Here is a 115,343-nt window from a genome sequence, read left to right as displayed (position 1 = left end):
TCTTTCTGCTCGTCCGGAACCGGACCCGAGCAGGAACTTGTCCTGTCGCTCAACTCGGCTGGTGTGTCGGGTAGTCGGTGTAGCCGGCGGCGTCGCCCCCGTAGGCCTTGCTCATGTCGGCCTCGGCGAGCGGGGCGCCCGTGGCGAGGCGCTGCGGGAGATCGGGGTTGGCGATGAAGAGCTGGCCGAAGGACAGGATGTCGGCGGCTCCTTCCTCGATGAGGCGGAGGTGGTCGGCGCCGGTGCGTGAGCCGGGGGTGGCCGGGTTGAGGATGAAGATGCCGGTCCAGGCGGCCCGTAGAACGGCCGTGAACTCCGGGGCGCCGGTTTCCATCACATGGAGATAGGCCAGCCCGAGCGGGTTCAGGGCGTCGATCAACAGGGGGTAGGTCTCGGTGTAGTCGTCCTCGACGATGTCGTTGAGCCAGTTGGCCGGGGAGAGGCGCAGGCCGGTGCGGGACGCGCCGATCGCCTCGGCCACGGCAGTGACCACCTCGACCGTGAGGCGGACGCGGTTGGCGGGGCTCCCGCCCCACTGGTCGGTGCGCCGGTTGGCGTTGGTCGCCATGAACTGCTGCAGCAGATAGCCGTTCGCGCCATGGATCTCCACGCCGTCGAACCCCGCGTCGATCGCGTTGCGCGCCGCCGCGGCGAAGTCCTGGATGGTCCGGCGGATCTCCTCGTCGGTCATCTCGCGCGGGACGACCAGGTCGCTCAGGCCTTCAGGGGTGAAGATCTTTCCGTCGGCCCGGACAGCGGAGGGGCCGACCGGGGTGAGTTGGTCGCGGTAGTTGGTGGGGTGGCCGACCCGGCCGGTGTGCATGAGCTGCGCGAAGATCACCCCGCCCTGACGGTGCACGGCGTCGGTGACCTCGCGCCATGCCTCCACCTGGGTCTCGTTGTGCAGGCCGGGGGTGTTGGGGTAGCCCTGGCCGACGGCGCTCGGCTGCGTCCCCTCCGTGACGATCAGGGCAGCGCCGGCCCGCTGGGCGTAGTACTGGGCCATGGTCGCCGTGGGGCTCTGGTCGGGGCCGTACGCGCGGCTGCGCGTCATCGGAGCCATCGCGATGCGGTGCTTGAGCTCCAGCCGGCCGATCTTGACGGGGTCGAAAGCGGTGGTCATCGTCGTCTTCCTTCGTCGGATACGAGGGGGAAGTGTCCGTCCCGCTCGACATAACCGTACGACGCCGTACGGAATTCCCGATGCCGCCGATTGCCACCGACAAATGCCGACTGCCGCCGAAATGAGGGCCTTACCCCCTCAGCCCCGCGGCTCGACCGCCGGGGCCCTGGCGTCCGCGGAGCGATAGGCGCCGGGGGTCTGGCCCATGACACGGGCGAACGTGTCCACGAAGGCACTGGTGGTGGCCCATCCGCAGCGGTGCGCGGCCTCGGTGACGTTGGCTCCGTCGGTGAGCTCGATCATCGCGTGGAACACCCGGACGTTGGTGCGCCATTGGGGGTAGGTGGTGCCGAACTCGGCTTGGAACAAGCGGCCCAGGGTCCGTTCGCTCACACCGGACTCACGGGCCAGCCAGGTGATGGTCCGCGGCTGTGCGAGGTCGTCGAGGACGAGCCGGCAGGCGTCGGCCAGCCTCGGGTCGCGCGCCCGGGGCAGTTGGAGCGGGGTGACGTGGGCGCGGCGCAGCCGGTCGTTGATGACGGCACGCAGCCGTTCCGTCTCCTGCGGCGGGAGGTCTGACTCGGTGCAGGCGATGAGCAGTTCCCGCAACAGCGCGGAGGCTGCCACCACTGTGGGTGTGCTCCCGGGAAACGGTGTGCAGTCGAGCGGAAAGCCGAGAGTGTGCACCATCGCGTGTCCGTACACGCGGTGCTCGTGCCAGGTGTGCGCGGGAGTCCACACCGCACGCTGGGCGCCTGCCACCCAGACGCCGTGATCGGTGCGCACAGCCAGGACGCCCTGACTGACGTAGAGCAGTTGGTGCTGTTCGTGCTGGTGTCGAGCAATGTACTCGCCCGGGAGATGCGCATGGCGGTTCTGCGACATAAGTGGTCACTTTATCGGAAGTCTCATGGTTGGGGTGCCCGCGATCGTGGGTCTCATGGATCAGAGCACGCCGGTTTCCCCTCCCGCCACGGAATCCTCAGCGTCGGCGCGCCGTGCCGCCAGGGGTTTCCTGCGGCATGCCGTCGCCGATACGCGGCCGCTGGCCACTCCTGCCTTCCGGCGGACGTTCCTCGGGCAGGGCGCCTCCGTCGTCGGCATGATGCTGACCGCTGTCGCCGTCCCGGTGCAGTTGTACGAGTTGACGGGGTCGTCCCTGGTCGTGGGCCTGAGCGGGCTGGTGGGGCTGCTGCCCGTGATCGCGTTCGGCCTCTACGGCGGTGCGGTCGCCGACGCGGTCGACCGGCGCAGGCTGTACCTGGGGTCGTGCGGGTTCACCTGGGCGGCGACACTCGCGTTGCTGCTCCAGAGCATGCTGGACGTGCGGTCGCCGGCGCTCATCCTTGTGCTGGTCGCCGTACAGGCCGGTGGGTTCGCCGTGTCGGCCACGGTACGCGGCGCGATCGTGCCGCTGCTCATTCCCGGCGGGCAGATCGCCGCCGCCAACGCGCTCGTCTACACCGCCGGCAACGTCGGACAGGTCCTTGGACCGCTCCTGGCCGGTGTGCTGCTCAGTACGGGCGGCGGGTACAGCCTCGCGTACGGGACCGACGCCGTACTCTTCACCGTCGCCCTGTACGCGGCCTTCCGCCTGCCCCCTCTCCCGAGTAGGGAAGGCTCTCAAAGCCCCGGGCTGCGCTCGGTGTTCGAGGGTCTGCGGTTCCTCAGCGGAAACCCCGTCGTGCTGATGTCCTTCGCCGTGGACGTCGCGGCCATGTCGCTGGCCATGCCGGAGGCACTGTTTCCCCAGGCCGCCGCCGAACGGTTCCACGGAGGTGTCGGCCCGCTGTACGCCGCGATCGCCGTCGGATCCGTCGCCGCCGGGCTGTTCAGCGGCTGGATCGGCCGGGTACGGCGCCAGGGTGTCGCGTTGACGTTCGCGGTCGTCGTCTGGGCGGCCGCCATCGGTGCCGCGGGTTTCGCGCGCACTCTGTGGACGGCGGTCGCGCTTCTGGTGCTGGCCGGCGCCGCGGACCTGGTCAGCGCCGTGTACCGGCAGACCATTCTCCAGGCCTACGTACCCGACCGGATGCGCGGACGTCTCCAGGGCGTCTACACGGTGGTCGTGGCCGGCGGGCCGCGGCTGGGAGACCTGCGGGCCGGGGCCATGGCCGCCACCACCTCGTTCACGATCGCCTGGTCCGGCACCGCTCTGGCCTGCGTGGTCATCGTCCTGTGCGCGGCCCTCGCCGTACGGCCGTTCTGGCGTTACGAAGCCGAGGCAGGCGGACGTGTGCCGACGTAGGGCTGACGATCACCGATGCCACCCGGCCTCCGATGACTACGAAGCTCCGCATGCCGAAGCCCGGTCCGCCGACACCGGCACCGCCCGCGTCCTGCCTATTACCTGCTCCGTACTCCCTACTCCGTACTGCCTACTGCTTCCGCAGCAGGGCGCAGACGAGGTTCTCCTGCACGGTCCGCAGCCGCTCCAACAGTTCCGGCTTGTTCGTCTTGTTGACCTGGGTGGTGAGGGAGACGGTCAGTGACCGCTTGCCATCCGGGGTGGCGGCGATCAGTTGGGTGTAGCCGGGGAAGTTGCCGGTGTGGCCGTACACCACGCCGCAGCGGGTGGTGTAGCGGAAGATGGCCAGTCCGGCGTCGTTCTTGCCCGGCCCTGCCGGTTCGGATGCGCCGTTCACCCAGTTCAGCTGCTGACGGCGGGTCCGGTCGGAGATCAGCTTGCCGCCCGCGTAGCCGCGTACGAAGGCGGTCATGTCCTTCGGCGTCGAGATGATCCCGCCCGATGCCCACACGCCCGACGCACTCAGTACCTCGCTGACGTCCTCGGGCGGGTTCGGCGGGACCACGTCGTAGCCGTGCATGTACGGCTCGGGCATTCGGTAGCCCTGCGGCAGGCTGGTGCTGTGCAGGTCCAACGGGCGGTACACGAGGTGTGCGAGCAGGTTCTCGTATCGGCGGCCGGTCACCGCTTCCGCCATCAGTGCCACGGCGATGTTGTCGGAGTTGGAGTAGGTGTACCGGGACCCCGGAGGGAACGCCAGCGGCTTGTCCGCCACGAAGTCCAGCAGTCGGCGGGAGTCGAAGTGTCGGCGCGGATTCTCGGTCACCAGCTCCAGGAACCTGGGGGCCGAGGTGTAGTCCGGTAGCCCGCTGGTGTGGTTCAGGAGCTGCCGCAGCGTCACCCGGTGCCAGGCGCGCGGCAGGCGGGGAAGCACCTTGCCGATGGTGTCGTTGAGACGGAGTGTCCCGTGGTCGATGAGCTGGAGGGAGACCGCTCCGCTGTACGCCTTGGCCGTGCTGGCGATGCGCATGTGGTCGGTGTCCTCGATCGGACGGCCGGTGCCGGTGTCGGCGACGCCGGCGCGGTGGACCTCGGTGTGGGATCCGCGCTTGAGGACGGCGATCACTCCGGGCGGTCCGCCGGGCGCGGTGGTCAGTTCCTGCAACTGCCGTCGCAGTGAACGGGGGTCGTCGGCGGGGGCATCCGCGGCCTGGGCCGAGGCAGGCACCAGCCCGGCGACGCAGACAGCGGCCAGCAGGGCGACAAGGGGCAGGCGGACCTGCGGAGAGCTGGGCACCAGCACGGAGGGACTCCTGAGGCGTGAGCGCAGTGGGACGTCCAGCTTCACTCGCCGGTCAGGAACCCGCGCGCGGCTCTGCTCCAACCAGAGCACAGTGGTGCCCGGCCCCTTGGCACGCAGCGGTTACCCCAGCGGCTGTGGCTGGGGCTGGGGCACAGTCGTAGCCGGGCGGCGCCGCGACCGGAGCCTCGTACCCTGACCGGGCAAGGCCCGCGTGCCACACTCCCACCATGAGCAAGCCACAGACGGTCGATGAGTACATCGATGGGCTCTCCGAGCAGCGCCGCGAGCTGCTCCAGCAGGTGCGGGCGCTGGCCCACGAGGTGGTTCCCGGGGCGAGCGAGGCGATCGAGTGGGGACATCCGGCGTGGGTGCACCCATCCGGGACGATCCTGTTCGTGACCAGCACCCACGCCCAGCATGCGAACGTGACGTTCACACCCAGCACGCGCGAGGCCTTCGACGCCGAGCTGGCAGACTTCACCACCGGCAAGGGATCCCTCAAGCTGCCGTACACCCGACCGGTACCGGCGGACCTCCTGCGCCGAATGATGGAGTTCCGGCTCCGCGAACACGAGCGGGATGGCGTGCTGTGGATGTGATGCCATCGGCTTTGACGACGGCTGGGGGTTGCCATTCCAATCACCGCTCGTCGCCCGATGTGGTCGGTCTGTTCGAGTATGTGGCGGCGGTTGCTCCCGGCTACTCCGGGCTCCTCCATGTTCGCGATGACGAGGACCCCGGTCATGAGAACCAGGTCCGCGTGCTCAGGCTCGCTCGGGGCACGATCACGTGGCACGGAGGCGCTGCGGCAGATGCGGTTCCAGGCGGGCTCATTCCGCGCTGGACCGCGGCGGCCCGGACACCGTACTTCTCCGGCATCCGGGCCTCCACAGCCATCAACGGGCACTGCCGCCGTCCATCCGGAGACGGGAGCAACGCCGTTCGCATCAAGGCGAGTTGGCTACAGGCCCCATCCAGAACACGCCCGCACGACACCGTGCGGCATCGGAGCGGCGGAGGGCCACACCTCGTCCCGGTGGCCCTCAGCCGATGTTGAAGTCGAGATTCGTCACGTACCAGAGGTCTTCGATCTTGTCGGCCTCGACGTTGATGTCCAACTGGCCCGCCTCCAGGCCGGTGGAGTGGGACAGGACGATCTTGTCGAGGCTCTGCCCGTCGACGATGATCTTGTCGGCGGGGATCTCCGCCTTGTCACCGCCGACCGTCATGTCGATCTCCACCTGTGGGTCGTCGGTGGGCGGCTCGGGCGTGAACGACTCACGGAACCCGTCGAGGTTCTTGTCCAACTGCTTCCTCTGGGGCGCACCGTCGGCGCAGGTCTCCTCGCTGCCGACCTTCGCGGGCGTCGAGCCGGAGGCGGGTTCCGCCATCACCAGGCAGGCCTCCTTGGGCTGCCCCTTGATGACGGCGGTGACCCACGCGGCGACAGCCCCCTCGGCCGTGGACTGGTCGGCAGCCGATGCCGACGGCGACGCCGGGGCGTCATCACCCGACTTCTCCACGTCGGCCGCGGGCGTGCCACTCGCGGACGACTTCTTGTCCGCGGCGGAGTCCTTGTCGCTCGAACAGCCCGCGAGCCCCACGACCACCGCCAGCGCGACCCCCGCGATCGAGCCGGTCCTTCGCACCCTCTGATCCACTAACACCACTGAGAACTGCCCTTCCTGGGAACGTACATGTATCTCAACGACACCACGGACAACTCTCGTCGCGGCCCGCTTCAAACATCAGTACGGGAATGAGAGCCGAACGGTTCTCATCCGAAACGATCTTTCGGGTATGGATCACGATCAGATTCAGGCCGGACGCGTTCACATCCCGAGGACGGAGCCAGCCTGACAACCAAGAGGGAAACAGCTGTCCCTGTGGGCTGCGACAGCACAACTCCCCTGCAGTACAAGCGCGTTGGATCCGCGCTTCCCCTGGCACCGCATCCGCCTCAGCCAGGCATGTGACCTTTCCGTATCCGCCACACGCACAACATCCGCAGATCATGGCCTGAAAGATGCGAGTACCATCCGGCTGCAGCACCACACGATGCAGGCGAAAAGGGAGCTGTCATGTCCGACGTCGAACCGACCAGCACACAACTCAAGTCGCAGTACGCCGCCAAGGTGACCGAAGATCTTGAGGTGAACGCCAAGGAGCAGGAACGTATCGGCGCCGAAGTCGCCGCACTCCAGGCACAGTTGGCCGCCCTGCAGAACGACCAGGCTCTGCTGGCGGACCTGCAGCGGGCACTGGGCGGGCAGAGCCCCGCGGCAGCCGACCCGGAACCCGGCAAGAGCGCGCCGGCCGCCCCCGCCCTGCCGCGACAGACCTCGGCGAAGACCAGGACGGCCAAGCCGAGGAAGGCCACTTCCGCGAAAACGGCGAAGTCGGCGGCGCCCGCAGCCAAGAGCAGCGCGAAGACCTCCGCACCGGCACCGGCACCCACACCGGCCGCAGCGGCCAAGCAGCCCACCCTCGTCGAGCTGATTCGCGACCATCTCGGCCGGCAGACCGAACCCCGCTCCGCCGCGGAGATCACCGCCGCGCTGTCCGAGGCTCACCCCGAGCGCGACATCAAGCCCAAGGTCGTACGCGTGACGATCGAAGGACTTGTCGCCAAGGGTCATGCACAGCGTGCCAAGCAGGGCAGCTCCGTCTTCTACACAGTCTCGGCGCCCACTCTCGCCGAGACCCCGGCAGAGGCAGAGCACGAGGAACCTGTCACCGTCTGACGGAGCGCACAGCCTCCGGCGTGCCCCCGCCGTTCCTCGTGGGACCACCGCTTACTCTTCCGGTCCCTGTCCGGTCCTCGTCACGGTTCCTCGGTGGGCAGCCATGTGCCGTGCAGTCCGAGGGGGACCCGTACGGGGATGCGTATCCGCGCGACGGGGCCCGAGGCCGGGTCCTCGGCCGGAAGGACCAGGAACCAGCTCTCGCCGTCGGTGCGGTCGGTGGCGAAGGTCATCCAGTAGCCGCGGTCGTCCGCGGACGCCTCCGGCCCTGGTTCGGGGGCGAACACCACCTCGCCGACGGAGAGGTCGCCCGCGTCCCAGGTCTGCTCGGCGCCCGTCTCGGCGTCGTACCAGCGCACGGCGTCGTACTCGCCGGACAGCAGGTCGGTCCGGCCGGTTCCGGTGGCCAGCGCGGTGTGGCGGTGGCGCCGGCCGATACGGCGGTCGTCTATGCGCGGGAACTCGACCCGGGCGTCGTCCAGCACCGTGCGGGACATGCGGCCGGCCACCGGATCGATCCGGGCACGGACCAGGCGCGCTGTCACGGGACCTGACTCGGTGCTCGGGCCGATCGTGAGCCGGTTCCACTCGACGTAGTCGAGGACGACGGGCGCCTGGGCCCCAGGGCCGTCGTCGTAGGCGTTGACCGAGTGCCACATCCAGAAGGCGTCGCCATCGGCCCACACCGGGGGCCCGCCGTCGCGCGGGACGAGCATCACCCGGGTACCGCGTTCCGGCCTCCAGGCAAGGAACGATCCGCCGGCCATGGCGGCGTCGAGATCGAAGAAGGCCGGGGCGAGGACGAGGACCACGTAGCGCGCCGTGAGTGCCATGTCGTGGATCATCAGGGGTTCGTCGACGCCTGCCACGGGCGTCGGACCACGGGTCACCGTTCCGTCGGGGCCGATCACGGACCAGGTGAGGTACGGCGGCTCCAGCGCGTAGCAGAAGACGACCATCTCGCCGGTGTCCGGGTCGATCTTGGGATGTGCGGTCATGCCCGCGGGCAGCGACCCGTCGAAGTCCTCGCGGCCGAGGGTCGCGAGATCGGTGTCGAAACGGTACGGGCAGGCGGCCTCGGCCAGTGCCAGCATGCGCCCTGCGTGGCGGACCACGTTGATGTCGGGCAGGTCCTTGAAGGTGTCGGCGAGTTCCGGGCCCACCTCGTCGGCCCCCGGCATGATCATCGACTCCAGCCCGCCCCACAGGGCGCGTCCGGCCTTCTCCTCGGCGACGAGCGCGGGCGTACGGACGAAGCGGTTGAGGTAGCGTGCCCGGCCGTCGGAGATCCGCACGGCGTGCAGCATCCCGTCCCCGTCGATCGGATAGAGGTACGAGCCGATCGGGGTGAACCGCGGATTCGGCCCGTTGCGCACGTACGTACCATCCAGCGTCGCGGGCAGTTCGCCGATGACCTGCAGGTCCTCGATGTCCACCTCGTCACTCACGGGCGCGAACGCTCCCAGCAGGTGCGGAACGCGGGTCGGATCGAAACTGGTGGCGTTCACGGCGGACTCCAGGCGCGCTCGTGGCGGGGATGGCGCCCGTTCCACACGCCGGCGCGGGGCGCCGCTCTCCTCCCAGTGAAACGCGCGACGGGCCGGATCGCCAGGCGTGCGCCTACCGGGTCGGACGCCTCCCCCACCGCACGGGTTCGTGGTGGGGGGCCCTGTCATTACCCCGAACGGCCCGGCCTGGCTGCCGCTTCACAACGGGGCCAGAATGTAAACGTCCGTTCCGCGCGCACTCACCTGCCTCGTGCGGGGCAGCAGTGGGAGAAGGCGGGGGCCGGATATCCCGATCACAGAGACGGAGTAACACTGTGCAGCGTGTCAGGCTCGGCGACCTTGAGGTTTCCCGGATCGGACTGGGTGCCATGGGCATGTCCCACGGCTACACCGGCGCGGGCACGGACGACGCGGAGTCGATCCGCGCGATCCACCGGGCCCTGGAGTTGGGGGTGACGTTCCTCGACACAGCCGAGGTCTACGGCCCCTTCATCAATGAGGAGTTGGTCGGCCGGGCGCTCAAGGGCCGTCGCGACGAGGTGGTGCTCGCGACGAAGTTCGGCCTCATCTCGCACTCGGGGCGGCCGTCGGGGCAGCTCGACAGCAGCCCGGCGAGTATCCGCGTCGCCGTCGAGGGTTCCCTGAAGCGGCTGGGCACCGACCACATCGACCTCTACTACCAGCACCGCGTCGACCAGACGGTGCCGATCGAGGAGACCGTCGGCGCGCTGGCGGAACTGGTCGTCGCGGGCAAGATCCGGTACATCGGCCTGTCGGAGGCCGGTCCCGAGACGATCCGCCGGGCGCACGCCGTGCATCCCGTCACCGCTGTGCAGTCGGAGTACTCGCTGTGGACGCGTGACCCGGAGGCCCGGGTGCTGCCCGTGCTGCGGGAGCTGAACATCGGCTTCGTGCCGTTCTCCCCGCTGGGCCGCGGCTTCCTCACCGGGACCATCCGGTCCACGGCCGACTTCGACGCCGACGACTTCCGCAGGAACAACCCCCGGTTCACCGACGAGAACTTCGAGCGGAACCTGCGAAGCGCCGCGGAGGTCCGGGCCGTCGCAGCCGACGCGGGTGTCACCCCGGCACAGGTCGCCCTGGCCTGGCTGCTCACCCGGGGCGCGAACATCGCCCCGATCCCCGGCACCAAGCGCGTCGCCCGCGTCGAGGAGAACGCCGCCGCCGACGCGGTGGAGCTGACCGCCGCCCAGATCGAGCGTCTGGACACCATCACCCCGGCGAGCGGCGACACCCACGACGAGGCAGGTATGCGCGCCATGGAGCGCTGACACCCGAGCAGCGGACCCGCCGCCCCGCCACAGCACGGGCCCACCGGGCCCACCCGGACGTCGAAAGGACCAACACCGTGGAGTACACCCGTCTGGGATCGTCCGGACTGAAGGTCAGCCGTATCGCGCTCGGCTGCATGAGCTTCGGCGACCCGGCCAAGCGGATGCCGTGGGTGCTCGACGACGACAAGGCCGCTCTTCCAGCAGGCCGTCGACCTGGGCATCACCTTCTGGGACACCGCGAACATCTACGGCCTGGGCACCTCCGAGGAGATCGTCGGGCGCGCCCTGAAGGAGTACGTACAGCGCGACGACATCGTGCTCGCCACCAAGCTGTTCATGCCCACGGGTGAGGGCCCCGGTGGGGCGGGCCTGTCCCGCAAGGCCGTCATGGAGCAGGTCGACGCCTCGCTCAAGCGCCTGGACACCGACTACATCGACCTGTACCAGATCCACCGTTTCGACCCGGAGACGCCCGTCGAGGAGACGATGGAGGCGCTGCACGACGTGGTCAAGGCGGGCAAGGTCCGCTACCTCGGTGCCTCGTCGATGTGGGCGTGGCAGTTCGCCACGATGCAGCACACCGCCCAGGCGGGCGGGTGGACGCGGTTCGTCTCCATGCAGGACCAGTACAGCCTGGTCCATCGTGAGGAGGAGCGGGAGATGTTCGGCCTGCTCGCCGAGCAGGGCGTCGGCAGCATCCCGTGGAGCCCTCTCGCGGCGGGTCTGGTCACGCGTCCCTGGGGTGAGAAGTCGACGAACCGTGCGAAGGGCAACCCCGACACCGACCCCAAGGGCCGGCCGCTCTTCCTGGACAGCGACCGGGCCATCGTCGACGCCGTCCAGCGCATCGCGGAGGCTCGCGGTGTCCCGATGGCACAGGTCGCGATGGCCTGGGTCCTGCGCAACCCCGTCGTCTCGGCGCCGATCGTCGGCGCCACCAAGCCCCACCACCTCGCCGACGCCGCCGCCGCGCTCGACATCCAACTGACCGACGAGGAGACCAACTCCCTGGAGGAGCCATACGTCCCGCGCATGCCGACATACTTCTGAGGGCCACTCCTCGCTCAGAACCCCCCGCCGTGCGATGCCATTGACGGTCCTCGCGCCCGCAACTCCCCTACGCCGCCCACGCGTTCGCGTCGGCGGCGTAGCCGTCCGACGGCAGACGGCAGACGGCAGACGGCAGACGGCAGACGGCTGCCTCACGGACCTGCGGGCGACGCGGGCGGGGCGGGACAGGGGGGCGGCACGCAGGGGGTGACAGCCTGCGTGGCGTCGGGTCCGTGCGCCGGCACTGGACGACCGCCGAGACACCTACGCCGTCGACGAGGGCGAGGGCGAGCACGAGGGCACCCCGTAGGCGGGGCCGCCGTGCAGGGACGGGGCCTGGCCACCTGCGGGTCGTACGCGCTGACGGACCTGGGCCGCGCGCTGGACGGCGGAGTTGAGGTGTGCCTGTATGGAGCGCAGATAGGGGACGTCGCCGGCGGCGATCGGATGCTTCGCGAAGCAGGAAGGGTCGGCGGTGGCCGGCGTGATCCACGGGTAGCCCAGGGCGGCGACGCGGGCGCCCGGGGACTTGGCCCGGATGTCCTGCAGGGCCTTCTTGAGCGCGGGGTAGGTGTTCGCCTCGATCTGGTCGACGAAGCTGGTGCCGTTCTTGTCCTTGGATCACGCCGTGCACGTGTCCCCGGCGGTCACCGGGGACGACGGCGATCTGGTGAAGGCGCCGCCCTACTTCGAGGGGTGCGTGAAGATCGAGCACATCCTGGATCTGGTCGACAGGACGGGCATGAGCCCCGCACACGTGGCCACGCGCCTGTCCCGGATGAAGTATCCGGTCCCCGAACAGATCTGTCCGACCCGGCCAACGGCCGACCCTGCACGACAGCGGTACAGAGGGCAGCGTCTACGTCTGCCACGGCGCCGTGAGCCCGACGACGGCGCACCTCCCGCTCGGCCTTGACCCCTCGCACGGAACTCAGGGGTGCATGACGATCTTGCCCACGTGCCCCCTGCGAGAGAGCTCCTCCTGAGCCTGAGCGGCCTGTTCCAGGGGGAAGGCCGCGGCGATCACGGGCTGGACCTCCGCCCGACGAGCCAGATCCATGAGGAGGTCGAAGTGCGTGGGGGTGTGCATCGCGGAACCGATGACCTGGGCGTTGTGCAGGTAGAGACGGCGCACATCGAAGGTCACGCCGTATCCTCCGAGCGCGCCGGCGATGACCCACCGGCCCCCTTCGCGCAGCAACGGCAGCCCTTCGCCGACCAGTTCACCCGCCACGACGTCGAGTGCGACGTCGATGCCCTCCGGGGCGGCGGCGCGAATCTGCCCGGCGATGTCTCCCGCGCGGTCGATGACCTCGTGCGCCCCCGCCTCGCGCACCGCGTCGATCTTGGGTCCGCTGCTGATGGCGAGCACCGTCGCGCCGCGCGCGCGGGCGATCTGCACCAGGGCGATACCGACGCCACCGGACGCTCCCGAGACGAGGGCGGTCTCCCCCTTCCGCAGCCGGCCTCGTTCGATCATGCCCAGCGCCGTGCCGTAGGCGGTCGGCAGCGTCGCGAGCTGGTCGTCCGTGAGCGGAGAGTCCGTCACGTCGTACACGCGCTTCACCGGTGCCGTCACGTACTCGGCGTATCCGCCGTCGCGCTCGCTTCCCATGAGGCCCACCGGGTTGGCGTCCGGCCCCTCGGTGTCGTAGATGGCGGGGTCGACGACCACTCGGCGTCCTACGAGGTCTCCGGATACGCCGGTCCCGACGGCCACGATCCGGCCGGCCACGTCGGCGCCCTGGATGCGCGGGAAGTCGATCGGGCCGCGCCAGCCCGACAGCGCCTTCGGGTCGTCCGGACGGCCGTAGGCGCCCTCCCGGGTCCACAGGTCGGTGTTGTTCAGCGCTACCGCGGCGACGCGGACCAGCACCTCCCCCGCCTGGGGCATGGGGACGGCGACCTCCGCCCGCTCAAGGACCTCCGGTCCCCCGTGCCTGGTGATACGGACTGCTCGCATGAAATCGGACGAGCCCATCGCTGGAACCTCCTCGGGTATACTGATCTGTGAACTTCTCCCACCGTACACCGTTCTGTGAAGGGGCTCTCAGTGCAGGAAGCGCGGCCTATGACGTCCGCCGGTCGCCGCATCCTGGCGGCCGCCGAGGAGCTGTTCTACAACCGCGGCATCACGGCGGTCGGGGTGGATCTGATCGCCGAGCACTCAGGCGTCACCAAGCGCACCCTCTACAACCAGTTCGGCTCGAAGGACCACCTCGTGGCGGCCTGTCTCACGGAACGCGACCAGCGCTGGCGGTCACTCGTCCGTGAAGCGGTCGACGCCGCCGGGACTCCCGCCGCGGCCGTCACCGCCCCCTTCGAGGCCCTGCGGATCTGGAGCGAGACCAACACCCGGGGATGTGCCTTCATCAACGCCCTGGCAGAACTCCCGGACCTCTCACATCCAGCACATCGCGTCGCCACGAACCAGAAGCTCTGGCTGCTGAACCTGTTCGAGGAACTCGCCGCCGCGGCGGGCTGCTCGCACCCTGCCGCCCTCGCCACCCGGCTCCTCGTGCTGCACGAGGGCGCCCTCGCCATGCAGCCTCTCTCGCTCGACTGCCTTCCGCAGAGCACCGAACTGGCACGATCCCTGGTCCGGGCCGACATGTCGCCGTCCGGCCGGTAGACCGTTCTCGGGAGCCCAGCCACTGGCCCTACCGGCCGACTGCGGGGTCCGACGAGGCACAGGGCACTCCGGCCCCTGTCGGGCACGTTGGCAGCGGAGACGGGTGGGCACGCTCGTACTCCTCGTGCCAGGCATTCCCTACGGCGATCAACGCTACGGCCGCCACGAGCAGTTGGACCGCTCCCGCGTAAGGGTGCGCCGAGCACAGGAAGGCAACGGCGACCACGAGCACGCACAGCGTGAACCCGCCGAGCCAGAGGATGGGGACCCAGTCCATCGCCGGTGAGCCGGATCGCTCGTCCGCCCTGCCCCATCCACGGAGGCCCAGCGTCAACCCCAGCAGGATGGCGGCCGGTATCTCGATGAGCAGCACGATCAGACTGATGCAGCCACCTGAGAACCCGTCGCCTCGCGTAACCGAGGCGTTGCCAGGCCGGCGACCGGTCGTCGGCAGGTCCGGTACGGGCGGACTCGGTTCGAAGCGCATGGCCGCAGGCTCGTGGGTCATTCCGTGCGCTGCCCTGCGATTCACCAGGTCGCAACCGAGTCGTGTCCGAGCTGAACCCGCCCACGCCGCCATAGTCCGCAACGGGCGAGGCATGGTGTCCCCGACGGGAAACCAGTGGCCCGCGCGCTGGTGGTTCCGTAGCGTCTCGGTCATGCCGATGTCCGTCCTGTACTGCCGTGATCCGTTGATGCCTCGACGCGTGGACGAGCACTTCGCGCCGGAGGCACAGCAGGTCCGCGCCTGTGGCGGGACAGTCGGACTGATCGACCACGACGCGCTGTTGCGGGGCGACGTGCGGCAGGCTGTCGCACAGGTCCCTGCTGGGCTGGGACACGCCTGGTACCGGGGCTGGATGATTCCCAGCGATCAGTACGCCGCGTTGGCCGAAGCGCTGAGCAGACGTGGAACCGAACTGCTCGTCACGCCGGAGCAGTACCGCACCGCTCACGAACTCCCGTCCTGGTATGCGATGTTCGTCGACATCACGCCCGCGAGCGTGTGGCGCCCCACCAAACCCGGTGAGAAGTTGCGCGTCGACGACCTGGCCGCTCTCGCCCAACTCTTGCCGCCAGGTTCGGGAATCGTGAAGGACTACGTCAAATCCCGCAAGCACGAGTGGAACCAGGCCTGCTTCATTCCCGACCTCGCCGACATCGTGGAGCTGACACGGGTCGTGCAACGCTTCGTAGAACTGCAGGAGGACTTTCTGGCCGGCGGGATCGTCCTCCGCGCCTTCGAGGCTTTCTCGAAGCCTGAGTCCGTGCTTGAGTCCGTCGCGGCTGAGGTGCGCGTGTGGTGGCTGGATGGTGAACCCAGGCTGCTGACACCCCATCCCGACAGCCCGATCGAGCACGGACTGGTACCCGACCTCGACCAGATCGGGCCCGCGGTGCGGCGCCTGGGCTGCCGGTTCGTCACGACCGACGTGGCCCTCCGCTCGGACGGAGTGTGGCGGGTCGTCGAAGTCGGTGACGGCCAGGTCAGCGATCTGCACCAGTCGAGCAGCCGAGGCGAGTTGGCCGCACTGCTGGTCGGTCCGTAGCACCTGTTGGGTGTGCGGTGCGGCAGTTGCCACGCCAACCGCCGACTCGAACTAAGGAATCCGGTCAAGCCCGCCCTAGACAGCCTCATGCGGACGCAGAGTCATGAGCGAGCCTTCCAAGGTCGCCACCATGGCGAAGGGGAACCGGTCGAGCTCAAGACAGAGTTCGACGTCATCGGGATGGACTCCTTGGCGCACGCCCTCCGCCAGTTCGGCGGCGGCGCGCGAGTCGGCGGCGCGGCGGAGGAACTCGGCGGAATCCGTCTCGGCCTCGGTGACCCTCCGAGCGATGTACTGAGCGCAGGCCAGGTCCTCATCGGCCTGCCCGTCCTCGCCCGTGACGACGAAGGTGACGGTGTCGCTCCGCCGTGTCGACAAGAGCCTGGCCGTCGCCTCCGCCACCACGAAGCCGGCGCACAGCACGAGCGACGCCTCCTTGACCGCGAGGGCTCCGACCGTGCCTGCCGTGGTCTTCTGCACAACCGTCCTTCCGCCAAGGTCGACGGACCTCAGCAGACCCGGCGAGTTGACGGCGTCGAACCCGGGCGCGGGCGGACCGTCCTTGAGCGCCAGCCAATCCGGGTGGCGAGCCTTGAGCGCCAGGGCTTCGTCCAACGACTCGGCAAGAACGATCTTTTCGGCCCCCTGCCCAAAGGCCCAGGCAGCCACGGTGAAAGCGCGCATGACGTCGACCACGACCGCCACGGGCGGGGTTTCGACCAGTTCAGCGATACCAAGGAAACGAGCGTCCATTCCGGTCATGATCACGCATGTCGGCCGCTAGGCACCCGGAGAGTGGGGCACATCACGTCGCCTGTCTCGGCAGGCAGCAGCCGTCAGCCGGTGGTACCGCCGTCCGAACTGGGCGGCGTGGTCCGGATGTAGCGGGCGCGCATGGCGGGGCTCGCGGCGGGACCCGCCGCGAACACGTACGCGCGGCTGTCGTCGAGGCGGTTGCCGGTCCTGGCGTCGACGACCACGGGTTCGACCTCCTCGCCGGCGGCCGCGTCGACCAGAATCATGCTGCGCTGCTCCGGATCCAGGCGGGAGTTGCCCCAGGCCGCCAACGTGACGATCACCGGGCGCAGCGAGCGGCCCAGGTCCGTCAGGACGTACTCGTGGCGGGTCGGGTTGGTCTGGTAGGGGCGGCGTTCCAGCAGGCCGTCCGCGACGAGGGTTTTGAGACGCGCGGTGAGCATGCTGGTGGAGATGCCCAGGTTCTCCTGGAACTGGTCGAAGCGGGTGAACCCGTCGAAGGCGTCGTGGAGGATCAGCAGCGTCCACCACTCACCGACGTGCTGGACGGTCGTGGACAGCGGGCATTCGAGATCCTCTGCCCTGATGCGGCTTGCCAAGGCTGACCACTCCTGACGAGTTACTGCTAATGTCGAAGCTACTTACTTCTATTCTAGCAGTAACGGTTGGGGCGGCCATGACGCCTGCCCGTACCCGAGAACGGAGCTCGGTCATGACCACTGCCGTCAGCGACATCGGCGACTCCCTGGAGGGGCGTCGCGCTCTGGTCACCGGTGGCACGAAAGGGGTCCCCGCGACCGCCGCGACGGCCGCGCTGACCACGTACAGCAAGGGCCTGGCCAACGAGGTCGCCCCGTACGGCGTGCGCGTCAACTCCGTCGCCCCCGGCTTCGTCCGGACGACCGCCGCCGACGACCTCGTCGTCCGCATCGCCGAAGGTGCCGGTACGAGCCACGAAACGGCCCTGAAGCAGCTCATGGACTCCCCCGGCGGGATTCCGCTGGGCCGTCCCAACCGCCCGGAAGAGGTCGCCGAGCTCGTCGCCTTCCTCGCCTCCGACCGCGCCTCCGCCATCGTCGGTGCCGAGCACGTGATCGACGGCGGCACCGTCCCCACCGTATGAACCCACCCACCACCGTCAGGAACCCACATGCACACCGGACAGACCCAGGACATCACCCCCGCCGACCTGCCGGAGGTGATCACCCGATATCTGGACGCCCACCGCGCCCGGGACACCGCCACAGCGCTCGCCACCTTTCGGTCCGGCGCCGAGGTGACCGACGACGGCAGCACCCACCGCGGAGCCCAGGCGATCGAGACGTGGCTGAACCACGCCGCCGGCGAGTACACCTACACGATCGAACCGACCGGCGCGCGGAAGGCCGACGAGGAGCGGTACGTCGTCACGCAGCACCTCGAGGGCGACTTCCCGGGCGGAGTGGTGGACCTCTTCTACCGTTTCACCCTCGGCGGCGGCCTGATCGAGAACCTGGTCATCGAACCCTGACCCGAACCGCCATGTCACGGCGGGCCGTTCAGCCGTTCCGAGGCGTCGGCCGGCACGTCCCGGGTTCCTCTCGGCCGCCCACTGCGGGCCACCCGCGGGGAGCGGGCGGCCCGATGCGGCTCAGCCGGCGTTGATCTTGTCGACGGCGAAGCGTGCTCCCGTCTGCACGCTGCCGTTGACGTGGTAGGTGAGGTGGGCGGCGGTGTTGAGGCCGTTGCCGCACACCGGGTCGCCGGTGTTGCAGAACTCCTTCGCCTTCGCGCCGTAGAGCCCGCTGGCCGAGTTGATGGTCCGGCCCGACAGCCGCAGCGGGTTGCCGAAGACCACGACGGCCTTGACCTTGGGGGCGAGGGCGGTGGGGATGGTCTGGCCCCTGCCCAGCGTCGTACGGATGCCGAGGGCGATGTCGGTGACGCTGGCGCCCTGGGAGTATCCGCCGAGGACGAAGGAGGTGTTCGGGCAGTTCGCGGCGGTGGACCTGACGTGGTTCGTCATCTCCGTGGCGCCCGGTCCCGCACTGGTCTGCGAGAAGTTCGCCGCGTAGTCGACGGCGTGGGAGGCGACCGTCTTGCCGGGCAGCCCGCTCTTGATGTTCCGCACCAGCGGTGCTCCCGTGATGCCGAGCCCCGGCGCCTCACCGCTGCCACGGGCGAAGACGACCTCGACGTCGGGGCACGGGGCGGCGGAGGCCAACGAGGGCAGGAGAGTCAGTCCGGCGGCGCCGAGCGCGGCGGTGGCGACGACGGACACGATCGTCAGCCGACGGCGTGATGCACGGTGGGACATGGGGGTACCTCTTTCCTGAGCGGTGGTACGGGCGCTCCCCAGGGGTCTTTTCGGACCTGATCGTCGAACGCAGTAGCAACGTAGGAAGCGCCGCGCCCCGCACGTATCAGTGGAATCACCAGTCGCCCACCGGTCGACCTCTTGTCAGACAACCGGTCAGCGATGCGGGGAATCGCGCCCGAGCACGCACGCCCCTCGCTACGCTCGGCACAGCGAGGCCACAGGGAACGGTGGTGCACGTGGGCCATGAAGCGACCCAGGAGAACTCCGACCACCGGGCCATTCACCCTGTCGGCGGCGACGAACTCCCGCAAGCGCGAGCGGAGATGGGCCAAGGTCTCCTGCTCCTGTGGGACGGCCCGGTCACCGACGCGTACAACCTGCTCCTGCTCACCGCCACGACGCTGCGTACGGTCGACCCCGCCCGCTCACGCACGGCCGGTGTGCACGCCACGCTCGCGGCTTGGGCGGGCGGCGACCGTGACGGCTATCGCAGAGCCCTCGACGAGCTGTGCGCCCCCGAGGACTCCCCCAGCGGCGCTACGGCGCACGACGCGGCCGACCGTGACCCGGTCGACGCCCTCTGGCGGGCCTACCGCGACGGCATGCGCTGCCTGGTGGACGGGGATTTCCACCGCGCCAACGTATTCCTGCGTCCCGTGCTCGGCCTACTGACGGCTCAGACCGAGGTGTCGAGTCTGATGTCGGCAGGCACGATCGCGCTCATGCTGGGTGACCTCGCGACGGCGCGCCAGGTGCTCGGCATCGCGCTGGCCACCGCGCGCGCCGACGGAGCGACGGCTCTCGTTCCTCGCGTCCTCGAGCATCTCGCCTACGCCGAACTGCGTGAAGGCAGCTACCACCAGGCCCGCGTACACGCCGAGGCCGGCCTGGAGTCGGTGGGCGAGCACGGTCAACGGAACGTGGCGGCGGGGCTGTCGGCTGTACTGGCGCTCGCCGCGTCGATCGCGGGCGGGCCATCGACCGTGGCCACGCACGCCCAGGCGGCACTGCGCACCGCCCACGCCCACGGGCTGAGTCAGACGAGCACGCTCGCGGAATGGGCCCAGGCCCGCGCCGACCTCGGGAACGGCCATGCGGAGCACGCCGCCGCACGGCTCGCCCCGCTCGTCAACAGCGGCCCGCGGCAAGGGCATTTCGGACTGTGGGTGATGACGGTCCCCTGCTACGTCGAAGCCGCCGTGCTCGCGGGCCACGACGTCGACACGGCAGACGTGATCGACCAGTACGCCGTCTGGGCGGCCATGGGCGCCGACCCGCAGGCACCCGCGCTGCTGTCACGCTGCCGGGCGCTCGTGGCGAGCGGCGAACGGAGCGAGGAACTGTTCGCCGAGGCCCTCGCGCGGCACGAGAAGGTCAACGGCCCCTACGAACAGGCCCGTACGCATCTCGCGTACGGCATGTGGCTGCGGCGCAGGCGGCGCCCCGGGGAGGCGAGGGTCCAACTGCGCAGCGCCGTCCTGGGGTTCGAGCAGAGCGGCGCGGACGTGTGGGCCGACCACGCCCGCGCGGAACTGCGTGCGGCGGGAGAGACGCTCGCCGCCGCGCCCGAACCCGGGCCGCTGAGCCTGCTCACTCCCCAGCAGTTGCGCATCGCCCGCTCCGTCGCCGAGGGCGCCACGAACCGTGAGGTGGCCCGGCAGCTCTCGATCAGCACGCGCACGGTCGAGTACCACCTGCGGAACGTCTTCACCCAGCTCGGTGTCCGCTCCCGGGTCGCCCTCACCCGGCTGCTCGCGGACTGAGGGCTGTCCCCCACGTGCAGGGCCGACACCCTGGTCGGCGTCACCCCGCCTGCCCGGCCGGCACCCGCGTGCGGTCCGGCCGAGTGCGTCGCGGGGCGCGGAAGTGCCGGTGAGTTGCCTGTTTGTTGCCTCGCTGGGCGCACCGCGGCCGGTGATACTCGGTGCTGATCACGGCGGGGAGTCGTCGGCTGACCTGGGGGCGCTCGATGGGTGCAGTGCTGGTGGTGCCGGTCCACCTGGACGCGCTGGTGCTGGACCGGGACCGCGATGTCACCGCGCCGACCGTCGACTTCACCGGCCTGCCGCACGTGGACCCGGTGAGCGGGCGGGACCACGGCCCGGACGTGCCGTACCTCGGTGAGGCACTGCTGTCGGTGCCGTTCCAGGACCAGACGTTCCGGCTCCGGGCGGGCGTACACCTGCACTGGGCGCTGCCGAACGCGCTGACCGGTCTCGACCACCGCCGCGCCGACGAGCGCACGGGCGCCCCGCTCGCCCCAGCCGTGCCGAACCGGTGGCTGGTCACGCGCAGCCGGGGCGGCGCCGTCGAGCGGCAGTGGGTCGTCGAGAGCGACTACTGCGCGACCGGTGACACCGGCGGTGTCCCGTACCCCTGTATCGAGGGCGAGGTGCCGGGACCCGCGGGCCCGCCCTTCCGGCGGCTCGGCCGGCGCGTACCGCTCCAGGTGTGGGAGCCGTCCGCGGATGGCGGCGAGGACGCGCCGTATCTGCGCCGTCTGACGGCCACCGGGTACGGGGAACCGGCCTTCGCCACGTTCTACCCGCACTGCCACAGTGTCTTCGGCCTGCACGACCCGGAGCCGGCCGGCGGGCCGGCGGCCGAGCCGCGATACGACGTCGTCGGCTGGTACGCCGACCTCGCGCAGGACGCGGCCGTCGCCGAACTGAGGCGCGTGGGTGGCGACTCGGGCGTGCCATGGCCGCAGGTGTTGAGCAAGGCGCTCGGCTGGGACACGGCGGCCGACGGCAGGGGAACAGGTCCCGACCGTACCGTCTGCGTGGGGCGGCTCGACCTCGTCCAGGACCGGACGGCGGGACCTGAGGGTGCACCCGGCGAGCCGGTGACCGTCTGCGTGGGCAGCACCCCCACCGAGGCGCTGGCCGCGCACCTCGGTGACGTGCTCCCGGGGGCGAGCCGGGACGGCCTTGAGGACCTGTTGGAGGCGCTCGCCTTCGCCGACGACCTGGAGTCCGCTCCGCTGGACGTCGGGACGAAGCTCGCGGAGGCGCGGCACGCGGGCACCTTCCGCACGCTGCCGTCCGGGCAGGTGTGGACGGTTCGGCCCAAGGACCGGCCGGCTGCGAGTGCGCAGGACGACCCGCCGGGCCTTGAGGGGCTGGCCCACCGCGTCGGCGACCTGCTCGACGCGCTCAACGGCGCGCAGGGCGCGTACGACCGGGCGGTGCGCGACCTCACCGGGATGCGCGAGGAACTGTTCGCCGACTGGTGCCGCTACCTGGTGTGCGCGTATCCGCCCGAGACCCGGCCGGACAGCTACCCCTCCCCCGACCTCGCGGCGTTCCACCTGCGACGGCAGGCGGCTCGCATCGAGCGGAGGCGGGTCGCCGTCGAGTCCACGCTCGCCGACGCGGTCCGGGACGCCGAGGCCGTGCTCGTCGCCGCCCTGGACGGCGATCTGTACGAGCCGGCCCGCGTTCCGGGCCCCAGCTACTACGAACCGCTGGAGCCCGTCGTCCTGCTCAGCGGAGCGGCGGCCACCCCGTCGGAGCGTTACGGCCAAGGCGACTCCCTCGACCCTGCCGGCCGGGTGGACTGTGTCCTCGTAGGCGTCGACGACGCGACGGTGGCGCTGGACCGCACCGACGCGCCGCGCGCCCTGCGGGACGCGGTGCTGGACGCCGTGGGCCCGCGGACGTGGGAACGGCAGCCGTGGCATCCGCTGTACCTGCACTGGCAGGTCGAGTTCTTCCCCGTCGCCCGGGGCGGCAACGTCTCCGCGGACTCCGGCTCCGGCCGCGACTACGCCGCCGACTACGTCACCGGCTCGCACACCCTGGACCGCAGCGAGGTGGAGCTGGTCCCGGTGCCGGGCCGCGCCGCGTTCGTCAACGCCGCCAACGTCTACACCGGCAGCACCGTGCTGTCGCCCGCCGCCCGCCCGGTGCTGTCCGCGCGAATCCTGCGGTACCTGGAGAAGCCGCTGCTGCTCGCCCGCAACGACGGTGCGGAGGAGTCCGCCCGGGTCACCCCTGAGCGGTACCGCGAAGATCCCGAACCCGTCCTGGACTGGTACCGCGAGAACGGCGAGGACACCCGCCTGCGCACGCTCGTCGACGCTCAGCGGCACCTCGCCCGGCACGAGCAGGCGAACCTCGCGCAGTCCCTCGGCGGATTCAACGACGCGCTGCTGATGCGCAGGCTCACCCGCCAGCTCCCCATCGCCGACCCGCTCGGCTTCCCCGGGAGCCAGGAACTGGCCCGAGTGGTCGACGCCGTCGTGGGAGACGCGACCCGGCTGTCCCCGCAGCCGCTGAGCGGGTTCAACCCGATCCGGGCGGGCGCGCTGAAGTTGCTACGGCTGCGTGTCGTCGACACGTTCGGCCAGGTCCGCGACATCGCCCTGGACGAGGACCGGGTGCGTACGACGACACGGCTGCGCGTGCCGGACCACCCCGACTGGGTCGCCCTGCCGCCCCGCCTGACGCAGCCCGCCCGGTTGTCGCTGCGATGGCTCGACGCGGGCGGCGACGCGGACGACGTGCTGCGCGAGACCAACGTGGTTCCGTCCACCTCCCCCGTATGCGGCTGGCTGCTGCCCAATCACCTCGACGGCGGCCTCGCCGTGCACGCCGCCGACGGCCGGGCGCTGGGCACCCTGCTGGCCCTGCCGGACCTCGGCGACGCCGACCTCGCGCAGTGGCACCCGGCGCCGGGCCGCCCCGCCACGGCAGTGGACGAGATTCCCAACCTCCGCCTGCGTACGGTCGTCCGGCACCTGCGTGACCTGGGCGCCGGAGGGGTCCGCGATCTCCTCGGCACCCTCGACGACGCGCTCGCCGCGATCGAACCGGAGGACTACGCCCTGCACCGGTCGCGGGCGCTCCTGGTCAGCCGCCCGGTGGCCGTCGTGCGGGCGGCGGTGGGCCTGGAGCTGATGGGCCTGCCCGCCGCGCACCAGGACTGGAACGTCTTCCGTCAGGACCTTCGGCGCGGCGGGCACGAGACCGACGGGTTCACCCGGACGCGGTTCCCCGTCCGTGTCGGCGACCACGGCAGGCTCGGTGACGCGGTGGCCGCCTACTGGGTGGAGCCGGCGCCGGGCGAGCTGCCCGAGGGCCCGCCCCTGTCGCCGTTGACCGCACCCCCGCTCCTACGGACCGTCGACGCGCCGCCGCAGAGCCTGACTCTGCTGGTCGACCCGCGCGGCGCGGTGCACGCCTGCTGCGGGGCGCTGCCGGCGAAGTCGGTCAGCCTGCCGGAAGCGCACTACCGGGCGGCGCTGGAGCGGATGGAGACGTGGTTCCTCAACGCGCCCGTGCTGACCGAGGCGGAGTCGGTCGAGGTGCCGCTCCCGCAGGAACCGGGGTTCCTGTGGTCGTGGACGGAGGCCACGCCCGCCGGGTGGACCGAGACCTCCACGACGCCGACGGTGCGGCGTGCCGACGTGCTGGCGGCGGTGGCCGACGTGCCGGGCACCGGGGACACCTGGGCCGCGCTGGTCCGGCTGGGCTGGATCACCCCGCTCGACGGCGACACCGCCACCGTGACCCCCGCCGAGGCTCGGGCCGATCCGGGCACGGACCTGCCCCTGGACGTCGTAGCGCCACTGGCCGGTCTGCTGGACCGGCCCGGGTTGGCCAACGCCCGCCTGGAGGCCCGTTTTCCGGACCGGCCGACCGCCCGCGAGGGCTGGCTGACACTGCGTCCGCTGCCCCCGTCGACTCCCGCGCCCGCGCCCGCCGGGCCGCCGACCGCACCGTCACAGTAGGGACCAGGATGACGCCGACAGACACCACCTCACCACCCTCCCCCTCCCTCACCCTCACCCTCACCCTGGAGCTCAGCCTCGACGAGGCCAACCTCGTGCTGGAGGCGCTCGGCCAGCTCCCGTACGCGCGGGTGTACCAGTTCATCGACCGCATCCAGGAGGAGGCGCGGACCCAACTCGCGCATCCCGGGGCCGGTCACCACGCCCGAGAGAGCCTCACATGACCACGGCAGGGCCACTGCTGCACTGGCACCTGGACGAACTGGTCGAGAGCGGCGGCATCCCCGACTCCTCCGGCAACCGTCTGAACGGGGCGGCGGAGGGCGATCCGAAGAACGTGCCCGACGAACTGTTCGGCAGCTGCCTGACCCTGGACGGCGACGCGGACGCCCTCGTCCTGCCTGCCGCCGCCGGCCCGCTGCCCTACGTCCACACCCTGGAACTGTGGGTCAGGACCGACTCCTCGGCGGGCGACGGCCGGACGCTGGCCGTCCTCCCGTTCGCCGGACCGGCACTGGTCCTGGAGCCGGACGGCAGCCTTCGGCACGTGCTCCCCGACGGCACCGAGGCGGGAGCCACCCCGGCGGGCGCGGTCCGGCCGGGCCGATGGCAGCACATCGCGGTCACCGCGGACCCCGCCGAACTGTCGGTCCACGTCGGCGGCGAACCCGTGGCGCGCACGCCCCGTCCCGACAAGCCGGCCCCCGACAAGGACACACCCCAACTGGTCGTGGGCCGCGGCCTGTCGGGAGGCGGCCGGCTGTCCGGACGGCTGGCGCACGTCCGCGTGTACGGCGGCGTGCTGACCCCCGAGGACATCCGGCTGGACATGGCCGAGGACGAGGCCGAGCTGTCGGCCTTCGTGCGCACCTACCCCGTCGGCTTCGAGCTGCTCAACGAGGACGAGCACCCCGTCCTGTTCATCGACGACGCCCCCGGCGACCACCCGATGACACTGCGGCTGACCAACGCCTCCCGGGACGAGGTCGTCCCGGTGCCGCTGACCGGCGAGGCGGGCCCTGACAACCACCACTTCGCCCTGAGTTTCCGTACGGGCACGCTGTCCGGCGGGTCCGTGCCCCGCACCGATACCGCGGGCTGGTCCGTGCGCGGCGGCGGCGACACGCTCTACCTCCTTCTCACCGGCGCGCAGCCGCCCGCGATCCGTCCCGGCGGCTCGCTCACTGTCACGCTCCTCGGCCTCAACGGCGACGGGAGCGGCGGCACCCGCGGTACCCGCGTCGAGCTGTCCTACCGGCAACTCGCCTACCGCGGCGACCCGCAGGAACTCACCGGCACCCGGCTCCAGGTCCTGGAACTGGTCAACCACCGCGGGCGCAGGGAACTGCCCCTGCACATCGACTTCGTGGACGGCGACACCGTCCTGAGCGACGGCGCCACCCCCAACACGCTGAGGCTGCGCATCGCCAACACCTCCCGCGACGTACCCATACGGCTCCGCGGACTCGACGAGGCCGCCGGTGAAGTGGCCGACGGTGACGGTGACGGAACAGCCTCGGACGCCACCGCGATCTTCGTCTCCTTCGAGGTGCAGGAGCAGGGCGAGGTCCGGGAGTGGGCCCTGGTCACCGGCGCCGCGAAGAACGGCGCCGGGATGGCGCTCGCGGTGCCCTCCACCACATGGGAGGCACCCCAGCGCTCCTTCCCGGGCGAACGGGCCCAGTGGCGGCTGCGCCCGGATACCTCCACACAACTGGAGCCTGGTGGTCGCCTGGACCTGCTACTGACCGGGGTGATCGCGCCGCCCTCGCTGGGCGTCGCCAACGTCTACGTCGACCTGGTCAACCTGCCCGACTACGTCGACGGGTCCTTCACCGCCGCGGTGCGCAAGGCACCCCTGCTCTATTCGCAGACCGCCGTCGGTATCGGCACCAACAATCCCAAGGCCCGGCTGCACATCCTCGACCCGGGCAACGTCGGCAACAACGCGGGCGCGGGCACCCTCATCCTCGGTCCGGTCACGGGCGCCGGAACGAACCTGCGTCTCGGCTACCACACGGACTACACGTGGATCCAGGGCCACGGTCTACGTCCCCTGGCGCTGAACCCGCTCGGCAACCACGTCGGCATCGGTACCACCGACCCGTCGTCCCGGCTCACCGTCCTGTCGAGTGACGCGGTGCAGATCGACGTCCATCAGGCCGCCGGCGGCCCGGCCAACGGCGCGCCGACCATCCGTTTCGCCCGCGCCGGCCAGTGGCGGCACCGCATCGAGGCCCGCAGCGACGGTTTCCACCTCAAGACCGGCGAACCCGGCGTCGACACGCTCTCCGCCCTGTGGGCAGCCAGGCTCACCGCGGCCGAGGTGGTCACCCCGGCCCTCACCGTCGGCGGCGTCACCATTGGCGAGGCGGAGCTGCGCGTCCTCAAGAAGCTGGCCGCGGGGACCCTGACGCTGAAGGTGTTCAACCCCGACCGCGACGAGTACCTGTTCTCCTCCGACATCAACGACGGCGCGGGCCGCCGCTCGGTCTACACCTCTCCCCGCAACCCCGCAGACCCGGCGATCCCGCACTTCCGCGTGTGGCAGTTGCGGGAGGTCACCTGATGGCCTGGCAGCTCGATATCCACGTCCTGGACGTGGGACAGGGCCAGAGCGTCCTGATCGTGGCGAGCGATCCCGTGCTGGGCGCCGCCGCCACAAGAACGCTGCTGATCGACGGCGGCCACCAGCAGTCGGCGCCCGACATCCACAACAAGATCGCGGCGGCGGGGGTCAACAACGTCGACGTCATGATCTCCACCAACTACGACATGGACCACCTGGGCGGACTGATCGGCCTCCTGCGCGCCGACAACGCATGGCAGCTCGCGAACCATGTGGCCGGGCTGGCCGTGGCGGCGGCGTGGCCCCACGCCGCCAACCCCGGCCGGTTCCATGTCGCCGCCGCGGCGGCCGCCATGGCGGTCATGCACGGTGCCACTGCGGCCCACCTGAACAGGATCACCCAAACCGTCGGGGTCATGTTGGCCACCGTCCCGGCGGTGCCCAACAGTCAACTGATGGCGTTCCAGAGCGCACAGGGTGCGGACGGCGTCCTCCGGAACTGGATAGACGGCGGTATGCCCCTGGGAGCGCGCCTGGTCGCCACTCCCCTGCAACGAGTCAACTACGCGTACGCCGTGGCCTACAAGGCCGGGCAGGACCAGGCACTGGGTCTGCCCCAGGCCACGGTCACCGCGAACGTCGCGTGGGCACTGGCCGGCCTGCTGTGCACGACGGCGGGGATTCCGGCGCTGAGCACCGACGGGCTCTTCCGGAACACCCGTGTCATAGACATCGGCAACACCACACCACCGCCCCCCTTGTGGACAGGCGCACTGGCCGGCCACGTCGAGACGGCCGCCGCCCAGCAGGTGGTGATCCCGCCCGGATTCGCCGCCCGGCCGTACGCGTTCGCGCCGATGGGCACCGAGCTGCTCTGGGCCGGCGGTGCCCCCGCCAACCCGGCGACGGCACCGGTCGCCGTCGTGGTGTCCGGCCCCAACCCGGCGAACGGCCAGGGCAGGGCCTGGCAGGGGCCCAACGCCCCGGTCCCGGTCCTCACCGACACCCCGAGCAACAACGCCAGCATCGGCGTCGTGGTCCGGTTCAACAACTTCGCGTTCATGACCTGCGGCGACCTCCCCTACGACGGCGAGGACGCTCTCGGCGTGGCACTGACGAACCATCCACTGCCGAACGCCGCCGGTGCCGCGGTCGCGGGTCCGCCCAGGATCGCCGCCTACACCTGCGGCCACCACGGGGCCAACACGGCGACCAGCAACCCGGCGGCGGTCATGGTGCCCCCGGCGTTCCTGAACTCCGCGACACCCAGGACCCCGATCATCTCCTGCGGGCCCAACAACTACCCGCACCCGCACGTCCAGACCACCGCCCGCCTCCAGGCCGCTGCCTCGGTGAGCAACTTCTACCTCACCAACTGCCGCCACGTACGCCCCGAGGTGCCCTACTCCGCGGCCCCGGCGGTGCCCGTGATACCGCAGCGGGGGCACCCGCAGAAGGGCAGGGTCGCCGGAGACAACGGAGGCCCCGGCGCACACCTGGGCGACATCCAACTCAGCGTGACCCAGGCCGGCAGCCAGGGCGCCCCCGGAGCGGGCTCGTACACCGTCTCCTACTGGGACCGGTCGATGCCGGGCGTCGCCGGCATGGCCCCCGCACCGGGCGTCGCCCTCGATCCCGTGAACTTCTAGCCGGAGGCCCGACCGTGACCGACCTGGCCGCACTGCGCGACACCCTTGCCGCTCGCGGCACGTCCCTTGAACTCTCCGGCTCCGACACCGCGCTGCCGCAGCCCCTGCGCGACCTGCTGAGCGGCCTCCCGGACGGACGCCTTCGCCTGACCGCGCCCCCCGGCGGTCCGGCCCTGGCGGACGGCCTGCTGACCCTGACGGGGTCGACCACGGACACCTGGCCGGTGACCGGCTTCGCCGGCACGACCGTGCGTCCCGTCACGGTCACCGTCACGGTCACCGCCGCCCCCGTCGTCACCGTGACGGCCACCGGCACCATGGACCTCGCGGGCACAGTGGTGAACGTGGCCGTGGCCTCGGTCACCGAACACGGCTTCCCGGGCTGGCACGTGACCCTCGGCTCGGCGGTGACCGGCGTACGTGCCACGGACCTGCTCGCGATCGGGGTCGGCGGGTCCCTGTCCCTGCTGCCCGTGCCCGTCGGGCTCGACGCGCTGGGCACCGTGGTCACCCTGGCGCCCGAGAAGTTCAGCATGTCGTTCTTCCCCGGCACCGTGCTGGCTCCCCGCTACGCCTTCGTCCTGAGCGTGCCCGCCGCACAGTGGACGCCCGTACCGTCCGTCCTCGAACTCGACGGGCTCGACATCGCCGCGTCCGTGGCGGCCGGCTCGTTCTCCGTGACTCTCGTCGGCCACCTGGAAATCGGCGGCACGGCGGTGGACGTCCGCGTCGGCATCGCCCCGGGCAGGATGTGGACCGCCGAGGTCGTTCCCGGCGACGGCGACACGTTCCCCGGAATCGCCGACCTGATCGAGTGGATCGGCGGGACGGCCGGTGGCGGGCTCGGCGGCCTCGGGCTCGACGTCGACGGCATCGACGCCGCCATTGAGGCGGTGCGCGTCACCTTCGACCCGACCGCCCTCACCCTCGGCTCGGTCGAGGTCCTCACCGAACTGACACTGGGGGCACTCCGCTTCGACATCGGCGTCCGGCTGCCCGACCTGACCGTGCGCGGCTTCCTGCACCCCGGCGATCCTCTGCCGATCACCGCGGCCCTGGAGCCGTTCGGCCTTCCGACGGACGGCGTCCCGGCCGGCCTCACCGTCACCGAGGCGTCGTTCTCGGCTCAGCCGTCCACGAGTTCCTACACCGCGGCCCTGTCCCTGACCGGCGAGTGGACCGCCGGCCCCCTGTCGATCCAGTCGCTCGGCGCCTCCGTCGAGTACACGGCGATGCAGGGGCTGACCGGCCGGATCTCCGGCGTCATCGGCATCGGCACATCCGCCCGACTGGGCCTATCGGCCGGGTACGACGGGCCGGCCAACGGCTGGATCTTCACCGGCGCGACCCTCCCGGGCTCGGTCCTGGCCATCGGCGACCTCCTCGACGACCTGGACGCCTCCTTCGGCGTCGGCGACGTGCCACAGCCGTTGCGCGACCTGGCACTGACCGGGGTGAACGTCGAATACCGCAGCGGCACCGGGGCGTTCGTCCTCGGCTGTACCGGCACCCTCGCCCTCGCCGGCGCGCCCGTGTCGCTGACCATCGACATCGCCCTCCAGCGCGCCACGGGCGGCGCCTCCGGATACTCCGCGACCTTCGGCGGATCGCTCACCGTCGGCACGCAGACATTCCGGATCGCCTTCGACCGGAGCGCGGAGGAGAGCAGCACCTTCGTCGCCGCCTATGCGTCCAAGGACGGCCCCGTCACCCTGACGCTGCGCGACCTGGTCGGTGCCCTGTCGGCCGGAGCCGCCGACGCCGTGCCCGAGGGGCTGTCCGTGGGGCTGGAGTCCGCGCTGATCGCGTATGTCCGGCCGGCCGGTGCCGCGCAGGGACGGTTCGCCGTCGGCCTCGGGGCCGCCCTCGACGCGGACCTGGCCTCGTTGCCCCTGGTGGGCGAGCGGCTGCCCGCGGGGACGACGCTGAGCGCGCGACGACTGAGGTTCGTGTACAGCTCAGCCGCCCTGACCGCCGGCGACCTGACCGCCGTGAACAAGCTGCTGCCCACGATTGTGCCGCCGCTGGCCCCCACTGCGGGCGGGACACGGGCGACCGTGGACCTGCGGATCGGCGGCACGGACATCCGGCTGGAGATCGGCGCCGCGCCACCGCCGCTACTGCCACCGGCCCCCGTCGCGGCCTTGACCACCACTGCCGCCGTGACCCCCGTCGACGACGTCACCTGGTACCCGGTCCAGAAGCAGCTCGGCCCGGTCACGTTCGAGCGGGTCGGCTTCACCCTGCTGCGTCCGCCCGACGCGGACGCCGTCCTCGCGTTCCTCCTCGACGCGTCGCTGTCCATCGCCGGGCTCAGCCTGTCCCTCGACGGGCTGTCGGTGGGCATCGCCCCCGGCGACCTGGCCTCCGGCCCGCGCTTCTCGCTGCGCGGACTCGGCGTCACCTACAGCTCAGGCACGGTGGAGATCGGCGGCGCGTTCCTCAAGGACACCGTCGTGTACGAGGGGACCACGTACGACTCCTACAACGGCGCGGCTGTGCTGCGGTCCGGGCAGTTGCAGCTCTCCGCGCTGGGCTCGTACATGCAACTCCCGCAGGGACCATCGCTGTTCGTGTACGCGGCACTCAACTACCCCATCGGCGGGCCCCCGGTCTTCTTCGTGCGGGGGCTGGCCGCCGGGTTCGGCTTCAACCGCCGACTCGTCCCGCCGCCCATCGACAAGATCGCCACGTTCCCGCTCGTCACGGAGGTCATGTCCCCACCGAGCGGCGGCGACACCGTGGACGTGGGCGCCAAGTTGCGGGCACTGCGCGACTACCTGCCGCCGTCGGCCGGAGACTTCTTCCTCGCGGTGGGGCTGCGGTTCACCTCGTTCCAGATGATCGACAGCTTCCTGCTGCTCGTCGTCGGGTTCGGCAGACGTTTCGAGGTGAACCTGCTGGGCCTGTCCACCATGCAGCTCCCGACCGCCGACACCTCGACGCCCGGCGTGGCGCCGATCGCGCGCGTGCAACTCGCCCTCCAGGCGACCCTGGTGCCCGACGACGGGTTCTTCGGCATCCGCGGGCAGCTCACCGAAGACTCCTACCTGCTGTCCCGGGACTGCCGGCTGACCGGGGGCTTCGCGTTCCAGACCTGGTTCGGAGACACCCACACCGGCGACTTCATCGTCACCGTCGGCGGCTACCACCCTCGGTACGCGGTACCGGCGCACTACCCCGCCGTGCCACGGCTGGGCTTCTCCTGGCAGGTCTCGCCGCAGTTGGCGATGAAGGGCGGGGCGTACTTCGCACTGACGCCGTCCGCCTTGATGGCGGGCGCCGGATTCAGCGCGACCTACCAGGACGGCAGCACGAAGGCGTGGTTCAGCGCCTCGATGGACTTCCTGATCGGCTGGAAGCCGTACCACTACGAGGCGTCGTTCCGGATCTCCGTCGGGGCGTCCTACACCTTCTGGGCCTTCGGCACCCAGACCGTGCGGGTACAGGTGGACGCCGGAGTCGACCTGTGGGGGCCGGAGTTCGGCGGGCAGGCGACGGTGGACGTCGGCCCGTTCTCCTTCGACGTGTCCCTCGGCTCGGACGCTGCACGGACCTCGCCGGACGCCATCTCGTGGACCGCCTTCCGCACCTCGTTCCTGCCGCCCCGGCCGAACGACGCCGTCACCGTCGTCCTGGCGGGCGGCGCCTCCCCCGGCCCTGACCCCGGCGAGAACGATCTCGGGCTCGTCAACGCCCTCGAACTGGTCCTGGTCACCGACTGCGTCATACCGAGCCGGACGGCCACACGGGGCGGAAACGTCCCGCTGCCCGCCGACAGCGGCTCCACGGCGTTCGGCATCGCGCCGCTCGGCGTGCCGAAGCAGACGAACGTCGGCTCCACCCACTCGATCGAGATCACCGACTCCGACGACAACGACGCGGGACGCCGCTTCACCTACGCACCTGTACGCAAGAACCTGCCCTCGGCACTGTGGGGCGACAACCTCAAGCCGTCCCTGAGCGCCGCCGCGACGGTCGACGGGCTGCTCACCGGCTTCACCGTGCGGCCACTGCCGCCCAGCGAGCCGACAGGGCCCGCGCCCTCACTGACCAGGGCCGCGCTCCAGGACGGCACCGAGCTGACCCCTCCGGCCGACGAAGCCTTCCGGTGGCTGCCCCCGGCGCCGTTCGCCGAGACCGGCGGTCGGGACGGGCTGGGCGTGATCGAGGCGGACATCACCGCGCCGGGCACCGCGGCCGCCAGGTCGGCGATCGCCACGGCTCTGCTCGGCGCCGGTGTGCCGATCGACCTGACCGGCTTCCGCAGCGGGGACTTCCGGGCCGTCCCGCGGATCGCGACGACACAGAGCAAGGGGAAGCGGGCATGATCACGACCACGGAGCCGCAACGCCTCGCGTTCGTGGACCACTTGGTGCCGTCTCTGCCGGGAGACGAGTACACGGTCACCGTGACGCAGACGGTGCTGCCGCCGGACGAACCCGTGCAGCAGTTCACGACCGTGCGCCGGTTCACCGTCGCCGCGGACCCGCACACCCTCGCACCGGAACTGGTACAGGCGGTGTTCCCGCCGGAGGGAAGTCTCGGCGACCACAGCGACTCCCTGCCGCACATCGTGCTGTCACGGCCCACGCTGCCCTGGGAGCACAGCGCGACCGACCCGCCGCCGGCGGAGGGCGTCACCCCGGTCCCCTGGCTGGCTCTCCTGCTGTTCGCGGGCGACGAGCAACCCGCCCCGCAGGTCGTCACCGTGACTGACGACGGCAAGGAGGAGCGGGCGACCGTCATCGACGTACCCAGGGCCCTGCTGGAGACGCTGCTGCCCAACGCCGTCGACCTGCCGCTGCTCGCCCACGTGCGGCGCGGCGAGGGCGCCGACACCGCCCTGGTGATCGGCAACCGGCTGCCGCCGTCGGGGCGCGCGAGCACGGTCCACCTGGTGTCACTGGCGGGGCGCTACAAGGCAGTTGAGGACGGCGCCCCGGCTTTCGACTTCGGGTCAGGCGCGCCCGACGCGCCCGTACGGCTGGTGTCGCTGACCAGTTGGCGGTTCGCCTCCGTGGACGTCGGCCGGTCCTTCGCGCCGCTGGTGCGGCGACTGTCCCGGGGCTGGAGTCCGTTCCGCCTGCCGGAATCGGCCCCGGTCACGGACGTCGGCGCCAGCACCCTCGCGAAGACCTTCCTGGCCCGCGGCTACGTCCCCGTGCGGCACACTCTGCGCGGCGGCGGGCGGACCGTGGCCTGGTATCGGGGCCCGTTCGCCTCCGGTCCGGTCGCGGCGGACGAGACTCCCGCCCTGTGGTCGACGCCCGTGCAGGCGGCCGACCAACTGCTGCGCTACCACTCCGGTTTGGGCATGTTCGACGTCAGCCTCGCCTCGGCGTGGCAGCTCGGCCGACTGCTCGCCCTCCAGAGCAAGGACTTCTCCACCACGCTGTACGAGTGGAAACGCCGACGCGACCAGGCGCACAAGCGGGCCGGCGCACCGTCAGCCGCCGGAGCGGACCACCCCCTGGAGATCGCGGGCATCGACGACACACTGCCGGGCGGCGCCGTGGACTGGCTCACCGGGCTCGCCGAACTGCGCGGGGTGCCCTTCGCCTACCTGGTACCCGACGAGCGGCTGCTGCCGGTGGAGACGATCCGGTTCCTCGGCATCGACCAGCAGTGGGTGCGTTGCCTGGTGGACGGCGCGTACAGCGTCGGCCGGGTCGGCACGGTGGACGCGGAGCTGGACGCCTCGCACGCCTTGCCGCCGGCCCTGCCGACGGTCACCGGCGCGCTGATCCGCTCGGACGTCGTCTCCGGGTACCCGGACCTGGAGATCGCCGGGTTCGCCGAGCGGTTCGGCGGGGAGGCGCTGCCAGTGCTGCGCCGGGAGGCGCTGTCCCGGAACGTCCTGCTCTGCCTGTTCACCGGAACCGTGCGGCGGCTGGAGTTGCGCAGACGAGCGGAGTCCCTGCACTTCGGGCTGGAGAACGGCGCCGTCGACGGGACGGTCACCAAGAACCTGCGGCCGCTGGGCGACGGCGACGGTCCCGAGCTGTTCGTGCCGGATCTCGCGGTCGGCGACGAGCGGGTCATCGACGTACGTGCGCTGGCGGATGCCATGGCCACGGCCCTCGGCGTCGACCAGGACGCGTTCGGCTCCGGCGCCTTCGCCCGGCAGATGGTCGAGACGGCCGACCGCGTCACGTTCCGGCACGCGGGAGTCTGAGGGCTTCGGTCGCGGGTGAGGGCGACAGCGTCCGGCCGAGCCGGGGGCCGTCTCCGGAAGCGACGGCGTCCGGGCCCAGCTCGGTGCCCTCTCCGGAGTGAGAAACCGACCGGCCGCTCCGCGCCGCCTCAGCGAGCAGGTCAAGCCCGGTACGCGCGGGTCCGCCGAGCCGGCCCGGTCCGGTGTCGACGATGGTCGGGAGTGTCAGGGCCAGCTTCGCCAGCGGCAGTTCCCCGGCCACCTCGGCGGCGACGCGCAGGGCCAGGGGCGAACCGGCGCAGCGCCGCACCAGCGCCTCGGTACCCTCCGGGTCCGCCTCGACCTTTGGCCCTATCAGCGCGCGCAGCAGGTCCCGGGACGCCGTGTCGGACAGTGGGCCCAGCTCAAGGCGCCGGGCACCGCGCCAGGCCACCAGCGGACCGAGCCGCTCCCTGCTGGTCACCAGGACTCGGCAGGCGGGCGTGCCGGGCAACAGCGGCAACACCTGGTCCACGGTCGTGGCGTTCTCGAGGACGACGAGCAGCCGCAGGTCCCACAGAAGGCTGCGGAAGAGGGCGGCGCGCTCAGCGGTGGCGCGGGGTACGGCGGGATATCCGACGCCGAGTGCCCGCAGGAACCCGGCGAGGACGTCGCGGGGATCGGCAGGGCCGCCGCCGTAGCCGTTCAGGTCGGCGTAGAGCTGGCCGCCGGCGAAGCGGTGCCGGACGCGGTGCGCCCAGTGCAGGGCGAGGGCGGTCTTGCCCGTACCGGCCGCGCCGGTGATCACGGCGACGGTGTCCGACGGTGTCTCGTCCCGTAAGTCGCCGAGTATCGCGTCGAGCGCGCCCAGGGCAGCGTCGCGTCCGGTGAACGGGAAGACGGCGGAGGGGAGTTGGGCAGGTAACGGCCGGGGGGCCATCGGCGGGGCGGGTAATCGTGCCCCTGCCGCCGTTCCTGCGAGTACCTGCACGATGAGCCTGCACGTGTGCGCCCGCGCGGGACGGCCGGCCTCCATGTTCCGCACGGTGCGGACGCTCACACCGGCCCGGCCGGCCAGCTCCTCCTGGGTGTAGTACAGCTCGGTCCTGCGGGCACGCACCCACCGCGCGAAGCCGTCGCCGTCGAGCTCGTCCACCGCACCAACCACCGCATCTCCCCTGGTCATCGCCATGCTAGCGGCATATGCGGGGTCCGGACCCGGCCTTCGAGAAGTACCCAGGTCCTCTCCGCCCTTGCGAGATGAACCGCACCACCGTCGCTCGCTGGGCGGCGGAGTGTCCGGGTGGTTCGTCGGACCGCGGGGGCGGTCCACCGGCGGGATCAGTGTCAATGTCTACGGCTGGAGTGCTAGGAGCGGGTCCGGCACAACTCCTGACCCACAAGTGTGGTCATGGCTTTCTGGGCGTCCGGTCCGCCGCCACTGGTCACGTACACCACGGCGGTCCGGGTTCCGTTTCGGGTGGCGCCGCCCCAGGTGACATAGCCGAGTAGCTCACCCCGGTGGCCGTCATCTAGTCGAACCGCGCCGGAGCCGGCTGATGGCCGGCCCCCTCCTGAAGGACGCCGACACTCCGGCCGGCCTCGACCCGCAAGATCACCCTCTGTCGCAGGCCTCGTCCGTCGTCCCTGCGCTCGACCGATGTGCTCGATCGAGATATTCCACGCTCAATTCACGGGCCCGGACATGCGTAGATCTCGACAGCCGCTCGGCTGTCGAGATCCATGCATTGGGAGCCTACTTGGGCTTCACCGCGTCCTTGGCCTTTTCCTTGGCCGCGCGGAGGTCGCCCTTGGATTCTTCGGCCTGGCCCTTGGCCTTCAGGGACTCGTTGCCCACCGCGCCGCCGACGACCTTCTTGACCTTGCCTTCGACCTGCTCGCCCTTGGCCTGACCCTTTTCGTCCGCAGCCACAGTCACTCACCTCAGTCTTGATCGAAATAGGTTCCTCGTCCGGGTCCCCCGGCAGTCTCGGAGTAAACCTGCCGATTCACCGGCCGGCTTAGCGAGTCAAATTCCACTAAAGTTCCGACCTCAAATTGGTGGACGATTTCACACCCTGGTTTCTGACGTCAGCGGCATCTCTTGGCCGTGCCCGCTGACCCCAGTGATGAGTTCTCGCGCCCGTGGCCGTCACACCTACGACGGGACACGGCGAGAGGGAAGGATGACCGTGATGAGTGCGGACACGGTGCTGAAGCTGAAGGAGCTGGGTGTGCGTGATCTGAGTGAGGCCGACGAGCCCGCGTTCTCGGGCCTGGCGGAGCGGCACCGGCGGGAGCTGCACGTGCACTGCTATCGGATGCTCGGGTCGTTCGAGGACGCCGAGGACACCGTGCAGGAGACGTTCCTCCGTGCCTGGCGGCGCCGGGAGACGTTCGAGGGGCGGTCGACGTTCCGGGCCTGGCTGTACCGGATCGCCACCAACGCCTGCCTGGACCTGCTCGCCAAGCGCCGCCCGGAGCCCGCGACCGGCGGCGAGGTGCTGTGGCTGCAGCCCTACCCGGACCGGCTGCTCGACGAGCTGCCCGCGGGTGACGCGGACGAGCCGGAGACCCTCGCCGTCGCGCGGGAGACCATCGAGCTGGCGTACCTGGTCGCGGTGCAGCACCTCGCGCCGCGCCCGCGGGCCGTGCTGATCCTGCGGGACGTGCTCGGCTGGCGCGCGAAGGAGGTCGCGGAGCTCCTCGGCGACTCCGTCAACTCCGTGAACAGCGCGCTTCAGCGGGCCCGCGCCGGCATGCGGGAGCACCTGCCCGCCGAGCGGCAGGACTGGACCGGCGGCGAACAGAACGCCGGAACACGCGAGTTGGTGCGCCGCTACACCGACGCCAGTGTGGCCACGGACGTCGGAGAGCTCGCCACGCTGCTGCGGGACGACGTCCGCTGCTCGATGCCGCCCACGCCGGGCGTGTATGTCGGCCGCGACACGGTCGTGAACGATTGGGTCGAGAGCGGCTTCGAGGACATGAAGGGCCTCCGCGCCGTCCCCACCTCCGTGAACCGACAGCCCGCCATCGCCTTCTACCTGTGGCAGAAGGGAGAGGGCGCGTACCTGCCACTGACGATTGACGTCCTGCGCGTCACCGGCGGGGCAATCACCGAGATCATCACCTTCCACGACGACCGGTTCCCGGGGCTGGGGCTGCCGGAGCGCCTGCCTGCGGACGGCACGGAGTAGAACACCTCCGCCGCGGTGATCACCCCACCCAGCCGGGATCATCGCGGCGAAGCGTGCCCTGTCCGCCTGCTCCCCGCCTCAGCGAAATTCGTGCACCACCTGGATCTCGCCGACCATGTGGGCGTTGAAGTCGTCCAGTTCCTCGGCCGGAACCCAGAGTTCGAGGATGGTCCGCCCACCCGCCTGCTGAACGGGGTACCGGCTCAGGAATTCCGACTCGACCTCAAAACGAGTGACGAACCCGGCACCGTCGTGCTTCACGTTCCAGTCGCGCGCGATCCTGACCGCGTAGTCCTCATTGAGAACCGGGTAGAAGATCGGCTGCTCAGGCAACCGGGGCGGCCAAGCACGCCAGCTCAGCTCCCGGACCAGATCCAGCTCCTTGGGGCCGGTGGGACGCCACAGGGTCGTTGTTGCTCGCCGGCCGGTCATCTGCATCGCTCTCCGAATATGAACCGCCGCTACGGCGGGCCGAGGAGACCGGACGATACCTGCACCACGAACTCAACAGCCAGGCAGTTTCCGCGCGAGGCGGACGGGTCTCGTGGTCACGGCCGACGCGAAAGGCGCGAAAGGCGCGGAAGGCACGGAAGGCACGGAAGGCACGGCAGACACGGCAGGCGTGCATGGCCAACGGAAGGTCCGCTCGACGCCGTGATGTGGAGCGTGAGTCGGGGCGCCGAGCCTGGGGTGGGAGACCGGCCGCGTCAAGGTGGCAGCGGTGCGGGCCGGGAGTGTCGGCCCGGACCGCACCGCTGCTGTGTCAATGGCGGATCGGGAGCGGTACGCGACCGCCCATCAGCCGGTTTACGAGGGCGAGCAACAGGTCGCGGCTCGCCCGTCGTTCGCGAAGGTCGCCCATGACCACGGGGACGGCCGGGTCCAGGTCGAGGGCGTCCTTGACCTCGGACACGGTGCGGTCCCGCACTCCGTGGAAGCAGTTGACGCCGACCACGAAAGGGACGCGGCGGCTCTCGAAGAAGTCGATCGACGCGAAACTGCTCTCGAGTCGCCGGGTGTCCGCGAGGACGACGGCGCCGAGGGCACCGTTCACCAGGTCGTTCCACATGAACCAGAAGCGTTCCTGGCCGGGAGTGCCGAAGAGGTACAGGACGAGTTCGGAACTGACCGTGATCCGGCCGAAGTCCAGCGCCACTGTGGTGGTGGTCTTGTCCTCCACCCCGTCGAGGTCGTCCACCCCGAGGCCCGCGACGGTCAGCTGCTCCTCCGTGTTCAGGGGCGGGATCTCGCTCACGGAGCCGACCATGGTGGTCTTGCCGACGCCGAACCCGCCGGCGATGAGGATCTTCATCGCGGCGGGTGCCGTGGCCGTCCCCGCCTCCGACACCGGTATCCCGGTCTGCTGTTCGTCAGAGTCTGAGTAGGGCATCCTTCACCGCCTGAAGAAGAATCAAGTCCGGTTCCTCGCCGGCCACCACCGTGAGCGGTGGCCGGATCGCCACTCGTCCGATGCCGAGCAGGTCGTCGACGAGGATCTTCGTGACCGCGATGGGCTGTCGCAGCATGGCGGAGACCTCGGCGAGCGCCACGGGAGTGCGGCACTGCTTCAGAATCAGCCGGTGTTCGGGTTGCAGGCTGCGGTCGCTCTGTTGGTCGCCGAGCCCGGCGACAGTGGCGATCACCGTGATGAGGGTGAGGTCGCCCCGTACCGAGGAGGTGCGACCCTGAGTGACCGTGTACGCCCTGACCAGGCTCTCCTCGGAGTCATCGTCGTCCGCCGCCGCGTCGGCCCAGTGTCTCACTCACGTCCTCCCCCCGTTCCTGCCACGCCGGACCGGGTGGATCCCCACTCCTGCGCCAGCCCCTGGACGACCCGTACCTCGGTGCCCAGATGCTGTCCCACTTGCTGTACGAGGGTGTCCATCGCCACGGCCATCACCTCCGCGTCCACCTCCTGGTCCGCGACGACCGCCAGGTGGGTGCCTCGGCCGGCGGAGCTGATGAACAGCCACAGTTCGTCCAGTTCGATGATCAGCTGGCGGACCGCACCGCCGCCGAACACCTCACCGACTCCGCGCGCCAGGCTCTGCTGCCCGGTGGCGATGGCGGCCAGACGTTCGGCATCGACCCGGGCGATGGCGCTGGACTGACTGACGACCAGGCCGTCGTCGGACAGCACCACGGCGTTCCGTGTGCCCGGAACCTGGTCGACCAGACGATCGAGCAGCCAGTCGAGGTCAGAGTTGGTGGCAGTGCTTCGCAGAGTCATCGTCCGTCTTCCTTCCGGGTCCGTTCGGGTCCCGGTGCGGGATCGTTGGGTTGGTGCTCGGGGGTGGGCCTTAGCCGGGCGGCCCGGGACTGGCGTTGGAAGGCGCCGACAGTGGCGCCGGGACGTGCCCCGTTGCGGCGGGGCAGGGGCTGGGCTTCGGCCGGGTCCGCGTACGGCGCCTCGGGGTGCGCGGGGGGAGGCTGCCGGAGTTCGGCGGCGAGGCTGGCCTGCCGTACCCGCCGGGGCAGCGGGTCGTTGGCCCGCCTCGGAGACGGAACCGGAGCCGAAGCGGGAGCCGGAGCGGGCCGGGCCTGCGGTTCGATCCAGGGACCCACGAGCGGACGGGCGAACTCCTCCCGGTCGCCGGGCCGGATCCTCGGCCGGAGATCGGGGTGGACGTCCTCCTGAGCGGGCGTGCTGTACAGCGCGAGCTGGTCGGGATAGGCATGGAAGGCGTCGGGCGGGATCTCCTCCGGAAGCGGTCCGCCGTCCGTGATCAGCTCCCCGGGCACCAGGACCACCACCCGGGTGCCGCCGAAGGACGAGGGCCGCAGCTCCACCTTGAGACCCAGGTTGGCCGAGAGCCGGGCCACGACGTACAGGCCGAGCCGGGCGTCGTCGGCGCGGGACATGACGTCCATCCGGGGCGGTTCGGCCATCAGCGCGTTGGCCGCGTCGTACTGGTCGGGCTCCATGCCCATGCCGCGGTCCTCGATCTCGATCGCGACGCCGCGGCCCACCTGGGACACGGTCACCTCGACCGGCGTCGGCGGCTTGGAGAAGGACACCGCGTTCTCCATCAGCTCCGCCAGCAGGTGCGCCACGGGACCGACGGCGCGCTCGGACAGCCAGGCCTCGACGTCGATGTCGATCCGGATGCGGCGGTAGTCCTGTACCTCGCTCTGCGCGGAACGCAGGACGTCCAGCAGCAGTACGGGCCTGCGCCAGCGGCGCTGCGGCTGTCCGTTGCCGAGGATGACCAGGTTCTCCTCGTAGCGCCGCAGCCGGGCCGCGAGGTGGTCGAGGTCGAAGAGGCCTTCGAGGACCGCGGGGTCCTCGTGCTGGCGCTGCATCTCACCGAGCCGCCTGAGTTGCATGCCGATGAGCAACTGGGTCCGCCTGGCGATACGTTGCAGCAGGCGCTCGAAGCCGCGGTACAGCTCGACCTCTCGTACGGCGGTCTCCAGGGACGAACCGCGGGCCTGGTTGAGGGCCTGGCCGAGCTGGCCGAGTTCGTCGTCGGCGTGGCGGATCTCGGGCAGTTCGGCGTCGGTGTCGACCTTCTCGCCGCGGCGCAGCCTCTCCACCATGTCGGGCAGCCGGGTCTGCAGTTCCAGGGCCTCCGAGCGGAGCGCGAAGATCCGCAGGCGCAGGATTCCGGTCAGCCGCAGTGTGAACAGGAGGAGGAGCAGTACCGCCGCCGCGCTCGCGGCGGCCGTGATGATCAACGTCTGTACCAGGCCGTCGAGTTCGCCGTTGGTGACGTCGTCCAGGTCGGAGGCGACCGCGGCGCCGGCCTTCTCCAGCTCGGGCGTGATGTCGGTGCGGACCTGCTGCCACTGTTGGGCGACCGAGTCGGCCACGGGGGTCCGGCCTGCCTCGTCCTCGTTCTTGGTGCTGAGGAGGCCCGTCTCGATCCCGGTCTTCTCCTTCCAGTCGGCACTGGAGAACACGCTCTCGTAGGACCTGGCCAACGGCGCGGGCAGCTGCGCCACGATCTTGTCGTCGTAGATGTGCCGCTGGGCGCCGATCACGCCGGCGAGCTGGAAGCGCTGCTCACCGGAGAGCCGGCCGCTCGCCACCCCGGAGGCGATGATCGCGTCCTCGCGCGCGATCATCTCTAGGCCCCACGCGGCGTCGAACGTCGGCCGGCCGAGTTCGGCCTGTTCGCCGAAGCCCACGTTGCTGAAGCCCTCGAACATCTCCAGGTCCCAGGTGATGATCTCGGTGTAGTCGTCGAAGGTCTGCTCCGCGTCGGCGGATCCCTGGTCCAGGGCGTCGCGCTGGTCGGGCAGTCGTCCCATGGCCTGGTCGAGCTTCCGGAACGTTTCGCCTAGGTCCTGCGGTACGGAGCCGGAGAGCGCGTCGAGGCGTCGCACGGCTGTGTCGGTGAGCCCGCGCTGACGCTTCAGTTCGGCCCGGTCCGCCTGGGGGGCCGACAGCGCCATCGAGGTCAGCCGCCGCTCCGTCTGCACAGCGGAGATGACGCCGAGAAGCGGCTCGGTGAAGCGCTCCGTCGAACCCTGCCGGTCGTGGACCTCACGCCACTCCCCGTACTGCTGGGCCGAGTTCGTCACTGCCAGGGCGACCAGGACGAGGCAGGGCACCAGGGCGAGGGCGAACAGGATCGTCCGCAGCGACATGCGGCGCTTGGGAACCGTCTCCTGATCTGTCGGACGGTTCACGGGTGGTGAGGTTCGTGCGTGGACTGCCACTGGGGTCCCCGGCGTGTGAGTGATGACGGACTGTACCTGGGAGAGGTGGTCCGAGTCATGACAGGGGGAGCCTACAGACTGGATAAACGATCTCAATACGGTTCGGCTGATTAGTGCATTGATAATTTTGTCCCGAAGAGCCCACCCTGCGGCACGTCCCCCTCGCGACGACCGGCCGGTCGCTCACTCACCCACTCACTCACTCACTCACTAGGTCAGTCGGTCGGTCGGTCGGTCGGTGGCGAGGATCCGGTCCACCTAGTGCGTAAGCACCAGAACACGCGAACCTCTGGTCCCTCCGTACCAGATGAAGACGGCGGCTGGTGACGACGCCCGGGGAAGCGCCCGAGGGAAGTGTGGGAAGCGCGCGGAAACCGCGCAATCCCCCTTTGCCCAACGGTGTCTGGAGTGATCAACAGGTGGCGACCTATCTTTACCGGATCGGACGGTGGGCCTTCCGGCGGCGGCGGCTCGTGAGTGGTCTGTGGCTTGCTGCCCTGGTGCTGGCCGTGGGCGCCGCCGCCCTGGCACCGGCCGGGCAGGAAGAGGACCTGTCCATGCCCGGCACCGAGTCGCAGAAGGCGTTCGACCTGCTGGACGAGCGCTTCCCCGACAGCAACTCCCAGGGTGCCGAGGCCCGTTTGGTGTTCCAGGCCCCGGACGGTCAGCGGATCACGGCCAGGGAGAACAAGGCGGTCGTCCGGAACACACTCGGGTCACTGAACGGGGGCGATCAGGTCGCCTCGACCACCGACCCGTATGAGACCGGCGCCGTGAGCGGCGACGGCACCATCGCCTACTCCACAATCACCTACTCCGCGAACGCCGTTGACCTCACCGAGCCGACGAAGAGCGCCTTGGAGGACGCCGCGGGCCGGGCCCGGGACGCGGGGCTGACCGTGGAGATCGGCGGCTCGGCCCTGGACGCGGAAGTCGAACCGGGCGGCACGACCGAGCTCATCGGCGTGGTGGTGGCGGCGGTGGTGCTGGTCATCACCCTCGGTTCGCTGGTCGCGGCCGGGTTGTCGCTGCTGACCGCCTTCCTGGGCGTGGCCATCGCCTTCGGCCTGATCTCCGCGCTGGCCGTTCCACTGGGCCTGACGTCCACCGTGGCCATCCTCGCGCTGATGCTGGGGCTGGCGGTCGGCATCGACTACGCGCTCTTCATCACCTCCCGCTTCCGCGACGAGCGCGCCAAGGGCAACGAGCCGGAGGAGGCCGCCGGTCTGGCGGTGGGCACGGCCGGATCCGCTGTCGTCTTCGCCGGCGCGACCGTCTTCATCGCCCTGGTCGCACTGGGGGTCGTCGGGATCCCCGAACTCACCAAGATAGGTATGGGCGGCGCGGGCGCGGTGGCCCTTGCCGTACTCGTCGCACTGACCCTGGTCCCCGCGCTGTTCGGCATCTTCGGCCGGCGGGTACTGTCCCGCGCCGCCCGCAAGGCCGCCCGGCCGGGACGCGAGCGACCGCATCCGGCACCCACCGGGGCAGGCCGGTCCGGGCTCGGTGTCCGGTGGGCGCGGTTCGTGCTGCGCCGACCGGCGGCCGTGCTGATGATCGCCGGACTCGGCCTCGGCGCCGTCGCCCTTCCGGCGCTGAGCCTCGAACTCGGGCTGCCGGGCGACGAGTCCAAGCCGGTGGAGACCACCCAGCGCCGTGCCTACGATCTGCTGTCAGAAGGCTTCGGCCCCGGCTTCAACGGCCCCTTGACCGTCGTCGTGGACACCTCGGAATCCGGGGACACCTCGGAGTCAGGGGACGCCTCGGAGTCAGGGGACGCCAGGGCCACAACGGACCTTGTCGTCAAGGCCGTACAGGGAGTGGGCGGGATCGAGTCGGTCGGTGATCCGGTTCTCAGCCGGAACAAGGACACGGCCGTCCTCACCGCCGTTCCGCGGACCGCGCCGAACAGCGGCGAGACCAAGGACGTGGTGCACGAGATCCGGAGCGCGGTCGACGGCGTCGAGGCCGACACGGGCGCCCGCATCGCGGTGACCGGCACCACCGCGCTGAACATCGACATCTCCGAAGCCATGTCCGACGCCCTCATCCCCTATCTGACCGTGGTCATCGGCTTGGCGATACTCCTGCTGACGGTGGTCTTCCGCTCGGTCCTGGTCCCGGTCAAGGCCGCGCTCGGCTTCCTGTTGTCGGTGGGAGCCGCCTTCGGCGTCCTTGTCGCCGTCTTCCAATGGGGCTGGGGCGCGGACCTGGTGGGCATCGAGCAGACCGGGCCGGTCATGTCGCTGATGCCGATTCTCGTCATCGGCATCGTCTTCGGTCTCGCCATGGACTACGAGGTGTTCCTCTTCACGCGGATGCGGGAGTCCTACGTCCATGGCGCGTCCCCCGGTGCGGCGGTCGTCGACGGTTTCCGGCACAGCGGACGTGTGGTGGCCGCGGCGGCGATCATCATGATCAGCGTGTTCGCCGGTTTCGTCGGGCTGAACAGCCCGACCATCCAGACGATGGGAGTCGGCCTGGCCTCCGCCGTCGCCTTCGACGCGTTCGTGGTCCGGATGGCGATCGCGCCCGCGGTCCTGGCACTGCTCGGCCACCGGGCCTGGTGGCTGCCTCGTATCCTGGACCGTGTGCTGCCGAACGTGGATATCGAGGGTGAGGCGCTGAGCAGGCGTGCCCCGGCCTCCGCGCCCCGGCCGGACGCGGCGGTACCGCGGCTCCCCGTGGGCCGGTCCCGGCCATGACGGACACAGGCGGCGGTGGCCCGCGACCACGCGTCACGTGGTGGCGGGAGGGAGCGGTCACCGCGACGGCGTTCACGCTCTGTCTGCTCGGCGGCGTGGTGCGGGTCGACGACACACTCTCAACCCCGCCTGCCGCCGCCTACTTGATCGCCGTGTTGTCCTGTGCCGTACTGCCGGTACGGCACCGGGCGCCCCTGGTCGCCCTGGCGGCCACGACGGTGAGCGGCGTGCTGGTGCAGCCCTTGGGCCTCCTGCTGAGCCCGCTCACCGTGGCCCCCGCGGTGATCACCGCCTACTCCTACACGCTCGCCGCGCGCACCGAACGGCGCGCGGCGAGCGCGGTGTCGCTCACCTCCGCGGCGCTGCTGGTCGCTTCCACCCCCTTGTCCGGGGGCCTCTCGTGGCAGGACGCGAGCAGGATGGGAGTGGTGGCCGCCTTCCCGCTGATGGCCGGCATGCTCGGTCACTCGGTGCGCAACCGTCGGGCCTACCTGGCGGCCGTGGAGGAGCGGGCCCGGCGGGCCGAGAAGAGCCGGGACAGCGAGGCCCGCCGGAGGGTCGCCGAGGAACGGGTGCGCATCGCCCGGGAACTGCACGACCTGGTGGCCCATCAGATCACCCTGGCCAACGCGCAGGCCACGGTCGCCGCCCATCTCTTCGACACCCGTCCGGAGCAGACCCGCAAGAGCCTGAAGGAGCTCGTCGAGACCACCAGCGACGCGCTCGACGATCTGCGGGCGACGGTCGGTCTGCTGCGTCAGTCCGGGGACGCGGACGCGCCCGCCGAGCCGGCGCCCGGACTGTCCCGGCTTCCCACGCTCATCGAGTCCTTCCGGCGCGCGGGTCTGGAGGTGTCGGTGCGTCAGGAGGGTACGGCCCGGCCGCTGCCGCCGGGCGTGGACCTCACCGCGTACCGCATCGTCCAGGAGGCCCTGACCAACGTGACCAAGCACGCCAGCACCCGCAGCGCCCGGGTGCGCCTGGTCTGGAAGGGCGATTGCGTGGCCCTCACCGTCACCGACGACGGAACGGGCGCCCACACCGCGCCGAACACGGCCGCGGTGCAGGACCGGCCGCCCGGCTACGGTCTGATCGGGATGCGTGAACGTGCCACCGCGATCGGAGGACATCTCTCCGCGGGCATGCGCCCGGAGGGTGGCTTCCTCGTCTCCACCCGGCTCCCCCTCCCACCCGCCAAGGACACGGCGCGACTGACCGACGAAGCGACAACCCCCGAAACGCGGATCGCCGATGAAGTGACAGGCTACGGACGGACGGACGACGTACAGGCCGGGGATGCACCGTGACGCTCCGCGTACTGCTCGCCGACGACCAGGCCCTGCTGCGCCAGGCCTTCCGGATGCTTCTCGACACCGCCGACGACATCACCGTGGTCGGCGAGGCCGGCGACGGCAGGGAGGCGGTCAGACTCACCCGGGAGTTGCGCCCCGACGTGGTGATCATGGACATACGTATGCCCGAGGTGGACGGTCTCACCGCCACGTCGGAGATCTGCGCGGACCCGGAACTGCGGGCCAGCCGCATCCTGATCCTCACCACGTACGAGACCGACGAGTACGTCGCTCAGGCGCTGCGCGCGGGAGCCGGCGGCTTCATCGGCAAGGGCATCGGGGCCGAGGACCTGCTGAACGCCGTGCGCACCATCGCCGACGGCGACACTCTCCTGTCCCCCGCCGCGACCCGCTCCTTGGTCGCCCGCTTCCTGGCCACACCGGACAACCTCACACCGCACCACCCCGAGCGGCTCGCCGCGCTGACACCGCGCGAACGCGAGATGGTGGCCCTGGTCGCGACCGGCCTGTCCAACCAGGAGATCGCCGAGCGGATGTTCCTCAGCCCTTTCACCGTCCGCGCCCACGTGCAGCGCGCCATGACCAAGCTGGAGGCCCGCGACCGGGCGCAACTCGTCGTCATCGCCTATCGGACGGGCCTGGCCCAGGCCACCTTCGACGGCGGCACCGACCGGGCGTGAGCGGTCAGGTGCCGGTGGGGTCGAAGCCCTCGACTGCGAGCCAGAAGGCGCGGTCAGCCGGCGTCGCGGGGTCGGTGTAGTTCTCGGTGGCCAGGGCGATTCCGACGATCAGCGTGAGCAGATCGTCGATGGTGATGTCCCCCCGGACAGCCTGGTCGTCGATGGCCTTGCGCAGCAGCAGGTCACCGGCCGCCCCGATGTCCGCCGCGCAGGAGCCCTGGGCGACCCCGTCCTGCAGAGGCTCGTAGGACAAAACGTCGGCCAGACCCCGTGCGGCGAGGGAGTAGGCGAGCAGTTCGTGCAGCCACTCCACCAGGGCGGACCGGCTGTCGTCCTTGCCGCGGAGGACACGAGCACGATCGCACAGGGCCCGCACACGCTCTTTGAAGACGGCGTCCAGCAGGGCTTTGCGCGTCGGGAAGTGGCGGCGCACGGTGGCCGATCCGACGCCCGCGACCCGGGCGATGCGCTCCAGGGAGGCCTGGGCACCTTTGGCCGCCACCTCGGCCTCGGCCACGGCGAGGATGTGCGCGTAGTTGCGGCGGGCGTCCGAGCGCTGGCCGGTCATGTTCTCCCCAACGTTGATAAGTGGCGGGCCCCACCGTATTCCAACGAACGCGAAACGGCGGGCCCCGCCGTTTCGTGCGCGTCACCTCCGAGGAGATGTACACATGACCACTGCCGCAACGCCGGTCCTCGTCACCGGTGCCACGGGCCGCCAGGGCGGCGCCACCGCCCGGGCCCTGCTCGCGCGGGGAACCGCCGTCCGTGCCCTGGTGCGCGACCCGAGCACACCACGCGCGCGGGCTGTCGAAGAACTCGGCGCCCGCCTGATCGTGGGCGATCTGACCGAACCGGCGACCCTGGCAGCGGCCGTGGACGGCGTACGGGCCGTCTTCTCCGTGCAGATGCCTGCGTACACCGGCCAGGGGTTCGACTTCGCCGGCGAGGTCAGGCAGGCGGACAACCTCATGACGGCCGCGCGGGCCGCCGGGGTCGAGCAGTTCGTGCAGTCCTCGACCAGCGGCGTGGATCAGCACGTCAAGGCTCCGGGCTGGGCCGAGGGCCGGTGGGCGATGATGGAGGCCCCGCTCGGTACGAAGGCCGCGACCCAGAACCGGTTGCGCGAACTCGACTTCCGGTACTGGACGTTGCTCAAGCCGTCGTTCTTCATGGAGAACTTCGAGCCCTCCATGCGGTTCTACTTCCCCCGTGGGGTCCAAGGCGGTCTGGTCACCGTCGTCAAACCGGGCACGCACCTGGCGCTCGTGGCGGCGCGGGACCTGGGCCGGGCCGCGGCAGCCGCCCTGGCGGCACCTGCCGAGTTCCACCGTCTGGAACTGGAGCTCGCGAGCGACTACCTGACCATGACTCAGATCGCCGAGACGCTCTCCCGCGCCCTGGGAGTCCCGTTGTCGGCGCCGGACATGAACGAGGAACAGGCCCGCGCCGCCGGCATGCCGGACATGGGTGCCACCCACGAGTTCATGGAAGTGGTCGGCCAGCCGGCCCGGCCGGAGTTCGCCCGTGCGCTGGGCATCAGCCTGACGAGCTTCGAAGAATGGGCGCACGAACACCTGCGGGCCGACGCCTAGCGGATACCGGCGAGGCAGTGAAGAAGGGCGGCCGGACTTCGCTGATGTCCCGAAGCCGAACTTCACGAGCGGCCCGAGGCCGGATTTCACGGACCGCTCACGACGCGGAGCGAGGGACGGTCGCCGTCAGCGCGACAACCGCCCCTCGTTCACTGCGTGTTGCCACCGGCTCCCCGGTGACGCTCACCGACCGCGGTACTCAGCCCGTGGACGGGCGGTACACCGCGATGCGTGCCATCTCCGCGGGAGCGGCGCGTCGGCCCCAACCGGTCCAGGTGGAGTTGTTCTTGATCCGCGCGTTGTACGTTCCGGTGGCGAGCTTGGGGAAGCTCACGTGCCCGACCCGGCTGTCGTTGTACTGGATCTCGTGCTCCGCGGTGCCCGCGATGCCGGAGGACTCCGACACGTATCCGTCGTGGAAGGACGACATCGTCGTCCAGTCGGTACCCATACGGGAGTTGGGCATGGTGTTGGGGAGCGCGTCGAGGAACGCGCTGCCCGGCCGCATGTCCTTGCACTGCCGCCACAGGAACCTGCAGAAGCCGTCGTTGGTGCTGCCACCGTGCGGCGTGGCGAGCGTCGCCACGTCTTCGATGTAGAGGTACGGAGGGAAGCCCGCGGTGCCCCTGCGGGTGTGGTACAGCGCGGCACGGACGACGAGACCACCCATGGAGTGGGCGACGACGTCGATCTTCTTGCTCCCCTTCGAGGGCTTCGAGAAGTTGTCGTAGACGTAGTTGGCGAACGCCTTGGCCACCGTGTTGATCGGGGTGTCCCTGTTGCCGCCGTATTCGTGGCTGCACCGCGTGTCGCCCCGGTAGTAGCCGAAGGTCAGGAGATTTCCGCGCCACCCCTTGTCCTTGAAGTGCCTACGGGCATCCGCCCAGGAGGTGGTGCAGTCGTGTCCCGTCTTGAGGGGATTTCCCTGGATCCCGTGGACGAAGATGACCGTGTTCGTGTTCGTGGTCGACCGGGGCGGCGCCGCCGCGTTGGCCGGCGTGGCCGTTGTGAGGGCCGTGAGTACGGCCGCCAGAAACACGGAAAGGAAGAGAAGGATTCTTCTCTGCGGTTTGGACATGAATACTCCCCGTTGACGAAATGAGTTCTTGTGCCGGAACGCATCGGTCCGACAACCTGTAACCGGAGTTGATCCCGAGCCGGAATCGCTTTTCCCGGTACGCCCCGAAGATTACGACCCGGTCCGGCGATATACACGTCACGTGAACAGGTGACAGAGGGGCCCCCGTTCGTTGCACGCGGGGCAGGAGCGGCCAAGGACACCACACGTGACCCCCTGTCGGTCACGGTCGCGGTCGTCTAGGTTGGGGCGCGGGTCTCAACTGTGTACGGGGGAATCACTTTGGAGAGCACGGCGGAGTCCCCTGTTCTTCTCGGCGGAATAGGGAATTCCTTACGCGCGGGCGGCGAACTGACGCAAGGGCCCGCCCAACTCCAGCTCCGGCGTAGGTCGGCGCGTCTGTCCGCTGTACTGAGAGCGGTCAGCGCCGTCGGAGCGGCCTTGGTCGCGGTGGTCGGTTTCGCACCGCCCGCCCGCTCGGTCTGGGTGGCCGTCGCGGTGGTCGGGCTACTGCTGTGGAGCGCTCTGTTCACCGTTCTGACGCTCAGGCCGGAACCCCGACACTGGCTCTACGCCGGCGATATCGCCGTCGTTCTCGCGCTCTGCCTGGCGCAGGGCAACCTCGTCCCGGCCAAGGTCCTGGAAGCGAGTGCGGGCTCCGGATGGATCGACATGGTCGCCGGAACCGGTGTCTTCATCGCACAGTTCATGCTGCGGCAGCCCATGGCGATGGCCGCGGCCATCGCCATCGCGGGGGCCCACGCGGTGGGCGGCGGCATCCGGGAGGCTTCCGTCGTCCTGGTGCTGCAAGGGCTGCTCGCCGCCGCTCTCATGGTCCTGCTGCGGCACGGGGCGCGCAGGGCGGACCTCGCGCTGTCGGAAGAGGCGTCGGTTCGGGCGTCGGCGCGTGCCCGGTCCGCCGCCCGGACCGACGAACTGGACCAGCAACGGCTGTTGCACGACACCGTGCTCGCCACGCTCACCATGGTGGGCACCGGCAGCATCACCCGTGACTCCGCCGCGCTGCCGGCACGGGCCGCGGCCGACCTGGCCGTCATCGAAGACCTGCGGGCACACCCCCACACGGCACGAGCTGCGGCGCACGCCCCCGCACCACTGGATGTCGCGCTGCGAACCGTCGTACTGACGCACCGAGTCGGCCTGCCGCCACTGGACATCGAGTTCGACGTACCGCCGCTGGACCTGCCCCACGAGGTGGTGGAAGCCCTCTCGCAGGGGATCGCCGAGGCCCTGACCAACGTCGCCCAGCACGCGGACACCCCCGCCGCCCGGGTCACTGCCAGACGCGTCGGGGAAGGCGTCACCGTCGAAGTCCACGACAGCGGACGCGGGTTCGACCCCGCGCTCGTTCCCTCCCACCGGCGCGGCCTGCGGGAATCGGTCTACGGCCGGATGAGTGCCGTGGGCGGCAGCGCATGGGCGGTCTCCTCCCCCGGCGCCGGCGCCCTGGTCGTACTGAGGTGGGAGCCATGACCGTCGGCGTCGGTGTCGGCGAGGGAGTCGTCGCCAACCGCTTCGCCAGGGCCGTCAACATCGGGCTGGTGGCGATCGTGGGCGTCTGGCACCTGGGGCTGGACACCATGTTGGTGCTCAGGGGCTGGCCGGTGTACGAGCCGCGGTTCGCGGCCGCGGGCGCCTGGCTGACTCTCGCGGTCATCCAGACGGCCGGTTCCATCCTGCTGCTGCGATCCGCGCTGACCGCGCGCACCGCGCGGATGCTCGCGGGGGCGGCGCTGGTCACCGGAATCGTCGCCACCGCCACGTACCCGGCGGGCGGTGCGATCGGCGACGTGAGCTGGGCGTGGAACACCGTGGGCTGGTTCGGCGTGCTGCTTCTGATGCAGCGTCCGCTGCGGGAACTGATCACCCTGCTCGCCGCCAACACGGCGGTCACTGTCGGCTTCCTGGCCGCCGACGGCGCGCTCGACCACGTCACCGTCTCCCGTCTGCTGGCCGCTGTCTACACCACGGCCGGTATCCAGTTGACCTTCGCGTACCTGGCACGGCAGCTCAACGACGGTGCTAGGGAAGCCACCGAGATCGCCGCTGGACAGGCCGAGCACCTCGCCCGTGCCACCGCCGACGAGACCGTGCACGCCGAGCGCCGGCGCCGCTACGAGTACCTGCGCATCAGAGTGGAACCGCTGCTGCGTGGCCTGGCGGAACGTCAACTGGACCCGGGGGATCCCGTCGTACGCCAGCGCGCCGCCGTGGAGGCGGCGCGCCTGCGGCGGCTGTTCGTGGAGACGGACGACACCCCGCACCCGCTGCTGCACGAACTCCGGGCCTGCGCCGATGTCGCTGAGCGGCGCGGCGTACGCGTGACCCTGCTGAGTTACGGCGACCTTCCCGACCTGCCGACATCCGCCCGCCGGGAACTGGCCGAAGGGACCCTGTTGATCCTGTCCACGGCCGCCACCCGGGCGCGGGTGACCGTGGTGACGACGCCCGAGGACGTGGTGGTGAGCGTGGTGGCCGACGCCCCGCCGGAGACGCTCGGGGAATCCCCGGGCCCGCTCACCGTGTCCGCCATGTACGACCAGGAGGAGGATCAGCTGTGGTGGGAGACCCGATGGCCGGTACGGCCGACACCCTGACCGTGGCCATCGTCGACGATCACCCTGTCGTCATTGAGGGCATCCAGACCTGGCTCTCCGAGGAGCCGCGGATCTCGGTGGCACACACCGGCGAAACCGCGGATGTGGAGCCCGGCGTCGCGGACGTCCTCATTCTCGATCTGAATCTGCACGGCAGACTCGTCATCGGCGACATCGCCACACTGGCCGCGGCGGGCCAACGGGTCATCGCCTTCTCGCAGTTCACCGAGCAGCGGGTGGTGCTCGAGTCGCTGGAGGCCGGAGCCTGCGAGTTCGTCGCGAAGAACGAGGGGCGGGCTCACCTGGTCAACACGGTGCTGGCGGCGGCGGGAGACAGACCGTACGTCACGCCGACGGCCGCGGGGGTCCTCGTCGGCGATCGCGGCGCGAACAGACCCAAGCTGTCCGCCCAGGAACGTACCGCGCTGCTGTGGTGGTTCCAGTCCATGTCGAAGGCCTCGGTCGCCCGGCGCATGGATGTGTCGGTTCACACCGTGGACGTGTACATCCGTCGGGCGAGAGTCAAGTACGCGCAGGTCGGCAGGACCGCACCGACGAAGGCGGACATGCTGGCCCGAGCGATCGAGGACGGCCTGGTGAAGCCCGACGACATCACGGGCTACGAGTCGGCCGCGGTCGGCGCGGGGTGACGGGTGTCGCGTTGTGAGGCCGCACAACCCTGGAGTGGCGTCAGCAGTCCTCTCCTCCAAATGAGTTCGGCGGACAGACGAGGGCGCACGCATGACTGTTGACAACCAAGCTCTCCCTTCGCGGCATCGGCGCGGGGCGGGGCGGCCCGACGGCGGCGGAGGCCGGCGGCGGGATCCCGGCCGCCGGGGCAGACGCCGTCGCCCGCTGCGCGTCGCCCTGACAGTGGCGCTGGCCGTCGCGGTGCTCGGCGTGGCCGCTCTCGGCTGGATCTACATCAAGCTGAACGGCAACATCGACACCTTCGACGCGGACGGTCTGTCCAAGAACCGCCCGGACGCCGCCTCCTCCGAGGGCGAGAACGTCCTGGTCATCGGATCCGACGCGCGCACCGACGGCAACGACGCCCTGGGCGGCGGCGAGTCGGACGACATCGGCCGCTCGGACACCGCGTTCCTGCTGCATGTCTACGCGGATCACAAGAACGCGATAGCGGTGTCCATCCCCCGCGACACGCTGCTCACCATCCCGCCCTGCAAGCTCCCGGACGGGTCCTGGACGAAGGAGCGGACGGACACGCAGTTCAACGCGGCCTACTCCGTCGGGCAGACCGCCGAGGGCAACCCCGCCTGCACGCAGAACACCGTGGAGAAGCTGACCGGCGTGCGCGTCGACCACACCGTCGTCGTCGACTTCAAGGGTTTCGCCGCGCTGACCGAGGTGGTCGGCGGCGTCAAGGTGTGCCTCCCGCAGGACATCTACCAGGGCGATCTCAACCCCAAGCGCGCCACCAAGGGCAAGCTGCTGTACGAGAAGGGCGAACAGACGGTCTCCGGGCAACAGGCCCTCGACTACGTCCGGATCCGGCACGGCATAGGCGACGGCTCCGACATCGGACGCATCAAGCGGCAACAGGCCTTCGTCGGCAGCCTGATCAAGGAGGTCAGGAGTGACGGGCTGACCCCGACGAAGCTGTTGCCTCTGGCGGAGGCGGCGACGGAGTCGATGACCGTCGACCCCGGCCTCGGCACGGCGAACAAGTTGATCTCCTTCGCGATGTCGCTGAAGGACATCGACCTGCACAACACGAAGTTCGTCACGATCCCCTGGCGGTACGAGGGTTCACGCGTGACCATCGTCGAGCCGGACGCCTCCGCCCTCTGGGCGGCGCTCAGGGCGGACCGCACCATCGACGGCAAGGACGCCCGCGGCACGAAGAGCCCGGCGCCCTCCTCGGCGTCACCGAGTGCCGCGGAGAGCGTCTCGGGCGCCGGTATCGCCGTGGCCGTCTACAACGGCACCACCACCGGCGGCCTGGCGTCCACCGCCGCCGCCACGCTGACCGAACACGGCTTCACGGTCACCGGCACCGCGAACGCCAAGAGCCAGGACCACACCGACACGGTCATCGAGTACGGATCGGGATTGAAGACCCAGGCGGAGACAGTGGCCCGGCTCTTCCCCGGTGCCGAACTCCAGCTCCTCGGCGGATCCGGCCTCAACGTCGTCCTGGGCACGTCCTATTCGCCGCAGGGTGCGACCACCGCCCCGGCCACCCCGACCGACGTCCCCACTTCCGTGGCCGACGACGCCCGCTCGGCGGACGACGACCTGTGCTCGGACCTGTCGTACGGATCGGGCGGCTGAGCACACCTTCCTGGGGGATACGGCCTGACGGTGCGGGCGGCCCGAGTGGGCCGTGCTCGCCGAAGGCCAGGACTCCTCCCGGCCTTCGGCGAGCGTGGGACGGTCGCCTCCTGGTGGAACCTCTAGGGCAGAACCCACTTCTGGTTCGGTTGGTTGAGGCAGGTCCACAGGTGGACGGGGGTGCCGTCGTTCCCTACGCCGCCGGACACGTCGAGGCACTTGGCGGACTGCGGGTTGCGCAGAGTGCCGTCGGCTTGCGCCTGCCAGACCTGGGCAGCGGTGCCGTTGCAGGTGTAGAGCTGCACCTTCGTGCCGTCAGCGGTGCCCGAGTTGTCGATGTCCAGGCACTTCCCCAGGGCACGCACGGCGCCGGTTCCGAGCAGACTCCATTCCTGCGCGGCCGTGCTGTTGCAGGTCCACATCTGGACCTTCGTTCCGTCGGCCGTGTTCGCGTTGTCCACGTCCAGGCACTTGCCGTTGACGCCCTTCACCTCTCCGGTGCTGGACGGCGTGCCGGGAATCTGGTTCATGGTGTACCAGGCTTCGGTGCTCCAGAGCTGATCGCCCCCGGCCGAACTGAAGGGCCGAGCCGAGCGGACGTGGACCACCCGGTTGGGCTTCAGACCAGGGATGGCCAGAGTGACCGTCCTGCGGTCGCTGGAGACGGTGGCCGACTGGACGGTGAGCGTCTCTTCGTCGACCTTAGGACCGCCGTAGTCGGCCCGGGGCACGTAACGCCACTGCTCGACCTTGTAGCGGGCGGCCAGATTGGCGGCGGTCTCGTTCGATACGGGCTGGGTGTACTCGAGGGCGAATCCGCCGGTGACCGCACGCATCTCGCGGATGTCGAACGCGCTGGAACCGTTCGGAGTCAGCTTCTGGAGGCCGAACTTGAGCTTGCCTTCCTGGCCCCAGTTCCCGTCCGCTCCCAGTCCGCCGGCGTAGATCGCGCCGTCGGGACCGACACTGATCCGGTTGACGCCCGCTTCCAGGCCTTGGGTGAGGCGGAACACAGCCCCCTGGTACTCGCCGTTGATCTTTTCGAGGTATCCGCGCTGGATGCCGCCGTAGGTCACGTCACCGAACAGCATCTGGCCGGCGAAGGGCCCGTCCTGCAGTTGAAGCGGTGTGCTGGGCGAGTTGGCGATCTCGTTCTGCGGGAGCCACAGGACCGGCTTGGTCACCCGTCGGGAGTCGAAGGGGCCGACGGGGTTGGTGTAGTGGTTGAAGAAGCGGTCCTGCTTGATCTGGACCAGTTTCGACGAGGGCAGCCAGCCGCCCTGGTTGTCGGTGACGAAGATGTCACCCTCCGGACCCCAGCCGATCCCGTTGGGGGTGCGCAGCCCGCCGGCGACGTAACTGACCGCTCCCGTCGCCTTGTTGACCTTTATGGTGGTGCCGCGGTTCGGCGCGGGCTGTGGGTTGGTGGTCGCTCCGCCGTAGTTGATGGACACGGAGAGGTTCAGGTAGAAGAACCCGTCCTTGTACAGGAGGCCGAAGGCGAACTCGTGGAAGTTGCCGCCGTAAGGCCAGGTGGCGACGCGCCGGTAGGTGTCGGTGACCTCGTCACCATTGGTGTCGTTGAGCTCGGTCAGTTCGTGCTTCTGCGACACGTACAGCTTGCCGTCCACGTACTTGATGCCCATGGGCTCTTTCAGACCGGAGGCCACCTTCTTGAACGTCACCCTGTCGGGTCCGGTGCTTCCGGTGACGTTGCTCAGCAGGTAGACCTCGCCGGTCGTGTTCTCCGAGCCGCCCCAAGTGGCCACGGCGAGCCTGCCGTCGGGAAGCCAGTCCATGGCGGAGACCTGCGGTTCGAACCCGGCGGGCCGCAGATCGGTCAGGGTGTAGTTCGGGTGCACGCCGGTCAGCGGGAGTCCGTCGCCCGGTGAATCGCCGCTCAGTTCGCATTCCTTGCGTCCGGGAGCCGTGACCCGCACGACATCGGCGTCCGTGCTGAGCACCGAGTTGGGCACCACGGCGAAGGCGGTCGCGGAGGGGGGCTTCCACGCGAGCGTGACCTGCTGTCCGCCGTCCTTCTCGAAGTGGTCGATGCGGACCGAGTGGTATCCGGCTGTCAGGACAACGTTGCCGTCCTTGGGGTCGGCGCCGTGCAACCCGTCGTGGCTGATGACGAGTTGGTCGTCGATCAACAGCCGGGAGCCGTCGTCGCTGGTGAGCCGGAAGGTGTAGGTCCCGGCACTGGCGACGTTGAGATTGGCGATGGTCTGTGAGACGAAATTCGCGCTGAAGCCGAAGTCCGCGTCGGAGGACCAGTCGATCACCGGCATCAGTTTGTCGATGTTCGGTGTCTGGCCGGGCTTGAGATCGCACAGTTTCTGGAGCGGCGTCTGCATGTCGAAGACACGCAAGGTGACGCCGGGTTCCTGTGGGGGAAGAGCGGCGGCCGACCGGTCGATCGGGGCAGCCGAGCCCGTGGGTGCGGACAGTCCGAGCGCCAGAAGTGAGGTGATGAGTGTCGTGACAAGGCGTCTGCCGAGCCGCTCGGACAACAGCCGTGGATACACGTAGCCTCCTGTTCGCTCCCCACGGGGTGGGGAACACAGATGGACGAGTGGAGAGATCCACCGCTGCCGGTACGCGCCGTCGCACCGGATACGGAGAGTGGCGAAGGGGACGCATGAGGTGTCGTGCGTCGCGTCGGACACAGTAGGGACTTTCGCTGAAGTCGTCCATACTCTGTCCTCACTGAGGCGAAAGACGTGAAGCCGCCGAACCGCCTCGCGTCAGAACCCTCCGAGGGCCGACCCTCCAACTCCGGCTCCGGGCGCTGCCCGTCGCTTCATCTCAGTCGACGACCGCGGAACCTGTGGGGTCGACGCCGGGCCGGGCGTCCTCGCCCGCGGGAAAGGACGTACGAGTGAGGTTCTCGGAGATCCGCCAGACGCGTCGGGCCTCGTCCTCGTCTCGCAGCCGGGAGTAGACGGCCTGCTCGGCGGGGGCGCCCGACAGGTGCCCGAGACCGCTGGGGCCGTACATGCGGGCGCCTCGCGCGTCCGGCGAGGTGGCGGCGAACAGGGCCGGAAGCAGCGCCGTCTCGACCGTTCCGGTGAGGATGCCTCGGCGGGACAGGGCGCGGATGAGGCGCACGCCGACGGTGTCCGTCGCCCGGCCGATCTCGGGCCGTGCGGCCAGGAGACTGGTGGGCGCGATGCCGGGGTGGGCCAGGTTGCTGATGATCCCCCAGCCCGCGGCCCGGCTGCGCCGGTCGAGTTCGAGGCCGAACAGGCCGAGCGCGATCTTGGACTGACTGTACGCGCGGCGGCCGTGGTAGGACCGTTCCCAGTTCAGGTCGTCCCAGTTGATGGCGTTCTCGTTCGCGCTGACGCTGAGCTGCGAGGTCACGCGTGCGCGGCCCGCGCGCAGCAGGGGCAGCAGGTGGGCGACGAGAGCGAAGTGCCCCAGGTGGTTGCTGCCGAACTGCAACTCGAACCCATCGGTGGTGGTCTGCCGGTCGGGTGGAGTCATCACGCCAGCGTTGTTGACGAGGATGTGGATCGGACGGTTCTCGCCGCGGAGTGTGGCTCCCAGCGCGGCGACCGAGTCCAGCGACGACAGGTCGAGGTCCCTCAGTGACAGGGCCGCTTCCGGGTGCCGCTGCCTGATCCTCTCGAGCGCCGCTTCGCCCTTGCGAGGGTTGCGGACGGGCATCACGACCTCGGCACCGGCGGCGGCGAGGCGGGCCGCCAGGCTCAGGCCGACACCGTCGCTGGCACCGGTGACGACGGCGAGTTTTCCGGAGAGGTCTCCGACGGTGAGGTCCGGTTGTGTGCGTGCCATGTGCTGCTCCTGGTCTCGCTGGGAGGTGGGTGTGCTCTCAGGCTGCGCTGATCGACGCGGCTTATCCACGGCCTCCCGATCCCAGGCAACGGGTGTCCTCGCCCCTCCCCCGGCCGCGGCCCGAAGGGGGGATCCACAGGCCGAGGCAACCGTTCGTCGCCGGTGGCAGGATGAGGAGGCAACGGAACCAGGGAGGAAGCAGCCGTGATCGATCGCTCCGGTCTCGCCGAGTTCCTGCGCCGCCATCGGGAGGCACTGCAACCCGAAGACGTCGGTCTTCCCCGCGGGCAACGGCGCAGAACCGCCGGTCTGCGCCGCGAGGAAGTCGCCGCGCTCTGCCACATCTCCGCCGACTACTACAGCCGGATCGAGCGGGAGCGCGGACCTCATCCGTCCGAGCAGATGATCGCCTCGCTGGCGCAGGGTCTGCGGCTGTCCCTGGACGAACGCGACCACCTGTTCCGCCTCGCCGGGCACAACCCGCCCGCGAGAGGCGCGACCAGCGAACACATCAGTCCCGGCCTGCTCCGCATCTTCGACCGGCTCACCGACACCCCCGCCGAGATCGTCACCGAACTCGGCGAGACACTCCGGCAGACCCCGCTCGGCGTCGCTCTCACCGGCGACACCACCCGGTACACCGGCCCGGCCCGCAGCATCGGCTACCGCTGGTTCACCGACCCGGCCACCCGGGCCGTCTACCACCCCGACGACCACGCACTCCACTCCCGCGTCTTCGCCGCCGGGCTGCGCAAGATGGTCACGCTCAGAGGGCCCGGCTCCCGGGCCGCTCACCTCATGGACCTCCTGCTCGCCGACAACGCGGAGTTCCGCGCCGTCTGGGACGAACACGAGATCGGCGTCCACCACAACGGCGTCAAACGCTACGTACACCCCGAGGTCGGCGTCCTGGAACTGACCTGCCAGATACTTCTCGACCCCGACCAGTCGCACTGCCTTCTCGTCTACACCGCCGCCCCCGGCAGCGAGAGTTACGAGAAGTTGCAGCTTCTCTCCGTCATCGGATCCCAGTACGTCGGCACGCGGACGTCTCCGAACGCGTAACCGGTCGAGCGGGTCTCTTTCACCCTTGCGTGGGCGACCTCGCCGCGGTGGGGTCCTCGGGCGCCGCGGTGGGGTCCTCGGGTGCCTCCGTGGGTTCGTCGCGTCCGGAGTATTGACGCCTCCTGAAACACTTCAATAGTTTCAGTATCATCGACTCACCGGGGGGTGCTCCCAGGGATCCAGAACAGTCGGCACCACCAAGATCCGCTCCGCGCAGGGGCGTTCACGTGCCGGTCGGGCCGCGATTCCGACAGGAGGGATCACCATGGGCCGCTACAACCGGCTCCGCCGCATCCAGCGGATGGATCCGCAGCAGGACTTCGAGCAGATCTACCGGTGGATCATCCACTACGAGTTCCCGCGCACCTACCTCCAGGGGACGTCGATCGCGTTCCTGCGCGACTACGGCGTCCCGCGCATCTCCCAACTCCTGGACCGCACGCAGGAGTTCGAACGCGCCGGTCAGAAGCGCTACGACGACACGGTGCTGATCACGTACGAGATGGTCCGCGAGGGGATGGACTCGGAACACGGACGGACGGCCGCCGCTCACCTGAACCGCATCCACGGCCGCTACCGGATCCCCAACGAGGACTTCCGCTACGTCCTCGCCACCACGGTGGTGGGGCCGAAGCGGTGGATAGACCGGTTCGGCTGGCGGCGCCTGTCCGAGCAGGAGACCGAGACCCTGGCGCTGGTGGGCCGACGGATGGGCGAGATGATGGGCATCTCCGGCCTGCCCGGCACCTACGCCGCGTTCGAGCGACTCCACGACGACTACGAGCGGGAGATGTTCGCCTACGACCCCGCCAACCGCAGGGTCGCCGCCGCCACCCTGCGGATCATGGCGTCCTGGTATCCGGCCCCTGCCCAACGAATGGCGACGCGGGTTCTGCTCGCCGTGCTGGACGAACCGCTGCTGATGGCGCTCGGCTTCCGCCCTGAGCCGCGCTGGCTGCGTGCCGCCGCCCATCGCGGGTTCCGCACCCGTGCCGCGTTGATCCGCCTGCTGCCCGGACGCCCGGAGCGGTTCCCGCGCAAGCCCAAGGCGCGTACCTACCCCTTCGGCTGGACCCTGGACGACCTGGGGCCGCACTGGGCACACACCCGACCGCTGACCCCGATCGAGGACGAGACGCTCCCGGAACGGGCCCCCGTTCCGAAGCAGTCGTCCGCCTCCGAGGTTCCCCACCAGGAGACCCGATGACCGACACCACCCCGGCCGTCGCACCACCCGCCGCGGTCTTCACCACGCACTCCCCCGCGAACGGCGAGCCGATCGCCGAGCACCCGGTGGACGGGCCGGAAGCCGTCTCCCGCGCCACGGCCCGCGCCCGGACCGTCCAGGCCCGCTGGGCGGCGCTGCCCGCGGCCCGGCGCCGTGAGCACCTGCTGCGCTGGAAGAAGGCCATCGCCACCGACCTGGACGCCGTGGCCCGCACCATCGCCGAGGAGACCGGGAAGCCGGCCGGCGACGCGGCGTTGGAAGTCGTCCTCACGCTGGAGCACCTGGGCTGGGCGGCCCGCAACGCCCAACGGGTACTGCGTCGGCGGAGGGTGGGCACGGGGCTGTTCACCGTCCATCAGCGGGCCTCGCTGGTGCACCGGCCGCTGGGCGTGATCGGTGTGATCGGCCCCTGGAACTACCCCCTGTACACGCCGATGGGCTCCATCGGCTACGCCCTGGCGGCCGGGAACGCCGTGGTCTTCAAACCGTCCGAACTGACCCCGGGCACAGGTGTGTTGCTGGCCGAGCTGTTCGACGCCGCCGTGCCCGAGTACGCCGGTCTGCTCACCACCGTCACCGGCGCGGCGTCCACCGGGGACGCGCTGGCGCGGTCCGGGGTCGACAAACTGGCGTTCACCGGTTCGCCGGGGACGGCCCGCACGGTGATGGCGGTGTGCGCCGAGACGCTGACGCCGTTCCTCGCCGAGTGCGGCGGGAAGGACGCGGTGATCGTCACCGCCGACGCGGACCTGGAAGCCGCCGCCGACGCGATCGTGTGGGGCGCGCTGAGCAACGCGGGGCAGACCTGCGCGGGAGTGGAACGCGTGTACGCGGTGCGGGAGATCCACGCGGAGCTGTGCGAACGGGTGGTCCAGCGCGCCGAGTCGCTGCGCCCGGGTGCCGAAGTCGGCGCCGCCTACGGCCCGATGACGTTGCCGGGCCAGGTCGCGGTCGTGGAACGGCATGTGACCGGTGCGGTCTCGGCGGGTGCGCGGGCCCTGCTGGGCGGGCCCGAGTCGGTTCGCGCCCCGTACGTCGCACCGGTCGTGCTGAGCGGCGTTCCGGAGGACGCGGCGGCGATGACGGAGGAGACCTTCGGGCCCGTGGTGGCGATCAACCCGGTGGCCGACGTGGACGAGGCGGTGCAGCGGGCCAACGCCTCGCGTTATGCCCTGGGAGCCGCGGTGTTCTGCCGCAACGGGCGCGCCGGTGCGGCGATCGCGGCGCGACTGCGCGCGGGGGCGGTGTCGGTGAACTCGGTGCTGGGCTTCGCGGCCGTGCCCGCGTTGCCGTTCGGCGGTTCGCAGGACTCCGGCTTCGGGCGGATCCACGGCGAGGAGGGGCTGCGCGCCTTCACCTCCGTGCAGTCGACGACGGTGCAGCGGTTCACTCCGCCGATCGCGCTGACCTCCTTCGAGGTTCCCCCCGCCACCCGGGAGCGCGCGGTGCGCCTCGCTCGGGCACTGCACCGGCGCCGCTGAACGGCCGGGGGCGCCCGGCGACCGGAGCGACCGCTCGGGCTTACCGGCTACTCGGAGTGACGGGCCGGTCAGGCGTCCAGCAGCGGGGCCAGGTAACGGCGGGCGAAGGCCCGGGCCTGGTCCTCGTCATCCATCTCGATGCAGCTCGCGGGGTTGAGCAGGAAGGACACGGCGACCCGCACCATCAGCTCGGCGACCGGACGCGGGTCCTCTTCGGGACGGCCCTCGGCCTGCTGCGCGCGGCGCAGATGGACCGTCAGGTACTCGACGGTGGCGGAGAGCGAGGAACTGCCCTGCACCGTCAAGTAGGGCAGCACCACCTCGGGTTCGAGTAGCAGCAGGCCGCCGAAGAGCGGATGGGCGCGGGTGTGACGCAGGGCGACCACGAAGCCCTCGACGACCCGTTCCTTCATGGTCGGCAGCGCCGCCACGGTGGAGTCCAGTTGCTGGAAGAACCGGCTGAGCTCCCGCAGCAGGGTCTCCTCGACCAGCTTGTCCTTGGTCTGGAAACGCCGGTAGACGGTGACCCGGGAGACGCCGGCCCGCTTGGCGACGTCGTCCACCGAGGAGCGGCGCAGACCGAGGAGGGTGAACTGCTCCAGTGCTGCGTCGAGGATCCGCCGTGCCATGCGGTCCTCCGGCTCCGGCTGGGCGAGCGCCCGGGCGAGCCACGAGTCGTTCGTGTCAGTTCTCATGGTGCCCCTCACAATACCGGCGAACGAATGCCGGAGAGATCCTGAAACATCTACCATCTCTTTGTAACCCACCTGCTCTTTGCAACTCATCCGCTCTTTGCAACTCACCTGCCGGCCCGACCTGACCGAGCCGCCGACCGGCACCGCACCCGGATCCCGGAGGACCTGATGGGCAGTCGACTCACCGAGGAACAGGCCGCTTTCGCCGCGGCCGTACGTGATTTCGCCAAGCGCGAGTGCGGAACCCGGGAGCAGCGCGACGCGCTGGCGGGCGACGGCCGCGAAGCCCACCACCCCGAGCTGTACGGCAGGCTCGCCGACCTGGGCTGGCTCGGGGTGTGCCTGCCCGAGGAGTACGGAGGCTCCGGCGGCGGACTGGCGGACGCCTGTCTCTTCCTGGAGGAGACCTCGTACGGGATGGTCCCGTGCGGAGGGTTCATCACCACCGTCATCGCCGCGAAGGCGTACGAGAAGTTCGGCAGCGAGCGGCAGCGGCTGGAGGTGCTGTCCGGCGCCGTGCGCGGAGACGTGCTGTCCATCGCCATGTCGGAGCCGGGGGCCGGGTCGGACGTCGGCGCGCTGCGCTGCCGCGCCCGGCGGGAAGGGGACGGCACGTGGGTGATCGACGGCCAGAAGACCTGGATCTCCAACGCGCACTGGGCGAAGGGCATTCTGCTGGTGGCCCGCACAGGCGAGGACAAGCACGGTGGCCTGACCATGTTCCATCTGCCCGCCGACACCCCGGGCGTGGAGGTTCGGGGCATCGAGACCATGGGTGGCCGGGAGGTCAACGACGTCTTCCTCACCGGCGTTCGGCTGCCCGCGGACGCTGTCGTCGGGCAAGTGGACAACGGCTGGCGGCAGTTGATGGCCGGTCTCAACTACGAGCGGCTCTTCCTGGCCGCGAACATGCTGGGCCTGGCGCGCCGCGCCTTCGACGACGCCGTCGGCTACGTCCGCGAACGTGAGCAGTTCGGTCGGCCCGTCGGTTCCTTCCAGGCGTTGCGGCACCGGATCGCCGATCTCGCCACCGAGATCGAGTGCACCCGGCTGCTGGTGCGTGAGGTCGCCCTGGACTGCGACGCGCAGCCGGACAAACTGTTCCCGCGCGAGGCGTCCATGGCCAAGCTGAAGGCCACCGAGATCGCCAAGCGGGCCGCGCTGGAGGGCATGCAGATGATGGGCGGTTACGGCTACACCACGGAGTTCGACATGGAGCGCCACCTACGGGCCGCGGTCGTCTCCACGGTCTACGGCGGCACCAGCGAGATCCAGCGGGACGTCATCGGCAAGACCTACGGCCTCTGAGTCGGTGGCCGGGATGTGACAGGGCGGACACCCATCCCCGGTCGGGGTACGTGCCCGCCCTGGCGCGCCGACGAAGCGGGAGAGGCCCGGTTCAGCCCTCGTAGAGCCTGGACAGCGAGTCGGCGTGCTTGTCCCTGATGACCCGGCGCCGCATCTTCAGCGACGGCGTCAGCTCCCCGGTCGCCGGACCCCACTCCTCGGCGAGCAACTCGTACCGCCTGACCTGCTCGGTGCGGTTGAGCCGGGTGTTGGCGGCGGCCACGGCGCGGTCCACCTCGGCCCGGACGGCGGGGTGTTCGGCCAGCGCGGCCAGTCCGGCGTCCGCCTCGACGCCGTTCGCCGTGGCCCAGGCGGGGGCGGCCTCCGCGTCGAGTACGAGCAGCGCGACGAGGTAGGAGCGGTTGTCACCGTGCACCATCGCCTGGCCGATCAGCGGGTGTTCCTTGAGCGCGTTCTCCACCAGGGCCGGCGAGACGTTCTTGCCGGTCGAGGTGATGATCATCTCCTTCTTCCGGTCGGTGAGCCAGAGGTAGCCGTCCTCGTCGATCCGACCGATGTCGCCGGTGGCCAGCCAGCCTTCGGCGTCGACGCCGGACCGCACCGAGCCGTCCGGCTGGAGGTAGCCGGAGAAGACGGACGAGCCCCGGACCAGGATCTCGCCGTCCTCGGCGACGCGGATCTCCACGGACTCGACCGGCCGTCCCACCGAACCGAGCCGGAAACCGGTCTTCGGGCTGTTGCTGGTGGCGACGCCGGTCGTCTCGGTCAGCCCCCAGGCGTCCATGATGACGATGCCGAAGCCGGCCCAGAACCTCACCACGTCGACCGGCATCGGCGCCGACGCACTGGCCGACCAGGTCACCCGGCCCAGTCCACCCGCGGCCAGCATGGGCAGCAGCACCTCCTCGCGGGCGCGGGCGTAGCGCTCCTCGAGTTCGGCGGGTGGCGTCTCGCCGCGCTCGCGGTACCCGACGTGCTCGCGGGCGATCCCGAACGCCTCCTCGATGACGGCCCGTTGCTCGGCAGGCATCAGCGAGAGGATGCCGCGCACGGTGGCGGACAGCTTCTCCCAGATCCTCGGCACTCCGAAGAACTGCGCGGGGCGCACCTCGCGCACCACGGCGGCGACGCGCGTCGGGTCGGCACAGAGGTAGACGTGTGAGGCCCGGTGGCAGGGCAGGTAGATGCCCAGCATCCGTTCGGCGATGTGAGCGAAGGGCAGGTAGCAGATGTGCTCGACGTGCAGGGGGAGTTCGACCACGGCGTCCAGTGCCAGGGCGTTGGACATCACCTGGCGGTGGGTCAGGACAACGCCCTTGGGCTCGCCGGTGGTGCCGGAGGTGTAGACGACGGTCAGCGGGTCGTCCGGGTGGGCGGCGTCCAGTTCCTTGGCGAACTGCTCCGGCACCGGCTCACTGAGCAGAGCGGCGTACGGGAAGTGGCGGCCCTCCGCGCCCGCCTCGGCCACCACCAGGCGCTCCAGCGGGGTGCCGGCGTCGGTCAGCAGCGGTTCCCACACGGCCACTTGGGCCGTTCCCTCGACGACGGCGAGGCGGGCCCGGCAGTTGCGGGCGATGTGGGTGATCTGCTCGGGGGCCGAGGTGCCGTAGACACTGACCGGAATCGCGCCGAGGCGGACCAACGCCAGGTCCGACAGCCAGTGTTCGGGCCGGTTGGACATCATCAGCAGCACGTGGTCGCCGCGGCCGACGCCGAGGGCCCGGTAGCCGGCGGCGAGGCTCCGGGTGCGGTCGTGGATCTCCGCCCAGCTGAGGGTCGTCCAGCCGCTGCCCGGATCCGCCGACTGCCAGGACAGGGCCGGGAGTTGGGGGTATTCGCCGGCGTTTCGGGCCAGTAGCTGCGGCAAGGTCCGGTCGGCCGGATCGTCGGGCAGGTCGCCGGTGGTGCGGGGAGCTGATGTCATCGGGGCCTCCTTGCGGGTCGGAAGCGAAACGTCTGGGGAGACCGGGGCGGGCAATTTCCCCTGTAGGCCCAGCGTTCGTGGTTCGGGGTCACCTCCTTGGCGAGGAAGGTCCGCACCGTCTCGCGGAAGGCCTCGTGGTCGGGGCCGTAGAGGTCTCGTGCCAAGGTCACAGCCAACTCCTCACCTGCTCGATCAGCCGAGCGGGATCCGGACCGACGGGGGTGACGTTGAGCATGGTCACGCCTGCCGCACGGAAGACCTCGACGCGGTCGCGGACGTATCCCTCGGGGCCTGCCAGGCAGAGGAGTTCCAGCAACTCGGCGGGTACGGCGGCCTCCGCCTCCTTCTTGCGGCCCGCGAGGTAGTGCTCCTGGACGGCGTCCGCGGCGGACTCGTAACCGTAGGAACAAACCAGGTCGTGGTAGAAGTTGCGGCCCGGTGCGCCCATGCCGCCGACGTAGAGGGCGACGGTCGGGCGCATCAGGTCGCGGACCGGCTCGGCGTCATCGCCGATGGCCAGCAGGCCGCCCGCCACCACCGAGAGGGGTCCGAGAGCGGGATCGCGCTCGGCGGTGCCCTCGGCGAGGGAGCGGCCCCAGACCTTGTCGGCGTGCTCGGGGACGTAGAGGAACGGCAGCCATCCGTCAGCGATCTCGGCGGTCATCCGGACGTTGGCGGGGCCCAGCGCCGCGACGTAGACCGGGATGGCGTCGCGGACCGGGTGGTTGAGCAGCTTCAGCGGCTTGCCGAGCGTGCCGCCCTTCTCCGGCGGAAGGGGCAGGTCGGTGATGCCGTGGTGCTCGATCACCTCGCGCCGCCAGATCCGCCGGGAGAGCTCGATCACCTCGCGGGTGCGGCCCAGCGGGCGGTCGTACCGGCGGCCGTGCCAGCCCTCGACGACCTGGGGTCCGGAGGCGCCGAGGCCGAGGAGCGCGCGTCCGCCGCTGAGGGCGTCGAGTCCGGCCGCCGTCTGGGCGATCAGTGCGGGGGTGCGCGAGTAGACGTTGAGGATGGCCGAGCCGATCCGCATCCGCTCGGTCCTCGCGGCGAGATAGCCCAGGACCGTCGGGGAGTCGAAGCCGTACGCCTCGGCGACCCAGACGGCGTCGAGGCCCGCGGACTCCAGGGCGGCGGCCCGGTCCGCGGCGGCGCGCGGATCGCCCGCGTACGTCAGGGGTGAGGACAGTTCCATCAGCGGCGGTCCTTCAGCAGTTCGGGTACGCCCCGGTCGCGGGCCACGTCGGGGGTGTGCGCGCCTGGGACGGCCGGGGGGAGACGGAGCGTGCCGGGGGTGTCGGAGAAGCGGGTGGAGTGTCGGCTCATGGGTTCCCTTCTCAGCGCGAGGCGGTTTCGCCGCTGCCCGGTTGACGACCTACTGAGCGTTCGCTAAGAAGGTAGGAGTGGGGTGGCGGTCGGTCAACTCCCCGCGCAGCAAGAGTTTTTGCGTACCAGTACCGGGGAAATGACGACAGGCCGGATAGCGGACACCGGTCTTTCCTGATCGATCGCTAAGCAGCCTTGAGGAGAGCCGTTGAACGCCGAGCCGAATCAGGACACCACGCACCCGGCGGAGCACTGGCGCTCCTACGGACCGCTCGACCTGCACCCGATCCTGCTGCACGCCATGGAGGCCTTCAACGAACAGGGCTACCACGGCACTTCGGTCCGGGACATCGCCGGCCGGGTCGGCGTCACCGTGCCCGCGCTGTACTACCACTACGAGAACAAGCAGGCCCTGCTGGCCACGCTGCTGGAGGCGTCCATCAAGGATGTCCTGGACCGCTGCCGGGCAGCCGCCGGGGAAGCCGGGGACGATCCGCTGGCGCGGTTCCGCGGCACGGTCGAGTCGATCGTGCTCTACATGGCACACCGCCGGCAGTTGGCCTTCCTGGACACCGAGATCCGCAGCCTGGAGCCCAGAAACCGGGCGCGTTACGTCGCCCTGCGCGACTACCTCGAACACATGCTGCTGGACACGGTCGAGGCGGGCCGCGCCCAGGGCGTGTTCACCACACCGATCCCGGGCGACGCGGTGCGGTCGGTGCTCGTCATGTGCCAGGGGGTCGCCAACTGGTTCCGTGCGGACGGACCGCTCACCGCGGAGGAGGTCGCCGAACGGCACGTGCTGCTGAGCCTCGGCACGGTGGGGCACCCCGGTGCGGTCACCGGCGATCTCTCGCTCCCGTTCCCGCGTCGCCCTTCCCTCGGGCGGTCATACCTTTCGCGGGGGTAGTCACTTGCACTTCTTCGCTTCTTCGGTATCAGCATCGACGAGAGGTCACCGCGCATGGACATGCTCGACGCACGCGCCCGGTTCCAGGAGCTCCGGAACAAGGACGCCATGGTCGCCGCCGCTGAACTGGACGAGATCTGGGCGGCGTTGGCTCCCACCCGCCCCGAGGAGATACTCGGTGAGTGGAAGGGCGGCGAGTTCCGCACCGGACACCCCCTTGAGGGCATGCTCGCGGAGGCCAACTGGTACGGCAAGACGTTCGTGACCGTGCACGACGCCAAGCCCTTGATGTGCCGGAACGAGACGGGCGAGCTGTACTCCAACCGCGAGCTCGGCCAGGGCGAGGCCAGTCTGTGGACCGTCGAGTTCCGCGGCGAGCCGACGGCGACCATGGTCTACGACGGCCGTCCGGTCTTCGACCACTTCAAGTGGGTGGACGACACCACGCTGATGGGGATCATGAACACCAAGGGCGTCCCCGCCGAGGGCCCCTTCTACTACTTCTTCCTCACGCGGGCCCCCGAGCCCTCGCACGAGGGCCCGCGTGCCGAAGAGGGCTCGTGAGGCGAGTCCGCGCGGCGGTCATCGAGGCGCCGGGCGCCCCGTTCACCCTCCGGGAAGCGGACCTTGAGGACCCGCGGCCGTGCGAGGTGCTCGTGAGGATGGCCGCGGTCGGCGTCTGTCACACCGACCTGGCGATGCGGGACACCTGGCCCCGGGAGCTCACCCCGATGGTCTTCGGTCACGAGGGCGCGGGCCGGGTGGAGGCGGTGGGCGCGCGGGTGACCGGCCTCGCGCCGGGGGACCATGTCTGCCTCACCTTCGCCAGTTGCGGCGCCTGCGAACAGTGCGCGGCGGGCCACCCGGCCTACTGCGGCAGCGCGCGGGCCCGAAACCTCTCCGGTGGACGTGACGACGGCACCAGTCCGCTCTCTCTCGACGGGGCGCCACTGCGCGCCGGCTTCTTCGGCCAGTCCAGTTTCGCCACGCACGCCGTCGTCCACGAGCGCGGCGTGGTCAAGGTGCCCTCCGACCTGCCGAGCGCAGTCGCCGCGCCGCTGGGCTGCGGCGGCCAGACCGGCGCGGGCACCGTGCTCAACCGGTTGCGCCCCGGACCCGGTTCCTCGCTGGTCGTCCTGGGCGCGGGCGGGGTCGGCCTGAGCGCGCTGATGGCAGCGGTGGCCGTGGGCTGTGACCCGGTGGTGGCCGTCGATCCCGTCGCCGGCCGCCGTGCCCTGGCGACCGAACTCGGTGCCAAGGCCGCCCTGGCTCCCGGGGACGGTCTGGTGGCGGCGCTGCGCGATCTCACTGGTGGTGGCGCGCACTACGTCGTCGAGACCACCGGCCGTCCGGAGATGGCGCGCCGGGCTGTCGGCGCGCTGCGCCCGCGCGGCGAACTCGCCCTTCTGGGCCTCGGCGGTGAGGTGACGTTCGACGTGATGGGCCTGCTCGCCAAGGGCGTCCGCGTGCACGGGGTGATCGAGGGCGACTCCGACCCCGGCCGGTTCATCCCCGAGTTGGTCGGTCTGCACAGGCGTGGCCTCTTTCCGCTCGACCGGCTGGTCACCACGTTCCCGTTCGAGGAGATCGGCGCGGCCGTGGCCGCCATGCGGGACGGCGGCGTCGTCAAGCCGGTCCTCACCTTCCCCTGACCGGCCGCTCCGACACCGGGCACCGCTGCCGGACGGCATACCCCTCCGAAACGCCGACTGCCACTCCTCCTGGACGGACGACAGCCACTCCCCCTGGACGGACGACAGCCGCTCCACTGGGCGGACGACACAGACCTCGCTGGCGTCTCGGGGCAGCGAACCACCTGGGAAGTGATCCCGCAGTCACGTCCTGCTCGTGCCGCGCCGAGGGACCCCGGCCTCCTGACGCGGTATGATTGACTAATCCGTATGGCCTCCGCCTCCCCGTCCGCCCGTTCGGCGGCGACAGCCGATGCGACCGCGGCCACTCGGCCCCGCAACCGCAAGCAGCTGATCATCGACGCGGCCGGCCGGGTCTTCAGCGAGCGCGGCTACCACACGGCGTCCATGGAAGAGGTCGCGGCCGGCGTGGGCATCTCCGCCGCCGCTCTCTACCGGCACTTCCCCAACAAGTACGCCCTGTTCGCCGAGTGCGCCGACGTCATGGTGGACGGACTGGTCGCCGCGCTCGACGAGGTGCCCTCCGGAGCGCCCCTGACGGATGTACTCACCGCCGTCACCCGGATCACCATCGCTCACCGTGCGTCGGGCGGCGTGTACCGATGGGAGGCCCGGTACCTCAGCCGCGAGGACCGTCGGCGTCTCGGGGCGAAGTTCGCGCACCTCGTCGAGCGGGTCGACGAGGCGGTACAGCGCGAACACCCGCTGTCTGACGAGCGCCTTCGGGCCATGGCGGCCCTCGGTGTGATCGGGTCCATCACGATGCATCACACTTCCATCGCCCAACGCCGGGCCGAGGGCCTGCTGTTGGCGTCCGCCCTGGGCGTCGCCGCGACTGATCCGGCGGCGCGCAGGGCGGGCGCGCACCCCGTCGAGCTGCCCGCCCGGCCGGTGCCGCGCACACGGCGCGCGGAGATCCTCGCGGCCTCCATCCCGCTGTTCGCCAGGGACGGATTCGCCAGCGTCACCAACGGACAGATCGCGGAGGCGGTAGGACTGACCCCGTCCGCGCTCTACCGTCATTACCCCGGCAAGATCGACATTCTGGCCGCGGCTTGCCTTCAGGCGGCGGGACTTCTCGCCCAGGGTGTGGAGCAGAGTCTGCGCGAGATGGCGGGCCCGCACGACGCACTGGTCGCGCTGGCGGCGACGTACGTGGCCTACAGCTTTGAGCACACCGAGCTCAACAGCGTTGCCGAGGCCGAGATCGCCGGCTTGCCGGCCGGCCTGCGACGGCCGGTTGTCCTCGCGCAGCGGGAACACATCGCCGTCTGGGAGCAGCAGTTGCGGCTGGCCCGTCCGGAACTGGACCCGCGCCAGGCCCGCGTGCTTGTGCACGCGGGGTTCGGCGTGGTGGTCGAAGCGGGACGCAGACTGCGCTGGCGGGACAGCCCTGACCACCGTGAGGCCGTGACCGCGCTGGTCCTGGGCGCTCTGGGTATCTGAACGACCGTCGGAACCCGAAGGCCGCCGGGCTCCGCACCTCGTACCAGAGGCTCCGCATCCCGTACCAGAGGCTCCGCACTCGTACGAGAGCCCCCTCACCGCCCGCCCCCGGCTCAGCTGGCGCGAGGGCGGGCACGGGACCGGACCGAGGTTCAGCCCGCCCTGTTTCCGGTGGGGATCGTGATGGGGGTGGTGGTCCCGGAGGAGCCCTTGTTCAGGAACAGCATGGCCAGGGAGCGTATGAACTGGTCGAACATGTAGAAGGTGCCGGGCATGACGGGCGACAGCCCTTCGCGGAACAGGATGAACGTCGGCCACGCGGTGCGGACCAGGGCCGCGGACGCGTAGTCACGCTTGAGTCCCAGCCAGTCACCGACCTCGTTGCTGAGGACGTAGCGCACGAACTCGTTCAGGAACCCGCGCGTCACACCGAGGTCGATCTGTGCGGTCAGGCCGAGCAGGTCCTCGGCCAGTGCGATGCCCTCGGTGGACGGGGTGAGGATCGGGGTGAGCACCTGCGCCGACTGCCTTTCGGCGGCGGCCCATGTCTGGGGTATGTGCTCGTCCGGCACACCGAGCAGGTGGACGGCGACCTGCCACGAGTGCAGGAACGCCTCCTGGTCCGCGGCCGGGAACGGGATCTTCCAGTCGAGCAACTTCCTGTACACGTAGGTGCCCAGGCTGTGGAAGGTGACGAGGATGTCGGCGGCGCTGATCGGAACGGTCTCGTCGGCGACCGCCCGCCAGTGCGGCGACTGCGGCAGCAGATGACGCACCGCCGCGTGCACCACGCGCGTCTTGTTCGCCGTGACGACGAACTGCCCCGTCGGCTCGAACGCCCCCAGCTGGGACAGGTCGTAGCCGAACGTGAACGTCTTGGCCGCGCGGTCCTGCATGTCGGCGCCGCCGGCGGACCAGTAGACGCTCTTGGCCTCGCGCGGAATCACCGTGCTCATGATTCCGCTGCCGAGGCCGTACAGCATGAAGAGGTACGTGTCCCTGCGCCGGTTGAAGTCGGCGGCGCGGGCCAGCTTGGCGGGGTCCGCCCAGGAGGGCAGCCGGTTGACCTGCCGCAGGTACGCGGTGAAGTCGGCGGGCAGGCCGCTGGGCAGAGGGTGGTTGTTGTTCACCCACGGCGCCCATGCGGTGTTGATCGCCGGTACGTGTCCGTTGTCGAGCATCGAAGCCATCAGAGGGTCCGCCGCGTCGTCCCAGATCCACTCCGGACCGGTCCCCGCGGCGGCTCCGGTCACCGAGCCCGCCGACGCCCAGGACCGGGCGGGGTTCGCCGCGCCCACGAGCCCGAGTGCGACACCCAGTGACAGAGCCCTGCGCCTGCTGAGGTTCTCCATTGACTTACCTGCTTCCCTGATGGGTCAGATGGTTCCAGGTGCCTTCGCAGACTTGCCGGTTGCGCGACCAGCGTGTGATCGGCCTCGTCGCACAGATGTGATTTTCGATTAACATAGCGAGGTGTGTTGCAGTCGGCAATGGTGGTGACCGAAGGCTCGTCGCCAATGTTCGTGGACGGTCCGCGGTACGGCCCCGGCGGCTCACGGGGTCAGCTCCGCCCGCCTGCGGGGCAGTTGCCCGTGGCCGTGTCCGACGGGCTGTCGGGTTCTACGCGCGGACGAGAGTCCGCCAGGGCGACGGCGCTCCCGCCCTGGCGGACCCGCGGACCCGCGCGTCAGCGGCGGACCAGAACGGCGTGTGTCACGGTCGACGAGCCGACCAGTTCGGACACCCGGTAGCCGTCGATCCCGTCACCCAGATTGTCGAGCAGTCGCTCCCCGCGGCCGATGAGCATCGGCGCGATGACGAGGTGGAGTTCGTCGATCAGCCCGGCTCGCAGATACTGCCGGATGACCGCCGCACCGCCGCCGATCCTCACGTCCTTGCCGTCCGCGGCGTCGAACGCGCGCTGGAGCACCATCACCGGCGGCTCGTCGGTGAAGTGGAAGGTCGTTCCGCCGGCCATCTCCAGCGCCGGGCGCGGATGGTGGGTGTGCACGAAGACGTCGTGGTGGTAGGGCGGGTTGTCGCCCCACCAGCCCTGCCAGGACTCGTCCTCCCACGGCCCGCGCTGGGGCCCGAACATGTTCCGCCCCATGATCGTGGCGCCGACGTTCCGGTCGGCACGGGTGAAGTAGTCGACGTCGGTTCCGGACCTTCCCGCGGCGGAGTCCTCGGACGCGGTCACGAACCAGCTGTGCAGCTCCTCGCCCCAGCCGACGCCGTCTCCGAACGGAGCGTCCAGCCGCTGGTTCTCGCCGGCCGCGAAGCCGTCGAGGGAGATCGTCACGTTGTGCACCCGGACCTTGGGCATGGCTTCCACCTCTCGCGCTGATGTCGTCCTCTCACCCCTGCGTCGTACGGAGGCGTCCTGGATCGACATCCCTGCACACATTCTTTCGGTGGAACATGCCGATACCGGGCATCGTCGCGCCGAGGACGAGCCGCCCGACGCCTCACGCCCCGCGATGCCTCACGCCCCCCCGGTGGCTCACAGAGAGCTGTCCTCCCACTCGTCGGGGTGGCCCTTCGGGCTCCTTGGCTCCCCCGGCCCGCTCGTACGCCTCCTCCGAGGCGGTGACGAAGGAGCGGTACTTCATGCTCTTCACGGCCGCGTTGAAGGCCGGACCCGGCAAGCCCTCCACCTCGCCGGCCAGTTTCAGCAGAAAGGCGTCGGTGTAGCCGTCGACGCTCTCCTCGGGCAGGTTGGCGTAGAGCACCTCGTGGTACTCCACGAACTTGCCCTCCTCCAGCGCGGCGCGCAGAGCGTTGACCGCCTTCTTCGACCCGCTGCCACCGACCCTGTCGTCCAGGAAGGAAGCCAGGGTGTACTCGGTCCTCGCCCGCCGGTCCATCATCGCTTCCCTCGCCGAGCGTCTCCGGCAGTTCCCGCACGCTCTCGAACGCCGGCTCGAACTCAGCCGCCCGCTCCCCACACCCCGCCAGCATCAGCAACAAGGCCACCGGGGATCACCGCGGCTGTTCCGTGGCGCGCAGGGCTTCCGTCAGCTCGCTGAGCGTCGCCCGGCTGAGGATCTTGCCGATCGGGAGCAGCACCCCGTGGGAGTTCTGCACCTCTTGCCGGAGCTGAGCCGCCATCAGCGAGTCGAGTCCCTGGCTGGTGAGGTCCAGGTCCAGGTCGAGGTGGGCGGGGTCGACCCGGAGGATGGCGGCGATCTTGGCGAGCAGCAGTTCCCCACGGTCGATGGCGGGTGCGGACGGGTCGGCCGCGGGATCCGTACCACCGTTCCCGTACGCCGCTGCCACTCCCCCGGGTGAGGCGGTTGCCACTTCCCCGGGTGAGGCTTGCGGGCGCGGCGACAGGGGTTGCGGTCGATGAGCGGGCGGAGTCGAGGGCTTGGGCCGAACGGCGCGGTCCGGGGGAACCCGTACGGCCTCGGGCGGATGCGGAGGGAGCCGGTGTGCGGGCGCGTCGTCGACGACGTCCCGCAGGAACGGGGAGTCGGCCGCGGCCGGGTACGCGGCCCGCCACCGTGCCCAGTCCACCGGCATGACGACGGTGTCCCCGGCGCCGCTGGCCAGGAGGTGATCCAGCACCGCGAACCCCGCCTCGGAGGTGAACCCGGTCATGCCACGCGGGATCAGGTTCCGTCCGAGTTCGGTACCCGCTCTCGCGGCCATGCCCCGGTCGGTCCAGAAGCCCCAGTTCACGGAGAGTGCCGTGCGGCCCCGGCTGCGCCGGCCGCGGGCGATCGCGTCGAGGCCGGCGTTGGCGGCGGCGGCCGCCGCGACCTGGGGCGACGCCAGGAGGGCGTTCCCGGAGGAGAACAGGACGAAGTGGTCGAGGTCATGGTCGAAGACGCGGTCGAGGACGCGCCCGCCCTCCAACTTCGGTCGCAGCACGGTCTCCAGGTCCCGCAGGGTGGTGTCGCCGATGGGCTTGTACATGAAGACGCCGGCGGTGTGGAAGACGCCCCGGACCGGCGGACGGCCGGCGGCGCGGCGGTTCTCGACCAGCCGACGCAGCGACCGCTCGTCCGACGCGTCCACCGGCGCGTACTGCGCCTCGACGTCCTGGCCGCGCAACTCCTCCAGCAGGGCCGCGATGTCGCCCCCGGACGGCGAGGCCGGACCGGGCACGGAACGGCCGGTGAGCAGCAGGTGCCGGGCGCCGCGTGCGACGAGCCAGCGGGCCAGTCCGGAGCCGAGGCCGCCGGCACCGCCGGTGACGAGGTAGGTGGCGTCCGAGCGCATCCGGGTCGGCGCGGGCGTCGGCGGGTCCGCCGGGGCGGACCGCAGGTCGATGAGCACCTTGCCCACGTGCCGCGCCTTGCTCATGTCGTCGAACGCGGAGTCGACGGCGTCCAGCGGGTAGACCTCGGCGGGCAGCGGCGCGAGTTCACCGGCCGCGACGAGACGCAGTACCTGGGCGAGCAGCGCGCCCGCCCGCGCGGGGTGCTCCCGGCAGAAGGCGGCGATGTCGAGTACCTGGAAGGAGCCGTTGCGCAGCAGGCCGCCGAGTCCGGTCGGGCGGCCGTCCGCCAGGTCCTGCTTGGCGAGTTCCACGTAGCGCCCGTACGGGGCGAGCATGCCGAGGTTCTGGTCAACAGCCTTGCCGGTGAGCGAGTTGAGGATGACGTCCATGCCCGCCCCCCTGGTCGCGTCCAGCAGCGGGGCGGCGAAGTCGCCCCGGGAGTCGGCGACATGGGCGACGCCCATGGTCCGCAGGAGGGCTCGCCGTTTCTCGCTGCCGGCGGTGGCGTAGATCTCGGCGTGCCGTCGCCGGGCCACCTGGATCGCGGCCAGTCCGACGCCGCCGGTGGCCGAGTGGATGAGTACCTTCTCGCCCTCGCGGAGCGCGGCCAGTTCCATGAGGCCGTACCAGGCGGTCAGGTAGGAGATCGGCACGGTGGCGGCCTCGGCGAGACCGAGACCGTCGGGGACACGGCAGGTCAGCCGGCGATCGGCGAGGACCCGCGTGGCGAGTCCCGGACGGGCGACGGCGACCACGCGGTCGCCCACGCTCAGCCCCCGCACGTCGGCGCCGGTCGCCGTGACGACGCCCGCGGTCTCCCAGCCCAGGCGGCCGTCGTCGTCCCGTTCCGGGTACGCCCCGGCCGCCTGGAGCACGTCACGGAAGCCGACCCCGCCGTACGCCGCGGCGATCCGCACCTCGTCGGCGGCCGGGTCTCGTGCCTCGACCGTGACGCGCACCGGTCCTCCGCGGCGGGCGTCGGCGGGCGTGATCTCGGTGACGTCGTCCGCGCCGGGTGCCGGTGATGTGCGGCGCAGCCGCAGGACGTATCGGGTTCCGGCCCGCAGCGCGATCTGGTCCTCGCCGGTGTCGGCGGTCTCGATCTCCCGCGCCAGCGCCTCTGTCCGTGCCGAGCCGGGGGCCGCGTCCAGATCGATGAGGGTGTGCCGGACGGCGGACAGCTCGCTCGCCGCCGTACGTCCGAAGCCCCACAGGGCGTACTGCTCCGGGTCCGGCGCCCCGTCCGCGTCCACGACCGTCTCGGCGCCGCGGGTGACGAGCACGAGCCGTGGGCGAGGGCCGTCCCCTCGCGCGGTGGACAGTGCCTGGTCGAGCAGCAGCGCGCTGCCGAGTCCGAGCGGGACCGCCCCCACCGGACGCGGTGCCCGCATGCCCCACAGGTGCACCACGGCGGCCAGGCCCTCGGGACGGTCACGGCCGGCCTCGTACAACAGCCGGGCGTAGTCGTCGAGACGGGAAGGATCGATGCGGTACGTCCCGTCACCGGTGCGCTCGTACCTGTCGCCCGGCAGTACGGAGATCCGCGCGCCGTTCGCCGGTGCGAGGCGCGGCCCGAGGTCCTCGTCCTCGAACACCAGCCAGGCGCCGGCGGACGGCTCCGGCGCTACGGCGGGTGCGGCGGCCGGTGTCCAGCGTGGCTGGTAGAGCCAGTCGGTCAGCGGGCCTGGCTGTTCGCGGCGCAGCAGCCAGCGGATCCGCAGGCCGCGGAACTCGGCCAGCAGCGTGCCGAGTTCGTCGCGGACGGCGATGTCGCCGCTGAACGACTCGGCGGTCAGGTCGCGTTGGACCACGTGGCTGTAGAGGGTTCCGGTCAGCGGCCCATGCAGGCGGAAGGAGTCGATGGAGCCCAGGACGAAGGCGTGCTGGTCGCCGGGGAGTGTCGAGTCGGGCAGCGTGGCCGCGAGCACCTGTCCGCAGGCGTCGAGGACCGCCGGATGGGCGTGGTGCCGCTCGTACTCGGTGAGGCCGGCTGGGACGACGATCTCGGCGAGCGCCTGGTCGTCGCCGCGCCACACCTGCCCGATGCCCTGGAAGACGCCGCGCCAGTCGTTGCCGCGGGCCGCGAACCGGCGGTAGAACTCGGCGCCGGTGAGGTGGTCGGGGACGCGCGCGGCGATCTGGTGGGGGGTTCCGTCGGGGAGGTCGCCGAGGGGTACACCGTTGGGTGCCTCCTCGACCTGGCCGTGCGCGTGCCGGGTCCAGTCGGTGCCGTCGGCGGTGGCAACGTCGAAGGTCCACCGCCGCCCGGACGGCCGCAGGGTCACTCGCAGGAGCGGCGGGGCCTCGGCGGTGAAGAAGAGCGCCTTGTCGTAGCGGACGTCCTTGACGAGTACGTCGGTGCCGACGCTCTCGGTGGCGGCGGCCACCGCCAGCTCCAGATAGGCGGTGCCGGGCAGGATGATGAGGCCCTGCACCTTGTGGTCCAGGAGGTAGGCGTTGCGCTCCAGGTCTATGGGGCCCTCCCACCGGTGCGCGCCGTCGGCCAGGACGGTGTGCGCGCCCAGCAGCGGGTGTCCGAACGTGGTGTCCGGCGCGGCCGTGGCGCCCGCCGGACGTGTCGTACCGGTGGTGCCCCCCGGACGTGTCGCGGCCGTCTCGGTCGGTGGACGTGTCCCGGTCGGCGGCCCGTCGGTCGTCGGACCCGTCCAGGTGGGCGAGCCCGTCCGGGGTGTGGACCGCGCGTCGGCCGGTCCGGCGCTCGGCTCCAGCCAGAACTCGGCGCGCTGCCAGGGATAGGCGGGCAGTCCCACGTAGGCGGCCGGGCCGTCGAACAGCGCGCGCAGCCGCACCGGGTATCCGGCCTGGTGCAGCTGGCCGACGGAGGTCAGCAGGGCGGTCAGGTCGTGGGTGTCACGCAGCAGCGACGGCACCACCTGGTCGTCGGTGCGCTCCTCGGGCAGGCATTCCTTCACCGCCGCGCTGAGCACCGGGTGCGGGCTGATCTCGACGACCGCCGCCGTTTCGGGACCCGCGGTCTCGGCGTCGACGGCCGCGTGGAAGCGGACCTCGTCGCGGAGGTTGCGGACCCAGTAGTCGGCGTCCAGTTCCTCGCCGGTCAGCAGCTCTCCGGTCACCGTCGAGCGCAGCGGCACGTGCCCTTCGCGGGGCCGGACCGATTGCAGGGCGGCGCGCAGCGCGTCCAGCAGGGGGTCGACCTGGCCGCTGTGCGAGGCGACGTCCACCTTGACGATCCTGGCGAACACGCCGCGTCCGGTCAGCTCGGCCAGCACCTTCTCCACCGACGAGGTGCCGCCCGAGATGATGGTGCGGCGTGGGCCGTTGCTCACCGCGACGTCGACGTCGGGTACGTCGGCGAGTTCCCGCCGCAGCTCGTCGGCGGGCAGATCGACCGCGGCCATGGATCCGGCGCCGGCGATCTCCTTGAGCAGGGCGCTGCGCCGGCAGATCACGGCCGCGCCGTCGGCCAGGGTGAGCGCGCCCGCGGTGCAGGCCGCCGCGACCTCGCCCATGCTGTGGCCGATCACGACGTCGGGCACCACTCCCCAGGACCGCCAGAGCGCGGCCAGCGCGACCTCGATCGCCCAGAGCAGCGGTTGCACCACATCGATGGGCCAGGCCGCCTCGTCGTCACCGGCCAGGAGTTCGATCACCGACCAGCCGCACTCGGCGCGGACATGCCGGTCGCACTCTTCGACCGTCTCCCGGAAGACCGTGGACGTCCGCAGGAGCCGACGCCCCATACCGTGCCACTGGGAGCCCTGGCCGGGGAACACGAAGACGGTCTTCCACCCCGCGTCGGTCCTGGCGGCGACGATGGGCCTGCCCTTGCGCAACTGCCGCACGACCTGGTCGTGTTCCGTGGCAAGCACGGACATGCGGTGACGGTGATGGGTGCTCCGGGTCAGCGCGCTGAAACTGACGTCGCGCAGGTCGTGCCGGCGGCCTTCCCCGTCGGGTCCGAGGAAGTCGGCGTAGGCGTCGGCGAGTTCACGCAGGGCGGCGGGCGTCTGCGCGGACAGGGTGAGCAGGTGCGGCTGCGGCTCGGTGGCCACCGACGGGACGGCGTCGGGGCAGTGCTCGCCGAGGACGACGTGGGCGTTGGTGCCGGAGATGCCGAACGAACTGACGGCGGCGTAGCGGGGGGTGCCGTCACCGCCCCAGTCGCGGGCGGCCTGCGGGATCTCCAGCGCCATACGGTCCCAGTCCACCGCGTCGGTCAGCCGCCCGCTGTGCAGGCTGGGCGGGACGATGCCGTGCTCGACGCACAGGGCCGCCCTGATGAGCGCGGCGATGCCGGCGGCGGCCTCGGTGTGGCCGATGTTCGTCTTCACGGAGCCGACCAGCAGGGGGTCCGTCGCCGACCGGCCCGCGCCGGTGCCGTACACGGCGTCCAGGCCGCGGAGTTCGATCGGGTCTCCGGTGGGTGTTCCGGTGCCGTGCGCCTCCACGAAGCCGACGGCGCGCGGGTCGACGCCGCCGCGCGCGCAGGCGTGCCGCATCGTGTCGATCTGCGCGGTCTCCGAGGGGGTCATCAGGTAACCGCTGCTGCGGCCCTCGTTCTCGACCGCCGAGCCGTGGATGACCGCGTGGACGCGGTCGCCGTCCGCCTCGGCCCGCGCCAGCGGTTTGAGTACCACGACGCCGACGCCGTCGCTCCGGACGAAGCCGTCGGCGTTGTGCGCGCCGAACTTGCACCGGCCGTCCGCGGACAGCATGTCCGCCTGGGAGAACGTGATGCTCTCCTCCGGCGTGAGCACCAGGTTGACGCCCGCGGCCAGGGCGAGGGTCGCCTCCCCGCCGCGCAGCGCCGCGCACGCCTGGTGCACTGCCACCAGCGATGACGAGCAGGCGGTGTCGACGGAGGTGCTCGGACCGCGCAGGTCGAAGAAGAACGACAGGCGGCCGGACAGGACGCTGCGGGACGTGCCGGTGTTGGCGTAGATGTCCAGCGCCCCGGCGGCGCGCAGCAAGTCCCAGTACTCGGCGGTCCGTTGACCGACGACGACCGCGGTCGGGCTCCCGGCGAGCTGCTCCAGTGTCAGGCCGGCGTCCCGTACGGCAGCGGCGGCGGTCTGCAGGAGCAGCCGCTGCTGCGGGTCCATGTGGCTCGCCTCGCGGCCGGAGACGCCGAAATAGCGGGCGTCGAAGCCTCGGATGTCGGGCAGGAAGCCGCCGCGCCGGCTGACGATCCGGCCGGGTGTCCGCGGTCGGGGGTCGTGGAACGCGTCGATGGGGAAGCGGTCGGCCGGGACGTCCGCGGTGGCGTCGACCTGGTCGAGCTGCATCCTCCAGAACGCGGAGACGTTCTCCGCGCCGGGGAACTCGCACGCCATGCCCACTATGGCGATCGGCTCCCCGGTGGCCGGGGCCTGCCGCTCGGCGGTCACGTCGCTCCTCCTGCCGACATCGTCAACTCCTGCTCCCGGGTAGGCGGTTCGGTGATGGTGAGGACGACGGCGACGGCCGACCATCCGGGGGCGCCACCGAAGAGCAGGACGTGGTCACCCGCGTCGAGCCGTTCGGTGCGCAGCAGATGGTCGAGCGCGATGAACTGGTCGCTGGACGAGGCGTGTCCGATCTCGCGGCCGAACTCGAACTGGGACCGGGATACGTCCAGGCCCAGCGGTTCCATGACGCAGTTCCGCGTGGTCGCCTCGTCGCCGTTGGGCACGAGGACCCAGCGCAGTTCGCCGACATCGACGCCCGCCTCGTCCACGGCGGCGAGCGCGGTCTCGGAGCAGGCTTTCGCTATGCCGTCGGCGATGCTCACCCCGCCGATCTCCCGCACGCGTTCGTTGAACTGCTGGGCGCGCTCCACGGTGTCGATCCGCCGCCCGGTGGATCCGGTGGGGGGAAACAGCGGCTCGTCGCCGCGTGCCATCCCCTCGAACTCGGGGTAGACCCGCGAGACGACCGCGTCGACGCGGGCGAAGCCGCCGCTCGGGCTGATCACCACGGAACTGGCCGCGTCGGCGGCGATCACGCCCATGGGCCCGCTGTCCCATCGGTTGAACATCGGGGAGTTGAAGTTGTCCGCCGTGGTCAGCAGGATGTCCGGCCGGCTTTCCGGCTGGTACGACAGCAGGCCGGCGGCCAGTTCAAGACCGGTGAGCATGCTGTTGCACCCGTTGCGGATCTCGGTGCTGCCGGCCCCCGAGATGCCCAACTCGCGCATGATGTACGCCGAAGGGGACCACATCTCGGGCCCCTGGTAGAACGTCGAGCCGTGCAGCACCGTCCCGATCGCGGCGGCGCCGCCCGGCGAGCGGCCGAGCGCCGTCCGCGCGGCTCGTACGGCCATCTCGGGCGGCGACTCCGACCCGGCGACCAGAACGCTGCGCAGGCCGCTCTCGGCGTGGACCGAGGGGTCGTACAGGCCCGAGGCGACCGCCTCGGACGCGGCGTAGGCGCTCGGCAGCCAGCAGCCGAGGCCGCTGAGAAACACGTTCGCCGGCTTCATGACCGCGTCCGGGCGGGGCTCATGGGCGTCATGCCCTGGTCGCCGCGCGTGCGTCGGAGTCCGTTCATGTCAGTTCACCACTTTCTCCAGCGAGTCGGTCGGGAGCGGCGCCCGCCGCGTCCCGGGGTCCGGCGGGTTCCGGGGTACGGCGGATCCGGGGTCCCGCGGATCCGGGGTCCGGCGGATCCGGGGTACGGCGGATCCGGGGTACGGCGGGTCCCGGGGTACGGCGGATCCGGGGTCCCGCGGATCCGGGGTCCGGCGGATCCGGGGTACGGCGGGTCCCGGGGTACGGCGGGTCCCGGGGTACGGCGGGTCCCGGGGTACGGCGGGTCCCGGGGTCCGGCACGTCCCGGGGTCCGCCGCGCGTCCCGGGGTCCGCCGCGCGTCCCGGGGTCCGGCGGGTCTCACGACACGGGTCGGTTTGTCGGCGGCGGTGTCGGGTGTCGCGGCATGGACGTGCCGGTACCGCACCGCGGGCCCTTCCGCCCCCTCACCCGACGGCCCGCCGACCGGCGCTCTCGGCGCCCGCGTCCACGCCCACTCCCCCGTCCACGTCCACCAGGCGGGCAAGCCCCTCGACGGTCAGTTCGGACAGGCTCCGCACGCGGAGGGTCACCGGTTCCCGGGTCGGCGCGACCGCGACCGTCACGCACCCCGCGGCCAGGCCCGAGCGGAGGCCGGCGGACGAGTCCTCGACGACCACGCAGCGTTCCGGCGCGATGCCGAGCCGGGCGGCGGCGGTGCGGTACGACTCGGGGTCCGGTTTCGGACACCGCACCTCGTCCCCGGCCAGGGTCACGGTGAACTCGGCCTGTCCCAGCGAGGGGAGGACGGCGTCCACCATCGCCCGGTACGAGGACGAGACCAGCGCGCGGGGAACGCCCGCCCGCCCGAGCGCCCGGAGCAGAGCGACGGCTCCGGGCAGCGGAGCGATCCCGAGACGCAACCGGGCGAGCATGCGGTCGCTGACGCGCGCGTACAGCTCCTCCGTACTCATCGGCGACTGCGCCAGGCCGCTCAGCCGGGCCAGGTTCTCGGCGACGCCGTGCCCCCGCAGTTCCTCCGGCCGGATGGCCGCGGCCGGTACGCCCGATTCGCCGAGCACCGCCAACAGGGCCTCGTGCAGGAGCGGTTCGGTGTCGGCGAGCGTTCCGTCCATGTCGAACAGGACCGCCCAGGGCGGGTTCAGAACAGCGCCCGGGAGCTGAGCGACACCTTCATCTTTCCCAGCAGCGGGTGCCAGAGGTGGTCCGGATCCGCCTCCACGGCGGCGATGAAGTCGCGCATCGCCGTCAGGGCGACCGGCTCCTGCTCGTCGTAGACATCCCCCTGAAGCAGCTTGAGGACGTCGATCCGGTAGCGCGGGTCCTGGACGAAGGCGGTGAACAGGATGTTGAGGCGGTAGTAGATGGAGATGAACTCGTACCAACTGGACACGCCACGCCGTAGCTTGGTCACGTAGTTCTCGAACCGGCCGGCACTGAAATCGCCGGCCTCCGCGGCGGCGATGATGTCGGCGGACGCCAGCCGTGCGCTGTTCATGGCGACGCTGACACCGCTGGAGAAGATGGGGTCGACGAACCGGGCGGCGTCACCGACCATGACCATTGCGTCGTCGGACACCTTGCGCATGCCGTAGCTGTAGTCGCCCTCGGCCATGAACGGGCGGACCCGCACGGAGCCCTTCAACGCGTCGTGCAGCAGGGGCCTGCTGCCCACCGAGTCCCAGAAGAAGCCTTCGAGGTCGTCCTTGCCCTCCCTGAACCGCGCCTTCTGGGTGACGACCCCGACCGACGTGATCGTGTCGGTGATCGGGATCTGCCACACCCAGGTGTCGCTGAGCGGCAGGAAGTGGATGAAGATGTACTCGGCCTGGTTCTGGTTGTTCGCCAGGGCCTCCCGGTCGAGTCCCTCGAACCAGCTGTGCACGGCGTACTGGTTGAACACCGGGTCGGGCACCTTCACCTTGAGCTGCCGCCCGAGGAGCGTGCCGCGTCCGCTGGCGTCGACGACCATCCGGACCGCCACCTCCGCGGTCGTCCCGCCGAGTCCGACGCGTATCAGGGGACGGGTGGAGTCGGCGAAGTCCACGCCCCGCACCCGCACTCCGGAGAACACCTTCGCCCCGAGGCTCTCCGCGTGCTTGAGCAGGATGTGGTCGAACTGCCCACGGTCGACGTGGAATGTGTGGTCGCGGTCGACGCCGAGCTGGTCGCGTTCGTTGAACAGCACGTCGGCGGCCCCGAGGCCGTGGTCGCTGACCTGGAAGCCGAGCGGGTCCACGCCGTCCGCGTTGGCGGACGTCCACGCGGCGCCGTACTTGCGCGGAAAGCCCGCCGCCTCGATCTTGTCCATGGCGCCGATCTCCAGCAGCACCGGTGTGGTCGCGGGGACCAGCGACTCCCCCACGTGCTCCCGGGGGAAGAACTCACTCTCGAAGACGGCGACCGACAGGCCGGCCTTGGCCAGATAGGAGGCGGCGGTGGATCCGGCCGGGCCGCCGCCGATGATGCCGATGTCGTAGTCGTGAGTCATCAGTTCTCCTGTCAGAGGGAGGCGGCCTGCGAGCGGAGCCGCGTGATGAGGTCGGTGATCGTCTCCAGCGTGCGGAAGTGCTCACCGGTCATGTGCATGGGCGGAACGCGGACGCCGTACGTGGTGCGGATGTGTGCCAGCAGGCGTGCGGTGCGGACCGAGTCCAGCACCCCCTGCTCCAGCAACTGGCTGTCAGTGGTGATCTGTTCGGCCGGCACGCCCGTCGCGAGCTCCTCCCGCACATAGCGGAGCAACTCGTCGAGCAGTGCGGCGCGATCAGGGTCCGTCATCATTTCCTCCGGGTGTCAGACATCGTTTCCTCCGGGTGTCAGAGCCGTGCCGAGGCACGCGCCACGATGTACCGCGTCGGCAGTTCCAGCGGTCGTCCGTCGGGGGTGCGTTCCGTGGTGTGCAGCGGGATGTCACCGTCGGCAACGATGTCGAAGCCGCTGTCCGCGAACAGCGTTCGCAGGCGCCCGTCGTGGGCGGGTGCGACGCGCCCGCCGAAGTCGAAGTGGGCCGCCAGCCCGGCCGTCTTCGGCAGCCGCGCACCGCCCGCGAGGAGCTCGGCGACGTACCAGCCGGTGCGCTCGGTCAGCTCCTGGGCGAACAGCACGCCGGACCTGCCGAGCAGGGTCCTCATCGTCGTCAGCATCACCTGCCTGTCGTCTGGGGCGAGTTGGTGCAGGACCCCGCGCATGTAGAGGTTGACGTCGCCGAACTCGGCGCGCAGAGCCGCCACGGTGTTGGGGTCGAGCAGGTCGGCGCGGCGGTAGGCGACATTGGGGGCGGTGTGCGAGGCGGCGGCCAGGCGCACCGCGGCCTCGGCGATGTCGAGTCCGACGACCCCCCGGAAGTGCCGCGCCAGCCACTGCGTCTGCCGGCCGTTGCCGCACCCGATGTCGAGCAGCGGCAGCGACGCGTCGGCGTGCTCACGGAACAGCGGCAGGTGCCGCGCCGCGGTGAGCTCGGGCGAGGAGTCCCAGAGTGCGGCGCCGGGCTCGGCGGGGAGCGTGGACCAGAAGGCGTCCCAGGCGGTGCCGGTCATGCACCGGCCTCCCGTACCACCAGGCCGCCGAGCGCGGTGCGGTCGACCTTCCCGTTCGGCGTGCGGGGATAGCGGCCGACGTCGTGCACGGCGTCGATGGTCATGTACGGCGGCAGGTGGACCGCGCAGTGCCGTCGCAGCTCCGCGAGTTCGGGCGTACGGCCGTTCTCGGGGACCACGAAGGCGTGCAGCCGTGCGTCCAGACCGTCACCCACGACCAGCACCACCGCGTTGCGCACCGCCTCGTGCGCGACGAGCACGGCTTCCACCTCGGCCGGCTCGATCCGGTAGCCGCGAACCTTTGCCATGTCGTCGGCCCGGCCCCGGTACTCCAGCAGACCGTCGGCGTCGTAACGGCCGAGATCACCGGTTCGGTAGGGACCGTCCTGAGGTTCCGCGCCCCAGTACCCGAGCATCACGGTCGGGCCGCTGACCAGGATCTCGCCGTCGTGCAGCGACACCGTGTCCCCGGCCGCGGGCGATCCGATCGGGACGGCCGTGGTGCGTGCGAGGTCGGCGGCCGTCACCTCGTACGAGGTGCACACGTTGGTCTCCGTCGGGCCGTACCAGTTGAGCATCCGGACGTCCGGCCACGCTCGGCGCAGGTCCTTGAGCTGCTTCAGCGGAAAGGGTTCCCCGGCGAAGACGCACGCGCGCAGCGCCCCCGGCCCGCGCTCCAGCAGTTCGCCGTACTCGGCCATGAGGACCAGCGCCGACGGCACCGAGTACCAGACGGTGATCCGGCGTTCCAGCAGGAAGTCGACCAGCGGTTCCGCGGCCTGGGCGAGGAGATCGCCGACGAGGTGTACCGACGCGCCGGCCCGGAAGGCTCCGTAGAGGTCGAAGACGGACAGGTCGAAGCTGAACGCGGCATGGTTGGACAGCCGGTCGTCCGCGGTGAGTCGCAGTTCGCGGCAGGCCCATTCGACGAACGCGAGCGCGTTCCCGTGGCTCAGGCACACGCCCTTCGGCGTCCCCGTCGACCCCGAGGTGTAGAGGATGTACGCCGGGTCGGACGGCCGGACCGGATGATGTGCGGCGTCGGCGCTGTTCGTCGCTTCCCGGAGGAGATCCGCGCTGGGTACGCAGTCGGCGCCGGTGACGCGCTCACCGTGGTCCGTGACGATCAGCGCCGGGCGCGCGTCCGCGGCGATCCGGGCGACCCGCTCAGGTGGGTTGCCCCGTGGGACGGGAACGTGGATCGCGCCGCACCGCAACACCGCCTGCGCGACGGCCACCGCTTCGGCCGTCTTGTCGGTCCACACCAGGACGCGGTCGCCCGGCCGGACGCCGCGTCCGCGCAGCGCCGTCAGGTAAGCATCGGCGCGCGCGTCCAGCGCGCCGTAGGTGAAGCCGGTGACGAGGTCGCTGACCGCCGGTGCGTCCGGCGACCCGGCGGCCGCGTCGACCACCAGACTGTAGAGACTCATAACCCCAACTCCCGTGCGATGAGCTGACGTTGGATGTCGGATGTACCGGAGAAGGTGGTGGCGGGAAGGGCGTCGCGCACCTCTTCCTCGATCCCGTACTCCGTCTGGAAGGCGCGGCCCCCGAAGATCCGGCCGGCGTCGAGCGCGGTGGCGACGGCGGCCTCCGACACGGCAAGCTTCGCCATGGCGACCCACAGGGAGGGGTCCTGACCGGCGTCGATCTCGGTGCAGGCGCGGTAGAGGAGGAGCCGCCCGCTCTCCAGCCGCAGTTTCATGTCCGCCAACCGGTCCGCGACGGGCTGGAGTTCGGCGAGCCGCTTCCCGAACTGCCGCCGTTCCCCCACGTGGTGGACGCATCGCCGGATGAGGCGCTCCTGCTGGCCCAGGTAGATGGCGAACAGGCAGGACCGCTCCCACTGCATCGACGTCTGGAAAACCAACTGCCCCTGGCCGGGGCTTCCCAGCACCCGGTCGTCCGGCACGAAACACCGGGTGAACCGGACCTCGCCCGCCTGGCAGGCGGCGAGGCCCGACTTCTCCATCGGTGCTCCCGCGACCAGGCCGGGGGAATTACGGTCGACGGCGAACGCGGTGGAGCTGAAGTAGCCGCCGTCCGGATCCGTGGTCGCGTAGGTGACGTAGAGATCGGCGACCGGGCCGTTGCTGACGAAGCTCTTGGTCCCGTCGAGGAGATATCCGCCGTCGACCCTGGTGGCCCGGGTCGTCAGCCGGGAGACGTCCGATCCCGACTCCGGTTCCGTCATGGCGTTCCCCGCGATCAGCTCTCCCCCGCACAGGGCGGGAAGCAGCGCCTCACGGGTTTCCGGGAGCCCGAACTCGATCACCGGCCGGACGCAGGCGAAGAGATGGGCCGCCGCGGCGAAGAGCACCCCGGTGTCCGCGCCGCCCTCGCTCGCGGCCTCGTACAGAAGGGCCGTGTCGAGAGCGCCGAAGCCCGTGCCGCCGTACTCCTGCGGGACGGCCGCGCCGAGCAGTCCGAGGCGGGCCAGATCCTTCCAGGCGTCCCGGCCGGATCCGGCGGCGGAAGAGGCTGAGGCGAGTTTCCGCGCGTCCGCGCTCATCCGCGCGTACCGCTCCTGTTGTGCGGCGCTCCGGCCGAAGTCCATGAGACGCCTTTCAGCGAGCGGTGGGCTGATGGGCGGCGGACCAGTGCGGGGTCTCGATGATCTCGATCACGGCGCACGCGATGTTCAGCCCCGGCCCGACGCCGAGCATCAGGAAGTGGTCTCCGCGCCGCAGTTCGCCCGAGAGCAGCAGCTGTTCGAGCGCCACCACCTGGTCACTGGCGCCGATGTGGCCGACGGTGCGGCCCTGTTCCCAGGTCGAGAGGGACATCGGCAGGCCGAGCGGGATCATGGCGCGGCCCTCGACGCGTTCGCGCGACCCGTTGGCGTAGGCGACGCGGGTGACCTCGTCCATCGTGATGCCGGCCTCGTCGAGGGTGCGGCTGATGAGTTCGTCCTGTGCGGCCACGAGTTTCAGCGGGCCCGCGGGATCTCTGTCCGGGCCGTCGAGCCAGCGGTCCTTGGAGTCGCCGAAGTCGAGCTTGCCCGGCAGACCGGCTCCCGGCGGGAACAGCGGTCCGGGTCCGCGGTGCATGGCCTCGTACCCGGGGAGCGTGACGGCGTTGACGGACTTGAGCCTGGCGAAACCCTCCCGCCGGCTGAGGACGACGGCGGAACCGGCGTCACCCATGACGAAGTGCGGACTGAAACGCCAGCGTTCCAGCAGTTCGGAGGTGAAGTTGTCCCCGGAGGTGACCAGGGCGGCTTCGTGATCGACCGAGGCCATGAGATGGCCCGCCGCGAGTTCCAGGGCCGAGAACATGCCCATGCAGCCCTGTCTGACCTCGGCGGCGGTGGCCTGGCCCGCGTCCATGTGCCGCTGCACGTAGTACTGCGGACACCAGCCGTGGGGGCCCTGGTACCAGACGCTGACGTAGAGCAGGAGGCTGAGGGATTCGGGGCTCTGCCCGGCGCGTTCCAGCGCCTGCCGGCAGGCCCGCACCGCCATCTCGGGCGCGGGGGTCTCACCGGCGACGGTGACACTGGTGATTCCGTATTCCTTCGCGGCGGTCCGGTCGATCAGCCCCCGCTCCACCGCCCATTCGATAGGCACCCGGTCGGGCAGAAAAGATCCCAGACCGCTGATCAGCACATCGGCCGCCTTCATGGCCCGCCCCAGATTCTCTCGGTCACATTTCGTTTTGAATTGCACATGAGAGGGTGTCAGCGCTCGATTCCGCACTGAGCCGCCCGTCCCTGACGACTTTTTCGCATCGCGATAATGGCGCAGCGGAGCGCCACACCTGCCGCAGCCGTGAAAACAGCGGTGAAAGCAGCAGCGAAAGCAGCGGTGAAGAAGAATGGAGGTGATGGGAGCACTGCGCCGTCTGAAGGAGGAATGCCGTCTCAACTGTGCACGGACACGCTCATGCGCTAACCCTCGGAATCCGTCGCGACTCGACGGATGGGGAAACTTTTCTAACGTAAGCGTGCACTCCGCTACGGCACCCGTCAAGACGGTGGCATAAACGCATAGGTTAATAAGTAACTAATTGGACTATGGGGACGGAAGCGCTGTCGAGATCCGGCCATCGGGGTCCCGGCGGCCGCCGCCGGCAGGCCGGGCATGGCGGGATCGCGCGCTACGGGACCTGGGGGCCACTGTCGGTTTCACCCGCGAAGGAGAGGGAGTTGAGACTCGCGGCGTGCGCCTTCGCGGCCTGAACACGGCGGAGGCCGAGGGTCGTCCTCACGCCACCGGCCATGGCCGCGCCGGGACGGCGGGACCGTGCGGCTCCACCTCACGTGCACGCCCGGCCCCACCCCAGGACTCATGGAAGTTTCCGGAAATCCACGGGAACGACGTGCCGCGGTCATTCATTTCCGAGGCCTTGTCGACAAGACAACTCCGCCCTGAGAACATGGCGATCGATCGGCCCCGCACGACGCTTGGACAAGTCGCTGTTCAAGTGTGAAACGCCGACTCTCCAACCCGAGCCGGCAGCCGCGCGCACGGCTCCCATCCCAGCCCCGTCGCGTGGTGGGGCGCGACTCGGAAAGAGCACAGATCACCACCGGCGGATATAGCTCACAACCTATAGCTCACAACCGCGGTGACCGTGTTTTGCCGTGCCCGAAATAGACCGGCCTCCGCTTCCCGCAGCGGCTCTGTCCTCGTGCGCCCATCCGCTAATCCGTGGAACGACCTCTGCCCCGCGGCGGTTCTTCCCTCGCCGAGACGGAGAAGATTTTTTGGAAAGGACACGTCATGTTGTTGGCCGCGGGTCCCGTTCCCGGAATCGGCAGTCACCAGATGCTGATCTTCCTGTTGCAGGTCAGCGTCCTGCTGGCGGCCGCGCTGGCACTGGGCAGGGTGGCGGCGCGGTTCCGGCTGCCACCCGTGGTCGGTGAACTGACGGCCGGGGTGGTACTCGGGCCGTCGGTCTTCGGGAACGTCCTGCCCACCGCCTCCGACTGGCTGTTGCCGCGGGAGACGGACCAGACGCACCTCCTGGGGGCCGTGGCCCAACTGGGGGTGCTGTTCCTGGTCGGTATCACCGGAGCCCATGTCGACCTGGCGCTGCTTCGGAGCAAGAGCACGGCCATCGGCTTCGTCAGCCTGGGCAGCGTGGTGCTGCCGCTGGGCCTCGGGTTCGGTCTCGGATTCATCCTGCCGGACTCCATGATCGGGGCGAGCGCCGACCGGCCCGCCTTCGCGCTGTTCATCGGTGTCGCCGTCGCCGTGAGCGCGTTGCCCGTCATAGCCAAGACCCTGCTCGACATGGGTCTGCTGCACCGCAACGTCGGTCAGCTCATCGTCGGTTCGGCCGCGATCAGCGACATCATCGGCTGGTTGCTGCTGTCGATCGTGTCCGCCATGGTGACCCGAGGCCTGCGGGCGGGTGTGGTCCTGGAGTCGGTAGCCCATCTGATCCTCGTGCTCGCCTTCACCCTGCTGCTCGCCCGGCCGCTGGCGGGGAGAGCGCTGAGACTGGCCGAGCGGTCGGCCGCTCCGGAGGTCAGCGTCTCACTGATCACCATAATGATCATGCTGTCCGCCGCCGGGACGCACGCACTCGGCATGGAACCCATCCTGGGCGCCTTCCTGTGCGGCATCGTCGTGGGTTCCCTGGGTACGCCGAGCCGCAGATCCCTCGACTCCATGCGGATCTTCGTGATGTCGACGCTCGCCCCGCTGTTCCTCGCCACCGCGGGACTTCAGGTGGACCTCTCCACCCTGGCCGACCGGACAGTCCTGCTCGCCGGATCGGGCACGCTGGCGGTCGCCGTCGTGGCCAAGTTCGTCGGCGGCTATCTGGGGGCCCGGCTCGGGCGCCTGAACCGCCAGGAGGCAGTGGCCATCGGCGTCGGCCTGAACGCTCGCGGCGTCGTGGAGATCGTCGTCGCCTCGGTGGGCCTCAGCCTCGGCGTACTGACCACGGCCTCGTACACCATCGTCGTCCTGGTCGCGGTGGCGACCTCCGTCATCACCCCGCCGCTGCTGCGCCACACCACACGCGGGATGGCGGCCACCGCGGCGGAGACCGCGCGCCAACGGGAGTTCACCGGGGCGTCCGACTGAGACCGCCTCGACCCCGGCCGGCACAAGGCGGCGGCAATGGCAGTGGCAAGGAGAGCTCTCTCCTTGCCACTCTCAAGCTATAGCGCACCGGGGGGCTTGCGGCAAGACCCCCATCACGGCGCAGAATCGTCGGCCGTGACCACCACCTGCAAAAACGGGAGCACGACGACGATGAGCACGTGCCCGGCAGTAAGTTCGACAGAGCCGTACGTGTTGGGGCTTCGCGAAGTCGACGAGACGTGCTTCGCGGTCGTCGGCGGCAAGGGCGCGCACCTGGGCGCGCTGACGCGGATCGAGGGCATGCGCGTACCGGAGGGCTTCTGTGTGACGACGGCCGCCTTCCGCCGGATCATGGCGGAAGCGTCGACGGGCGACGACCTGCTCGATCAGTTGTCGCGCCTGGACCCCGACGACAGGGACGCCGTCCGCACGCTCAGTGCGCGAATTCGCCGGACCATCGAGGGGGTTGCCATGCCGGGTGATCTCTCGGCGGCGATCACCAACGCCCTCGCCGAGTTCGGCGAGCGGGCCGCCTACGCCGTCCGGTCCAGCGCGACGGCCGAGGATCTGCCGACGGCCTCCTTCGCCGGCCAGCAGGACACGTACCTGAACGTCGTGGGGCCGACGGCGATCCTCCAGCACGTCAGCAGGTGCTGGGCCTCGCTGTTCACCGAGCGGGCGGTGACCTATCGACGGCGGAACGGCATCGACGACCGTGCGGTCCACATGGCCGTGGTCGTGCAGCGGATGGTCGTCCCGCGGGCGGCGGGCGTCCTGTTCACCGCCGACCCCGTCACGGGCAACCGGAAGGTCGCCACCGTGGACGCCGGCTTCGGCCTTGGCGAGGCCCTGGTCTCCGGCCTGGTCGATCCCGACGTCTTCAAGGTTCGGGACAACGAGGTCGTAGCCCGGTCGATCGCCGCCGAACGGCGCGCCGTTCACACCCCGCCGGCCGGTGGGACGCGGGCAGCGGCGCCCGATGCGCGGCGGCAGAAGCAGCCCGCTCTGACGGATACGCAGGCCGTACGTCTGGTACGGCTCGGGCGCCGCATCGAGGCCCATTTCGGGTGTCCGCAGGACATCGAATGGTGCCTGGCCGAGGACGACTTCCAGATCGTTCAGAGCCGGCCGATCACGACACTGTTCCCCGTGCCCGAGGCCGACGACGAGGAGGACCACGTCTACCTCTCCGTCGGCCATCAGCAGATGATGACCGACGCGATGAAACCCCTGGGTATCTCCATCTGGCAGTTGACGGCCATGGCACCGATGCGGGAGGCGGGCGGGAGGCTGTTCGTCGACGCCACCCGGCGCCTGGCCTCGCCCGCGAGCCGCGCCGCTCTCCTGGACGTGGTGGGGAGAGGCGATCCGCTGGTCAGGGACGCTCTGGAGACCGTCCTCGACCGCGACGACCTCGTCCTGTCCGTCCCGTCGCTCCCGGACCGGGGTCCCGGCGGGCCGCCGAACCACGGTCCCGGCGGCCCTCCGGCCGAGAGTCCCGGCAGGCCGCAGGCCGACGGTCCAGGAGCGCCGCAGGCCGGCGGCGCGTCCGCCCCGGCCGAACCCGATCCGGCCATCGTCACCGAACTGGTCGAGCGCAGCCGGGCATCCGTCGCCGCCCTGGAGCTCGACATCCGGACGAAGACCGGACCGGCCCTGTTTGCCTACCTGTTGGAGGCCTTCGAGGAGCACAAGCGGGTCCTCGGCGACCCGTTGAGCCTTCAGGCGATCATGGCCGGGATGGAGGCCGCCTGGTGGCTCAACGACAGGCTGCGGGAGTGGCTCGGCGAGAAGAACGCGGCCGACACACTGACGCTGTCCGCCCCCGGCAACGTCACGTCGGAGATGGGACTCGCGCTGCTCGACGTCGCGGACGTCGTCCGCCGGCATCCGGAGGTGGTGGCGTTCCTGCGGGGCGTCGAGTACGGCGGGGACGCGGCGTTCCTCGACGAGCTGGCGAAGTTCGCGGGCGGGACCGAGGTGCGCGAGGCGATCGAGGCCTACCTCGACCGGTACGGCATGCGCTGCGTCGGCGAGATCGACATCACCAGGCCACGCTGGCGCGAGCGCCCCGCCACGCTCGTACCCGTGATCCTCGACAACGTGAGGAACTTCGAACCGGGCGCGGCCGAGCGGCGTTTCGAGCAAGGGCGGCAGAAGGCGTGGCGGAAGGAACAGGACGTGCTGTCACGTCTGAGGGCCCTCCCGGACGGCGACCGCAGGGCCGCAGAGGCCAAGCGGATGATCGACCGGGTCAGAGCCTTCGCCGGGTACCGGGAGTACCCGAAGTACGGCATCGTCAGCCGCTCCTTCGTGTACAAACAGGCCTTGCTGAGGGAAGCCGGGCGACTCGTGCGGGCAGGTGTGATTCCTGAGCCGGAGGACGTCTTCTACCTCACGTTCGAAGAATTCCACGACGTCGTGCGCTCGCACCAGGTGGACGGCCGACTCGTTCAGAGGCGCAAGGACGCGTTCCGGTCGTACCGGGCGCTCACACCGCCCCGGGTGCTCACCTCCGACGGCGAGGCGTTCAACGGGGCGTACCGGCGCGACGACGTGCCGGCCGGAGCCCTGGTCGGCCTGCCGGTCTCCGCCGGGACCGTGGAGGGGAGGGCCCGCGTCGTACTCGACACCGCGGAGGCCGATCTCGAATCGGGCGACATCCTGGTCACGACCTTCACGGACCCCAGCTGGTCACCGCTGTTCGTCTCGGCCGCGGGTCTGGTCACGGAGGTGGGCGGCCTGATGACCCATGGCGCGGTGATCGCCCGGGAGTACGGTCTGCCGGCCGTCGTGGGCGTGGAGCGGGCGACCCGGCTGATCCGGGACGGACAACGGATCCGCGTACACGGCACCGACGGCTACGTCGAGATCCTGCCCTGACCGGGCGCGGGCGGTCGCCGCGCATCCCCCGTTCACCGAGTACCAGGCGAAGACCGACCGCGTGATCCCCGTCTTCGTACTGGCGCCGGGGCTCCAGAGCCCGGCGCCGGTTCGGGGCCTCACCCCGCGGGCTCCCAGGTGAACCCGTCCGGGTCGGTGAAGGTCCCGGCGTCACCGCCGATGGTGAGCCGAGGCGACCCGCTGCCCTCCGGCGGGACTCCGGCGACCTTGGCCAGGCCGCGGCGTCCGTACAGCGAGAGCTTGACGGTGCTCGACGAACCGTCGAACTCGACGTACTTGCTGCCGAAGCTCTTCGCGACCGTGAGACCGCGCTCGACGTAGAACCGCTTGGTCGCGGCCATGTCCGAGACGCCCAGCAGGAGCACGATCTCGTCGATCTGCCGACTGTCAGGGCCGGTGTCCTTCTTCGACGAACTCGCGAGCTGCCAGATCGTCCCGTCCGGCGCCTGTACGACGCCGCCGTAGCCCCACAGCGACTTCTTGGCGGGCTTCAGCTCGGTGGCACCCGCGGCAAGGGCGGCGCCGAAGAGGCCGTCGACGATGGACGGCTGGGAGACCACGAGGGAGACGGTGAAGCCGCGGAAGCCGGACGTCGGCTCCTGCGAGGCCCGCAGCCGTACCTGCTTGTCCAGGCCGAAGGCATCCGCGTAGAAGCGCTCGGCGGCCGTGGGGTCGGCCACCCCGAAGGTGAGGCAATCAATGGAGGTCATGGCGTTCACGCTAGCCGCGGCTCGGTGACTCGCGCTTCTCGAATCCTGACCGGTGTCGTCCAGGGGACGGACCCTTCCGGGGGACCGGAATGGCCCCTCCGGGTGAACCGTCATGGTTCACCCGGAGGGGCCGTTCGTCGGATCTCACCTTCCGAGGCTCAGCGGGGCTCTGCGGGGGCCCCGGTGCTCCTGGGCGCGGCTTATCCGGCGGTCATCACCTCGAACCCTGACCCTGGGACCGGGGGATCCATCCGGGCTCCGCCCATGACGGCGACCAGAGCACGCCGCCGCCGTTGGACCCTGACGCGGGACTCCGCAGGCCGGTCGAGGGCAGCAGGCCGGATCCTGAGACGGTGGCGTAACCGCCGGCCGTCACCGGCCGGTCGTCGCGGTCCGTCCGCTGGAGCCCGACCGTGTAGGTCCGGGTGACAGAACCGTTGGCCGAGGTCACCTTGATGGTGCGGGTGGTGAACCGAGATCCGCTCGACGAGAGGACCGGGCTGCCGTCGGTGACCTTCACCCGCGCACCGGCCTGGGCCGGGACGGCGGAGACCGCCGGGGTCCTGGCGTTCCTCGGCCAGTCGACCACGTACGTGGACACGTCCGGGTCGAACCCGTCGATCGCGACTCCCCCCACGGTGATCGCCATGGCGTCCGCGACACTCGCCTTCGTGGCGTCCGAGTGGTTCGTCACCCTGACCGACCCGTCGGCGTCGACGACCACCTGCGCCGCCATCGCCGCCGCCAGGTTGATCCGCTGCCAGCTCGCCTCGCCGTCCCCGGTGAGGTCGAGCGGATAGCCCGAGTCCGTCGCGGTCTGTTCAAGGATCTGCGTGCGCTGCTCGGTGGTGAGGTCCGGGAAGGCGGTGACCAGCAGGGCCGCCGCGTCGGACGGCGCCTGGAGGGACTGCCCGGACTTCCCCACCTGGGAGAACCCGTACGTCAGACGCTGTGTGTACAGGTCGACCTGCTGCGCCCTGCTCAGACCGGCGTAGGGGTCGCCCTCGCAGGCCGTGAGCGTGTCGCCGTACCCCGCCCTCTCGCACTGTGCGAGCAGCACGTTCTCGATCTCGGTGTGGGCCTGCGTCAGCAGCCTCTCGAAGTCGGGGTCCGCCCACCGGTGCGCGACGGTGGCCTGAGCCGAGATGCGGCCGCCCATGACGTCGAGCGGGTAGTGGAACCCGAGGACGATGCGGTTGTTCCCGTACTCCGAGGCGCGGGCGAGGATCGACGGTGCCAGCTCCGGCAGGAGCGTGGCGAGGATCGTGCCGGCCTCGTAGCCGCCGTAGGTGTGGCCGCTCGGGTACGAGCCGCTGGTGGCGAGACCGCTGTACGAGCCGTCCTGCGACTCGTAGATGTCGCCGCCGTCGCCGACGAACCCGAGCCGCACGTACGGACGCAGGTAGCCGTAGGAGTTCTTCGCCGCGTCGACCTTGTCGAGGCCCTTCGTGACGCGGGAGAACAGGGCGCTGGTCTTCGGCAGTTCACCGCCGCTCAGGGCGTCGCTGTAGATCTGGCCGAGCCGGGATCCGAGCCCGTCGGCCATCGTGACGGTGCCGCTGGTGGCCGCGTCGACCTCGGCCCGGTCCACCTCCTTCTGCGTCGCCGCGTTGTTGATCCGCACGGCGATCCGGTCGTTCTCAGCCGTGAGCGCGGTGCCCGCCGGCACCTTGGTGTTGGCACCGAGGACATCGGAGTCGAGGTCGTCGAAGCCGCTGAGCAGGTTTTTGAAGTAGTCGCTCCCGTCGTCGGTCGTCGGCCAAGTGTCCGACGGGTAGGTCGCGTTGAGCGTGTCGTCCGGGAACGGGGACGGGACGTACGTCGGGTCGGCGGCGTCCGTCGAGGCGGCCGTCGGCGAGGCGGCCGTTGGCGATGTGGTGCCGGCTGCGACTTCCGAGGTTCCGGACAGGGTGACCGCGGTCACGGTGGCCGAGTGGGCCTTCGCCTTGCTCCCGGTGGTGAGCAGCGCGGTGTCCGTCGTGGCGGGCAGGTGCACGGTGGTTCCGTCGTCGAGGGCCACGGTGTAGCCGATGACCGGGAACCCGCCGTCGCCCGCCGCCCGCCAGGTGACCCGCACCTGCTCGCCGTCGGTGAACACGCCTGTCACGGCCGGCGTCTGCGGCTTGGCGCCGCCGGTCACCACGGGTGCCGTGGCGGCGCTGGAGCGGGAGGTGCCGACGGCGTTCACCGCCTGGACGCGTGCCGTGTACGACCTGCCGGCCCGCAGGTAGGTGAACGTCGTGCTCCGGCTGTCCGGATCGTCGATCTTGATCTGGTGGCCGTCGCTGAGGGTGATCCGGTAGCCGGTGACCGGTGAGCCGCCGGTGTCCGCAGGAGCGGACCAGGCGACGGTCAGGCTGGTGCCGGACGAGGTCGCCGACACGGCGTCGGGCGCGGCCGGCACTGTCCTGGGCTTCGTGGTGAGGGCGTTCAGGGCGCGGCGCAGGGTGTCGTACCGGGCGGTGAGGGCCGCGTCCGTCGACGTGTCGTCGGCGATCGCGGTCCTCGCCGCGGCGAGTGCGTCAGTGAACGCCTTCCACGAGGCGTCCGTGTAGCGGTTGTTGTCGAGGGCCGACGCGGTCGCGACCTGGTCCTCCAGCTTCAGCCTCGGCAGGGGGATCAGCTGGTTGGCCGCGAGGGTGAGGCTGCGGGTCCGCGTGTCGACTTCGAGCTGGGTCACGCCGTCGGCGTCGACGAGGGTGCGCGCCGCCGCGAGTTCGCGCCGGTAGACACCGAAGTCGATCGCGTCGTAGCGCTCCTCGTCGCCGGAGACTCCCTCGAACTGCTCGATCGCCTTCAGGAGGGCGGACTTGTCCGTGACGGCGGGGGTGTCGACGTGGTCGAAGGTGATCCGGCCCAGGTTCGCGACGTACGGGTGCGAGGAGTCCGGAGTCGTCGTCAGCCTCAGGTGGACGCCGTGCGTGCCGGTGATCGACCTGGGCAGGGTCAGGCTCGTCGTTCCGCCTGACGACCACGCGGATCCCGTGACGGGCAGCGGTACGGTCGCGTACGGCGTACCGGGGTTGGCCGCGTCGAAGGAGTCCAGGTAGAGCTGGACGGCGGAACCGGTGCCGCAGCGGGCGGAGTTGTTGACGTAGGTGATCGTGACGGTGCTCTTCGGGGAGCTGCCGAAGTCGATGTCGCCGTAGTCGACCCAGGCTCCGTTGTAGGTGCCGCCGAGGTCGGTGGTGGAACCCGCGCCGGTCCAGCCGACCGGCTCGCTCTTGAGGCCGCCGCCGCTGTGCGAGCTGAACGCGGTGGCGTCGAACCCCACGGGGGTGTCGGTGGCCTGCGACAGGGACAGCGAGTGCACGTTGCCCACGTAGGGCTGGGACGCCGTCTGCGTGCTGGAGACGAAGGCCGCGTACACGTCCTGGACGCCGGTGAAGACGCCCGGGTCGAGCTGGACGGTGGTGGTGGCGATGGTTCCCCAGCCCGATCCGCTGTAGGCGAGGGGGATGTCGACGGTCTTGGGGCCGTCCTTGGAACCGAGGTGGAGTTCGATGCGCGAGTCCGACGCCGCCCGCGACTGGGGCTTGTCGTAGGTCACGGTGACGGTGTCCGCGCCGTCGCGGAGGTTCGTGTCCTTCCACTCGGCCCAGGCGCCGTTCGTCACGTTCTCGAAGATGCCGTTCGCGACGTTGAGCGGGACCGAACCGCCGCCGGTCGTGGTGCTGTTCACCGCGGTGAGCGTGGCGAGCGTGGTCGTGGGCGACGAGGAGACCTCGTACGGCGAGAACTGGTACCAGTCGAAGTTGGACACCCACTGCTGGCCGGACGGGGCGTGGAACACGAACGTCGCGCTCTTCGCGTCCAGCAGGGCGTCCGGGTCGGTTATGGAGGCCTGCACCGTGGTGTAGTTCTGCCAACTGCCGGTGCCGGGCAGCGAGACGGTGGCGACGACGGGGCCGTCAGCTGCCCCGGCGTGGATGTCGACGCTGCTCGGACTCGCGGTCGCCGCCTGCGAGTTCGCGTAGCGGACCGAGACGCTCTGCGGGGCCACACCGCCGAAGTCCAGCTTGGTGTACCGCTCCCAGGCGCCCTCAGTGACGCCGCCGAGGTCGCCGTCCGAGTAGTACGCCTCCTTGACGAGGCTGGGGCCCTCCATCTGGTCGGGGTCCTCGGCCTGCAGGACGGCGTAGCCGCCCTCGTCGATGGTGAGCCCGTCGATGGCGGTCCGCAGCGCGTCGTGCGCAGCCATGATCGTGCCGGTCGCGGAGGTGGTGTCCGCGACGACGGTCCGCGCGCGTTCGAGCGCCGAGCGGAACAGGGTCCAGGAGCCGTCGGAGTAGTTGCCGCTGCGCACCAGGGAGGCCTGGTCCACGAGGGCGCCGAGAGCCTTGCGCTGCACCGCGGCGGCGGAGATGAGCAGGGGGTCGGTCGGTGATATCCCGGTGCCGCTCACCGTCGAGGCCCGAACGCCGTGGGCGAAGGCCGCGTCCTGGAACGTGATGCCGACGCGTGCGTCGACCTGGGTGCTGCCGGTGAGCGACAGCGTCGCCGAGCGGGAGCCGGTGACGCGGAGGTCCGCCGTGACACCGTCCGGCAGGCCGGTCACGCCGGCCGCGCCGTTCCTGGTCAGGCTCGTTCCCTTGCGGGCGGCGAAGGACGCCGGTCCGGACAGGGTGAGCTTCACGCTGCCGTCGACGGTGCCGTCCGAGGTGGTGCCGACGGTGCCAGGGCGGGCGGAGACGACGGTGTCGCCCTTGTCCGTTCCCGTGCCGCCGCCCGTGTCGCCCGAGTCGGTGTCCAGCGAGTAGGCGGGCTTCGTGTGGGCGCCCCACTGGGAGGGCTTGGAGCCCATGGTGAAGTCCAGCGTTCCGCCGGAGATGATCTGGGAGTAGTCGAGCCAGGTGTTGTTGAAGCGCGAGCCGTTGAGGGTCGCGCTCTGCACGTAGTAGTTGCTCGGCGACACTCCGTCGGCCTTGACCGTGAACCGGGAGCCGTTGGCGTAGCTGATCGTCGTGGAGTCGAAGAACGGGCTGCCGATCTGGAACTGGCTGGAGCCGGCGGTCACCGGGAACAGGCCCAGGGCGGCGGCGACGAACATGGTCGACATGGTGCCGGCGTCGTTGTCCATGGTCGGCAGGAAGCCGTTCGGGGAGAGTTTGTAGACCTGGGTCTTGACCGGCGGGGTGAACTGGCCGCCGGAGCTGGGGGCTTCGTTGGTGGAGCCCGTCGCGATGTAGCGGTTCCAGGTCGTGCCGGTGTAGATGGCGCGCACCCACTTCTGCGTCAGGCTCGGTTCGCCGACGTAGTTGAAGAGGTACGGGGCCTGGAGGTCGATCTCGTTGGCGTTGGAGTGCAGCATGGTCGAGCCGTCGTCGACGCTGGAGTCCTCGCCGAACATGTGCTTGACCGCGGCGTTGCCGGCCTTCTCGCCGCCCATGGCCTTGATGAGGCCGCCCATGTCGTACGCGTCGTACCAGTGGTACTGCCAGAGCGTGCCCTGGTAGAGACCGGCCGCCTCGAACTTCTCGTAGTCGGCGCTCTGCCAGTCGCCGCCGGTGGCGCGGGGGGTGAGCAGACCGACCTCGGTGCCGTCGGCGGCCGTCCAGGCGCCGGACTTGACGAGGTTGTCGATCGCCATCGTGGACTGGGCGCGCAGCTTCTTCGCGTCCGCGTCCTTGCCGAGCGCGTCGGCGACGACCGAGAGTGCCCACTGGTCGTAGCCGCGCTGGACGGTCGTACCGGGGTCCCCCGTGACGTATCCCTGCCGCAGTTGCGCCCCCGTGTAGTACCCGGAGTACGAGAGCAGCGCCGGGTACGCCTCGTCGAGCCGGTCGAAGTTCTTGTACCCCTTCGACAGCGCGTCGGCGACCAGCACCGCCGAGCGCTCCCAGCGCACGGTCGGGACCGAGTGGGTGATGCTGCTCAGGCTCTTGCCGGACGCGCGTGCGTCGGCGAAGAGCACGATGAGCGACTGCACCATGTCCCGGTAGGTGGCCGGGTCGATGTACGCCTCGACGGAGTACTTGCGGAAGTCGTCCCAGGTGGACCAGCCGTCGTAGTACGTGAAGCCGTTCGCCTTGTGCACCGCTCCGTCGGCGCCGCGGTAGGTCCCGCTGGTGCTGGTGGCGTTCACCGGCAGCGCGTACATGCGGTACAGGTGCGTGTAGAACTGCTTGGTCAGCGTCGAGCCGGGGTCGGACTTCGCCGAGGCGCGCACGGCGACCGCGCCGAGTGCGGCGTTCCAGTCCGCCTTCGTCTGCGCGCGGGCCTGGTCGAAGGTGAGCCCGCCCACCTCGTTGCGCTGGTCGGTCGCGGCCTGTTCCGCGCTGATCGGCGACAGCGTGACGCGCAGTTCGATGTCGTCACCGGCGGCCTTGTCGAACCCGAGGACCGCGCCGGTGTCGGCGCCGTCCTGCGTGGTCGCGTCGCTGAGCTTGCCGTCGTTGCCCCAGCTCTTCAGCGAGGTCACCGGGACGTTGGTGGTGGCGTTGTAGTACAGCTGGTACGAGGCGCCGTTGAACGAGCCCGCGACGAGCCCGGCGATCGAGGTGGTCCCGTCCGGGAGCGTCGTCGCCTTCATCGTCGAGCGGGTGCGGCTGGTGAAGTTGTTCGCGAGGTCGAGGACGAGCTTCGGTTCGGACCCGGCGGGGAAGCTGTACCGCTGCAGCGCCGTGCGAGTCGTCGCGGTCATCTCGGCGTTGACGGTGCCGGAGTCCTGCTTCACCGAGGCGGCGGTGCCGGAGACGGCTCCGAGGCCCACCTGGTAATAGCCGGGCGTCGCGGTCTCGTCGTCGTGGCTGTACGCGTGGGCGTACGTACTGGCGGCGGGGCGGCTGTCGTACTGCACGGAGGTCGGGACGACGAGCAGGTCGCCGCCGCCTCCCGAGCCGCCGACACCGTCGAGGTTCGTCGCGGTGAATCCCGCGATGTGGTCCTCGTTGTAGTCGTACCCGGTGTGGTTGCGGTTCGGCGTGGTCAGCGGGTTGACCTTGGCCAGGCTGTGGGGTGCCTGCGCGCCCGGCAGGTCGTTGCCGTCGTCGCCGGCTGTCGACACGAACGGGTCGACGAGTTGCGTGTAGTCCGTCCCGCCGGACGTCCCCGCGGATCCGGCGGACGTGGTCGCGCCGGGTACGGCCGCGGCAGCACCGCCACCCGCCAGCGCGGTGAATCCGAGCGCCCCGGTGAGCAGCGCGGCGAGCGTCGCGCGCAGTGGCCGGCCACGCCGACGGGCGGGTCTCGGAGGGCTCACTCGGGGTGTGAGGGCATGGGGTCTGATCGGCACAGAGGTCTCCAGCGTCGCGATACGTACGCACCGTCCGGCCTTGCCGGAAGACAACGTTGTCCACTTGAGGCACCGGAGTGTGCAGACGGCGGTGGACGGACGGGTCCGGGCACGTCGCGTTCACAACCGTCCGCCATCAGATACGGAGAAGGCGTACAGGGGACAAACGGATCTTGTACAGCAGGTGTGCGGATCGGCGCCCGTCGGCCGCGGTCGGGCGGCGGAACTCGTCGATCACCGTAGCCGTGTTGGGACGGGTGCGATAGCCGTCGCGAACTCTTTCGGGAGATACGGGAGTTGTGCAGGCCGTCGATGGCCGGAAGATGGCCGGAAGCGGGAGACTGTCCGCCGTCCTCGGTGGGAGCGCCGAGTCAATCCACATCACCTGTAGCGCGGTTGCCGGATTCGTGAGCCTGGGAGCCGGTCGGCAGAGACGCCTTCCGCGTGGGGGCAAGCGTCCGTCCCAGGCGGGCGAGCGGGGACAGAGCCATCACGACCGGGGACAGCATCATGCCCGCGGCCGTCGCCAGGAGACTCGTGCGCGTGCCCAACTCCCCCGCGAGGAAGCCGCCGAGCAGGGAGCCGAGCGGAGTGAGGCCCATGCCGACGAACGTGATCGTCGCGGCGGCGCGGCCCTGCATCCCGTCCGGAGTGACGGTCTGCCGGACGGCCATGAGCGCCACGTTCACCAGTCCACCGCCCGCCCCGAACACGAAGTTGGCCACCAGGAGCACGGGGACGGTCACCCCGGAGGAGCCGTTCAGCGCGGGCACGCACAGGAACACGCCGTCGCCGATTGCCGCCGCGACCAGGACCACCGGGCCGTAGCCGAACCGGCCCGGCAGACGGGCGGCCAGCATGGAACCCACGAGCGCTCCCGGTCCCGCCGCCGCGAGCGTCAGCCCGATCGCGGTGCCCGACAGGTGCAGTTCACGTGGCAGGAAGAGCAGATACACGGTCAGCACGGCCGCGAAGGAGAACTGGAAGGCCGCCGAGGCCAGGCACACGGCTCGCAGCGAGATGTCGCCGGCGACGAAGCGGAGCCCTTCGTGGATCCGCCGCCATACCCGAGGGGGTCGCTCAGAGCGCGCCGGGACCGTCTCGGCCTGGCGGATGCGCCGGATCGACAGGAACGACAGCGCGAAGAACAGCGCGCCGGCGGCCACGGCGACCGGCGCCGACAGCAGTGACACCAGCGCGCCGCCGAGGGCCGGCCCGGCGATCTGGGCCGCGGACCTGCTGGCCTCCAGCGCGCTGTTGCCCCGGACCAGTTGATCGCGTCGTACCAGCCGTACGAGAGACGCCTGGTAGGCCACGTCGAAGAACACGGACAGGGCCCCGACGGCGAAGGCGACCACGAGCAGCGCGGGCAGGTCGAGTCGGCCGAAGAACCCGGCCACGGCGGCGGCGCCCAGTACCAGGGTCCGGCCCGCATCCGTCGACACCATCACCGTGCGGGTCCGCCACCCGTCCACCCACGCGCCGACGAAGAGCGAGAGCATCAAAATCGGTGCCTGCCCCACGGCTCGCAGGACGCCCAGTTGGCCCGCGCCGGCGTCGAGCGTCAGGACGGCGAAGAGCGGAACGACCACCAGGCCCGCGTGTTCCCCGAGTTGGGAGGCCGTCTGCCCCACCCAGAGTCTGCGGAAGTCGCCGTCCCGCCACAGGCTCGGCGGAACAGGGCGACCGGAGTCGGATGCAGCGGAGGAAGCGGACGGCACGGGGATCCCCAGGGGTTGCCGACAACGAGGCCCGCGGGCCGGCGCACGACAGGCGCACCGGTGGTTCGGGCAGGAGAAGGCTCGCTGTGCCGTGGCACCAAGGGCGGCAGCACGCGATGACAGGCCGCTCACGGCCTACGACGTCAACGCGCGCCGGGACGACCGACCATGTCCTCAACTCCTCGTGGGTCACTCACCGCCCCGGACACTAGCCCTCGCCCGTCCGACGTGAAAGTCGATTGGGGCCCGGCCGTCGGGCGTTGGCCCCGTCTCGTGAACACCACGGGGCCGCCGCACGTACCCCCGAGGGAAAAATCCGGCTCTCGCCCCCGAACGTGGAGTTTCCATGCCCCGTCGTACCCGCCGTCTTCTCGTCACCCCCGCACTCGCCGCGGCCGCGACGCTGCTGATCGCGGGATGCAGCGACTCCTCGACGGACAGCCAGGACAAGGGGCAACCCCCGTCGGCCACGAACGCGGGACCGAGCCCGGCGCCGAGCGCCGAGCCCGCGACCCTGGAGGAACTGGCGAAGGCGGTCGGCTGCACGAAGCCCAAGGAGGCGGGCAAGACCCTCGACTTCCGTCAGGGCACCTGCAAGGCGGCGGGCGCCGACTACGTCCTGCTGACCTTCGACACCAGCAAGGGCCAGCGCGAATGGCTCGACATCTCCCAGATGTACGGCGGCGTCTACCTCGTCGGGAACCGGTGGGCCCTGTCCGCGAACCCGCGCTCGGCGATGGATACCGCCCGAGAGCGCCTCGGCGGTGCGATCGAGGAGGCCGACGGGTACGGGGCGTCGCCCTCGGGCTCGTGAGGACGGGCCCAGTGGCAAGCCCTCCCGCCGCCCGGGGTGCGCACCCGCCCCCGCATCCGCCGCAGGCGACTCAGTCCCGCTCGTCCGGCGGCGATCCGCACCTCGTCGGGCAGGTCGTCGGCGCGTATCGCGAGAGCGGTGGCACCCGCCGCGGCGGCGGCCGTCACCTGCGCCACGGCGTCCGCGCGCCGTGAGCCCACGGCGAGGACGAGGGCTCCGGGCAGGTCGGTGAGCGGATCACCTGGCTCGGCGATGACCACCGTGGCGATGTCACCGGTCCGTGCCGCCGGGAGCACGACGGCGCCGAGCACGTCGGCGAGGCGCCGCAGGGGATCCCGCGCGGCCTCGGGGCCGGGAACTTCGTGAGGCATGCGCGTACATCAGGCGCAGCGGCAGGGGGCGGAAAGCCGCCCTGTACGACGGCCTGACGGACGTGGCACACCGGGCGATCACGGTTCCCGTACCCACCGCGGACGACCTCCTGGCCAGGCAACCCGGCTGGGGGCGAGCGACGTTGGCCGAGCGCGGGGGTGAAGTCGGCGCCGTGGCCGAGGTGTTGTGAGCTCCGACGCGGTACGGGGCAGGCAGGTCATCGGCCTGCGTGCCGACGGCGGACGCACAGGTCCGGTCAACTGCCCACACCCGTCCGGCACAAGACACACGGCCTAGCCGAGCGCGATGTCTCCCGAGCGGGACGGAACGGCGTCCAGGGCGGAGAGTGTCGCCGCGTCGAGCGCGACGGCTCCGGCCCGCACGTTCGCTTCAAGGTGTTCGGGGTCGGCCGTGCCGGGGATCAGCAGCACGTTCGGAGCGTGGTGGAGCAGCCAGGCGAGTGCGACCTGGGCAGGTGTGACGTTCAGGTCGCGCGCGGCGCTGATGACGACGGGTTCGTCGGTCACCTTCGGCAGCCCGTCGAAGGCGCTGCCGAGGGGGAAGTACGGAACCCAGGCGATGCCCTCCGCGCGGCACAGGCTGAGGATGTCCTCGTCGTCGCGGCTCAGGAGGCTGTAGGCGTTCTGCACGCACGCGATACCGGCGGGCAGCGCGGCGCGCAGGACGTCGAGGGAGACGCTGCTGAGGCCGATGGCTCCGATCTTGCCCTCGTCGCGCAGCTCGGTCATCACGGCGAGCTGGTCGTCGAGGGCGACGACCTGGTCGCCTTCGGCGCGCAGGCCGGGGCCGGTGTCCGTGCGACGGAGGTTGACCAGGGGAATCCGCTCCATCCCGAGGGTCGTCAGGTTGCTCTCGACGGCGGCCCTCAGTTGTTCGGGGCGCTGTGCGAGACGGAGGGGAAGCGGGCCGTCGGGGTCGGGTTCGGCGCCGACCTTGCTGACCACTACGACGTCATCCTCGGGGCGGATGGCCTCGTGGATCACTTCGTTGACGAAGCCGTGACCGTAGAACTGCGCGGTGTCGACGTGGTCGATTCCCAGCTCGACGCAGCGGCGCAGCAGTGCGATCGCGGCCTTGCGGTCGGCGCGCAGGCGCTCCAGCTGCATGGCGCCGAAGCCGAGCCGCGAGACGGTACGGCCTGCGAGCTGTCCGGAGCCACCGGCGCGCGGGGCGCCGGAGGAGGTGACCTGAGGGGATCGGGCGGGGGCAGCCATCGGTTCTCTCCTTCGCGTGGGACCATGAAGAAAACGGAGTCACTCCGTTTCATCACCGTACCACTAACCGGAGGCCCTCCGTTTTGTCTGGGACCGAGCCCTCTACCACCGGCGCGAACACGGGCACGGCCGGACGCCCGGCCCGCGCCGACGCCCGGCGCAACCGCGACAGACTCCTCGCCGCCGCGCGGGAGGCCTTCGCGGCGTCTCCGGACGCCGTCCCCATGGACGCGGTCGCCCGCGCCGCCGACGTCGGGATCGGCACGCTGTACCGGCACTTCCCGACGCGGGAGGCGCTCGTGGAGGCTGTCTACGCCGCGGAACTGGACGAAGTCGTGTCCAGCGCGTCGGCGCTCCTCGACGAACACGAGCCCGCGGCCGCGTTGCGCGCGTGGATGAGCCGGTACGCGGCGTTCTTCAGGATCAAGCGCGGCATGTCCGACACCCTGCGGGCGGGCTGGGCCTCCGGCGCCATCGCCACGCCCGGAACACGCGAGCGCATCACGGCCGCCATCGCCACGATGCTGCGCGATGGCGCGCGGGCCGGGTCGCTGCGCTCGGACGTCGATCCCGGGGACGTCACGGTGATGCTGCTCGGGGTGTTCCTCTCGGCCACGGCGATCGACTCGCTGGAAAGGGTCGACCCGCTCCTCGACCTGATCGTCGACGCTCTGCGCCCGGGGACCGGCTGACCTACCGAGTCGCCTCCGGCGCCCACACCCGGTCCGCGTAGTCCAGGAAGTTGGTGCCCATGATCTTCTCGATGCGGCCGGAGGCGTAACCCCGCTGTTCCAGCAGGCGGATCAGGTCCCGGAACTGGTCGACCCCGCGCAGGTCGCGCACGAACGGCAGGGTGTCGTCCCGCTCCCCCGCCGCGCTGACGCCGGCCGCGCGTCGCAGGGCCACGTGCTCGGCGAGCTGGGCCCGGTAGGCGTCGAGGTCGTCGATGGACGTGATGGTTCCGTCGGTGCCGATGCCGACGTGGTCCTCGCCGCACACGTTCACCGCGTGGACGATGTGCTCGACGACGTCGGCGGCGGTCGCGTGGCCGGACATGTTCAGGAAGGGCATGAAGTAGATGCCGACGAAGCCGCCACGCTCGGCCACCAGACGCAGTTCCTCGTCCGTCTTGTTGCGGGGCAGGTCGGCCAGTGCCCGGCAGCCGGTGTGGTTGATCGACACCGGGCGCCTGGCCGACTTGGCGGCGTCCAGGCAGGTGCGCTCGCCGCTGTGGGAGAGGTCGACCATGAGGTGCTGCTCGTCCAGGGCCTCGACGACGCGACGGCCGAAGTCGGTCAGTCCCCGGTTCTCGGGAGCCATCGAACCGTCGCCGATGTGGTTGGCCTGGTTGTACGTGAGCTGAACGACCCGCACACCCCGATCGGCGAACGTGGCGATACGGCCGGTGTCGTCACCGACGGCCACCGCGTTCTGGAAGCCGTAGATGACACCGACCCGGCTCTCCCGCCTGGCCCGGTGGACGTCGGCGACCGTGAGGACCTTGAGCAGGTCGGCCGCGTTGTCGCGGATGATCCCGTCCCAGACGTCGATCTCGTGCAGCGTGTGCTCGTACGGCGGCAGGTCACCCATCGTGTAGCCGAGGGTGATGTTGACGGCGGTGAGACCCGAGGCGTGGGCGTCGGTCAACGTGCGTGTGTCGATGGTCAGTTGCTCGCTGGAGGGGTTCAACTCGGCGGCGGCATCGGCCGACTGCGGCGCGTTCGGGTTGTCGAGCTGCCCGAGCGCGTTGACGATCAGGGGGAGAGAGGTCATCGGGTCTCCTCGGCACGGTGGGTCGCTCCGGGCTCTTCGGCCTCGGAGGACGGGACTTGGGTGGGCCGCTCCGCCCGGGAAGCGGTGCGGTCGAAGTCGCGGGGGACGTCGAAATCACCGCGCGCGTCCGAGTCACCGCGGGCGTCCGAGTCGCGGGGCGCGTCCACATCGCGGAGCGCGTCCAAATTGCGGGGCACGTCGAAGTCGCGGCGCGGGAAGCGACGACCGCGTTTCACGGTCAGCGTGACGCTCCGCAGATGCTCGATGTCGGAGAGCGGATCGTCCTCCAGGACGACGAAGTTGGCGAGTTTGCCCACTTCGATGCTGCCCATGAGGTCCTCCGCGCCGGCGCCGCGAGCGCCGATCAGCGTCGCCGAGCGCAGTACCTGCTCGGGTGACATCCCGCAGCGGCGCACGAGGAAGGACAACTCCTCGTACAGGGCCGGGAAAGGCTCCTCCGGGCCGGTCTCGTAGTCCGTGCCGGCCGCGATGTCCACGCCCGCCCGGTGCGCCTGCGCGGTGAGCACCGCGGCGAGTTCGGTGTTGGCCGCCGCGCGCGCCGCGTCCTCGGGGCCCTCGCCGGCCAGGGCCTCGCTCGCCCACATGCCGGCGGTCGCGTCCAGGACGGTGCCGCGCCCCCGCATCAGCGCGAAGAGTTTTTCGATGCGGGGGTCGTCGCCGGCGGCGAACCTCTCGTACGCGACCCGTGGTTTGTGCTTGTAGCTCGTCAGCGGTTCGTCCGTGCCCTCGAAGGCGAGCAGGGTGACGTGCGAGACGCTGTCCACACCGGCCTCGACGAGCTGGCCGGGCGCCGCCGGGAAGACGGTCGCGTGGGCCCAGACGGGAATGCCCTGCCGGTGTGCCTCCGCGGTGATCGCGGCGACGGTGGTGTGGTCGAGGTCCGCGTACACCTTGATCGCCGAGGCGTGGGTTCCGCGGGCCAGGGCGACCGCCAGACGCAGGTCGGTGTCCTTCGTGATCGCCTGCATCCACGGCACGGCACCGGGTGTCTCGCCCTGCGACACCTGGTGGGTGCGTGGGTCGTCGAAGAAGCCGGGGCCCGCCATGAGGGCGGCGTACCGGATGTCGGGGCCGGGGATCTCGCCGACGAGTGCGGCCCGCGCCAGGTCTCCGACCTGACGCAGGTCGTCGGCCATGTCACGGATGGCCGTGACACCGCTGTAGACCAGCCGCCGGAGCACCGCCTCGGCCGTGGGCCGGTCGGGCGGGGTCGCGATGTGCTGGTGCGCGTCGATCAGGCCGGGGACGACGAAACGGCCTTCCAGGTCGAAGACCTGTGCGTCGGAAGGCAGATCCGCGGCGATTTCGGCGTCGCCGCCGACCGCCCGGATGACCTGCCCGTCGACCACGATCGACGTTCCACTCCGGACGGGACGCCCGGTTCCGTCGAACAGCGTCGCACCGCGGTACACCGCGATGGCTCCCTCAACCGCGGGCGCGTGCGGGGTCGGTGCGCCCGAAGCCTCGTCCGTCATCTTCACCTCGTCGTAAGTATGGATATGTCGATACGGCTGGACGGCTGGACGGCTGGACGGCTGCGGACAGTTCGCCTCAGGCGGGTCCCCGGCCCTGCGACCGGCCGTTGCCCCAATTGCGACCGACCGCCGCCCGTTCGCTTGTGCCCATCCCGGGGTTGTTGCGCTGTACGTAACAGACGTATCGTGCTGCGTAACACGCGCTACCGTACGCCGACGTCCGACGGCATCACAAGGAGGGACCCCGCATTGCCCGCAGAAGCACGGACCGCGGTCGACAAGGCCCTCGACCTCGTCGAGGCCGTGGCGCGCGCCGCGCAGCCGCCGCGCCTCACCGACCTCGCCGAGGAGGTCGGCCTGCACCGCGCGACCGCCTATCGGGTACTCGTCGACCTCGTCAGGCGCGGGTGGGTGCTGCGCGCGGGTGACCGCTACCTGCCCGGCACCGCCGTCCTGCGGCTGTCGTCCTCGGCCGCCCGGAACTCGCTCGGCGCCCTCGCCCGGCCCGTCCTCGACGCGCTGTCCGAGCGCACCGGGATGATGGTCAACCTCCAGGTTCCGGAGGTCGACCGGTCCCGCGTGATCGACGTCGTACGGCCGGACCGCCTCGCGATGATCAGCCGTCTGATGGGCGAGTCCCTGCCCGTCCACCGGTTCGCCGGTCCGCTCGCCCTGGTCGCCGCCCTCGAACCGGCCGACCGCGCCCCCTACCTGCGGACCGCCGAAGCGGACGGCCACCCGCTGACCGGACCCGACGGGTTGCTGGCCGACATCGAGCGCACCGAACTCACCGGATTCGCCGTCGAGTACGGGCGCAACGAACAGCCCGTCGCCTCGCTCGGCCGAGCCGTCGTCACGCGTCCGGGCGCGCCGGTCTGCGCGCTGACCGTGGTCGGCCTGGCCACCGAGTTCGAGGGGACCAGGCTCGACCTGCTGCGGGAGTCGCTGCGCGAGGCGACGGAGGAGTTGGGCCGGATCCTCTCCGGCCCAGGATCACCGGCATCAGCACCGGCACAGGCACCGGGATCGGGATCGACACCGACATCGGCACCGGTCCCGACACCGGGTGCGTCACAGGATTCGGCTCCCGGCACGTCACAGGCTTCGGCACCAGTTACGTCACAGGCTTCGGCCCCGTCCACGGAGGATCCGGCATGAGCGAGATCCGTTTCCTCGACGCCGCGCAGACACGCGCCGCGCTCGAACCGCGACGCGTGCTGGAGGCCGTGGCGACGGCCCTGGTCGCGATCGCCCGGGACCAGGTCTCCGCGCCACCGCGGATCGCCGCGCACGCCCCGGGAGGCCTGCTCGGCGCCATGCCCGGTCACGTGCCGGGCCTCGGGCTGGCAGCCAAACTCGTCTCCGTGTTCGCCGATCCCGAGCGGCCGGGGCGCAGCAGTCACCGCGGCATCGTCGCGCTCTTCGACACGGCGGACGGGCGCCCGCTGGCCCTGATGGACGCCGAACCGCTCACCGAGATCCGTACCGCCGCGAGCGCCACGCTGAGCGCCCGGGCACTTGCCCTTCCGGGCGCCGGTCCGGTCGCCGTCGTCGGCACCGGCGCGCAGGCTCGCGCCCAGGTGACCCTGCTCGCGGCGCTCGACCCCGCGACCCCCGTCCTGGTCGCCGGGCGTGACGCCGGGCGCGCGGAGAGCGTGGCGGCGCTGCACCCCGCCGGGCGGCCCGCAGGAGGGATCGAAGACGCCGTACGCGAGGCCCGGACGGTGTTCTGCTGCACGGGAGCCGTACGGCCGGTGATCCACCGCGACTGGCTCGCCCCCGGCACACACGTCAGCTCGGTCGGGGGCTCCCACGGACCCGAACTGGATGCCGCGACCGTCCGCGACGCCACCCTCTTCGCCGAGTGGTCGGGGGCCGCTGCCACCCTGCCCCCGTCCGGTGCGCACGAGTTGCAGGGCCTGCCACCTGAGCGATCGGTGACGCCGCTCGGCGCGGTCCTCGCCGGCGACAGTCCCGGCCGCCGCGACGAGAGCGAGCTCACCCTGTTCAAGTCGACCGGTCACGCCGCCCTGGACGTCGCGGCCGCCCATGTCGCTCACGCCGTCGCCCGCTCGGAGGGACGGGGCTCGTGCGTCACCATGTAGACGCGTGACCATCCAGAGTGCTTGAACCCCGGCAGTTGCGCGAATCTTCCGATCGAATGCCCGCCTCCTTCGATCGTTTGTGACCGCTTTCCGTAAGAGGGGTCGCCCCCGCGCGTGAGCTGGTCAGGATGGGGCTGTGGTAGGCAACCTCCCCGTCATGACGACCAGCTTCGTCGGCCGCGACAGCGAACTCGCCGGCGTCGAAACGGCGTTGGCCCTGCACCGGACGGTCACCCTGACCGGTGGCGGCGGTGTCGGCAAGAGCCGTCTGGCGTTGCGCGTCGCGGAGCAGAACCGGGGTCGGTACGCCGACGGGGTCTGGTGGGTCGACCTGTCCAACCTCCACGACGACCGGCTGTTCACCAGCACCGTCTGCGACGCGGTCGATCTCCTGGACCACAATCCGCGCGACCCGGTCGAGGCGCTGTGCGAGTGGCTGACCGGCAGGCAGATCCTGCTCGTCCTCGACTGCTGCGAACGGGTGCTGGCCTCCTGCATGGCCCTGGTGAGCGAACTCCTCACCGCCTCACCACAGTTGACGGTCCTGGCCACCAGCAGACAGCCCCTGGGCGTCCATGGTGAGCGCCGCGTCGAGGTGGCGCCGCTCTCCTTGGAGGACGGCGGCAGCGGAGACGCGGTACGCCTGTTCCGCGAGCGCTGCGCCACGGCCGCTCCGGGCATGTCCCTCGACTCCCCGGACTCCGCCGAAGCCGTCTCGGCCATCTGCCGCCGCCTGGAGGGAATCCCGCTCGCCGTCGAACTGGCCTGCGCGCGCCTGCGGGAGAGCAGCCTCACCGAGATCGCCGAGCGTCTCGGCTCACGGCTCGACACCCTCGTCGACGAGACGGTGTGGCCCCGACGCCACCGCGCCCTTCGCACGGCCATCGGCTGGAGCCACGAACTGTGTTCCCCTCTGGAGCGCCTGCTGTGGGCGAGACTCTCCGTCTTCCGCGGCCCCGTCGAGGTGGCGGACGCCCAGTCCGTCTGCGCGGGCGGTCCTCTCGCCGCACACGACATCCCACGGCTTCTGCGGCGGCTGGCCGACCAGTCCGTCCTCCAACAGGTCGGCACCCGCTACCGCATGCTCGACACGTTGTGCGAGTACGGCGCCATGTGGCTCGCCGAACTCGGCGAGGAGCACACGCTCGTCCGACTCCACGCCGCGCACTTCGCCACCATGCTCGCCGAGTCGGAAGCCGGTTGGCTCAGCGACCGGCAGGTCGCCTGGTACACCCGGATCTCCGAGAGCCACGCCGACGTACGCGCCGCACTCGACCACCTCATCGAGTCGGACCCCGTCGCCGCCGTCGAGATGGCTGGCCGAACGGGCCTGTTCTGGCCCTGCTGCGGACACCTCCACGAATCCCGCGACTACCTCGAACGCGTCCTGGCCCTCGACACGCCCAGGGGCCCGTCCCGCACCAGAGCGCTCTGGGCCCTGGGCATCACCCTCACCCTCCAGGGCGACCATGACACCGCTCTGCGTATCGGGCAGGAGTGCGCCGAGGCGGCGCGACAGGACAGCACCCCGGAGTCCGAGCTCTTCGCCGCCCACACGCTCGGCCTCACCCACCTCATGGCAGGCCGGCCCCAGGCGGCGTATGAGGTGAGCGACCACGCCCTGGCCACCCGCGGCACGTCGCCCCCGTCGGGCGCGCCGCAGCTCTGCTGCATGGTGATCCGGACCTTCGCCCACTCCGCGCTGGGTCAACTGACCGAGGTCTATGAGGCGGCCGTCGACCTGCGCCGTCTCAGCGTCCAGTACGGCGAGCACTGGGCGCGGTCGTACGCGTTCCACCAACTCGCGTTCATCGACCTTCTCCAGGGCCGCGCGGACGACGCCGAACGGCACGCGCGGGCCATGCTCGCCAGCAAGCACAACCTCAACGACAATCTCGGGATCGCTCTCGCCCTCGACCTTCTTACCGGAGCGAACGCGGTCCAGGGCAACGGCGGCGGGGCCGCCCGCACATCCGGAACGGGGAACACCTTCTGGCGCATGCTCGGCCACCCGAATCACGGCACACCCGAACTCTCCGAGGTCCGCGACCAATGGGAGCTACAGGCCCGTATAGCCGCCGGCGACTACGCCTACGACAAGGCCTTCCTCGACGCCCTGAACGACGACGCCGAACACGGCCTCGCCCACGTACTGCAAGGCTCTCCCTCATCCTGACGGTCGCGTTCGTGCCCTGAACGCAGTGAACGGCTCGGCCTGAGCCGAGCCGTTCACGTATTCCCATGCGATGAACAACTATGTAGCCGCCTGCGCGCCTTCCCGGCGTGCGCCAATTCGCGTACGGCCCGCGGGGATTGTCCGCGCGGTCATCCACCGCTGACGCCCGCTTTCGGCGGTCAGCTTCCGACGTACCAGGTGAAACCGCCGTTGGACGCGGCCAGGGCGAGCAGAACCGCGAAGATGATCAGGTCCACCACGCCGAGGATGACACCGGCCTTGGCCATGCCGCCACCACCCTTTACTCCCGCCTGCCGCATACCGACGACACCCAGCACGATGGCCAGCGGGCCGAGGATCACATTGAAGAGGAATACTCCGATGATTCCGCAGACAAGGCTGGCGATGGCCAGGCCGTTGGTGCGCGATCCAGAAGTGGCGGAAGGGCTGCCGTAACTCGTCATCACGTTCCCCTTGCTGTAGTCGTATTCAACGGCGGCGCTCCGCTTGTCGCAGCGCTTCGCGCCCTGTGTTCTCGCCTCATCCGAGTGCCCACGGATATCGGCTCTACTCAACTCGGCACCATGGGACACCGATCACGCGGGACGACTTCGCGGCAGGGCATCCAGGACATCCGTACGCTGGCCGGAACTTCCTCCCGTCCAGCCACATCTGCCGCAGCGGTCACGGGAGTTGGCGTAAGTCAGGCAGTTCTTCGTGTGACACGCCCGTTTCAGGAATCCGCCCGGTTCAGCGGCGCCCCGGTGGACTGTCCAGATCCGACCGGGACCCGCGAGTCCCGTCCGGCCGGGTGTCAGCATGCCTCCGGGCCGCCCGTCGGGCCGTCGGACCGGCCCACCGACCACAGGGGGACGTACATGCCCGATTCAGCATGCCCGGAAGGCATTTGGGAGAGTGTGCCCGGACGGCC

Annotated in this window: 84 protein-coding genes and 6 pseudogenes (1 of these 90 cut by a window edge); 44 read left to right on the top strand and 46 right to left on the bottom strand. The window is 70.6% G+C overall.

Annotated features, from left to right (window positions below; translation table 11 throughout):
- Positions 1-49: 49 nt before the first annotated feature.
- The gene (locus tag ACIP79_RS18735; RefSeq protein ID WP_401224563.1) at positions 50-1,123 is read right to left on the bottom strand and encodes an alkene reductase; all 1,074 of its coding nucleotides are present in this window, start codon (positions 1,121-1,123) and stop codon (positions 50-52) included.
- Positions 1,124-1,261: 138 nt separating this feature from the next.
- Positions 1,262-2,008 carry an AraC family transcriptional regulator gene (locus ACIP79_RS18730; RefSeq protein WP_401224560.1) on the bottom strand — a complete coding sequence of 249 codons (747 nt, stop codon included), beginning with the start codon at positions 2,006-2,008 and terminating at the stop codon, positions 1,262-1,264.
- Between the two features lie 55 nt (positions 2,009-2,063).
- Here ACIP79_RS18730 and ACIP79_RS18725 point away from each other — a divergent pair, with 55 nt between their 5' ends.
- Positions 2,064-3,371 (top strand): MFS transporter, encoded by a 1,308-nt coding sequence (locus tag ACIP79_RS18725; protein ID WP_401224559.1) that lies wholly within the window; start codon positions 2,064-2,066, stop codon positions 3,369-3,371.
- A gap of 130 nt (positions 3,372-3,501) precedes the next feature.
- On the opposite strand, the gene ACIP79_RS18720 is transcribed toward ACIP79_RS18725, so the two are convergent.
- The gene (locus ACIP79_RS18720; RefSeq protein WP_401224557.1) at positions 3,502-4,674 is read right to left on the bottom strand and encodes a serine hydrolase domain-containing protein; all 1,173 of its coding nucleotides are present in this window, start codon (positions 4,672-4,674) and stop codon (positions 3,502-3,504) included.
- 227 nt (positions 4,675-4,901) lie between these two features.
- Between ACIP79_RS18720 and ACIP79_RS18715 the strand changes: the two genes are divergently transcribed.
- Positions 4,902-5,273 (top strand): iron chaperone, encoded by a 372-nt coding sequence (locus ACIP79_RS18715; RefSeq protein ID WP_401224554.1) that lies wholly within the window; start codon positions 4,902-4,904, stop codon positions 5,271-5,273.
- The gene (locus ACIP79_RS18710) at positions 5,273-5,731 is read left to right on the top strand and encodes an Imm7 family immunity protein (protein ID WP_401224984.1); all 459 of its coding nucleotides are present in this window, start codon (positions 5,273-5,275) and stop codon (positions 5,729-5,731) included. The genes ACIP79_RS18715 and ACIP79_RS18710 overlap by 1 nt, the downstream gene beginning before the upstream one ends.
- On the opposite strand, the gene ACIP79_RS18705 is transcribed toward ACIP79_RS18710, so the two are convergent.
- A complete protein-coding gene (locus ACIP79_RS18705; protein ID WP_401224552.1) occupies positions 5,718-6,323 on the bottom strand; it encodes a hypothetical protein in 606 nt (201 codons plus the stop codon). The two genes, ACIP79_RS18710 and ACIP79_RS18705, sit on opposite strands and share 14 nt — an antisense overlap.
- 432 nt (positions 6,324-6,755) lie before the next feature.
- Here ACIP79_RS18705 and ACIP79_RS18700 point away from each other — a divergent pair, with 432 nt between their 5' ends.
- A complete protein-coding gene (locus tag ACIP79_RS18700; RefSeq protein ID WP_401224549.1) occupies positions 6,756-7,418 on the top strand; it encodes a hypothetical protein in 663 nt (220 codons plus the stop codon).
- Positions 7,419-7,498: 80 nt separating this feature from the next.
- Here the strand turns inward: ACIP79_RS18700 and ACIP79_RS18695 are convergent, their stop codons facing one another.
- Positions 7,499-8,926, bottom strand: a complete 1,428-nt coding sequence (locus ACIP79_RS18695) for a carotenoid oxygenase family protein (protein WP_401224547.1) — start codon at positions 8,924-8,926, stop codon at positions 7,499-7,501.
- Between the two features lie 314 nt (positions 8,927-9,240).
- Between ACIP79_RS18695 and ACIP79_RS18690 the strand changes: the two genes are divergently transcribed.
- Together ACIP79_RS18690 and ACIP79_RS18685 are read left to right on the top strand one after the other, a co-directional pair.
- A complete protein-coding gene (locus ACIP79_RS18690) occupies positions 9,241-10,218 on the top strand; it encodes an aldo/keto reductase (protein ID WP_401224544.1) in 978 nt (325 codons plus the stop codon).
- Positions 10,219-10,295: 77 nt separating this feature from the next.
- A pseudogene (locus ACIP79_RS18685) lies at positions 10,296-11,271 on the top strand (aldo/keto reductase).
- Positions 11,272-11,640: 369 nt separating this feature from the next.
- On the opposite strand, the pseudogene ACIP79_RS18680 reads toward ACIP79_RS18685, so the two are convergent.
- Positions 11,641-11,889: pseudogene (locus ACIP79_RS18680) on the bottom strand (SGNH/GDSL hydrolase family protein); the annotation flags it as partial.
- A gap of 313 nt (positions 11,890-12,202) precedes the next feature.
- Positions 12,203-13,252 (bottom strand): zinc-binding dehydrogenase, encoded by a 1,050-nt coding sequence (locus ACIP79_RS18675; RefSeq protein ID WP_401224542.1) that lies wholly within the window; start codon positions 13,250-13,252, stop codon positions 12,203-12,205.
- 90 nt (positions 13,253-13,342) lie between these two features.
- Between ACIP79_RS18675 and ACIP79_RS18670 the strand changes: the two genes are divergently transcribed.
- Positions 13,343-13,903: a TetR/AcrR family transcriptional regulator gene (locus ACIP79_RS18670; RefSeq protein WP_401224539.1), complete on the top strand. Its 561-nt coding sequence runs from the start codon at positions 13,343-13,345 to the stop codon at positions 13,901-13,903.
- A gap of 28 nt (positions 13,904-13,931) precedes the next feature.
- On the opposite strand, the gene ACIP79_RS18665 is transcribed toward ACIP79_RS18670, so the two are convergent.
- The gene (locus tag ACIP79_RS18665; protein ID WP_401224536.1) at positions 13,932-14,390 is read right to left on the bottom strand and encodes a DUF6234 family protein; all 459 of its coding nucleotides are present in this window, start codon (positions 14,388-14,390) and stop codon (positions 13,932-13,934) included.
- A 172-nt stretch (positions 14,391-14,562) separates the two neighbouring features.
- On the opposite strand from ACIP79_RS18665, the gene ACIP79_RS18660 reads away from it, so the two are divergent.
- Positions 14,563-15,453 (top strand): ATP-grasp domain-containing protein, encoded by an 891-nt coding sequence (locus tag ACIP79_RS18660; protein WP_401224535.1) that lies wholly within the window; start codon positions 14,563-14,565, stop codon positions 15,451-15,453.
- 75 nt (positions 15,454-15,528) lie between these two features.
- Here the strand turns inward: ACIP79_RS18660 and ACIP79_RS18655 are convergent, their stop codons facing one another.
- Both ACIP79_RS18655 and ACIP79_RS18650 read right to left on the bottom strand, forming a co-directional pair.
- Positions 15,529-16,206: a 2-phosphosulfolactate phosphatase gene (locus ACIP79_RS18655; RefSeq protein ID WP_401224532.1), complete on the bottom strand. Its 678-nt coding sequence runs from the start codon at positions 16,204-16,206 to the stop codon at positions 15,529-15,531.
- Between the two features lie 83 nt (positions 16,207-16,289).
- Positions 16,290-16,808, bottom strand: a complete 519-nt coding sequence (locus tag ACIP79_RS18650; protein ID WP_401224530.1) for a winged helix-turn-helix transcriptional regulator — start codon at positions 16,806-16,808, stop codon at positions 16,290-16,292.
- Positions 16,809-17,008: 200 nt separating this feature from the next.
- On the opposite strand from ACIP79_RS18650, the pseudogene ACIP79_RS18645 reads away from it, so the two are divergent.
- Together ACIP79_RS18645 and ACIP79_RS18640 are read left to right on the top strand one after the other, a co-directional pair.
- Positions 17,009-17,332, top strand: a pseudogene (locus ACIP79_RS18645) (SDR family oxidoreductase); the annotation flags it as partial.
- A gap of 27 nt (positions 17,333-17,359) precedes the next feature.
- Positions 17,360-17,719, top strand: a complete 360-nt coding sequence (locus tag ACIP79_RS18640) for a nuclear transport factor 2 family protein (RefSeq protein ID WP_401224528.1) — start codon at positions 17,360-17,362, stop codon at positions 17,717-17,719.
- A 120-nt stretch (positions 17,720-17,839) separates the two neighbouring features.
- On the opposite strand, the gene ACIP79_RS18635 is transcribed toward ACIP79_RS18640, so the two are convergent.
- Positions 17,840-18,505 carry a cutinase family protein gene (locus ACIP79_RS18635; RefSeq protein WP_401224527.1) on the bottom strand — a complete coding sequence of 222 codons (666 nt, stop codon included), beginning with the start codon at positions 18,503-18,505 and terminating at the stop codon, positions 17,840-17,842.
- Positions 18,506-18,744: 239 nt separating this feature from the next.
- Between ACIP79_RS18635 and ACIP79_RS18630 the strand changes: the two genes are divergently transcribed.
- The 7 genes from ACIP79_RS18630 to ACIP79_RS18600 all read left to right on the top strand — a co-directional run bounded on the left by ACIP79_RS18630 (position 18,745) and on the right by ACIP79_RS18600 (position 34,638).
- Positions 18,745-20,271 (top strand): LuxR C-terminal-related transcriptional regulator, encoded by a 1,527-nt coding sequence (locus tag ACIP79_RS18630; protein WP_401224525.1) that lies wholly within the window; start codon positions 18,745-18,747, stop codon positions 20,269-20,271.
- A 206-nt stretch (positions 20,272-20,477) separates the two neighbouring features.
- Positions 20,478-24,242: a hypothetical protein gene (locus ACIP79_RS18625; protein WP_401224523.1), complete on the top strand. Its 3,765-nt coding sequence runs from the start codon at positions 20,478-20,480 to the stop codon at positions 24,240-24,242.
- Positions 24,243-24,250: 8 nt separating this feature from the next.
- Positions 24,251-24,466: a hypothetical protein gene (locus tag ACIP79_RS18620; protein ID WP_401224520.1), complete on the top strand. Its 216-nt coding sequence runs from the start codon at positions 24,251-24,253 to the stop codon at positions 24,464-24,466.
- A complete protein-coding gene (locus ACIP79_RS18615; protein ID WP_401224519.1) occupies positions 24,463-26,811 on the top strand; it encodes a LamG domain-containing protein in 2,349 nt (782 codons plus the stop codon). The genes ACIP79_RS18620 and ACIP79_RS18615 overlap by 4 nt, the downstream gene beginning before the upstream one ends.
- A complete protein-coding gene (locus ACIP79_RS18610; RefSeq protein ID WP_401224517.1) occupies positions 26,811-28,460 on the top strand; it encodes a hypothetical protein in 1,650 nt (549 codons plus the stop codon). Before ACIP79_RS18615 ends, ACIP79_RS18610 begins: the two co-directional genes overlap by 1 nt.
- A gap of 14 nt (positions 28,461-28,474) precedes the next feature.
- Positions 28,475-32,791, top strand: a complete 4,317-nt coding sequence (locus ACIP79_RS18605) for a DUF6603 domain-containing protein (protein ID WP_401224515.1) — start codon at positions 28,475-28,477, stop codon at positions 32,789-32,791.
- Positions 32,788-34,638 carry a hypothetical protein gene (locus ACIP79_RS18600; RefSeq protein WP_401224512.1) on the top strand — a complete coding sequence of 617 codons (1,851 nt, stop codon included), beginning with the start codon at positions 32,788-32,790 and terminating at the stop codon, positions 34,636-34,638. The genes ACIP79_RS18605 and ACIP79_RS18600 overlap by 4 nt, the downstream gene beginning before the upstream one ends.
- Here ACIP79_RS18600 and ACIP79_RS18595 read toward each other — a convergent pair.
- Positions 34,613-35,764: a helix-turn-helix domain-containing protein gene (locus tag ACIP79_RS18595; RefSeq protein ID WP_401224511.1), complete on the bottom strand. Its 1,152-nt coding sequence runs from the start codon at positions 35,762-35,764 to the stop codon at positions 34,613-34,615. The genes ACIP79_RS18600 and ACIP79_RS18595 overlap by 26 nt on opposite strands.
- Before the next feature lie 588 nt (positions 35,765-36,352).
- Complete coding sequence (locus ACIP79_RS18590) at positions 36,353-36,529, bottom strand: CsbD family protein (RefSeq protein WP_387178602.1); 177 nt, start codon at positions 36,527-36,529, stop codon at positions 36,353-36,355.
- A 262-nt stretch (positions 36,530-36,791) separates the two neighbouring features.
- Between ACIP79_RS18590 and ACIP79_RS18585 the strand changes: the two genes are divergently transcribed.
- Complete coding sequence (locus ACIP79_RS18585) at positions 36,792-37,796, top strand: RNA polymerase subunit sigma-70 (RefSeq protein ID WP_401224509.1); 1,005 nt, start codon at positions 36,792-36,794, stop codon at positions 37,794-37,796.
- A 78-nt stretch (positions 37,797-37,874) separates the two neighbouring features.
- Here the strand turns inward: ACIP79_RS18585 and ACIP79_RS18580 are convergent, their stop codons facing one another.
- From ACIP79_RS18580 to ACIP79_RS18560, 5 genes are all read right to left on the bottom strand, one after another.
- Positions 37,875-38,228 (bottom strand): hypothetical protein, encoded by a 354-nt coding sequence (locus ACIP79_RS18580; protein WP_401224981.1) that lies wholly within the window; start codon positions 38,226-38,228, stop codon positions 37,875-37,877.
- A gap of 331 nt (positions 38,229-38,559) precedes the next feature.
- A complete protein-coding gene (locus tag ACIP79_RS18575) occupies positions 38,560-39,108 on the bottom strand; it encodes a GTP-binding protein (RefSeq protein WP_401224978.1) in 549 nt (182 codons plus the stop codon).
- A 58-nt stretch (positions 39,109-39,166) separates the two neighbouring features.
- Positions 39,167-39,559 (bottom strand): DUF742 domain-containing protein, encoded by a 393-nt coding sequence (locus ACIP79_RS18570; protein ID WP_401224506.1) that lies wholly within the window; start codon positions 39,557-39,559, stop codon positions 39,167-39,169.
- Entirely contained in the window at positions 39,556-40,026 is a 471-nt protein-coding gene (locus ACIP79_RS18565) for a roadblock/LC7 domain-containing protein (protein ID WP_383690390.1), read from the bottom strand. The genes ACIP79_RS18570 and ACIP79_RS18565 overlap by 4 nt, the downstream gene beginning before the upstream one ends.
- Positions 40,023-42,431, bottom strand: coding sequence for a nitrate- and nitrite sensing domain-containing protein (locus ACIP79_RS18560; protein WP_401224504.1), 2,409 nt, complete (start codon positions 42,429-42,431; stop codon positions 40,023-40,025). Before ACIP79_RS18560 ends, ACIP79_RS18565 begins: the two co-directional genes overlap by 4 nt.
- Before the next feature lie 449 nt (positions 42,432-42,880).
- Here ACIP79_RS18560 and ACIP79_RS18555 point away from each other — a divergent pair, with 449 nt between their 5' ends.
- Genes ACIP79_RS18555 through ACIP79_RS18545 form a run of 3 tightly spaced genes read left to right on the top strand, consistent with a single transcriptional unit; the run spans position 42,881 to position 47,159 of the window.
- Positions 42,881-45,166 (top strand): MMPL family transporter, encoded by a 2,286-nt coding sequence (locus ACIP79_RS18555; RefSeq protein ID WP_401224502.1) that lies wholly within the window; start codon positions 42,881-42,883, stop codon positions 45,164-45,166.
- Complete coding sequence (locus ACIP79_RS18550) at positions 45,163-46,473, top strand: sensor histidine kinase (RefSeq protein WP_401224500.1); 1,311 nt, start codon at positions 45,163-45,165, stop codon at positions 46,471-46,473. Before ACIP79_RS18555 ends, ACIP79_RS18550 begins: the two co-directional genes overlap by 4 nt.
- Positions 46,470-47,159: a response regulator gene (locus ACIP79_RS18545; RefSeq protein ID WP_401224499.1), complete on the top strand. Its 690-nt coding sequence runs from the start codon at positions 46,470-46,472 to the stop codon at positions 47,157-47,159. The genes ACIP79_RS18550 and ACIP79_RS18545 overlap by 4 nt, the downstream gene beginning before the upstream one ends.
- Positions 47,160-47,163: 4 nt before the next feature.
- Here ACIP79_RS18545 and ACIP79_RS18540 read toward each other — a convergent pair whose 3' ends face one another.
- Positions 47,164-47,727 (bottom strand): TetR/AcrR family transcriptional regulator, encoded by a 564-nt coding sequence (locus tag ACIP79_RS18540; RefSeq protein ID WP_401224498.1) that lies wholly within the window; start codon positions 47,725-47,727, stop codon positions 47,164-47,166.
- 103 nt (positions 47,728-47,830) lie between these two features.
- On the opposite strand from ACIP79_RS18540, the gene ACIP79_RS18535 reads away from it, so the two are divergent.
- Positions 47,831-48,754 (top strand): NmrA family NAD(P)-binding protein, encoded by a 924-nt coding sequence (locus tag ACIP79_RS18535; RefSeq protein WP_401224495.1) that lies wholly within the window; start codon positions 47,831-47,833, stop codon positions 48,752-48,754.
- Positions 48,755-48,953: 199 nt separating this feature from the next.
- Here the strand turns inward: ACIP79_RS18535 and ACIP79_RS18530 are convergent, their stop codons facing one another.
- Positions 48,954-49,832 (bottom strand): esterase/lipase family protein, encoded by an 879-nt coding sequence (locus ACIP79_RS18530; RefSeq protein WP_401224493.1) that lies wholly within the window; start codon positions 49,830-49,832, stop codon positions 48,954-48,956.
- Positions 49,833-50,282: 450 nt separating this feature from the next.
- Here ACIP79_RS18530 and ACIP79_RS18525 point away from each other — a divergent pair, with 450 nt between their 5' ends.
- From ACIP79_RS18525 to ACIP79_RS18510, 4 genes are all read left to right on the top strand, one after another.
- Positions 50,283-51,326, top strand: a complete 1,044-nt coding sequence (locus tag ACIP79_RS18525; protein ID WP_401224977.1) for a sensor histidine kinase — start codon at positions 50,283-50,285, stop codon at positions 51,324-51,326.
- On the top strand, positions 51,323-52,450 hold the full coding sequence (locus tag ACIP79_RS18520) for a hypothetical protein (RefSeq protein WP_401224490.1): 1,128 nt from the start codon (positions 51,323-51,325) through the stop codon (positions 52,448-52,450). The genes ACIP79_RS18525 and ACIP79_RS18520 overlap by 4 nt, the downstream gene beginning before the upstream one ends.
- Entirely contained in the window at positions 52,411-53,100 is a 690-nt protein-coding gene (locus tag ACIP79_RS18515) for a response regulator (protein ID WP_401224487.1), read from the top strand. The genes ACIP79_RS18520 and ACIP79_RS18515 overlap by 40 nt, the downstream gene beginning before the upstream one ends.
- Positions 53,101-53,191: 91 nt before the next feature.
- The gene (locus tag ACIP79_RS18510) at positions 53,192-54,745 is read left to right on the top strand and encodes an LCP family protein (RefSeq protein ID WP_401224484.1); all 1,554 of its coding nucleotides are present in this window, start codon (positions 53,192-53,194) and stop codon (positions 54,743-54,745) included.
- Positions 54,746-54,867: 122 nt separating this feature from the next.
- Here ACIP79_RS18510 and ACIP79_RS18505 read toward each other — a convergent pair whose 3' ends face one another.
- Both ACIP79_RS18505 and ACIP79_RS18500 read right to left on the bottom strand, forming a co-directional pair.
- Positions 54,868-57,273, bottom strand: a complete 2,406-nt coding sequence (locus tag ACIP79_RS18505) for an RICIN domain-containing protein (protein ID WP_401224483.1) — start codon at positions 57,271-57,273, stop codon at positions 54,868-54,870.
- Positions 57,274-57,553: 280 nt separating this feature from the next.
- Positions 57,554-58,546 (bottom strand): SDR family oxidoreductase, encoded by a 993-nt coding sequence (locus ACIP79_RS18500; protein ID WP_401224481.1) that lies wholly within the window; start codon positions 58,544-58,546, stop codon positions 57,554-57,556.
- 204 nt (positions 58,547-58,750) lie between these two features.
- Here ACIP79_RS18500 and ACIP79_RS18495 point away from each other — a divergent pair, with 204 nt between their 5' ends.
- The 3 genes from ACIP79_RS18495 to ACIP79_RS18485 all read left to right on the top strand — a co-directional run bounded on the left by ACIP79_RS18495 (position 58,751) and on the right by ACIP79_RS18485 (position 62,320).
- Positions 58,751-59,611, top strand: a complete 861-nt coding sequence (locus tag ACIP79_RS18495; RefSeq protein WP_401224478.1) for a helix-turn-helix transcriptional regulator — start codon at positions 58,751-58,753, stop codon at positions 59,609-59,611.
- A 265-nt stretch (positions 59,612-59,876) separates the two neighbouring features.
- The gene (locus ACIP79_RS18490) at positions 59,877-60,818 is read left to right on the top strand and encodes an oxygenase MpaB family protein (RefSeq protein WP_401224476.1); all 942 of its coding nucleotides are present in this window, start codon (positions 59,877-59,879) and stop codon (positions 60,816-60,818) included.
- Entirely contained in the window at positions 60,815-62,320 is a 1,506-nt protein-coding gene (locus tag ACIP79_RS18485; RefSeq protein WP_401224473.1) for an aldehyde dehydrogenase family protein, read from the top strand. The genes ACIP79_RS18490 and ACIP79_RS18485 overlap by 4 nt, the downstream gene beginning before the upstream one ends.
- Positions 62,321-62,388: 68 nt before the next feature.
- On the opposite strand, the gene ACIP79_RS18480 is transcribed toward ACIP79_RS18485, so the two are convergent.
- A complete protein-coding gene (locus ACIP79_RS18480) occupies positions 62,389-63,015 on the bottom strand; it encodes a TetR/AcrR family transcriptional regulator (RefSeq protein ID WP_401224470.1) in 627 nt (208 codons plus the stop codon).
- A 168-nt stretch (positions 63,016-63,183) separates the two neighbouring features.
- Here ACIP79_RS18480 and ACIP79_RS18475 point away from each other — a divergent pair, with 168 nt between their 5' ends.
- Entirely contained in the window at positions 63,184-64,323 is a 1,140-nt protein-coding gene (locus tag ACIP79_RS18475; RefSeq protein WP_401224468.1) for an acyl-CoA dehydrogenase family protein, read from the top strand.
- Positions 64,324-64,414: 91 nt separating this feature from the next.
- Here the strand turns inward: ACIP79_RS18475 and ACIP79_RS18470 are convergent, their stop codons facing one another.
- The 4 genes and pseudogenes from ACIP79_RS18470 to ACIP79_RS18455 all read right to left on the bottom strand — a co-directional run bounded on the left by ACIP79_RS18470 (position 64,415) and on the right by ACIP79_RS18455 (position 67,570).
- Entirely contained in the window at positions 64,415-66,247 is a 1,833-nt protein-coding gene (locus tag ACIP79_RS18470; protein ID WP_401224466.1) for an AMP-dependent synthetase/ligase, read from the bottom strand.
- A 56-nt stretch (positions 66,248-66,303) separates the two neighbouring features.
- Positions 66,304-66,411 (bottom strand): annotated as a pseudogene (locus ACIP79_RS18465) (acyl-CoA dehydrogenase family protein); the annotation flags it as partial.
- Between the two features lie 2 nt (positions 66,412-66,413).
- Entirely contained in the window at positions 66,414-67,439 is a 1,026-nt protein-coding gene (locus ACIP79_RS18460) for an LLM class F420-dependent oxidoreductase (protein ID WP_401224465.1), read from the bottom strand.
- Positions 67,439-67,570, bottom strand: a complete 132-nt coding sequence (locus ACIP79_RS18455; protein ID WP_401224463.1) for a hypothetical protein — start codon at positions 67,568-67,570, stop codon at positions 67,439-67,441. The genes ACIP79_RS18460 and ACIP79_RS18455 overlap by 1 nt, the downstream gene beginning before the upstream one ends.
- A gap of 208 nt (positions 67,571-67,778) precedes the next feature.
- On the opposite strand from ACIP79_RS18455, the gene ACIP79_RS18450 reads away from it, so the two are divergent.
- The 4 genes from ACIP79_RS18450 to ACIP79_RS18435 all read left to right on the top strand — a co-directional run bounded on the left by ACIP79_RS18450 (position 67,779) and on the right by ACIP79_RS18435 (position 71,578).
- Positions 67,779-68,480, top strand: a complete 702-nt coding sequence (locus ACIP79_RS18450; RefSeq protein ID WP_401224460.1) for a TetR/AcrR family transcriptional regulator — start codon at positions 67,779-67,781, stop codon at positions 68,478-68,480.
- Between the two features lie 54 nt (positions 68,481-68,534).
- On the top strand, positions 68,535-69,044 hold the full coding sequence (locus ACIP79_RS18445; RefSeq protein WP_401224459.1) for a DUF4334 domain-containing protein: 510 nt from the start codon (positions 68,535-68,537) through the stop codon (positions 69,042-69,044).
- Positions 69,041-70,132, top strand: coding sequence for an NAD(P)-dependent alcohol dehydrogenase (locus ACIP79_RS18440; RefSeq protein ID WP_401224458.1), 1,092 nt, complete (start codon positions 69,041-69,043; stop codon positions 70,130-70,132). Before ACIP79_RS18445 ends, ACIP79_RS18440 begins: the two co-directional genes overlap by 4 nt.
- 249 nt (positions 70,133-70,381) lie before the next feature.
- Positions 70,382-71,578 carry a TetR/AcrR family transcriptional regulator gene (locus tag ACIP79_RS18435; RefSeq protein ID WP_401224455.1) on the top strand — a complete coding sequence of 399 codons (1,197 nt, stop codon included), beginning with the start codon at positions 70,382-70,384 and terminating at the stop codon, positions 71,576-71,578.
- A 152-nt stretch (positions 71,579-71,730) separates the two neighbouring features.
- On the opposite strand, the gene ACIP79_RS18430 is transcribed toward ACIP79_RS18435, so the two are convergent.
- The 12 genes and pseudogenes from ACIP79_RS18430 to ACIP79_RS18375 form a co-directional block, all read right to left on the bottom strand.
- The gene (locus ACIP79_RS18430; protein ID WP_401224453.1) at positions 71,731-72,930 is read right to left on the bottom strand and encodes an oxygenase MpaB family protein; all 1,200 of its coding nucleotides are present in this window, start codon (positions 72,928-72,930) and stop codon (positions 71,731-71,733) included.
- A 335-nt stretch (positions 72,931-73,265) separates the two neighbouring features.
- Positions 73,266-73,904 (bottom strand): dihydrofolate reductase family protein, encoded by a 639-nt coding sequence (locus tag ACIP79_RS18425; protein WP_401224451.1) that lies wholly within the window; start codon positions 73,902-73,904, stop codon positions 73,266-73,268.
- A gap of 208 nt (positions 73,905-74,112) precedes the next feature.
- A pseudogene (locus ACIP79_RS18420) lies at positions 74,113-74,430 on the bottom strand (DsbA family protein); the annotation flags it as partial.
- Between the two features lie 130 nt (positions 74,431-74,560).
- Positions 74,561-81,175, bottom strand: a complete 6,615-nt coding sequence (locus tag ACIP79_RS18415) for an SDR family NAD(P)-dependent oxidoreductase (RefSeq protein ID WP_401224448.1) — start codon at positions 81,173-81,175, stop codon at positions 74,561-74,563.
- On the bottom strand, positions 81,172-82,248 hold the full coding sequence (locus tag ACIP79_RS18410) for a ketoacyl-ACP synthase III family protein (RefSeq protein WP_401224446.1): 1,077 nt from the start codon (positions 82,246-82,248) through the stop codon (positions 81,172-81,174). Before ACIP79_RS18410 ends, ACIP79_RS18415 begins: the two co-directional genes overlap by 4 nt.
- 493 nt (positions 82,249-82,741) lie before the next feature.
- Positions 82,742-83,419 (bottom strand): HAD family hydrolase, encoded by a 678-nt coding sequence (locus tag ACIP79_RS18405; RefSeq protein ID WP_401224974.1) that lies wholly within the window; start codon positions 83,417-83,419, stop codon positions 82,742-82,744.
- Positions 83,420-83,436: 17 nt separating this feature from the next.
- The gene (locus tag ACIP79_RS18400) at positions 83,437-84,786 is read right to left on the bottom strand and encodes an NAD(P)/FAD-dependent oxidoreductase (protein WP_401224443.1); all 1,350 of its coding nucleotides are present in this window, start codon (positions 84,784-84,786) and stop codon (positions 83,437-83,439) included.
- Positions 84,787-84,797: 11 nt separating this feature from the next.
- Positions 84,798-85,076 (bottom strand): acyl carrier protein, encoded by a 279-nt coding sequence (locus tag ACIP79_RS18395; RefSeq protein ID WP_387185529.1) that lies wholly within the window; start codon positions 85,074-85,076, stop codon positions 84,798-84,800.
- A 38-nt stretch (positions 85,077-85,114) separates the two neighbouring features.
- On the bottom strand, positions 85,115-85,834 hold the full coding sequence (locus ACIP79_RS18390; protein ID WP_401224441.1) for a class I SAM-dependent methyltransferase: 720 nt from the start codon (positions 85,832-85,834) through the stop codon (positions 85,115-85,117).
- Complete coding sequence (locus tag ACIP79_RS18385) at positions 85,831-87,264, bottom strand: AMP-binding protein (protein WP_401224439.1); 1,434 nt, start codon at positions 87,262-87,264, stop codon at positions 85,831-85,833. The genes ACIP79_RS18390 and ACIP79_RS18385 overlap by 4 nt, the downstream gene beginning before the upstream one ends.
- Positions 87,261-88,391 carry an acyl-CoA dehydrogenase family protein gene (locus tag ACIP79_RS18380; protein WP_401224437.1) on the bottom strand — a complete coding sequence of 377 codons (1,131 nt, stop codon included), beginning with the start codon at positions 88,389-88,391 and terminating at the stop codon, positions 87,261-87,263. The genes ACIP79_RS18385 and ACIP79_RS18380 overlap by 4 nt, the downstream gene beginning before the upstream one ends.
- A gap of 10 nt (positions 88,392-88,401) precedes the next feature.
- Positions 88,402-89,457 carry a ketoacyl-ACP synthase III family protein gene (locus ACIP79_RS18375; RefSeq protein ID WP_401224435.1) on the bottom strand — a complete coding sequence of 352 codons (1,056 nt, stop codon included), beginning with the start codon at positions 89,455-89,457 and terminating at the stop codon, positions 88,402-88,404.
- A gap of 1,101 nt (positions 89,458-90,558) precedes the next feature.
- On the opposite strand from ACIP79_RS18375, the gene ACIP79_RS18370 reads away from it, so the two are divergent.
- The 3 genes and pseudogenes from ACIP79_RS18370 to ACIP79_RS18360 all read left to right on the top strand — a co-directional run.
- Complete coding sequence (locus tag ACIP79_RS18370) at positions 90,559-91,872, top strand: cation:proton antiporter (RefSeq protein ID WP_401224434.1); 1,314 nt, start codon at positions 90,559-90,561, stop codon at positions 91,870-91,872.
- A 171-nt stretch (positions 91,873-92,043) separates the two neighbouring features.
- Complete coding sequence (gene rph, locus ACIP79_RS18365; protein WP_401224971.1) at positions 92,044-94,755, top strand: rifamycin-inactivating phosphotransferase; 2,712 nt, start codon at positions 92,044-92,046, stop codon at positions 94,753-94,755.
- A gap of 7 nt (positions 94,756-94,762) precedes the next feature.
- Positions 94,763-94,897 (top strand): annotated as a pseudogene (locus ACIP79_RS18360) (nitroreductase family deazaflavin-dependent oxidoreductase); the annotation flags it as partial.
- Here ACIP79_RS18360 and ACIP79_RS18355 read toward each other — a convergent pair.
- From ACIP79_RS18355 to ACIP79_RS18345, 3 genes are all read right to left on the bottom strand, one after another.
- Entirely contained in the window at positions 94,875-95,486 is a 612-nt protein-coding gene (locus tag ACIP79_RS18355; protein WP_401224432.1) for a glyoxalase, read from the bottom strand. The pseudogene ACIP79_RS18360 and the gene ACIP79_RS18355 overlap by 23 nt on opposite strands.
- A 214-nt stretch (positions 95,487-95,700) precedes the next feature.
- Positions 95,701-102,687, bottom strand: coding sequence for a glycoside hydrolase domain-containing protein (locus tag ACIP79_RS18350; RefSeq protein WP_401224431.1), 6,987 nt, complete (start codon positions 102,685-102,687; stop codon positions 95,701-95,703).
- Positions 102,688-103,091: 404 nt separating this feature from the next.
- Positions 103,092-104,441 carry an MFS transporter gene (locus ACIP79_RS18345; protein ID WP_401224428.1) on the bottom strand — a complete coding sequence of 450 codons (1,350 nt, stop codon included), beginning with the start codon at positions 104,439-104,441 and terminating at the stop codon, positions 103,092-103,094.
- Positions 104,442-104,787: 346 nt separating this feature from the next.
- On the opposite strand from ACIP79_RS18345, the gene ACIP79_RS18340 reads away from it, so the two are divergent.
- Together ACIP79_RS18340 and ACIP79_RS18335 are read left to right on the top strand one after the other, a co-directional pair.
- Positions 104,788-105,255, top strand: a complete 468-nt coding sequence (locus tag ACIP79_RS18340; RefSeq protein ID WP_401224425.1) for a hypothetical protein — start codon at positions 104,788-104,790, stop codon at positions 105,253-105,255.
- 11 nt (positions 105,256-105,266) lie between these two features.
- Complete coding sequence (locus ACIP79_RS18335; protein WP_401224423.1) at positions 105,267-105,449, top strand: hypothetical protein; 183 nt, start codon at positions 105,267-105,269, stop codon at positions 105,447-105,449.
- 471 nt (positions 105,450-105,920) lie between these two features.
- On the opposite strand, the gene ACIP79_RS18330 is transcribed toward ACIP79_RS18335, so the two are convergent.
- Positions 105,921-106,862 carry an aldo/keto reductase gene (locus ACIP79_RS18330; protein WP_401224422.1) on the bottom strand — a complete coding sequence of 314 codons (942 nt, stop codon included), beginning with the start codon at positions 106,860-106,862 and terminating at the stop codon, positions 105,921-105,923.
- Positions 106,863-106,945: 83 nt separating this feature from the next.
- On the opposite strand from ACIP79_RS18330, the gene ACIP79_RS18325 reads away from it, so the two are divergent.
- Complete coding sequence (locus tag ACIP79_RS18325) at positions 106,946-107,554, top strand: TetR/AcrR family transcriptional regulator (protein WP_401224419.1); 609 nt, start codon at positions 106,946-106,948, stop codon at positions 107,552-107,554.
- Between the two features lies 1 nt (position 107,555).
- On the opposite strand, the gene ACIP79_RS18320 is transcribed toward ACIP79_RS18325, so the two are convergent.
- Together ACIP79_RS18320 and ACIP79_RS18315 are read right to left on the bottom strand one after the other, a co-directional pair.
- Positions 107,556-108,635 carry a dipeptidase gene (locus tag ACIP79_RS18320; protein ID WP_401224418.1) on the bottom strand — a complete coding sequence of 360 codons (1,080 nt, stop codon included), beginning with the start codon at positions 108,633-108,635 and terminating at the stop codon, positions 107,556-107,558.
- On the bottom strand, positions 108,632-110,131 hold the full coding sequence (locus ACIP79_RS18315) for an amidohydrolase family protein (protein ID WP_401224416.1): 1,500 nt from the start codon (positions 110,129-110,131) through the stop codon (positions 108,632-108,634). The genes ACIP79_RS18320 and ACIP79_RS18315 overlap by 4 nt, the downstream gene beginning before the upstream one ends.
- Positions 110,132-110,380: 249 nt before the next feature.
- On the opposite strand from ACIP79_RS18315, the gene ACIP79_RS18310 reads away from it, so the two are divergent.
- From ACIP79_RS18310 to ACIP79_RS18300, 3 genes are all read left to right on the top strand, one after another.
- A complete protein-coding gene (locus tag ACIP79_RS18310) occupies positions 110,381-111,289 on the top strand; it encodes a helix-turn-helix domain-containing protein (RefSeq protein ID WP_401224415.1) in 909 nt (302 codons plus the stop codon).
- Positions 111,286-112,236 (top strand): ornithine cyclodeaminase family protein, encoded by a 951-nt coding sequence (locus tag ACIP79_RS18305; RefSeq protein ID WP_401224413.1) that lies wholly within the window; start codon positions 111,286-111,288, stop codon positions 112,234-112,236. Before ACIP79_RS18310 ends, ACIP79_RS18305 begins: the two co-directional genes overlap by 4 nt.
- 157 nt (positions 112,237-112,393) lie before the next feature.
- Positions 112,394-114,412 (top strand): ATP-binding protein, encoded by a 2,019-nt coding sequence (locus ACIP79_RS18300; RefSeq protein ID WP_401224411.1) that lies wholly within the window; start codon positions 112,394-112,396, stop codon positions 114,410-114,412.
- Between the two features lie 179 nt (positions 114,413-114,591).
- Here ACIP79_RS18300 and ACIP79_RS18295 read toward each other — a convergent pair whose 3' ends face one another.
- Complete coding sequence (locus ACIP79_RS18295; protein WP_401224409.1) at positions 114,592-114,876, bottom strand: DUF4190 domain-containing protein; 285 nt, start codon at positions 114,874-114,876, stop codon at positions 114,592-114,594.
- 414 nt (positions 114,877-115,290) lie between these two features.
- Here ACIP79_RS18295 and ACIP79_RS18290 point away from each other — a divergent pair, with 414 nt between their 5' ends.
- Positions 115,291-115,343: the beginning of a helix-turn-helix domain-containing protein gene (locus tag ACIP79_RS18290; protein ID WP_401224407.1), read on the top strand. 811 nt of this gene lie beyond the right edge of the window; the window shows 53 of its 864 coding nt (coding positions 1-53); its start codon is at positions 115,291-115,293; the stop codon falls past the right edge of the window.

Origin of the sequence: Streptomyces sp. NPDC088747, from assembly GCF_044751025.1 — a bacterium.
GTDB lineage: Bacteria > Actinomycetota > Actinomycetes > Streptomycetales > Streptomycetaceae > Streptomyces.
This window is presented reverse-complemented; position numbering and strand designations above follow the sequence as displayed.

Excerpts from the sequence above, each read along its gene's own strand:
- ACIP79_RS18735 (WP_401224563.1), bottom strand. The coding sequence starts at position 1,123 with ATGACCACCGCTTTCGACCCCGTCAAGATCGGCCGGCTGGAGCTCAAG.
- ACIP79_RS18730 (WP_401224560.1), bottom strand. The coding sequence starts at position 2,008 with ATGTCGCAGAACCGCCATGCGCATCTCCCGGGCGAGTACATTGCTCGA.
- ACIP79_RS18725 (WP_401224559.1), top strand. The coding sequence starts at position 2,064 with ATGGATCAGAGCACGCCGGTTTCCCCTCCCGCCACGGAATCCTCAGCG.
- ACIP79_RS18715 (WP_401224554.1), top strand. The coding sequence starts at position 4,902 with ATGAGCAAGCCACAGACGGTCGATGAGTACATCGATGGGCTCTCCGAG.
- ACIP79_RS18710 (WP_401224984.1), top strand. The coding sequence starts at position 5,273 with ATGCCATCGGCTTTGACGACGGCTGGGGGTTGCCATTCCAATCACCGC.
- ACIP79_RS18700 (WP_401224549.1), top strand. The coding sequence starts at position 6,756 with ATGTCCGACGTCGAACCGACCAGCACACAACTCAAGTCGCAGTACGCC.
- ACIP79_RS18675 (WP_401224542.1), bottom strand. The coding sequence starts at position 13,252 with ATGGGCTCGTCCGATTTCATGCGAGCAGTCCGTATCACCAGGCACGGG.
- ACIP79_RS18670 (WP_401224539.1), top strand. The coding sequence starts at position 13,343 with ATGACGTCCGCCGGTCGCCGCATCCTGGCGGCCGCCGAGGAGCTGTTC.
- ACIP79_RS18665 (WP_401224536.1), bottom strand. The coding sequence starts at position 14,390 with ATGCGCTTCGAACCGAGTCCGCCCGTACCGGACCTGCCGACGACCGGT.
- ACIP79_RS18660 (WP_401224535.1), top strand. The coding sequence starts at position 14,563 with ATGCCGATGTCCGTCCTGTACTGCCGTGATCCGTTGATGCCTCGACGC.
- ACIP79_RS18655 (WP_401224532.1), bottom strand. The coding sequence starts at position 16,206 with ATGGACGCTCGTTTCCTTGGTATCGCTGAACTGGTCGAAACCCCGCCC.
- ACIP79_RS18640 (WP_401224528.1), top strand. The coding sequence starts at position 17,360 with ATGCACACCGGACAGACCCAGGACATCACCCCCGCCGACCTGCCGGAG.
- ACIP79_RS18635 (WP_401224527.1), bottom strand. The coding sequence starts at position 18,505 with ATGTCCCACCGTGCATCACGCCGTCGGCTGACGATCGTGTCCGTCGTC.
- ACIP79_RS18625 (WP_401224523.1), top strand. The coding sequence starts at position 20,478 with ATGGGTGCAGTGCTGGTGGTGCCGGTCCACCTGGACGCGCTGGTGCTG.
- ACIP79_RS18620 (WP_401224520.1), top strand. The coding sequence starts at position 24,251 with ATGACGCCGACAGACACCACCTCACCACCCTCCCCCTCCCTCACCCTC.
- ACIP79_RS18615 (WP_401224519.1), top strand. The coding sequence starts at position 24,463 with ATGACCACGGCAGGGCCACTGCTGCACTGGCACCTGGACGAACTGGTC.
- ACIP79_RS18610 (WP_401224517.1), top strand. The coding sequence starts at position 26,811 with ATGGCCTGGCAGCTCGATATCCACGTCCTGGACGTGGGACAGGGCCAG.
- ACIP79_RS18600 (WP_401224512.1), top strand. The coding sequence starts at position 32,788 with ATGATCACGACCACGGAGCCGCAACGCCTCGCGTTCGTGGACCACTTG.
- ACIP79_RS18585 (WP_401224509.1), top strand. The coding sequence starts at position 36,792 with ATGAGTGCGGACACGGTGCTGAAGCTGAAGGAGCTGGGTGTGCGTGAT.
- ACIP79_RS18580 (WP_401224981.1), bottom strand. The coding sequence starts at position 38,228 with ATGACCGGCCGGCGAGCAACAACGACCCTGTGGCGTCCCACCGGCCCC.
- ACIP79_RS18575 (WP_401224978.1), bottom strand. The coding sequence starts at position 39,108 with ATGAAGATCCTCATCGCCGGCGGGTTCGGCGTCGGCAAGACCACCATG.
- ACIP79_RS18565 (WP_383690390.1), bottom strand. The coding sequence starts at position 40,026 with ATGACTCTGCGAAGCACTGCCACCAACTCTGACCTCGACTGGCTGCTC.
- ACIP79_RS18550 (WP_401224500.1), top strand. The coding sequence starts at position 45,163 with ATGACGGACACAGGCGGCGGTGGCCCGCGACCACGCGTCACGTGGTGG.
- ACIP79_RS18540 (WP_401224498.1), bottom strand. The coding sequence starts at position 47,727 with ATGACCGGCCAGCGCTCGGACGCCCGCCGCAACTACGCGCACATCCTC.
- ACIP79_RS18535 (WP_401224495.1), top strand. The coding sequence starts at position 47,831 with ATGACCACTGCCGCAACGCCGGTCCTCGTCACCGGTGCCACGGGCCGC.
- ACIP79_RS18530 (WP_401224493.1), bottom strand. The coding sequence starts at position 49,832 with ATGTCCAAACCGCAGAGAAGAATCCTTCTCTTCCTTTCCGTGTTTCTG.
- ACIP79_RS18520 (WP_401224490.1), top strand. The coding sequence starts at position 51,323 with ATGACCGTCGGCGTCGGTGTCGGCGAGGGAGTCGTCGCCAACCGCTTC.
- ACIP79_RS18510 (WP_401224484.1), top strand. The coding sequence starts at position 53,192 with ATGACTGTTGACAACCAAGCTCTCCCTTCGCGGCATCGGCGCGGGGCG.
- ACIP79_RS18500 (WP_401224481.1), bottom strand. The coding sequence starts at position 58,546 with ATGGCACGCACACAACCGGACCTCACCGTCGGAGACCTCTCCGGAAAA.
- ACIP79_RS18490 (WP_401224476.1), top strand. The coding sequence starts at position 59,877 with ATGGGCCGCTACAACCGGCTCCGCCGCATCCAGCGGATGGATCCGCAG.
- ACIP79_RS18485 (WP_401224473.1), top strand. The coding sequence starts at position 60,815 with ATGACCGACACCACCCCGGCCGTCGCACCACCCGCCGCGGTCTTCACC.
- ACIP79_RS18480 (WP_401224470.1), bottom strand. The coding sequence starts at position 63,015 with ATGAGAACTGACACGAACGACTCGTGGCTCGCCCGGGCGCTCGCCCAG.
- ACIP79_RS18475 (WP_401224468.1), top strand. The coding sequence starts at position 63,184 with ATGGGCAGTCGACTCACCGAGGAACAGGCCGCTTTCGCCGCGGCCGTA.
- ACIP79_RS18470 (WP_401224466.1), bottom strand. The coding sequence starts at position 66,247 with ATGACATCAGCTCCCCGCACCACCGGCGACCTGCCCGACGATCCGGCC.
- ACIP79_RS18460 (WP_401224465.1), bottom strand. The coding sequence starts at position 67,439 with ATGGAACTGTCCTCACCCCTGACGTACGCGGGCGATCCGCGCGCCGCC.
- ACIP79_RS18455 (WP_401224463.1), bottom strand. The coding sequence starts at position 67,570 with ATGAGCCGACACTCCACCCGCTTCTCCGACACCCCCGGCACGCTCCGT.
- ACIP79_RS18445 (WP_401224459.1), top strand. The coding sequence starts at position 68,535 with ATGGACATGCTCGACGCACGCGCCCGGTTCCAGGAGCTCCGGAACAAG.
- ACIP79_RS18435 (WP_401224455.1), top strand. The coding sequence starts at position 70,382 with ATGGCCTCCGCCTCCCCGTCCGCCCGTTCGGCGGCGACAGCCGATGCG.
- ACIP79_RS18430 (WP_401224453.1), bottom strand. The coding sequence starts at position 72,930 with ATGGAGAACCTCAGCAGGCGCAGGGCTCTGTCACTGGGTGTCGCACTC.
- ACIP79_RS18425 (WP_401224451.1), bottom strand. The coding sequence starts at position 73,904 with ATGCCCAAGGTCCGGGTGCACAACGTGACGATCTCCCTCGACGGCTTC.
- ACIP79_RS18410 (WP_401224446.1), bottom strand. The coding sequence starts at position 82,248 with ATGAAGCCGGCGAACGTGTTTCTCAGCGGCCTCGGCTGCTGGCTGCCG.
- ACIP79_RS18400 (WP_401224443.1), bottom strand. The coding sequence starts at position 84,786 with ATGACTCACGACTACGACATCGGCATCATCGGCGGCGGCCCGGCCGGA.
- ACIP79_RS18395 (WP_387185529.1), bottom strand. The coding sequence starts at position 85,076 with ATGACGGACCCTGATCGCGCCGCACTGCTCGACGAGTTGCTCCGCTAT.
- ACIP79_RS18390 (WP_401224441.1), bottom strand. The coding sequence starts at position 85,834 with ATGACCGGCACCGCCTGGGACGCCTTCTGGTCCACGCTCCCCGCCGAG.
- ACIP79_RS18385 (WP_401224439.1), bottom strand. The coding sequence starts at position 87,264 with ATGAGTCTCTACAGTCTGGTGGTCGACGCGGCCGCCGGGTCGCCGGAC.
- ACIP79_RS18380 (WP_401224437.1), bottom strand. The coding sequence starts at position 88,391 with ATGGACTTCGGCCGGAGCGCCGCACAACAGGAGCGGTACGCGCGGATG.
- ACIP79_RS18375 (WP_401224435.1), bottom strand. The coding sequence starts at position 89,457 with ATGAAGGCGGCCGATGTGCTGATCAGCGGTCTGGGATCTTTTCTGCCC.
- ACIP79_RS18370 (WP_401224434.1), top strand. The coding sequence starts at position 90,559 with ATGTTGTTGGCCGCGGGTCCCGTTCCCGGAATCGGCAGTCACCAGATG.
- rph (WP_401224971.1), top strand. The coding sequence starts at position 92,044 with ATGAGCACGTGCCCGGCAGTAAGTTCGACAGAGCCGTACGTGTTGGGG.
- ACIP79_RS18355 (WP_401224432.1), bottom strand. The coding sequence starts at position 95,486 with ATGACCTCCATTGATTGCCTCACCTTCGGGGTGGCCGACCCCACGGCC.
- ACIP79_RS18340 (WP_401224425.1), top strand. The coding sequence starts at position 104,788 with ATGCCCCGTCGTACCCGCCGTCTTCTCGTCACCCCCGCACTCGCCGCG.
- ACIP79_RS18330 (WP_401224422.1), bottom strand. The coding sequence starts at position 106,862 with ATGGCTGCCCCCGCCCGATCCCCTCAGGTCACCTCCTCCGGCGCCCCG.
- ACIP79_RS18320 (WP_401224418.1), bottom strand. The coding sequence starts at position 108,635 with ATGACCTCTCTCCCCCTGATCGTCAACGCGCTCGGGCAGCTCGACAAC.
- ACIP79_RS18315 (WP_401224416.1), bottom strand. The coding sequence starts at position 110,131 with ATGACGGACGAGGCTTCGGGCGCACCGACCCCGCACGCGCCCGCGGTT.
- ACIP79_RS18305 (WP_401224413.1), top strand. The coding sequence starts at position 111,286 with ATGAGCGAGATCCGTTTCCTCGACGCCGCGCAGACACGCGCCGCGCTC.
- ACIP79_RS18300 (WP_401224411.1), top strand. The coding sequence starts at position 112,394 with ATGACGACCAGCTTCGTCGGCCGCGACAGCGAACTCGCCGGCGTCGAA.
- ACIP79_RS18295 (WP_401224409.1), bottom strand. The coding sequence starts at position 114,876 with ATGACGAGTTACGGCAGCCCTTCCGCCACTTCTGGATCGCGCACCAAC.